General features: G+C 60.4%; 118 protein-coding genes and 1 pseudogene (2 of these 119 cut by a window edge). 47 read left to right on the forward strand and 72 right to left on the reverse strand.

Going from position 1 to position 113,056, the window contains the following annotated elements; genetic code table 11:
• From TSA66_RS08090 to TSA66_RS08145, 13 genes are all read left to right on the forward strand, one after another.
• Positions 1-137: the 3' portion of a hypothetical protein gene (locus tag TSA66_RS08090; RefSeq protein WP_157691546.1), read on the forward strand. The gene continues 88 nt to the left of window position 1, outside the view; 137 of the gene's 225 nt are visible here — the last part of the coding sequence; its start codon lies off the left edge, out of view; it ends in the stop codon at positions 135-137.
• The gene (locus TSA66_RS26805) at positions 134-274 is read left to right on the forward strand and encodes a hypothetical protein (protein ID WP_157691547.1); all 141 of its coding nucleotides are present in this window, start codon (positions 134-136) and stop codon (positions 272-274) included. The genes TSA66_RS08090 and TSA66_RS26805 overlap by 4 nt, the downstream gene beginning before the upstream one ends.
• On the forward strand, positions 271-567 hold the full coding sequence (locus tag TSA66_RS08095; protein WP_040038643.1) for a hypothetical protein: 297 nt from the start codon (positions 271-273) through the stop codon (positions 565-567). The genes TSA66_RS26805 and TSA66_RS08095 overlap by 4 nt, the downstream gene beginning before the upstream one ends.
• Before the next feature lies 1 nt (position 568).
• Complete coding sequence (locus TSA66_RS08100; protein ID WP_040038644.1) at positions 569-760, forward strand: hypothetical protein; 192 nt, start codon at positions 569-571, stop codon at positions 758-760.
• Between the two features lie 22 nt (positions 761-782).
• On the forward strand, positions 783-1,133 hold the full coding sequence (locus tag TSA66_RS08105; protein WP_052451986.1) for a hypothetical protein: 351 nt from the start codon (positions 783-785) through the stop codon (positions 1,131-1,133).
• Positions 1,130-1,960: a DUF2303 family protein gene (locus tag TSA66_RS08110; protein ID WP_052451987.1), complete on the forward strand. Its 831-nt coding sequence runs from the start codon at positions 1,130-1,132 to the stop codon at positions 1,958-1,960. The genes TSA66_RS08105 and TSA66_RS08110 overlap by 4 nt, the downstream gene beginning before the upstream one ends.
• Positions 1,961-2,291: 331 nt before the next feature.
• Positions 2,292-2,489: a hypothetical protein gene (locus TSA66_RS08115; protein WP_040038645.1), complete on the forward strand. Its 198-nt coding sequence runs from the start codon at positions 2,292-2,294 to the stop codon at positions 2,487-2,489.
• A complete protein-coding gene (locus TSA66_RS08120; RefSeq protein ID WP_040038646.1) occupies positions 2,486-2,752 on the forward strand; it encodes a DUF3310 domain-containing protein in 267 nt (88 codons plus the stop codon). Before TSA66_RS08115 ends, TSA66_RS08120 begins: the two co-directional genes overlap by 4 nt.
• Positions 2,753-2,754: 2 nt before the next feature.
• A complete protein-coding gene (locus TSA66_RS08125; RefSeq protein WP_040038647.1) occupies positions 2,755-3,237 on the forward strand; it encodes a hypothetical protein in 483 nt (160 codons plus the stop codon).
• Positions 3,238-3,264: 27 nt separating this feature from the next.
• Positions 3,265-5,004, forward strand: a complete 1,740-nt coding sequence (locus TSA66_RS08130) for a DNA cytosine methyltransferase (protein WP_052451988.1) — start codon at positions 3,265-3,267, stop codon at positions 5,002-5,004.
• Positions 5,001-5,288 (forward strand): hypothetical protein, encoded by a 288-nt coding sequence (locus tag TSA66_RS08135; RefSeq protein WP_040038648.1) that lies wholly within the window; start codon positions 5,001-5,003, stop codon positions 5,286-5,288. Before TSA66_RS08130 ends, TSA66_RS08135 begins: the two co-directional genes overlap by 4 nt.
• A complete protein-coding gene (locus TSA66_RS08140; protein ID WP_040038649.1) occupies positions 5,285-5,962 on the forward strand; it encodes a hypothetical protein in 678 nt (225 codons plus the stop codon). The genes TSA66_RS08135 and TSA66_RS08140 overlap by 4 nt, the downstream gene beginning before the upstream one ends.
• Before the next feature lie 12 nt (positions 5,963-5,974).
• Positions 5,975-6,208 carry a helix-turn-helix transcriptional regulator gene (locus TSA66_RS08145; protein WP_040038650.1) on the forward strand — a complete coding sequence of 78 codons (234 nt, stop codon included), beginning with the start codon at positions 5,975-5,977 and terminating at the stop codon, positions 6,206-6,208.
• Here the strand turns inward: TSA66_RS08145 and TSA66_RS08150 are convergent.
• Entirely contained in the window at positions 6,192-7,478 is a 1,287-nt protein-coding gene (locus TSA66_RS08150; RefSeq protein ID WP_040038651.1) for a tyrosine-type recombinase/integrase, read from the reverse strand. The two genes, TSA66_RS08145 and TSA66_RS08150, sit on opposite strands and share 17 nt — an antisense overlap.
• Positions 7,479-7,896: 418 nt before the next feature.
• Between TSA66_RS08150 and TSA66_RS08155 the strand changes: the two genes are divergently transcribed.
• Positions 7,897-8,073 carry a hypothetical protein gene (locus TSA66_RS08155; RefSeq protein ID WP_157691541.1) on the forward strand — a complete coding sequence of 59 codons (177 nt, stop codon included), beginning with the start codon at positions 7,897-7,899 and terminating at the stop codon, positions 8,071-8,073.
• A 47-nt stretch (positions 8,074-8,120) separates the two neighbouring features.
• Positions 8,121-8,408 (forward strand): hypothetical protein, encoded by a 288-nt coding sequence (locus TSA66_RS08160; RefSeq protein ID WP_040038614.1) that lies wholly within the window; start codon positions 8,121-8,123, stop codon positions 8,406-8,408.
• Here TSA66_RS08160 and TSA66_RS08165 read toward each other — a convergent pair.
• On the reverse strand, positions 8,405-9,148 hold the full coding sequence (locus TSA66_RS08165; protein ID WP_040038615.1) for a GDSL-type esterase/lipase family protein: 744 nt from the start codon (positions 9,146-9,148) through the stop codon (positions 8,405-8,407). The genes TSA66_RS08160 and TSA66_RS08165 overlap by 4 nt on opposite strands.
• A gap of 164 nt (positions 9,149-9,312) precedes the next feature.
• On the opposite strand from TSA66_RS08165, the gene TSA66_RS08170 reads away from it, so the two are divergent.
• The gene (locus TSA66_RS08170) at positions 9,313-9,885 is read left to right on the forward strand and encodes a hypothetical protein (RefSeq protein ID WP_198358656.1); all 573 of its coding nucleotides are present in this window, start codon (positions 9,313-9,315) and stop codon (positions 9,883-9,885) included.
• A 23-nt stretch (positions 9,886-9,908) separates the two neighbouring features.
• Here the strand turns inward: TSA66_RS08170 and TSA66_RS08175 are convergent, their stop codons facing one another.
• The 30 genes from TSA66_RS08175 to TSA66_RS26095 form a co-directional block, all read right to left on the reverse strand.
• Entirely contained in the window at positions 9,909-10,364 is a 456-nt protein-coding gene (locus TSA66_RS08175) for a DUF2514 family protein (protein WP_040038617.1), read from the reverse strand.
• Positions 10,365-10,449: 85 nt separating this feature from the next.
• Positions 10,450-10,965 (reverse strand): glycoside hydrolase family 19 protein, encoded by a 516-nt coding sequence (locus tag TSA66_RS08180; protein WP_040038618.1) that lies wholly within the window; start codon positions 10,963-10,965, stop codon positions 10,450-10,452.
• Positions 10,952-11,233 carry a hypothetical protein gene (locus TSA66_RS08185; RefSeq protein WP_052451979.1) on the reverse strand — a complete coding sequence of 94 codons (282 nt, stop codon included), beginning with the start codon at positions 11,231-11,233 and terminating at the stop codon, positions 10,952-10,954. The genes TSA66_RS08180 and TSA66_RS08185 overlap by 14 nt, the downstream gene beginning before the upstream one ends.
• Positions 11,230-11,592 (reverse strand): restriction endonuclease, encoded by a 363-nt coding sequence (locus TSA66_RS08190; protein WP_157691542.1) that lies wholly within the window; start codon positions 11,590-11,592, stop codon positions 11,230-11,232. The genes TSA66_RS08185 and TSA66_RS08190 overlap by 4 nt, the downstream gene beginning before the upstream one ends.
• A 71-nt stretch (positions 11,593-11,663) precedes the next feature.
• Positions 11,664-13,592 (reverse strand): SGNH/GDSL hydrolase family protein, encoded by a 1,929-nt coding sequence (locus tag TSA66_RS08195; RefSeq protein ID WP_040038619.1) that lies wholly within the window; start codon positions 13,590-13,592, stop codon positions 11,664-11,666.
• 54 nt (positions 13,593-13,646) lie between these two features.
• On the reverse strand, positions 13,647-16,424 hold the full coding sequence (locus TSA66_RS08200; RefSeq protein ID WP_157691543.1) for a host specificity factor TipJ family phage tail protein: 2,778 nt from the start codon (positions 16,422-16,424) through the stop codon (positions 13,647-13,649).
• The gene (locus TSA66_RS08205) at positions 16,421-16,786 is read right to left on the reverse strand and encodes a hypothetical protein (RefSeq protein ID WP_040038621.1); all 366 of its coding nucleotides are present in this window, start codon (positions 16,784-16,786) and stop codon (positions 16,421-16,423) included. The genes TSA66_RS08200 and TSA66_RS08205 overlap by 4 nt, the downstream gene beginning before the upstream one ends.
• Positions 16,786-17,292, reverse strand: coding sequence for a DUF1833 family protein (locus tag TSA66_RS08210; RefSeq protein ID WP_040038622.1), 507 nt, complete (start codon positions 17,290-17,292; stop codon positions 16,786-16,788). The genes TSA66_RS08205 and TSA66_RS08210 overlap by 1 nt, the downstream gene beginning before the upstream one ends.
• Complete coding sequence (locus TSA66_RS08215; protein WP_040038623.1) at positions 17,292-17,783, reverse strand: hypothetical protein; 492 nt, start codon at positions 17,781-17,783, stop codon at positions 17,292-17,294. The genes TSA66_RS08210 and TSA66_RS08215 overlap by 1 nt, the downstream gene beginning before the upstream one ends.
• Entirely contained in the window at positions 17,783-20,770 is a 2,988-nt protein-coding gene (locus TSA66_RS08220; protein WP_040038624.1) for a phage tail length tape measure family protein, read from the reverse strand. Before TSA66_RS08220 ends, TSA66_RS08215 begins: the two co-directional genes overlap by 1 nt.
• Before the next feature lie 44 nt (positions 20,771-20,814).
• Complete coding sequence (locus tag TSA66_RS26545) at positions 20,815-21,105, reverse strand: DUF1799 domain-containing protein (protein WP_040039659.1); 291 nt, start codon at positions 21,103-21,105, stop codon at positions 20,815-20,817.
• 17 nt (positions 21,106-21,122) lie between these two features.
• On the reverse strand, positions 21,123-21,512 hold the full coding sequence (locus TSA66_RS08225; protein WP_040038625.1) for a phage tail assembly chaperone: 390 nt from the start codon (positions 21,510-21,512) through the stop codon (positions 21,123-21,125).
• A 68-nt stretch (positions 21,513-21,580) separates the two neighbouring features.
• The gene (locus TSA66_RS08230) at positions 21,581-22,165 is read right to left on the reverse strand and encodes a phage tail protein (protein WP_232429368.1); all 585 of its coding nucleotides are present in this window, start codon (positions 22,163-22,165) and stop codon (positions 21,581-21,583) included.
• A gap of 189 nt (positions 22,166-22,354) precedes the next feature.
• The gene (locus TSA66_RS08235) at positions 22,355-22,711 is read right to left on the reverse strand and encodes a DUF3168 domain-containing protein (RefSeq protein ID WP_040038627.1); all 357 of its coding nucleotides are present in this window, start codon (positions 22,709-22,711) and stop codon (positions 22,355-22,357) included.
• Positions 22,708-23,187 (reverse strand): HK97-gp10 family putative phage morphogenesis protein, encoded by a 480-nt coding sequence (locus TSA66_RS08240; protein ID WP_052451982.1) that lies wholly within the window; start codon positions 23,185-23,187, stop codon positions 22,708-22,710. Before TSA66_RS08240 ends, TSA66_RS08235 begins: the two co-directional genes overlap by 4 nt.
• Positions 23,180-23,494, reverse strand: a complete 315-nt coding sequence (locus tag TSA66_RS08245) for a phage head closure protein (protein ID WP_040038628.1) — start codon at positions 23,492-23,494, stop codon at positions 23,180-23,182. The genes TSA66_RS08240 and TSA66_RS08245 overlap by 8 nt, the downstream gene beginning before the upstream one ends.
• 14 nt (positions 23,495-23,508) lie before the next feature.
• Positions 23,509-24,078 carry a head-tail connector protein gene (locus tag TSA66_RS08250; RefSeq protein WP_040038629.1) on the reverse strand — a complete coding sequence of 190 codons (570 nt, stop codon included), beginning with the start codon at positions 24,076-24,078 and terminating at the stop codon, positions 23,509-23,511.
• Between the two features lie 3 nt (positions 24,079-24,081).
• Positions 24,082-24,357 (reverse strand): hypothetical protein, encoded by a 276-nt coding sequence (locus TSA66_RS08255; protein WP_040038630.1) that lies wholly within the window; start codon positions 24,355-24,357, stop codon positions 24,082-24,084.
• Positions 24,358-24,438: 81 nt separating this feature from the next.
• Positions 24,439-25,656: a phage major capsid protein gene (locus TSA66_RS08260; RefSeq protein WP_040038631.1), complete on the reverse strand. Its 1,218-nt coding sequence runs from the start codon at positions 25,654-25,656 to the stop codon at positions 24,439-24,441.
• A 71-nt stretch (positions 25,657-25,727) separates the two neighbouring features.
• Positions 25,728-26,423, reverse strand: a complete 696-nt coding sequence (locus TSA66_RS08265) for a head maturation protease, ClpP-related (RefSeq protein WP_040038632.1) — start codon at positions 26,421-26,423, stop codon at positions 25,728-25,730.
• Complete coding sequence (locus tag TSA66_RS08270) at positions 26,392-27,645, reverse strand: phage portal protein (protein ID WP_157691544.1); 1,254 nt, start codon at positions 27,643-27,645, stop codon at positions 26,392-26,394. The genes TSA66_RS08265 and TSA66_RS08270 overlap by 32 nt, the downstream gene beginning before the upstream one ends.
• Before the next feature lie 74 nt (positions 27,646-27,719).
• Positions 27,720-29,387, reverse strand: coding sequence for a terminase large subunit (locus TSA66_RS08275; protein WP_040038633.1), 1,668 nt, complete (start codon positions 29,385-29,387; stop codon positions 27,720-27,722).
• On the reverse strand, positions 29,384-29,908 hold the full coding sequence (locus TSA66_RS08280; protein ID WP_198358658.1) for a P27 family phage terminase small subunit: 525 nt from the start codon (positions 29,906-29,908) through the stop codon (positions 29,384-29,386). Before TSA66_RS08280 ends, TSA66_RS08275 begins: the two co-directional genes overlap by 4 nt.
• Positions 29,909-30,057: 149 nt before the next feature.
• Positions 30,058-30,468 (reverse strand): HNH endonuclease family protein, encoded by a 411-nt coding sequence (locus TSA66_RS08285; protein ID WP_040038634.1) that lies wholly within the window; start codon positions 30,466-30,468, stop codon positions 30,058-30,060.
• Positions 30,469-30,670: 202 nt separating this feature from the next.
• The gene (locus TSA66_RS08290) at positions 30,671-31,042 is read right to left on the reverse strand and encodes an antiterminator Q family protein (RefSeq protein WP_040038635.1); all 372 of its coding nucleotides are present in this window, start codon (positions 31,040-31,042) and stop codon (positions 30,671-30,673) included.
• A complete protein-coding gene (locus tag TSA66_RS08295; RefSeq protein WP_052451984.1) occupies positions 31,039-31,266 on the reverse strand; it encodes a hypothetical protein in 228 nt (75 codons plus the stop codon). The genes TSA66_RS08290 and TSA66_RS08295 overlap by 4 nt, the downstream gene beginning before the upstream one ends.
• A 286-nt stretch (positions 31,267-31,552) precedes the next feature.
• Positions 31,553-33,799: a VapE domain-containing protein gene (locus TSA66_RS25465; protein ID WP_052451985.1), complete on the reverse strand. Its 2,247-nt coding sequence runs from the start codon at positions 33,797-33,799 to the stop codon at positions 31,553-31,555.
• Positions 33,789-34,121 carry a hypothetical protein gene (locus TSA66_RS08305; protein ID WP_040038637.1) on the reverse strand — a complete coding sequence of 111 codons (333 nt, stop codon included), beginning with the start codon at positions 34,119-34,121 and terminating at the stop codon, positions 33,789-33,791. The genes TSA66_RS25465 and TSA66_RS08305 overlap by 11 nt, the downstream gene beginning before the upstream one ends.
• A 2-nt stretch (positions 34,122-34,123) precedes the next feature.
• Positions 34,124-34,666, reverse strand: coding sequence for a phage regulatory CII family protein (locus tag TSA66_RS08310; protein WP_232429369.1), 543 nt, complete (start codon positions 34,664-34,666; stop codon positions 34,124-34,126).
• Positions 34,667-34,782: 116 nt separating this feature from the next.
• Positions 34,783-35,058 (reverse strand): transcriptional regulator, encoded by a 276-nt coding sequence (locus TSA66_RS26095; RefSeq protein WP_084199166.1) that lies wholly within the window; start codon positions 35,056-35,058, stop codon positions 34,783-34,785.
• 82 nt (positions 35,059-35,140) lie between these two features.
• Here TSA66_RS26095 and TSA66_RS08315 point away from each other — a divergent pair, with 82 nt between their 5' ends.
• A complete protein-coding gene (locus tag TSA66_RS08315; protein WP_040038639.1) occupies positions 35,141-35,851 on the forward strand; it encodes a LexA family protein in 711 nt (236 codons plus the stop codon).
• A gap of 15 nt (positions 35,852-35,866) precedes the next feature.
• Here the strand turns inward: TSA66_RS08315 and TSA66_RS08320 are convergent, their stop codons facing one another.
• Entirely contained in the window at positions 35,867-36,121 is a 255-nt protein-coding gene (locus TSA66_RS08320; RefSeq protein ID WP_040038640.1) for an Arc family DNA-binding protein, read from the reverse strand.
• Between the two features lie 78 nt (positions 36,122-36,199).
• Between TSA66_RS08320 and TSA66_RS08325 the strand changes: the two genes are divergently transcribed.
• The 14 genes from TSA66_RS08325 (at position 36,200) to TSA66_RS08385 (ending at position 42,964) form a co-directional block, all read left to right on the forward strand.
• The gene (locus TSA66_RS08325) at positions 36,200-36,478 is read left to right on the forward strand and encodes a hypothetical protein (RefSeq protein ID WP_157691545.1); all 279 of its coding nucleotides are present in this window, start codon (positions 36,200-36,202) and stop codon (positions 36,476-36,478) included.
• A gap of 190 nt (positions 36,479-36,668) precedes the next feature.
• Entirely contained in the window at positions 36,669-36,893 is a 225-nt protein-coding gene (locus TSA66_RS08330) for a hypothetical protein (RefSeq protein WP_157691546.1), read from the forward strand.
• Positions 36,890-37,030, forward strand: a complete 141-nt coding sequence (locus tag TSA66_RS26810) for a hypothetical protein (protein WP_157691547.1) — start codon at positions 36,890-36,892, stop codon at positions 37,028-37,030. Before TSA66_RS08330 ends, TSA66_RS26810 begins: the two co-directional genes overlap by 4 nt.
• Positions 37,027-37,323, forward strand: coding sequence for a hypothetical protein (locus TSA66_RS08335; protein WP_040038643.1), 297 nt, complete (start codon positions 37,027-37,029; stop codon positions 37,321-37,323). Before TSA66_RS26810 ends, TSA66_RS08335 begins: the two co-directional genes overlap by 4 nt.
• Before the next feature lies 1 nt (position 37,324).
• Positions 37,325-37,516: a hypothetical protein gene (locus tag TSA66_RS08340; RefSeq protein WP_040038644.1), complete on the forward strand. Its 192-nt coding sequence runs from the start codon at positions 37,325-37,327 to the stop codon at positions 37,514-37,516.
• Positions 37,517-37,538: 22 nt separating this feature from the next.
• Positions 37,539-37,889 (forward strand): hypothetical protein, encoded by a 351-nt coding sequence (locus TSA66_RS08345; RefSeq protein ID WP_052451986.1) that lies wholly within the window; start codon positions 37,539-37,541, stop codon positions 37,887-37,889.
• The gene (locus TSA66_RS08350) at positions 37,886-38,716 is read left to right on the forward strand and encodes a DUF2303 family protein (protein ID WP_052451987.1); all 831 of its coding nucleotides are present in this window, start codon (positions 37,886-37,888) and stop codon (positions 38,714-38,716) included. The genes TSA66_RS08345 and TSA66_RS08350 overlap by 4 nt, the downstream gene beginning before the upstream one ends.
• Before the next feature lie 331 nt (positions 38,717-39,047).
• Positions 39,048-39,245, forward strand: a complete 198-nt coding sequence (locus TSA66_RS08355; RefSeq protein WP_040038645.1) for a hypothetical protein — start codon at positions 39,048-39,050, stop codon at positions 39,243-39,245.
• Positions 39,242-39,508, forward strand: coding sequence for a DUF3310 domain-containing protein (locus TSA66_RS08360; protein WP_040038646.1), 267 nt, complete (start codon positions 39,242-39,244; stop codon positions 39,506-39,508). The genes TSA66_RS08355 and TSA66_RS08360 overlap by 4 nt, the downstream gene beginning before the upstream one ends.
• 2 nt (positions 39,509-39,510) lie before the next feature.
• The gene (locus TSA66_RS08365; protein ID WP_040038647.1) at positions 39,511-39,993 is read left to right on the forward strand and encodes a hypothetical protein; all 483 of its coding nucleotides are present in this window, start codon (positions 39,511-39,513) and stop codon (positions 39,991-39,993) included.
• Between the two features lie 27 nt (positions 39,994-40,020).
• Positions 40,021-41,760, forward strand: coding sequence for a DNA cytosine methyltransferase (locus TSA66_RS08370; protein WP_052451988.1), 1,740 nt, complete (start codon positions 40,021-40,023; stop codon positions 41,758-41,760).
• Positions 41,757-42,044: a hypothetical protein gene (locus tag TSA66_RS08375; RefSeq protein ID WP_040038648.1), complete on the forward strand. Its 288-nt coding sequence runs from the start codon at positions 41,757-41,759 to the stop codon at positions 42,042-42,044. The genes TSA66_RS08370 and TSA66_RS08375 overlap by 4 nt, the downstream gene beginning before the upstream one ends.
• Entirely contained in the window at positions 42,041-42,718 is a 678-nt protein-coding gene (locus TSA66_RS08380) for a hypothetical protein (RefSeq protein ID WP_040038649.1), read from the forward strand. Before TSA66_RS08375 ends, TSA66_RS08380 begins: the two co-directional genes overlap by 4 nt.
• Positions 42,719-42,730: 12 nt before the next feature.
• A complete protein-coding gene (locus TSA66_RS08385; protein WP_040038650.1) occupies positions 42,731-42,964 on the forward strand; it encodes a helix-turn-helix transcriptional regulator in 234 nt (77 codons plus the stop codon).
• On the opposite strand, the gene TSA66_RS08390 is transcribed toward TSA66_RS08385, so the two are convergent.
• The gene (locus TSA66_RS08390) at positions 42,948-44,234 is read right to left on the reverse strand and encodes a tyrosine-type recombinase/integrase (protein WP_040038651.1); all 1,287 of its coding nucleotides are present in this window, start codon (positions 44,232-44,234) and stop codon (positions 42,948-42,950) included. The genes TSA66_RS08385 and TSA66_RS08390 overlap by 17 nt on opposite strands.
• Positions 44,235-44,375: 141 nt before the next feature.
• On the opposite strand from TSA66_RS08390, the gene mutS reads away from it, so the two are divergent.
• Both mutS and TSA66_RS08400 read left to right on the forward strand, forming a co-directional pair.
• Positions 44,376-47,069 carry a DNA mismatch repair protein MutS gene (mutS, locus tag TSA66_RS08395; protein WP_052452179.1) on the forward strand — a complete coding sequence of 898 codons (2,694 nt, stop codon included), beginning with the start codon at positions 44,376-44,378 and terminating at the stop codon, positions 47,067-47,069.
• A complete protein-coding gene (locus tag TSA66_RS08400; protein WP_052452180.1) occupies positions 47,066-48,004 on the forward strand; it encodes a hypothetical protein in 939 nt (312 codons plus the stop codon). Before mutS ends, TSA66_RS08400 begins: the two co-directional genes overlap by 4 nt.
• Before the next feature lie 88 nt (positions 48,005-48,092).
• Here TSA66_RS08400 and TSA66_RS08405 read toward each other — a convergent pair whose 3' ends face one another.
• Positions 48,093-48,638 (reverse strand): FKBP-type peptidyl-prolyl cis-trans isomerase, encoded by a 546-nt coding sequence (locus TSA66_RS08405; RefSeq protein ID WP_040039661.1) that lies wholly within the window; start codon positions 48,636-48,638, stop codon positions 48,093-48,095.
• 97 nt (positions 48,639-48,735) lie between these two features.
• Here TSA66_RS08405 and TSA66_RS08410 point away from each other — a divergent pair, with 97 nt between their 5' ends.
• Both TSA66_RS08410 and TSA66_RS08415 read left to right on the forward strand, forming a co-directional pair.
• A complete protein-coding gene (locus tag TSA66_RS08410; protein WP_040039662.1) occupies positions 48,736-49,857 on the forward strand; it encodes a ribosomal protein uL16 3-hydroxylase in 1,122 nt (373 codons plus the stop codon).
• Between the two features lie 222 nt (positions 49,858-50,079).
• Positions 50,080-50,349: a hypothetical protein gene (locus tag TSA66_RS08415; RefSeq protein ID WP_040039663.1), complete on the forward strand. Its 270-nt coding sequence runs from the start codon at positions 50,080-50,082 to the stop codon at positions 50,347-50,349.
• 84 nt (positions 50,350-50,433) lie between these two features.
• Here the strand turns inward: TSA66_RS08415 and TSA66_RS08420 are convergent, their stop codons facing one another.
• The 11 genes and pseudogenes from TSA66_RS08420 to TSA66_RS08470 all read right to left on the reverse strand — a co-directional run bounded on the left by TSA66_RS08420 (position 50,434) and on the right by TSA66_RS08470 (position 59,785).
• A complete protein-coding gene (locus tag TSA66_RS08420) occupies positions 50,434-51,207 on the reverse strand; it encodes an MBL fold metallo-hydrolase (protein WP_040039664.1) in 774 nt (257 codons plus the stop codon).
• A 12-nt stretch (positions 51,208-51,219) separates the two neighbouring features.
• Positions 51,220-52,368, reverse strand: coding sequence for an outer membrane protein assembly factor BamC (gene bamC / locus TSA66_RS08425; RefSeq protein ID WP_040039665.1), 1,149 nt, complete (start codon positions 52,366-52,368; stop codon positions 51,220-51,222).
• Positions 52,369-52,422: 54 nt separating this feature from the next.
• Complete coding sequence (dapA, locus tag TSA66_RS08430; RefSeq protein ID WP_040039666.1) at positions 52,423-53,301, reverse strand: 4-hydroxy-tetrahydrodipicolinate synthase; 879 nt, start codon at positions 53,299-53,301, stop codon at positions 52,423-52,425.
• A 77-nt stretch (positions 53,302-53,378) separates the two neighbouring features.
• Positions 53,379-53,957 (reverse strand): class I SAM-dependent methyltransferase, encoded by a 579-nt coding sequence (locus tag TSA66_RS08435; RefSeq protein ID WP_040039667.1) that lies wholly within the window; start codon positions 53,955-53,957, stop codon positions 53,379-53,381.
• Between the two features lie 3 nt (positions 53,958-53,960).
• The gene (locus tag TSA66_RS08440) at positions 53,961-55,163 is read right to left on the reverse strand and encodes a tryptophan--tRNA ligase (protein WP_040039668.1); all 1,203 of its coding nucleotides are present in this window, start codon (positions 55,161-55,163) and stop codon (positions 53,961-53,963) included.
• Between the two features lie 6 nt (positions 55,164-55,169).
• Positions 55,170-55,826 (reverse strand): site-2 protease family protein, encoded by a 657-nt coding sequence (locus TSA66_RS08445; RefSeq protein ID WP_040039669.1) that lies wholly within the window; start codon positions 55,824-55,826, stop codon positions 55,170-55,172.
• Between the two features lie 60 nt (positions 55,827-55,886).
• Positions 55,887-56,510 (reverse strand): L-threonylcarbamoyladenylate synthase, encoded by a 624-nt coding sequence (locus TSA66_RS08450; RefSeq protein WP_040039670.1) that lies wholly within the window; start codon positions 56,508-56,510, stop codon positions 55,887-55,889.
• 51 nt (positions 56,511-56,561) lie between these two features.
• Positions 56,562-57,443, reverse strand: a complete 882-nt coding sequence (gene htpX, locus TSA66_RS08455) for a protease HtpX (protein WP_040039671.1) — start codon at positions 57,441-57,443, stop codon at positions 56,562-56,564.
• A gap of 78 nt (positions 57,444-57,521) precedes the next feature.
• A pseudogene (locus TSA66_RS08460) lies at positions 57,522-57,851 on the reverse strand (protease HtpX); the annotation flags it as partial.
• Positions 57,852-57,975: 124 nt separating this feature from the next.
• Positions 57,976-58,812, reverse strand: a complete 837-nt coding sequence (locus tag TSA66_RS08465; protein ID WP_040039672.1) for a 3',5'-nucleoside bisphosphate phosphatase — start codon at positions 58,810-58,812, stop codon at positions 57,976-57,978.
• A 97-nt stretch (positions 58,813-58,909) separates the two neighbouring features.
• Positions 58,910-59,785, reverse strand: coding sequence for an alpha/beta fold hydrolase (locus TSA66_RS08470; RefSeq protein WP_040039673.1), 876 nt, complete (start codon positions 59,783-59,785; stop codon positions 58,910-58,912).
• Positions 59,786-59,885: 100 nt separating this feature from the next.
• Between TSA66_RS08470 and TSA66_RS08475 the strand changes: the two genes are divergently transcribed.
• Positions 59,886-61,574 (forward strand): acyl-CoA synthetase, encoded by a 1,689-nt coding sequence (locus tag TSA66_RS08475; RefSeq protein ID WP_040039674.1) that lies wholly within the window; start codon positions 59,886-59,888, stop codon positions 61,572-61,574.
• Here the strand turns inward: TSA66_RS08475 and TSA66_RS08480 are convergent.
• The 3 genes from TSA66_RS08480 to TSA66_RS08490 form a co-directional block, all read right to left on the reverse strand.
• A complete protein-coding gene (locus TSA66_RS08480) occupies positions 61,549-62,574 on the reverse strand; it encodes a patatin-like phospholipase family protein (RefSeq protein ID WP_040039675.1) in 1,026 nt (341 codons plus the stop codon). The genes TSA66_RS08475 and TSA66_RS08480 overlap by 26 nt on opposite strands.
• A gap of 194 nt (positions 62,575-62,768) precedes the next feature.
• Entirely contained in the window at positions 62,769-63,032 is a 264-nt protein-coding gene (locus TSA66_RS08485) for a hypothetical protein (RefSeq protein ID WP_052452181.1), read from the reverse strand.
• A 172-nt stretch (positions 63,033-63,204) separates the two neighbouring features.
• Positions 63,205-64,044 (reverse strand): ferritin-like domain-containing protein, encoded by an 840-nt coding sequence (locus TSA66_RS08490; protein WP_040039676.1) that lies wholly within the window; start codon positions 64,042-64,044, stop codon positions 63,205-63,207.
• A gap of 50 nt (positions 64,045-64,094) precedes the next feature.
• Here TSA66_RS08490 and TSA66_RS08495 point away from each other — a divergent pair, with 50 nt between their 5' ends.
• A complete protein-coding gene (locus tag TSA66_RS08495) occupies positions 64,095-64,619 on the forward strand; it encodes a gamma carbonic anhydrase family protein (RefSeq protein ID WP_040039677.1) in 525 nt (174 codons plus the stop codon).
• A complete protein-coding gene (gene hslO / locus TSA66_RS08500; RefSeq protein WP_040039678.1) occupies positions 64,619-65,542 on the forward strand; it encodes an Hsp33 family molecular chaperone HslO in 924 nt (307 codons plus the stop codon). The genes TSA66_RS08495 and hslO overlap by 1 nt, the downstream gene beginning before the upstream one ends.
• A gap of 54 nt (positions 65,543-65,596) precedes the next feature.
• On the opposite strand, the gene ftsB is transcribed toward hslO, so the two are convergent.
• The 6 genes from ftsB to TSA66_RS08530 form a co-directional block, all read right to left on the reverse strand.
• A complete protein-coding gene (ftsB, locus tag TSA66_RS08505; RefSeq protein ID WP_040039679.1) occupies positions 65,597-65,914 on the reverse strand; it encodes a cell division protein FtsB in 318 nt (105 codons plus the stop codon).
• Positions 65,915-65,975: 61 nt separating this feature from the next.
• Entirely contained in the window at positions 65,976-67,259 is a 1,284-nt protein-coding gene (eno, locus tag TSA66_RS08510; RefSeq protein ID WP_040039680.1) for a phosphopyruvate hydratase, read from the reverse strand.
• A gap of 99 nt (positions 67,260-67,358) precedes the next feature.
• Positions 67,359-68,213 carry a 3-deoxy-8-phosphooctulonate synthase gene (gene kdsA / locus TSA66_RS08515; RefSeq protein WP_040039681.1) on the reverse strand — a complete coding sequence of 285 codons (855 nt, stop codon included), beginning with the start codon at positions 68,211-68,213 and terminating at the stop codon, positions 67,359-67,361.
• Entirely contained in the window at positions 68,210-69,868 is a 1,659-nt protein-coding gene (locus tag TSA66_RS08520; RefSeq protein WP_040039682.1) for a CTP synthase, read from the reverse strand. The genes kdsA and TSA66_RS08520 overlap by 4 nt, the downstream gene beginning before the upstream one ends.
• 106 nt (positions 69,869-69,974) lie before the next feature.
• Positions 69,975-70,916, reverse strand: coding sequence for a lipid A deacylase LpxR family protein (locus TSA66_RS08525; RefSeq protein ID WP_232429430.1), 942 nt, complete (start codon positions 70,914-70,916; stop codon positions 69,975-69,977).
• Positions 70,917-70,923: 7 nt separating this feature from the next.
• Complete coding sequence (locus tag TSA66_RS08530; protein ID WP_040039683.1) at positions 70,924-71,721, reverse strand: alpha/beta fold hydrolase; 798 nt, start codon at positions 71,719-71,721, stop codon at positions 70,924-70,926.
• 407 nt (positions 71,722-72,128) lie between these two features.
• Here TSA66_RS08530 and TSA66_RS26100 point away from each other — a divergent pair, with 407 nt between their 5' ends.
• On the forward strand, positions 72,129-72,266 hold the full coding sequence (locus TSA66_RS26100) for a DUF3149 domain-containing protein (protein ID WP_084199422.1): 138 nt from the start codon (positions 72,129-72,131) through the stop codon (positions 72,264-72,266).
• A 10-nt stretch (positions 72,267-72,276) separates the two neighbouring features.
• Here the strand turns inward: TSA66_RS26100 and TSA66_RS08535 are convergent, their stop codons facing one another.
• The 11 genes from TSA66_RS08535 to TSA66_RS08585 all read right to left on the reverse strand — a co-directional run bounded on the left by TSA66_RS08535 (position 72,277) and on the right by TSA66_RS08585 (position 95,501).
• A complete protein-coding gene (locus tag TSA66_RS08535; protein ID WP_040039684.1) occupies positions 72,277-74,697 on the reverse strand; it encodes a DNA internalization-related competence protein ComEC/Rec2 in 2,421 nt (806 codons plus the stop codon).
• A gap of 4 nt (positions 74,698-74,701) precedes the next feature.
• Positions 74,702-75,499, reverse strand: coding sequence for a TatD family hydrolase (locus tag TSA66_RS08540; protein WP_040039685.1), 798 nt, complete (start codon positions 75,497-75,499; stop codon positions 74,702-74,704).
• The gene (lolD, locus tag TSA66_RS08545) at positions 75,489-76,175 is read right to left on the reverse strand and encodes a lipoprotein-releasing ABC transporter ATP-binding protein LolD (RefSeq protein WP_040039686.1); all 687 of its coding nucleotides are present in this window, start codon (positions 76,173-76,175) and stop codon (positions 75,489-75,491) included. The genes TSA66_RS08540 and lolD overlap by 11 nt, the downstream gene beginning before the upstream one ends.
• 25 nt (positions 76,176-76,200) lie before the next feature.
• Positions 76,201-77,466 (reverse strand): lipoprotein-releasing ABC transporter permease subunit, encoded by a 1,266-nt coding sequence (locus TSA66_RS08550; protein ID WP_040039687.1) that lies wholly within the window; start codon positions 77,464-77,466, stop codon positions 76,201-76,203.
• Between the two features lie 144 nt (positions 77,467-77,610).
• Positions 77,611-80,415, reverse strand: a complete 2,805-nt coding sequence (gene treY / locus TSA66_RS08555; RefSeq protein WP_040039688.1) for a malto-oligosyltrehalose synthase — start codon at positions 80,413-80,415, stop codon at positions 77,611-77,613.
• Complete coding sequence (gene malQ, locus TSA66_RS08560; protein WP_040039689.1) at positions 80,415-82,526, reverse strand: 4-alpha-glucanotransferase; 2,112 nt, start codon at positions 82,524-82,526, stop codon at positions 80,415-80,417. The genes treY and malQ overlap by 1 nt, the downstream gene beginning before the upstream one ends.
• Positions 82,523-84,322, reverse strand: coding sequence for a malto-oligosyltrehalose trehalohydrolase (gene treZ, locus TSA66_RS08565; RefSeq protein WP_040039690.1), 1,800 nt, complete (start codon positions 84,320-84,322; stop codon positions 82,523-82,525). Before treZ ends, malQ begins: the two co-directional genes overlap by 4 nt.
• Positions 84,309-86,432 carry a glycogen debranching protein GlgX gene (glgX, locus tag TSA66_RS08570; RefSeq protein ID WP_040039691.1) on the reverse strand — a complete coding sequence of 708 codons (2,124 nt, stop codon included), beginning with the start codon at positions 86,430-86,432 and terminating at the stop codon, positions 84,309-84,311. Before glgX (TSA66_RS08570) ends, treZ begins: the two co-directional genes overlap by 14 nt.
• Positions 86,433-86,434: 2 nt before the next feature.
• A complete protein-coding gene (gene glgB, locus TSA66_RS08575) occupies positions 86,435-88,708 on the reverse strand; it encodes a 1,4-alpha-glucan branching protein GlgB (RefSeq protein WP_040039692.1) in 2,274 nt (757 codons plus the stop codon).
• An 85-nt stretch (positions 88,709-88,793) separates the two neighbouring features.
• Positions 88,794-92,087 (reverse strand): maltose alpha-D-glucosyltransferase, encoded by a 3,294-nt coding sequence (gene treS / locus TSA66_RS08580; RefSeq protein WP_052452632.1) that lies wholly within the window; start codon positions 92,085-92,087, stop codon positions 88,794-88,796.
• Positions 92,088-92,186: 99 nt separating this feature from the next.
• A complete protein-coding gene (locus TSA66_RS08585; RefSeq protein ID WP_040039693.1) occupies positions 92,187-95,501 on the reverse strand; it encodes an alpha-1,4-glucan--maltose-1-phosphate maltosyltransferase in 3,315 nt (1,104 codons plus the stop codon).
• 362 nt (positions 95,502-95,863) lie between these two features.
• Between TSA66_RS08585 and TSA66_RS08590 the strand changes: the two genes are divergently transcribed.
• On the forward strand, positions 95,864-97,414 hold the full coding sequence (locus TSA66_RS08590; protein ID WP_052452182.1) for an alpha-glucosidase: 1,551 nt from the start codon (positions 95,864-95,866) through the stop codon (positions 97,412-97,414).
• A gap of 263 nt (positions 97,415-97,677) precedes the next feature.
• Positions 97,678-98,925 (forward strand): O-antigen ligase family protein, encoded by a 1,248-nt coding sequence (locus tag TSA66_RS08595; RefSeq protein ID WP_052452183.1) that lies wholly within the window; start codon positions 97,678-97,680, stop codon positions 98,923-98,925.
• Here TSA66_RS08595 and TSA66_RS08600 read toward each other — a convergent pair.
• The 3 genes from TSA66_RS08600 to glgA form a co-directional block, all read right to left on the reverse strand.
• On the reverse strand, positions 98,903-99,955 hold the full coding sequence (locus TSA66_RS08600; RefSeq protein WP_332309937.1) for a glycosyltransferase family 9 protein: 1,053 nt from the start codon (positions 99,953-99,955) through the stop codon (positions 98,903-98,905). The two genes, TSA66_RS08595 and TSA66_RS08600, sit on opposite strands and share 23 nt — an antisense overlap.
• Before the next feature lie 182 nt (positions 99,956-100,137).
• Positions 100,138-102,264 carry a glycogen debranching protein GlgX gene (gene glgX / locus TSA66_RS08605; RefSeq protein WP_040039694.1) on the reverse strand — a complete coding sequence of 709 codons (2,127 nt, stop codon included), beginning with the start codon at positions 102,262-102,264 and terminating at the stop codon, positions 100,138-100,140.
• A gap of 39 nt (positions 102,265-102,303) precedes the next feature.
• Positions 102,304-103,830, reverse strand: a complete 1,527-nt coding sequence (gene glgA / locus TSA66_RS08610; RefSeq protein ID WP_040042343.1) for a glycogen synthase GlgA — start codon at positions 103,828-103,830, stop codon at positions 102,304-102,306.
• Positions 103,831-103,988: 158 nt separating this feature from the next.
• Between glgA and TSA66_RS08615 the strand changes: the two genes are divergently transcribed.
• From TSA66_RS08615 to TSA66_RS08640, 6 genes are all read left to right on the forward strand, one after another.
• Entirely contained in the window at positions 103,989-104,321 is a 333-nt protein-coding gene (locus TSA66_RS08615; RefSeq protein WP_052452184.1) for a hypothetical protein, read from the forward strand.
• 117 nt (positions 104,322-104,438) lie between these two features.
• The gene (locus TSA66_RS08620; RefSeq protein ID WP_040042345.1) at positions 104,439-105,500 is read left to right on the forward strand and encodes a hypothetical protein; all 1,062 of its coding nucleotides are present in this window, start codon (positions 104,439-104,441) and stop codon (positions 105,498-105,500) included.
• On the forward strand, positions 105,497-107,191 hold the full coding sequence (gene recJ, locus TSA66_RS08625) for a single-stranded-DNA-specific exonuclease RecJ (protein WP_040039695.1): 1,695 nt from the start codon (positions 105,497-105,499) through the stop codon (positions 107,189-107,191). Before TSA66_RS08620 ends, recJ begins: the two co-directional genes overlap by 4 nt.
• A 136-nt stretch (positions 107,192-107,327) precedes the next feature.
• Positions 107,328-108,432 (forward strand): peptide chain release factor 2 gene (gene prfB, locus TSA66_RS08630; protein WP_157691634.1). Its coding sequence is split into 2 segments (ribosomal slippage): positions 107,328-107,408 and positions 107,410-108,432, totalling 1,104 coding nucleotides; the frame shifts between segments, so codons are not numbered across the junction.
• Between the two features lie 39 nt (positions 108,433-108,471).
• Positions 108,472-109,998: a lysine--tRNA ligase gene (gene lysS, locus TSA66_RS08635; RefSeq protein ID WP_040039697.1), complete on the forward strand. Its 1,527-nt coding sequence runs from the start codon at positions 108,472-108,474 to the stop codon at positions 109,996-109,998.
• 229 nt (positions 109,999-110,227) lie between these two features.
• Positions 110,228-110,923, forward strand: coding sequence for an outer membrane lipoprotein (locus TSA66_RS08640; protein WP_040039698.1), 696 nt, complete (start codon positions 110,228-110,230; stop codon positions 110,921-110,923).
• Between the two features lie 74 nt (positions 110,924-110,997).
• Here the strand turns inward: TSA66_RS08640 and iscX are convergent, their stop codons facing one another.
• The 3 genes in view from iscX to hscA are tightly spaced (at most 49 nt apart) and all read right to left on the reverse strand, a layout consistent with a single transcriptional unit that may run on beyond the window.
• A complete protein-coding gene (gene iscX / locus TSA66_RS08645) occupies positions 110,998-111,192 on the reverse strand; it encodes a Fe-S cluster assembly protein IscX (protein ID WP_040039699.1) in 195 nt (64 codons plus the stop codon).
• Positions 111,193-111,203: 11 nt separating this feature from the next.
• Positions 111,204-111,542 (reverse strand): ISC system 2Fe-2S type ferredoxin, encoded by a 339-nt coding sequence (fdx, locus tag TSA66_RS08650; protein WP_040039700.1) that lies wholly within the window; start codon positions 111,540-111,542, stop codon positions 111,204-111,206.
• Between the two features lie 49 nt (positions 111,543-111,591).
• Positions 111,592-113,056 carry the 3' portion of a Fe-S protein assembly chaperone HscA gene (hscA, locus tag TSA66_RS08655; RefSeq protein WP_040039701.1) on the reverse strand. 401 nt of this gene lie beyond the right edge of the window, so 1,465 of the gene's 1,866 nt are visible here — the last part of the coding sequence; its start codon lies beyond the right edge, outside the window; its stop codon occupies positions 111,592-111,594.

Below are 113,056 nucleotides of genomic sequence, written 5' to 3' on the forward strand. Positions count from 1 at the left end.
CAACGCCGGAACAACGCGCCGCCGCTTTCGTCGCCTATTTCTCCGGCGCACTCAAGAACATCGTCAGCGAGGAATTCGGCGACAAGCTGTTCAACCTCGTGCTCAGCAGGTCCACTGAGACGACAGGTGCCGCATGATTCACTTCAACGTCTTCGTGCGCACCTCCAGCTGCCACTACGCCTATAGCGCCCTCCACAAGTGCGCCGCCGATGCGATTGCCGATGCAATCGACCTGTTTGGCCCGTGCTACGTCAGCGTGAAGGCGAAGCAATGAGCACCGTCCGCATCCGCTGCAGCGCTCCAGACCCCTACCAGGGCTTGCGCGGGCGCGCCTACATCAATGCGCGCGGGCTGACGCCGAAGATTGGCCCGATGCGCAATATTCAGGTGGCCGAGGACTGCCGCTGCCGGGCATGCGAGCAGGCCCGCCTGTTGCCCGCCGTGCTCGCGATCTGCGAATCGCACGAGCGCCGCAAGATCACCGACCGGCCGCAGCCGATGTGGAACAACATCGCAGACGAGTCGCTGCACGAGCTGCTCGATCTGCCCCTGGTGGCGAGGATGTGACATGGCTGCGCGTATCGCTCCGACCCGCATGTCGCTAGAAATTGCACACCGCAACTTGAACGTGACTCTGCAGCTGGACGACATGCTCAAGCACCCCGCCTACCGAATCATTCTTGAAAACGTCGCGCGCCGGCACATGCAGCACCTCGCGCGGTTTGATGCAAAAAAGCTGCAAGCAAACGACCTCGATTAACCACCAAAAAGAAGGGAGAACCATGGGCACGAAAGCCTTTGCCGTGTTCCTTCAGGACTTGCGCGATGGTCGCGCACATTCTGAGTTATCCGGCCAGCTCGAGGAGCTGATCACCAAGGTGAAGGAAACCGGCAAGGCCGGCGGCCTCACGCTGAAAATCAAGATCAAGCCCGCCAGCCGCGGCGGCGACGTCGACAAGGTTACCGTCACCGATGCCATCACCGTCGACCTGCCGAAACCGGAGCGCGGAGAAGACTTCTTCTGGCTCACCGACGACAACGACCTGTCGCGCAACCACCCCCGTCAACAAAACCTTGAGCTGCGTGAAGCACCGCAGACCAAGCCGACCAACCTGAAGGAAGCAAGCAAATGAATCAGCACACCCATATCAACGATTCCGCACTTGGCCAGGCCGGCGCACTGATGGTCGCTGCATCCGAAATTAAGCAGGCCGGCGAGGCATCGTTCCTCTTGGTGCCCCAGCATTTTCAGCATGTTGACCTCACGGCCGCGATCGAAAAGGCCAACCCGGCGCCTTATCGCAAAAAGGGAACCGTCGCGCTGACCAGCATCGAAAGCTTCAACGTGTACGTGAAGGATCAGGCACGCCAGCAAGGCACCTACATCTACGCCGATCCGGACGCCCGCACCTTGACTGCCGTGTTCAACGATCACGAGTACGGCGAGCGCAGCACCGATGCCGGCTGGCGCGACTTCCGCGCGGTCTACAACGCCGAGCTGAGCCGCGAGTTTGCCACCTGGTTGAAGAACAACAAGCAGCCGATGGAGCAGGAAGTATTCGCCGTTTTCCTCGAGGACAACATTGCCGACGTCGTCGAGCCATCCGGCGAAACGCTGCTGGCCATCGCCCTCACCTTGCAGGCCAAGACCGAAGTCAACTTCAACAGCAGCAAGCGCCTGGACAACGGCCAGGTGCAGCTGACCTACACCGAGAACATCGATGCGCGTGCTGGCGCCGGTGCGATCGAGATCCCTCGTGAATTCGCGATTGGCTGCCGCCTGTTCAAGAACGGCGAAGGCTACAAGATCCGCGCGCGCTTGAAGTATCGCCTGGGCGGCGGCAACGTCAAGTTCTGGTACGAGCTGGATCGACCGGAAAACGTGATCGAGGACGCCTTCAGCGCCTACGTCGAAAAGGCCAAGGAAACCGGTGTCAAGGTCCTGATCGGCAAACCCTAGCAACCATACCCCGTGAGCGAAGGGGCGTAGTACGGCAAGGGTGTGGCTGGAGGTGAGCTGTGGGAAAACCTCTACGAAGTGCCCAAGCGCAGCTGCCGGCCCCGATGACGACGACGCCGAGCCCGACGAGCGCGAAACAGTCGGATGCGGTCCGCAAGGACGCCGGAAAGCGTAACCGGCACCAACAAGAGAGCGGACTCAACTTTTTCATTCCGGAAGATGCGAGGCATCCCGCCTCAAGTCCGCTCCCTTGTTGGTCATAACCAGAACAACACTCCCGGAGCCGGCGGGCGGGAAACGTACCGGCACCAGACACTTATTCGAGGCAGCAATGAAACGAAAAATCACACCCGGCGCCAAGGTCGCCTTCGACAGCGAGGAAGGTCCGCAGACCGGCATCGTCGCGGATATCAAGCCGCATATCGGCAACGGCCAGCGGATCGCCCTCGTCCGCGTTGAAGGCACGCTTTGCGGCGCACCGTGGCAGGTCCCGGTCAATGAACTGCAGCAGCTGAAGAGCGCAGCATGAGCACGACGGCAGCCGTGGCGCATGACGCCGTCAATCATCCGAAGCACTACATCAGTCATCCGAGCGGCGTGGAGTGCATCCAGGTCACCGAGCACATGTCGTTCAACCTGGGCAACGTGGTCAAGTACCTGTGGCGCGCGGACGAGAAAGGCGCGCCGCTGGAAGACCTGAAGAAGGCGCGCTGGTATCTCGACCGCGAGATCGCCAAGCGCGAGGCCGCTGCCGACAAGGTAGTCACGATTCTGGACAACGACGGAGCGTAACTATGCCCGCATCAAAGAAACCGCGCCACAAGCGCAAGGTCAAGACCACCGGCAAGCGCACGTTGCGCACCCAGCCGTGGAAGACACACGCGGTTTTCCGGCCGCTGGAAGCAATCCTCGACCAGCTGGAGAACGAAGGCACGCTCGTTGTCGTCGCACGCGGCAAGCAGGCCGGACTTCCCGTATTCCGTGTTGACGGCGAAAACACCTGGTATGCCGTCGGCCCGGCCCTACGCGGCCTGATCGAAACGTTCGAGCTGCACGAACAGCGCTCCGGCCGCGTAATGCCGCTGGAGCCGTTGCGGCGCCTGGTGACCAAGCTCGACGTCGATATGCCGATTTTCGAAGAAGACACCAAGGCAGTGCGCGCATCGATGGCCGTACTGATTGAAGAATCACACAACCTGCCGCGCGATTACGCTGCGGATCTGGTCCAGGTTACGCAAACCGCAATTGAATTCGACCGATTGAAAGAGGCGGCATAACCGTCGCCAGCATTCAAGGGATAACGTATGAAGCGCGACATCTTCACCATGTCACTGGATCTCGGCCACGAGCTGGCGATCGACAACTTTGCCGGTGGCGGCGGCGCATCCACCGGCATCTCCATGGGCTTGGGACGCGAAGTCGACGTGGCCATCAACCACGACGGCGAAGCGCTGGCCATGCATGCAGCCAACCATCCGACGGCAGCGCACTACACCGAGGACGTCTTCAACGTGCACCCGGGCTTTGTTACGCGCCAGCTGCCCATCGGTCTCGCCTGGTTCAGCCCGGACTGCAAGCACTTCAGCAAGGCCAAGGGCAGCAAGCCGGTCGAAAAGAAGATTCGCGGTCTGGCATGGGTGACGCTGAAATGGGCAACGTTCCAGATGCCGCGCGTGATCGCGCTCGAGAACGTTGAAGAGTTTCAGGACTGGGGGCCGCTGGGCAGCGACAACAAGCCGCTGAAAGCAGAGAAAGGCCGCACGTTCAAGGCCTTCGTGCTGGCGCTGACCACCGGCATTCCGACAGACCATCCGGACCTGAACGAAATTTACGACGTGCTCGGCCATGACTTCCCGATCGAGCGCCTGCATGCAGGTCTCGGCTATAAGGTCGAATGGAAAGTGCTGCGCGCCTGTGATTACGGCACTCCGACTATCCGCAAACGCCTGTTTCTAATCGCACGGCGGGACGGTCGTCCGATTGTCTGGCCAACACCGACGCACGGCGACCCGAAGACCGACGCCGTCAAGTCGGGAAAGCTGCAGCCGTGGCGCACCGCCGCCGAGTGCATCGACTGGTCTATTTCTTGCCCGTCGATTTTCGAGCGCAAGAAGCCGCTGAAGGATGCGACCTTGCGCCGTATCGCCAAGGGCATCATGAAATTCGTGGTGAACACTGATAGTCCGTTCATCGTCGGTGCCGGCGGGCCGATCTATTCCGGCAAGCCGACATCGACGGACAAGCCGTTCGGCACGCTGACCACTGAGAACCACCGCGCACTGGTCCTTCCAACCCTGATGCATGTGACGCATCAGGGAGGTGACCGGACCGCATCGATTGAAACCCCGATTGCTACCGTAACCGGCGCAAACCGTGGCGAGCAGGCGCTGATTACAGCCCACATTTCCACCTACTACGGCGATAAGCGCCCGGGTGACGTGCGCGGCTCCAGAATGGACGAGCCGATTGGCACGCAGACGACTGAAAACAGGCATGCCGTCGTGTCCGCATTTCTCGCCAAGCACTATGGCGGCCATGAGACTCCCGGCGCCTCGCTGCCAGATCCGATGAGCACCATCACGGCACAAGACCACCATGCACTTGTTGCATCCCACCTGGTGAAGCTGCGGAACAACCAGTTCGGGCAGGACGCCCGCGAACCAATGCCTACTCTGACGGCCGGCGGCGGCCACGTTGGAGAAGTGCGCGCCTTCCTGGTCAAGTATTACAGCGAAGGAGGCCAATGGCAGGACCTACGCGACCCGATGCATACGATGCCGACAAAGGACCGCCTCGGCTTGGTGACCATCCGCGGCGAGGACTACGCGATCGTCGACATCGGCATGCGCATGCTGACGCCGCGAGAGCTGGCGCGCGCGCAGGGTTTCCCTGACAGCTACATCCTCGATCCGGTCGTCAACGGCAAGCCGCTTTCCAAATCGGCGCAGGTCCGCATGATCGGCAATAGCGTCTGCCCGCCGATGGCGGCGGCACTTGTTGAGGCGAACTTCGCACATGAGCAACAGATCGCGAGGGCAGCATGAACGATCGCCAATTTTCTCTGTTCGATACGACACCTGACGCCTTGCCGCGCATCGATTGGACCAGCCAGGTCTACAGCAAGGAATACAACGCTGCGCTCAACGCCATGCTGATCGATGCATGCCGCCAGCAGCCAAAGTCCACGGCCGATCTGCACCAGGCGCAACTGGCGGAGTTCGGGCTCGGAGAAATCCCGCTGGGATGCCAACTCACCTTTCTAGCGGAAATCGGTAAGCTCCGCCGCAAGGTGGATAAAGCCTTTGTTTCGACATGGAGCGCAGCATGAAAGAACGCCCTATCCTTTTCAGCGCGCCGATGGTGCGCGCCATCCTTGACGGGACCAAGACGCAGACGAGGCGTGTGGTGAAACCGCAGCCGGTACTCAGACGTGACCTCAGCGTGTCGGACAACGAGCTTGCATGGCAATTGTCGCCAGGCTCTTTCATCATCTGTCCGAACACTCGTGCACCGGAGGACTTCGAGAAGCGCAGTCCCTACGGACAGCCAGGCGGCCGCCTATGGGTGCGGGAGACCTTCTGCCCGATCTACCCGCAGGATCCGACCTACAACGGTGGCGAGCCGATCGAGTACGACTATGCAGCCACCTACAAGCACGGTGACCGGCTTGGCGACTCGCTCGGTATAAAGAAGGTTTGGAAGCCGTCGATCCACATGCCACGCGCCGCCTGCCGCATCGTCCTGGAGGTGACCGGCGTACGTGTTGAGCGGCTGCAGGACATCAGCGAGGCGGACGCGATCGCCGAGGGCATTGAGCGCAGCGGAGAGTGCAACTGGTGCGACTACCTCGATTATGGATACAACGACTTCACCAACGCCAGGTATAGCTACCGCACGCTTTGGGAATCGATCAACGGCGCCGGCAGCTGGAATGCCAATCCGTGGGTGTGGGTAATCGAATTCAAGCGCGTCGACGCCGGCGCAATGAAGCAAGCAGCATAGTTGGAGAAACCGATGAGCGCAGTATTAAAACCGATCTATTTGGACCTGCCGACGGTGGCGTCTGCAACGTCGCTGAGTGAAGCCAGCGTCAAAAAAATGGTTCGTGAAAACCTCTTCCCGAAGCCCCGAATGCTTTCCGGCCGCCGGGTCGCATGGCTGCTGAGGGAAATTGAGGAGTGGGCAGAAGCGCGTCCTATCTCCGACCTGCTCCCGCCGCCGAACGCCGGCGTCAGGAAAGAGAGTTAAGCGTGTCATTCCAGCGGCGCAGCCACTCGACGCGCTCGGCATCGTATGAATGCCGGTTGTACACACCCTTCACGCCTGGCTGCATATGCCCGAGCACAGCTTCGGCCACGGAATCCGGGCATCCGAGCGCAGCCAGCTGCGTGCGCACCGTGCGGCGCAGGTCATGCGGCGACCAGCGGGTCACCGGGAAGCGTGGACGCACCCGCTCCGGCAGCGTCATGGAATATGGCATATGCCAGTGCACGGACGTCTGAATGACCTTCTGTTGGATGTGCTTCTCCTTGCTAACCTGTGACTGGAACAGGTACCCGGTCTTATAAAGAGCATTCCGCCGCAGTACGATTTCCCGCGCTTTGCCAAATAACGGCACCCGCAGATCTGTCGCGTTGTCATGGCGTGCATTCTTCGTTTTCGACTTCGGGCACGTCCACCATACGACGTCGTCAGCCTCGACACTGATCTCCTCAGCCGTCATTTGCACCAGCTCAGCCCCGCGACACCCCGTCCAGATATAGAGAGTAAGTACGTCGCAGACGTTGCGGCTCAAGTTCGGGAGAAAAGGGATCAGCTTGCGGAGTTCGTCCAGGGAGAGGTGGCGCTTTTCTACACCGACATATTCACCCTGCAGTTTTTTTCCCTTTGAACGCAATTTCCCACGCATGACCCGGCGCCACCAATTTTGCGTTGTTTCCGGGATCCGGCCGGCATCGAGGGCATAGTCCCACGCCGCAGCCAGCTCGGCGCGCAACTTCCCGGCTTGCACAGGAATTTCGGCGTAGCTTTCCAAAAGATCAAAGGCCGCAGCACGAGTTACCTTTTCAGCCGGCGTAGTTTTAAACTTCTGGTCGATCATGACGTCAAAGGTACGCCGCACTTCCTTGACGCCCCTTTCCTTACGCACGCGGTCCAAGTGCTTACAGTAGTCTTCGCACAACCTCTCGACGGTGTAGGTCTGGGCCTTTTCCCGTTTGCGCTTGATCTCCTCGGCGACTCGAAGTTCAGTGCGCTCGGACTTCTTTTCAGCGGCAATATCCTGCCCCTGGCTGCGCGCTTCCCTGGCCTGTTCCCACTCGACCACGGCCGCGTGGAATGACATCGCGGGCCACCTCCCGATCTTCACCTGTTTCATCTTTCCGTCGACTGGGCTCTTGTACCGGTACGTCCACGTCTTGAACTGTATGCTCGACTCCAGACGCAGCCCCGGATGGTCTGCAAAGGTGATATGCTCCCCGGGTTTCAGGAGCTTGGCTGTTCTGGCGTCAAAGGTCATTTTGGCGTAGCTTTTATAACCGCCGGAGTGTCGGCGTAGGTCGCACGGAAGTAGAAGACCTAAAAGTTACGCTAAAACCTGAACTGTTGCAATCTGTTGTTATCCGTTCTTATCTGAACGGCGAAAAGAGGTAAATAGGGAATGGATAAGGAAATCAAAGAGTTAGGCGAGATTTCTGATAGGAATCAGGGACTTAAGAAGGACCAAATTTCCGGCCATACACCTATGATGCAGCAGGGTATTTCCCCTATGAGAACATAGGATCACTTTTTAAAAGTTACGCCAAAAACCACGCTAAAACTAACTCCTTGCAGGCAATGCGTAACGAAATATTAGAGACTTTTTGGACTGGCACTCGTCTGGATAAAATAACCAGATGAATACCCTACCCGTCATTAAGCAAGCATGTTTGGATGCCATGGAAGAATCGGAGGACAACGCCCCGGCATGGCGTGCGGCTTACGTGTCGATCGTTAATCCGCTTTCCGTGCTGGAAATGGCTGAGATCATCGAGGCCATGCTTGCCGAGCTGGAAACGCACCACGACGCCGGCCCGCTGATCGACAACATCAAAGCGAGGCTTGGCATCGCATAGCTTCGATACATATACTGTATACAAATACAGCATATTGAGCAGAAGAAATGCCAGACCTCCCGCCTCCGCTTACTAAGGAAGAACTCCACGCAATCGGAGTCCGCAACAAGGGAAACAAAGACGTTGTCCGGTTGCTATGGGAAATCCGGCGTTATCATTCGATCGTGTCGCGGGCGCATCAGCTCGCGCACAGTGTTACACCAGGCGTCGGTGCGCTCGGCATCATCGCCAAAGCGCTGCTCAACGAAATCAGGGGCGAGCCGGCTGTGCAGGCGAGAGAGCGACTGAACAACGAACTATTCGGACAGAAAGTCGAGCCCGGCGATGATGACTAACGCACTTCGCTCCCTCTCATTTTTTCATCAATCGCTTTGCGCCATAGGCTATATCCCTCGCCGTTGAGGTGTATGCCGTCGTTTGTCACGCTTTGCTTCAACCCATCCGCGTCGGACAACTGAGCGTTTAGATCGACGTAGGCGATCTTCGACTCAGCCGCGAACGCCGCAAGTCGTTGATTCAATTCTCTGATCTTGGCGTTGTACTTCTTGCTACCAGCTTGCTTCGGACTGGTGTAGATAGTGGACTGAATGACCGGCACCACTCCATTATCGATCAGGAGATGCACAAATTTTTTGTAGTCTGCGAATGCCGCATCCGCGCTGCGCCCGACGAGGACATCGTTGACGCCGACCATGATGAAAGCCGTCTTCGCCTTTGTAAGCAATATCCCGTCCAACCTCTGCAGTAGCCCATAAGTCGTATCGCTGCTGATCCCCCGATTCGCGATCCTCACTCCGGGGAACATCTCATCCCAGCGGGCCTCATCCGTGATGGAGTCTCCGATCATTACGACGTCAGCTGGTACGTGAAATGCTCGGAAGCTCGACGTTTTATCCTTCCAGCGCGGGTAATCGATAAGTCGGGAATCAGAACCCGGCGTCTCGCCTCTGCCAATTTGCTTAACCCACCCGTACACTTGGAACGGAAATAGCTGGTATTGCATCATAGCAACGCCGTAAAGGAAGGCTAAAATCAACGCTAGGCACGCCAATACGACCTTGGCAGCAGTTCTCATTTCTCTATTACCCCCACATTCTTTAAGGATGAGGCGTGCAGTATAGCGGAATTGTATTATGGAAATAGTCGCACTAGGAGCTCACTCGCCCAGAGAGTTTTATGACCGTTTTATATAAATATCTTCGGAAAGAGCATACCCACCTTCTGCTGACTAGGGGGAACATGCGAATCGGCACGCTTTACGAATATCGAAACACTGAAATACATGGTGAGGTTATTGGCGACAACACAGAAGGCTATAAGACCAGATTTATGGAATTGAATGGCGCCCACGTATGGACGTCGGAAACCCAGCCTGAATTCAGCAGGGGATTTCTTAAGATTGCCCCCGGCACAAAACTAACAGTTAGAGGTAATGGAACACTCACGGAACCACACGAAAGCGTTAACTACTACCTATTTTGCGCCACGAAGGTTTTCAACAAGGAAGCGATGGACGAATTCAAGTACGACGCATGCATTGTCATCGAACATCCCGAAAAATTCTTCAGGGCTATATCGCGGACCATCAGGCACCAAGCTGCATTTGAGGGTATCTTTAACTGTCAGTACATTGGCCGCCGGATTTCGCATGACGTTGATCCAGGGATTCCACCAGCAATCATCAAGGATCCGACTTACAAGAATCAGCAGGAAGTTCGTGGACTATGGAAGCCTTTGAAAGCCAACCCGTCACCGATGATCATCAATTGTCCTGACGCGGCTCGATATTGCAGCATGTATAAGCGACGGTGACAGCTGCATGATGGTGCCGGCGTTCATTTCGGCCAAGCGTCTATCAGGGTTTGTCGGTCATTGACGAGTCGATCAGCCGTTTCCGCCATGCCTGAATATCTTGCTGTGCACTGGCTGAGTACGTCTGCGAGGGTATCGGCTCGCTGACGGCAGGCATCGGCGGCAAGCTCGGGCAGTTGCCGGCGGAGGTCTGCAATGTCGCCCCGCAGGCCGTCAGCAGCATTGTGAGCGGCAGCAGCGTCAGCGCGAATAGTTGCTTCACGTTTCGTTGCTTCATTTCTGGCATCCTCCAGTTGTTTATTCCAGGCCCGCTCCTTCAGGCGCGCGGTTTCGCTGGCCGTTGCGGCTGCTTCGACCTGGTCGCGCTCGATCTTGGCTATCTGCTGTCCAAGCCGCCAGCCATTGACATACCAACCGACGCCAAAAGCGAACCCGGCTCCGACCAGCTGAGCAAGAATGCGGAGCGCGAGGGAATTCATCGCTCGCCTCCGCAGCTGATAACCCAATACGGCACGCCGAAGAACAGGCATACAACCGACAGGCAAAACAAATCGATGATCGTGATCATGCCAACACCTCCTTTGCAATTTGAAACAACGCCAGCCGGTTGGCCAGCCCATTGATCCCGCCATTGATGCGCTTCGTGATCCGCACCTGGTCACCGGCGTCGGCCAGCTCATTCAAGCCGTGCGTTTTCCAGAACCAGCCCGCCGACCGGCATGCATTGACCGGCTCCTCGAGCAGCTCGGGGCGATGCACGCAATCGATGTTGAGCGCCATCATGCAGGCGATGTAATTCGCCTTCCCGGTAATCTGGATCAGGCCGCGCCCCTTGTACTTCACGCCGTCGCCCGGCTCGGTGTTGCCTAGATCCGCGCGCCCCTCGTACGCCTTGCCGGAGGCGATTTCGCGCACGTAGAGCAGCTGCTCGGACTCGTGGCCGACCTGGGCGAGGAATGCCGCCTGCCGCGCCGGTGTGTTGATCTCGAATTCCTCCATGGCGGCGCACAGGGGCGAAAAAAAAGCCGCGATGCGCGGCTTGGCCAGGGGCATGATCTTCAGCAGTTCATCCGGCGTCATACGCGCTCCTTTTCTCGCAGAAGGGACAATTCCGCCGTCGGTTCGCGAGGACGAACAGCGCGACGCCAACATTGCGCAGGACTTCCATCGGTGATGGGCTCGTCTGCCCGTACAGCGGACTGACTAGGACGGCCAGCGCCGCCGTCACGAGGAACACCCAGGCGAGGCGGATACCGTGTCGCGTACATCTGGACATGCTGTTGATTGCGCCGAATAAGCCGCAGCCGAAAATGATCGCGGCAGCCAACATATTGATGGCGAGCATCATTGAGCGCCTCCCTTTGTCCGGATCCAGTTCAGTGCGACCGGAATGACGACTTGCGCGCTGACGCCGAGGCCCGCGGCCGATGCCAGCCGCATGAAATCGCCGACGCCCTCGAGGAAGCTGAAATAGTGCTGAACGGTGATGGCAATCACCGGCGCGAAGTAACCCGCCAGGATCGACGAGCTGGCGACGGTGCTAGCGATCTTCGACTTCGGCATGGACGGCAGGTAGGACAACGACACCAGGCCGCCGAAGAAGCCCGCGAGGAGCGCGTCGTAATGCACGCCGAGGAAGGTGCCGGACAGCGTGATCGTGCCGGCCGCAATTGCCAATCCAGCTGTCGGGCTTACTGGTTCTGCCATGAGACGCCTTTCTTTTTCTTGAAATAAAAAAGCCCGCCGAAGCGGGCTAGCTATTTAATGCGCAACCGAGGCTATGCAGCCAAGTACGAAATACCATCGAGGCTTAACAGACCGGCAATCGTAGTGCCCCCTGCAGTAATTTGGCCGTCAGCGTGAATCTCAATTTCGCCAAATGCATGATTAGCGGAGACCGCGAATATCAGGTGATTCTGCGGCCGGAACCCGGCCGGAATCGTTGCAATCAATGTGTAAGCCGCGGAACTTCCGCTCTGAATTGCCCCTGACAGATGCACCCTGCCCGTTGAATCCTTGCGCGCCTTCGGGCCGGCATAAGGTGTGCTAAGCCCGACCCATGATCCGGTAGGAACCAGTGACACGGTCGGCATGTGTCCAGTTGCAGTAGCCTTGTCATAATTCAGCCCGATGCAACGCATGATCTCATTCGCGATGAACTCATGTCCGGCATCGGTCGGGTGCACATTATCGGTATCCAGGAGCTTGGCAAATTTATTCGCCGTCTGATCACTGAACCACATGCGACCAAAGTCGAGATACGGAAAGCCATAGATATACGCGTAGTCACGCAGCGCCGACTTATACGCATTGGAAGACGGTTCGTTGAAGATAAAGTCGCAGATGACGCACTCGCCATTAATGGCCTTTACCCCGCTCAAATACCGCTTCAGTTTCGCCTTGAATGTGACAATAGGCTTTGCGAGAAGGTTGTCATTTACCCCAAGCGCGAGGATAGACATGCCAGTGGAACGTGCGTACATGTCCAGCAAATTGTTGTCCATATCGGACAGCGTTAACGACGAGCGCCCGAGATTAAATAAAACTGGTGACTTAACCGCACTTTCTTCCAAATAGACCATGCCGCACAAGGCAACATTTTTATTTTCGGTATTCGTCAATCGTATTGTATGACTTCCCCAGGCTGGAACAGCAATTACCGTTGAAAAGGAGCCATTGACGCCCGATCCGGCAATTGAAGTCGCCGACGCCGCTTTTGTATCAATAGTGCCAATTAGCACACCATCGAGAGTGACGTTGAGGATAGCACCCGCCGCATCCTGGCCATACACAACTACAACATCTTTCCCGGTGTATGAAACCTCAACCCAATCTCCAGCAGTTGCACTCTTAAGAACCGTCCCGCCGTAATAGGAGTCTGTAAATCCTCCGTATGCAGTTAGCGCAAAGCCCGAATGTGTAACTACATGAGGATATTTAGTAGCCGAGGGAGAGCCATCCTGCGCCGCCAAATTGAAGTTGGCAAAGCCAAAATTCGCATTCTGATATTTACGCTGGATCGCTTTTCGAATAATCGATGCATAGTTATCCTTCGTCCAGACAGCAGCGTTTGAGCCCTCCGAAATACTGTCGCCGATCACCAGAATTGGCTGAAAGCGATCGGTAACCTTCGCATAGGAGAAAAACCGGTCCGTTTTGAAATTGTCTGACTCCCGCGGCGCCTTCGGCAGCGGCAAGGTATTTCCATCGAAAAGAATCTTGCCGTCGCCCCAAAGGCCATGGAGGCCGGCAATATCCGTCACGGAGTACGTACCACTCGGCACGTAGGGTGATTCTCCCGATGCTTTAGCGCTCAACAGCTCAGCTGTATCATCTGCCGCACCGTCACCGGCCGCCCCAGCGTCTTTCACCAGGGTAAGCGAACCCAGTGCCGTTCTAACAGCGCCGCCAATCAATACCCACTTGCTTGCAAGATCGCCACTGAATGTCGATCCAGATACATGAGCGGTAATCGTCAAATACCTGTCGCCTGAAACAGTTACCGAGTCATACGTGGCATATGAGGTCGAAGGCGTCCAGGCACCGCGGTCCGTGTACGACTTTATCCGGCGAAGTGCTTCTGCCATCGTCAACTTGGTATTTCCCAAGCGGTCGGTAGCAGTCTGCCCGTTTGAAGTCGCCAGTTCCGCAATATGGTCAACGTCCTGCTTCGCATTGATAAGATCGGGGATGGTTAGTGCTGGCATGTTTTACCTTTCGTGCGGATATAAAAAAAGCGCCGGATATGGCGCTTTTCGTTGCTAGTTGATAACTGTATCTTTATCAGGAATGGGGGCGTTGTCGTATTGGTAGTAGTCATCAGAATAATTAATGGCCCGAATCGTGACATACTGACCATCCGACATGTCCAGCTCTTGCACCAGATATTCTTGCGCTCCACGCGCACTATCTGCCGCGAAAGAATAGATCGTGCGAATGCCGCCCTGCCCGTAAGTCGTTACGATTGCCTCACTTGGCATGTTTTGCAAAACCACCTTATTCGGCGTACTGCCGGCGGTGACCGCGATACTCTGGAGCGATCCGTCACGCCGCATCAGCACGATGCTGTGCGGCAGACTCGATGTGAATGCCACATCCTGACTGAGCGTCAGCTCCAGCCCATTCTGCGCGATCACTTCACCGTCATACGACTTGAATCGCGTGTTATCGACGATATCAACCCGGCTGTTCGGCAGGAGGGCACGCGCATCGAGCGTGGTTGTAGTCTCAATGGTGATGCGCTGGCCGATCAGCTTCTGGCATTCCCGATTGGCACGGAGCCAAGCCTGCGCGAACGACCGAATCCCTGGAATCTCGAACTTCTTCAGCTTCGTGAAGCTGCCATCGAGCGGGAGCTTGATCGTTTCCGACTGGTGCGTGTCCGGGTCGACATAGACGAATTCAACGCCATCATATTCCGAGTCGCTGGCGAACTTGCGCGTGATCGACTCGGAATTCGGCTTCTTGTTGCGGTGCGTGAACAGCGCTGTACTATTCGCCTGCGCACGGTCGAGCGCAAGCCTGATCTTTCCGTTCTGGCGATAGGCGATACAAAACCCGGCGTTGGCGATTGCGATGACCGTTTCCTCGAACGACATGTTGTCTGTATCGAAGGTGTAATTGAACTGGCCGCACTCCGGATTCCAGGCGTCGAGCTGCTGCTGGATGCCCCAGATCTGCGCCATGTCCACCTCGGTCGCTAAGTTGCGCCGGCCGATCTTCGGATCCGAAGCCACCGCAGCGACGATGTCGACCAGCTTGCTCGTCGCCGAGATGGTGCCGGAGACGTGCCGGCCTTCTGCATCGAATGCACCGGAAAATGCTGATCCGTTGTAAGTCGGCAGCCGGCGAGAGGCGATGCAATTCAGCTGGCGAGTTTTGACCGCCGTCGCGCGGGAGGTCGCTTGTGTGATGGTATGGATCGTGGTCTTATTGCCGAACTCGGTTTTTGTCACCGGTGATACGCTGTACAGGTCAGCCCACTTGATCTCGTCCATGACCGTGCCGTTGAAGCCATAGTCATAGTTCGATGTGCGACGCATCCGTACGCGTACCGGCCCAGTCCATGCCGTTGCATGCTCGATGGTGTCGGCTCGCTCGTCGCTCACGGCACCGGACAACGTACCAGTGACGGTCTCGACAATCCCAAGTGGTGCCAGGCTTCCATTCAATTTTTCGATTTCGATGGCGAAGTCGACGGCTGCGACTGACTTGCCGCCGTTGTCCTTGAACATACCACTCGGGGCAACTACATTGCACCAAACCTCGGTGCGATCGGCGTCTGGCAGCGTTACCCAGTCCGTGTACTCAGTTTTACCATTCACTGCTATCGAGCTAGTGATCGGAACGCCAAAGCCATTCGATGCCGGTATGACAGACTTCCATGTGGCCGTCGTCAGCGTTACCGAACCATCGTTGACAGCCGCAATCGTGTATGTCCCGGAATAGTTCCGCGTGACCGAAAACGTAGCCGACCCAGAAGATTCTGCTACCAGAGAACTACTGGAGACGGTGATCGTGTAGGCATTCGGTTTCGCTGTGACGGTGAAGGTTCCGTTGTTCGCAGATTGCGTGAATCCGGCGACTGTAACCGAGTCGCCTACCCTGATGTCCGTAAACTCAAAGCCGCCAGTGCCGACATACGAAGATGTTCCACTCGTGCTCACGGACCCGGAATCGCCACTCGGGCGCATGGTCGCAACGTAGTTCGACATCGACACGGTGAGCGTGTCTCCGACCGCCGCAACCGCATTGAAATTCGGCTGCTTGGCCACCTGGGTGATGATGTCACCATCCGCATTCGGCGTGTACGTATAGGACGCGCTCACCGGCAGTTGCACCTGGTTCAAGGCCTTGAGGGTTATCCCGTCCACCTCGATCGCGCGCGACGCCGTCAGAACGTTGTCAATGATCGCCGCGCCGACCAGCAGAGCCGGAGAATCTCCACTGTTCGGCGACGTAAACGGGTCGTAGACAGCAGCGCTCGCGCCATCGATATCCGCTATCAGGGTGTCTCCGTCCCGCAGTTCCGTAATGTCGTGGTAGCCACGCCCGACGCAGTAATATCCGTATTCGTATTTCCGGTGGCCGATGTACTTGATATAGGTCGGCATCATCAAGCTGGGAATTGCCTTTACCGTGCCGTAGATATCCTCCACACGCTCCAGCAGCCGGACCTTGTTCTCCCGGTTCGACAATGCGTTGTTCGGGCTTTGCTGGGTGCGGTTGACGTTGCCTGGCATGACAGGCTTCGGCATCAGAACAACAGCAGCGACCACTACTCCGACCAGAACGGCATACAAGAGCGTCTCGCCGCCGCCAGGGCTCTGCAGAACTACATACTCGTCACTGTCGCCAGCCAAAATTGCGTTCGCGTCATGGCTAATCTCCTTTTCCGCGCATGGCTCGCCCTTGAATATCTGCACACGCACCGACGGCTTCTCACCATAGCGCTCAAGCAACCAATGCGCGAGGCTTTCTACCTCGTACACCTGCGGCGTTGGAGAAAATGGGTGGTCAAACAGCTTGATCTTCATCATTTTGCCCAGAATTCCACCACTTCGAACCGGTCGCGGATTGCCGACAGCTCCTCATACATGGTCGCGTCAGGCATCGCGTGCAGCACCTTGCCCTGGTAATACACGCCGCAATGGTGAATGCCGATCTTGTCGCTCTTCCCGAGCAGCACGATGCAATAATCCACCGGCTCGTCGATCTTCGAGAAACCATGGGCTGACTTGTGGATCGCGATTCGAAACGCGCTCGCCATCTCACGGATCGACCGGTTCACGGTCTTATAGTCCACGGCGATCGCATCCAGCTCGGTCACGTACACGTCGGCGACCAGCTCCCAGCAAGGCTGGGGAGAATATTGCTTGGCCAGATAGGCATTAATGTCCATTACAGGAATCCTCGAAGCATAGGGATGTCTTTCGGCGAATACACCTCGCCGGTTCTTGTCATGTTCAGCCGCGGCGCCACCGCGCTGATGCTGGCGGCGCCGATGGCGTAGGAGATCGACTCGGCCTGCAGCGTCGCCGTCGCCTGGGGCGTCGTCAGGTCATCGCTGAGGTATTCGCGGTAGACGATCTTGATCTTTTCCGTCGTGGCTACCGGAATGCGGTCGAGTTCGTCGCGGAATACGTCCTCGATGTCAACCAGACCGATCCGGATGTCGAATTTCTGATCCAGGTTTCCTTCCGATCCAGCCAGCTTGATCTCGATGTTGCAGGGATCCATTGCCATAGCCACGCCGTCCACGTAGGTAGTTCCCGGGTACGGCTCGCGCCAAAGGTGGAATGTCCGGCTCATTGCCGAGTGGCTGATCTCCAACGTCTGGATCGGCCAGACCGTCTGTGGCGCCGAAGCCAGGAAGACTTTCAGGCGGCTTTCGAGGTCAAGGCTCATCAGAAGTCCAGAACATTGGTTTCGGCGTTGGCGAACTGCCCCAGCCTGTCCAGCAGCATGTTCGAATAGGCGCCGTATTGGTTGTACAGATCGACCAAGCTGGAAGCATCCGCCGTGGTCATGTCATAGACCTGGTTCTCCGTCTCCACGACGAACTGCACCACCATCATGATTCCCGAGGTGCGCGCCGCCGAGTAGGAGCCAGGCACGATATTGACTGCATGCGGCGACACGCCAAAACCGCTGTCCAGCGGCATATCGAACGTGACGGCGCCCTTGCGAATGGTGTGGTGATAGAACGCCGTCCACACCGAAAACTGCAACGCATCCAAGATCAGCGTCACGCTGAAGCGCTGTGCGCCGCGGTCCCAGTCCAGCCCGTATCGCGGCATACCGCCTGCGACGTCGGTACGGACTACTCCGCCCGGATCGTCGATAGAGTAGTTGGAGACGACCGGCTTGATGCCGGCCGGCATGACAGGATTCGGCATTATCTTGACCTTTGAATGCTGAAATTGCGGTTCATGGCGCGCGAGGTCTTGCTATTTGGATCGGCCAGCTGCGCCGCAACGAGATCGACCGCTTCTTCCAGGATCAGAGCCCTTTCACCGTTATCCAGCCGGCGCTCCGTCACCCGGCCGATCTTCGCGCTGGTCTGGTTGACGATCGTGATCGGGCTTGATCCACCGCTCTGACCGCCGTTGCGCGCCATATCGCGAATGACGTCCGCTTGCTTCGCCGGAAGCACCATTTCGCGCTCATGCAGCTGTGTCAGCGGGTTGACGCCGGCAGGAATGTCGAAACCATTGCGTGCGGACGCTACACTGAGTGTTGCTGCGGCTGTCGCAGCCGACGCAAATCCCTCCGCAATAGCCATCGCCGCCGCGGCCGCGGCCGGCGCCAACTCCGGACCGACAATCGGGATCGCTGCAGTCGACGCGAACGCATTGAGGCCAGCCATTGCCGACATCGCCTGCGCCTGCGCCGCGATCGTCGCCGCGTAGCCTGCCGCAGCCGTCTTGTCGATAAGGAGTTTCTGAATCTGGATCTTGATAAACGATGCGATGAACGTGTCTGCGACATTCAGTGCGACATTTTTCAAGCCATCCTCAAGACTCTGGCCGTAGACAAGCGCTCGCGATACGCTCGACGCGAATCCATCCGTCATGCCATTAAAGGCGCTGGTGAACGCCGCGGAGGACTGTCCCGCGACGTTTTCGGCATTGCTCCGGTAGTTCGCTAGCGCTTCGTTCGCCCCATTCAGCCAGTCGCCCTGCTTCTCCTTGATCGCCTTGGTCCGCTGCTCGTACGCCTGCAGCTCCTTGCTGTAGGTGTCCTGGGCGATCTGGAGGTAGGTATCGAACTGCTCCTGGTCGATCATGCCGTTGCGCTTGTCGCGCTCAAGCTCCTGCCGGCGACTGGTGAACTTGTCCTCGATCTTATTGCGACCGGCCTGATTCGCCCTGATCTCTTCCCCCCTACCGACTCCGGCGATCTCTGCCGCATTTTGGCGGGCGACCGTGTCCAGATAGGCTTGGGCGGCCTGTCGAGCATCCTCGTAGGACTGCGCAATCTTCTTGTTTGCCGCAGTCTCCTGGATGCTGTTGACTTCCAGCTTTGCCGACGTCGAAGCGCGCAGTGTCGCCAGTTTAGCTTCCGCCTCTGCGATTTTCTTGTCGTTTTCGAGCTTGTCCTTGCCGGTGAGCCGCTCCTGGCGATAACGATCTAGCTCCTTCCGAAGTGCATCCTCCTGCGCCCGTGCTTCCAGCTCAATAAAACCGCGCTTGGACTCGTAATATTGGCGGTCGCTGATCAATCTGGCCGCGTGCATGGCTTCGAGGATTGTCCCGGCATTTTGGTAGCTGCCGATCAGCTGCTCATTCGCGTTCTTGATGGCGTCGATATCTAGGCCGAGCTTCGCCTTGTCGACCTGAAGGCCGTTGCTCACCAGCCCCTTGTGGCTCGCGCGGATATCGGCAACGCGCCTCTCTATTTCTGCCTGCGTTGCTCCCGCTGCGGCGCCGTCCTCGCGCGCCTTCGCGATCTCGCGCTCCATCTTCACACGCTCGGATAGGAACTTCTCACCGTCCTTCTCGAACTGGATGCGAGCCTGAACCTTGTCAGCTGTCTCCTTCTGAAACGCAGCCGATTTCGCCTGCAGCCGGATGTTCTCCTGGGTGATCGACTGCTCCTGCAACAACCCAGCCAAACGGTCCTTCTCGTATGAAAGCAATGCATTGACCAGCAGCCCGCCGCCCGACTCGTTCAAGCGTGCAATACGCGCCCGCGATGCCTCGATTTGGGCTGAAATGCTCGACAGCTGCTCGGCGTTGGTTTTCTCACGCCCGACGTCCAGCATAGCATCCCATGCTTCCTTCGCGGCGCCGGTGATGCCGCGCCATGCGCGCTCCACGGTGCCGAGCCGTCCCTCCAGCTGCGACATGCGCGATTCCATCGCATCTGCGTAGGCTTTTTGCGCGAGCGCCGCGGCATCAGACGTCTTCCCCTGATCCTCCAGCGCCTTGATCTGCTGGTAGAGCCCGATTGTCAGAAAGTGCGTCGCTTCATTCAGCTTTGTCGCCGCCTCAACCGGAGATTTGCCGAGCTCCGCGAACTGCTTGATCGTCTCGTCGACCGCCTGTCCGGCATCGCGCTCCATCTTCAGGGCGACGGTCGTGAAGCGCTCCAGGCTGTCTGCCGAGATGTTCCCATTGGCAGCGAACTTCGCGAGCGCCTCGGCGGCCGCAGCTTGCGTCCCGACGATACCATCGATGCGCTTGGCCATCTCGCCCAAGTCGCTGACGGTCGTGCCGGCGGCGTTCCCGGACAGGATCAAGGCCTCCGCATAGACGTCAGCCTCTTCGCTTCCCTTCTTGTAGGCCACTGCCAGAGCCAATGCGGCGCCGCCGGCAATGGTGAACGGATTGATCAGGCTAGCCACATATCCGCCAAGCGCGCGCGCTGCCGGACCGATGCCGCCGAACATATCCTTGAGCTGGCCGCCCTGCTGCAGGAACACGGTTAACGGGGCCTGACCGGACGCCAGTGACGTGGCAATATCGGTGAACTGGGCGGGCACGCTGCGCAGCGCAGCCGACATTTGTGCGGCGGAGATTCCGGCCTTCGCCTGCTTGGCAACAGTCGCATCGAGCTGGTCGAGGTACGGCTGCAAGGCATTGACATCAATCCCGCGCTGTCCGGCGAGCGCCTTGTAATAATCCGAGCTGCTCTTAGACCCGGCTTGCATGGTCGCGATCTGCCGCTGGATCGAGCCGATCATGTTGCGAGTGGCCGCGTCTACCTTCTGCGCGGCCTGGTCGCCGCCGGCACCGATCTTATCCAGCCCTCCTGCGGCATTCTTGCCTGCCGTGGCGCCGGTTGCGCCGAGATCGGCAAGAGAACGTTTCGCTCGATTGACTCCGGTTTCAACGCCGGAGGCATCAACCGAGAGTTCAATCTGCTTTTTCAGGTCGGACATTGCTACCTCGATATTTTGTGCCCGCGCCGGCGGGCAGGGATGAGCTACTTTTCACGCATTTTTTCGAGCGCAGCGGCCTCCATCGCACGCACGCCATCGAAAACAAAGGGCCACTCATCCCGCCGTATGGATGACATGCGCATCACCAGATGCAACGCGTTGTAGTCAAGGCCAATAGGGCCGCCCATTCCGGTGCGCCACTGCGTCGACATTGCAATAAAAACGTCAACAGTCGTTTGGTTTTCCGGCAATATTTCAGCCGGCGGGCCGCTTGCCTCTTCGACGGTTAGACCCAACGCTGAAGCTTCTTCAGCAGACGGATCCTCCTCATACAAAGCGGCAGCGGCCTTCTTTAGTTTTTTTCGCGGTACTCGCGAAGGCCGGTGGCATACGCCTTGTGAATCGCGTCGGTAGCGCCCGCATGCATGTCCACCAGGGAAATGAGCGACTCGCGGCTGAATTCATCGGACAGATCCCATCCTTCGGCAAGCATCAGAATGAAATCCGCGTCTTCCTCGACGCTCTTACCGATAAACTTTTCCAAGGACCACTTCTCTTTTGGGGTGGCGGCGCCATCTTCCTGCGACGGTTTGGCTGCCAGCTCGTCCATCAACTTCCCGTATTCCGTCCTTGTGCGGTACTTGAAGACGAATTCGATTTCGTCCGTTCCGCCGTCGCACAGAGGGATATGGACGGTTTTCTTGAACGCGCCGGGGCGCTTGCCGAGTGTAAGTTTTGCCATGATTTTTCTGGATTGTGGGTGAAAAAAAAGCAGCCCGACGATCAACTCGGGCTGTGCCACATGGTCAGTTACGACGCGTAGCGAACCGGCTCCGCCAGCAGGGACAACGTGATTTCGCAAGCCATGATCTCGTTCACGGTCATGGACGGCGTCTTGTTCAGGCTGATGTAGGCGTTGTAGAGGATGATCGCCTGGTTCGGCAGGACGATTTTCACGGCGCGCGGCAGGCGGTCGTCGTTCGCCTGGGAGGCCAGGACGTAGCCAGCCAGCGTCGGGTCATCCGCGATCGAGATCGAAAGACCGGATGCGCTCTTGTTCGTCGGGATGCGCTTTTCAGCATCGTCTTCCAGGAACTGGTAGTTCAGGAACTGCTGCTCGCCGCCACTGGAACTAGTCTTCAGGATCTGCTGCAGCTGCGTCCAGCCCGTGATTTCGCGCACCGAGCCGATACCGGTTCCGGCCGGATAGAGGGAAGTCGACGTCGAATTGATGCCTTCCAGGCTCACGTCATTCGTTGCCACGGCAGACGCGCGAACGATCTTGTTGTTCAGTTTCGACCAGCCGGAGGTGACCTCAATGAAGTCGCCGACACCAACACCATGCGACGCTTCGAGCGTGCCAACGGCCGGATTCGCATTGGAAACAACAGACATGGCCTTGGAAGTTCCATATCCGGACGCGATGTAAATGGTTGCACCATTAGGCAGACGTACGCCCATTTTTTACCTTTCTTGCCCCTGTAGGGCACTAAAAAAATAGCCCTTCCGGGCAAGAAAAAAGCCGCCACGGGCTACCCCGAAGCGGCTTGCTGGTTTTGGCCGTATGGCCGAATTCGTTATGGTTTAGCGGTCACTCCACACGCTGAAATCCTGTTGAGTCCCGTACAGTTTCAGTTCATCTTCGTGCAGCGCGATGGGGCCTCCGAGCGGCACTGCCTGGATCGTGGTCGCCGTGATGAATGCGGATTCCGCCTGCAGTGCGAGAGCCGAAGCCGCGGTACGCCCATCCGCCCAGACATTCACCTGGAACCGGCCGTTCTTCTTGCTCGGAACGGCGCCCTCCATAAAGGACAGCGGAATGCCGCCGACCTGCTGAAAGGTGATGTAAGGCCGCGGCGTACCGGCGGGTGCCGTGTCGGGATAGACGTGATTGCTGACCAGCCCCTTGAGCAGGTTGAAAATGTCGGCTTCGACAGTCAATTCAGTTTCTCCAGTGTCTTGTCGATTGCTTCACTCATTACAGCGTTTGATGCCTCGATCGCATCGTCGATCTTCGTGTCGTATGCAGGCCGGATGAACGGATGTGCTGGCACGAAGACTGGCTGCAAGGGGCCGTATTTGCCCTGCTTCTTCGTCCAGTGGCCGTTCTCGATCAAGTGACCGTGAGGCGCCTTCGCGGCATTCCAGCTGACGTGATACGTTGCGACGCCGTCACCGCTGTTATCCACGCTGAACGCCTGGTAGATCGCGGCCTTCAGCGCGCCGGGCTCGTATAGCTTGCCCTTGTACATCCGCGCCGATTTTGCGACCGGGACCAGGCGCAACACCTCCTCATACAGCACCTGTGCACCGGCCTGGGCTGCCGGCCGCGCATTCTCCTTGATGACGTCCGTCAGGTGATCGAGCGATGATTTCAGATCATCGAAGTCGAATTTGACAGTGAACGAATCAGGCATTGACCGCCTCGCAAACCAAGTCGACGTGCTGCTTTCTCGCGACGTCGGGCAGCACGGCCTTGATGTTATAGATAATGCCGCCATGGATCACGCGCATGCCGGCATTGATGTCGTCGCGGTGCCGGATCCTGATGCTGACGCGCGTAATAGACGCTTCTGCACCGGCCTTCACCGTCTCCATTCCGGTCTGGTAGCGGATGTCCGCCCACAGATCGGCCACATCGGCCCATCCCGTGGGAAGCGGCTGCCCGATCTCGTCCCGCTCAGTTCCCAGTGCCTGCAGCTTCACCAGGGTGTTGAGTTGCATCGAAAACGCTGCCATTACAGCCCCCAGATTCGATACCGATCGAGCAAATGGTCGATGAACGACGCCTGGACGCTATCCTTTTCCGGAATACCCGAAGGATCGAACTGCTCGACCAGTTTCGCGAGGATGTACAGCTTGATCGCCGGCGGCGTATTCGTCTCGTCGTCGCCATAGCCACAGACAATATCGGCGACTACTGCATTCCTGCGCGCATATGTCGACGGCCAGGATGTTCCCGGTATCGCCAACAGCCGGCATGGCTCAGTCATGTTATCCAGCTCATACAGCGCCGGAGACAGTGTCTGCAGCACGTTATCAGCGTCGTAATACTTGACTGAAGTTACCGATGCGACCGGCGGACGAGGCAATTTGATCGCATCAGGGAAAGCATCCAAGGAGACGCGCCATGTCTGCGACACCAGCGCGCGCCCCATCAGATGCTCGGCGTATTCGATGATGCCCATCAGCCATGCCTGAATAACGGCATCCAGCGCCGTATCGCTCGCGGGAATGCGCAGATTCGCTTTCGCATCGGTGAGCGATACGGCCAGCTTAGCCGGCGGGCTAATGAGCTTCGCCGACATCGCTTACTCCGCCTGATTGGTGGCGCCGGCACCGCCTTCCGCCGTGGAAGCCGCCTTTGCTGCGGCTTCCAGTTCTTCCGGATCCAGATGCTCGATCAGCTCGGCGCCTTGACTGATCACGTACTTAACGGCGTCGGAATCGGTATCGATCTGGCCGGCTTTTTCCAAAGCCTTGGCCTTTCCGGCGGAGAATGTAACGGCCTGGTTCGGCTTGTACGCCACACCATCCACGGTTGTGTCGACAATGACGCGTGCCGGAACTTTGTTTGCTTTTGCCATGTTTTCCTCAAAAGGTGAATAAAGAAGGACGCACGAGCCGGACGGCCCGTGCAGACGTCTGCACTATGCTGCGGCGTGCGTTTAGGTCGCGGAGTGCTGGAAGGTCTTGACGGCGTTCACGTCCAGCAGATTGCCGCCGGCACGTGCCCATGCCAGGAAGCCGACTTGCCCCTTGGATGCGTAGGCGGAGTCTTCGAAGCGGAACAGCGTCAGATCCAAGACGTCGCGGATCATGTAGCGGTCGAAGCAGCCGTAGCCGATGGTCTTGGCATTGGCGCCAGGTTGAGCCATGTCGTTGTTGATGACGACATCGGAACCGAGCAACTGAGCCGGCGTTCCCGTCTTCATGCCGATTTCGTAGGCATCCGCCCAAACAGGACGGCCGGTAGTGTCCTTGATCTTGCGGACCACCTTGCGGGTTTGCTGATGCATCATGAACGCGCAGTTGCCCATCGCTTGATAGGCCGCGTCGATCGACTCTTGCAGATCCACCAGGTCATCGAAGCCGAGGGTCGTAGTATTGCCAGTCGCAGCAGTCTTGCCGACGCTTGCAGCAGTCACGAAGCCAGTCGGCTGACCGGTACCGGTACCCGTCGTAAAGCCGGCATTCATTGTGCGGCCGATACGGTCACGAATGCGCTTGTTCACCATTGCAACGATGTCGATGCTGGAGTCTGCAAGCAATTCAATCGGGATCGTGATGATCTTCGACGATGCCTTGAACGCATTCAGACTGACGGTACCGAAGGTAGGATCAGCGGAGGTTGCCTGAGTGTTTTCTGCAACCCATTCGCCAGTTTCGGAAGTGCCGTCCGAAGTCGGATAACCCATCGCATTGCCGGCTGCGGTCGTGATGGACGAAGCGACGGAGCGCATACCACCGTATGCCTTCAGGTAGTCGATCAGCTCTTGTGCCACATTGGTCTGCACCGCGTAGCCACCCTGCGAACCGGTGCCGGTGGACATCGTGTTACGAATCAGAAGGTGCTCTTCGCGTGACAGCGCATTGACGCCTTCGCGCAGCAGCTTGGCAAATGCCGAGCGCGTAACCGCCTCGCCTTTGTTTTCCGGCGCGCGGCGGAACTGATCGACGTCACGGTTATGAGCCTCGGTTTCGAGGGCAAGCACCTTCTCGACCGCAGCGATCTCTTGTTCCAGTGCTTCGATTTGATCGGCGCGGGCATCGAATGCTGCCTGGTCTTCTTTCGACCAGACGCGATCGCCTTTCTGCTCCAGTTGGTTACGGGCTTCGCGCGCGAGTTGCTGACGTTGCTCGCGCAATGCTTGAATTGATTTCATGGGAAATGTCCTTTCCAAAGGTCGAAAAAAAAGCCGCTCAAGGCGGCAGTAATCGGAGTTGCGCGAGCGCGTTAGCCGATTTCGTGCAGGCGCAGCCGGTTGAGGTTGCGCTGTCGGACCACCTCCCAGTTCGGAGAGTTGTCCTGCTTCTGTTCGATCTTCGGCGCGTTGCTGTATGCCGAAAGATCCCATCTGTTGTTGGCGGCGGGCGCGTCACCGATTGAATCAACGAAGCCGTTGTCGAGCGCTTCTTGCGCCGTGAACCATGTTTCCGCCTTCATCCAGGCCGCGATCTCCTCGACGGACTTGCCGGTTTTCTTGGCGTAGTCGTTGATGATCGAGCCGTCGATTTTGTCCAGAAGCGCGGCTGTTTCGGTCAAGTCATGCTTGTTACCGTAAGCCATCGTCCATGCCTCATGGATCATGAAGAAGGAACCCTCAGCCATGATGACGCTCTTTGCCGCGATCGCCACATAGGTAGCAGCGCTGGCGGCGAGCCCGTCGATATAGGCGGTGACGTTGCCATGCTGCGCGATCGCCGTCGCCATCGCCCGACCGTCGAACACGTCGCCGCCAGGAGAATTGATCCGCAGCGTTACCGCCTGGCCGCTCAGCTCGGCGAGCGTCTTGTTGAACTCGGCAGCGCCGATGCCCCAGTAGGGATCGATCACGTCATAGAGGTAGATCGTGGCGGCATCGCCCTCGGCGCGAATTTTCACCGGATCGCGGCTGGCGTTATTGCGAATCAGTTGAACGAGCTTTTTCATCGTGTTCTGTCCTTCTCGGAGGTTGCTGCGGTTGCGGCGGTTGGTCTGGGTGCGGCGGCTGTTCCGGCGGTCGTGGTTGCTGGCTTTGCTGCTTGGTCGGGTCGTAAAGCACGTCGCCGCCAGTAATCGGCGGCAGATTCTTCGCCTTTCGAAGTTCGTTCACCGTCATCCACCCCGGCCCCTGCGATCCTCCGAGGGCTTGCCGCATATACTCGCCCTCTGCTTTCGAGTCTCCGGCGAGCAGCGCCTCCATCTTGTGCTCGACAAAAGGCGAGGCACGCCGGAACAGTTTCCGGTTGAGCTCCTGCCGGAGTCGGGTGATGTACGGCTGAAGCGAGAACTTTACGAAGCCAATTGTCATCTGCTCGACGCCCGAACCCCATGAACTTGTCGTTTCCTGAGCACCGATCATGTGCGGCGGAACGCCAAACGCACGCGCGATATCGATGACCTGAAATTTGCGCGACTCCAGCAGCTGGGCATCGCCAGCCGTCATGCTCATTTCTTTGATTGTCAGCCCTTGCGTCAATACCATCGGCTTTGCCGCGTTATCGACCCCGGAATACTTTTTCTCGTACTCTTTCTTGAGCTGATCGATCTGCCCTTCGTCCATCTTATTGGGCGAAGTGATAATGTGCTTCGGCGCCGCGCCGTTGGCGAAGAACTTTCCGGAATAAGCGTCTGCGGCCAATGCAACGCCAATGGACTGAAATGCCGCCCATTGAATGACCGACATGCTGCGCATGCCATTGAAGCCGAATCCTGCAAAGTGCAGCATGTCATCCTGGTGCACCGCGCGAACTTCCCCGGTCTGGTAATCAGTGACGATGTACACCAGGGCATCGCCGATCTTGCGCACCTCGACGTAGTCGGGATGCAGCGGACGCATTGCCTTGATGCTGGCCATGCTACGTACGATCTCGACGAAGCCGTCACCACGCAGGCAGATCGACTTGATCACCCACTCCCACATTGAAGCCGCGGTCCAGTTCTCGATCGGCTGCTCGTTCAGAAGCCACCACAATGCCGGCTCAATTTCCTCGCGACCTGTATTCGACTCTTTGTACACGGAAACCGGAATCGCGGCGATCGCGCCGGCGAGTAACCGGACACAGGCATACACCGCAGATACCCGCATGGCAGTATCTGCGGTCACCGGGAAACCGGATGCCGATGGCGCACCACCGAGCAGTTCGATGACCTGCGGATCACTCGATCTCACAAGCGTCGCGTTTTGTATGGACGCAACTTCTCCGCTCCCCTTGCCGGAAAACCATTTTTTGATCGTGTTTAGCATTAGAGAGAGACAAACCCTTGGTCAATACTGTTGTCTTCGAACATGAGCGCACGCCCCATCGCCATCAGCATGGCGACCGGAGCATCGATCTTCTCGCCCGGCTTATCTTTCGTCGGATGCTTGAGCCCGGAGAACTTGGACTCGCGCATGATGACGTTACCTATCATCCACTCCACGCATGTGTTTCCTTCGTGCTGCAGGTCGCCGGTAAGCACCAGGTTCTCGACCTCGATGATCGGTAGCGTGAAGTGCGATGACGTCTGCGTGATCTCGACCATGGTCAGGCCGGCATCGATCAGCTTCGTCACGAAGTAGGCTGCAAACTTCGGGTCATAGGCGGCCTCCTTCAGCTCGAACTTCTTGTAGAAGGACTCCAGGTCGCTGCGGATCACATCGAAGTCCGTCGCATTGCCGTCTGTGACGATCAATTCGCCGAGCCCTTGATAGCGCCGGAAGTGATCGTTTTCCGGCTTCGCAACCTCCGCCTCGTTCAAGTACAAACGGAAGAACACGTAGTGCTTGCGGCCACGCTTGAACACCAGGCAGACGGCTGCAATATCGCTTTTCTCAGCCAGGTCAAGGCCGATCCAGCATTCCTCGCCGGCGAAGTCGTCCAGCGTCAGGTTCGCATCGCCACACTTGCGCCAGTCGTCGACCGGGATCCACTTCTCTCCGCCAGCAAGCCAGATATTCAGGCGCTTGGTCTTGAAGTTCGGCTGCTCGGTCGGCTGCCGCTTTGCCCGCTCGCAAGCATCCCGCAGGCCGCTGAGATACACCGACACGCCCAGATTCGGGTTTGCCTTGGCCCACTCGATCGGATCGTCCCACTTCTTCGGATCATCAACCGTGTAGACCACGGCGAGGAAGTCATCATCCTGGACTATCCCTTCGAGCACCTTCTCGGCATAGCAATGCTGCTCGTACCCGAAGCTGCTCAGATCGAAGCCGGCGGTCGTGATCTCCCAGATCAACGGCTGCCGGCGCGCACCCTGCCCCGACTTGATGACGTCGTAGATTTCGCGATTCGGATGGGCGTGCACCTCATCCAGGATCGCGCCGTGCGGGTTCAAGCCATCCATCGACTTGGAGTCCCGGCCCAGCGGCACGAACTTATCGGCCTTCCCCCTTACGTACAGCTCGCTGCGTCGCTCCGCGATATGCCGGCGCAAGTGTGGGCTTGCCTGCCGCATGCGCACGGCTTCGTCGTGCGTAATGCGCGCCTGTTCCAGCTTGGTCGCAGCCGTATAGACCTCGGAGCCGCCCTCACCGTCGAACACGAACAGGTACAGGCCGACGCCGGCCAGCTTCGTACTCTTGCCGTTTTTACGCGGAACCTCCTCCCATACCTCGCGGAAGCGGCGAGTGCCGTCTGCCCGCATCCAGCCGAAGGCCAGCGCCACCCAGAACTGCTGCCAGGGCGACGGTACAAACATCTGCCCGGCCCACTCGCCCTTTGAATGACGGAGGAACAGGAATGACTCCAGCGCGTGCTGGGCATGAGCCTCGGAAAACCACAGGCCTCGCTCGTGCCCGGTTTCGAGGTCGCGATAATGCCGCTCAACGCCGAGCCGCGTCCAGCGGCAAACCGGAATCTCGCCGGCGAGCACCGCTCTGCCGTAGGCGTCCCAGTCGAAGGTGGCGGTGCGCGCCTGCTTCGGCGCGCTCACTTCTTGCCGACGATCCGCATCCCGATCGCGGCCTTCTGCGAACGGAACTTTTCGATTGGATCGTCGAAGAGTGAGCCCTGCGGACCATCGCCGATGGCCTCGCCCTTGATCTTGTGGAAGCTGGGGATGGTGAGCGCCGCCTCGGGCAACCAGGCGAGCAGCTGTTTCTTGTAGTCCCGTGCCATGTAGTAGGCTGGATCCGGCGCCCGGTATCCGTTCTTGCTTTCGCGGATATGGCTGCCGCCATTGTCACGCTTGACGCGGTCCAGCTCGTCCTCCGCATCCACCCAGTTGACGAACGTGCGACAGATGATGGTCAGCATCATCGCGTCAGTGCGATGGATCAGTCCGTACTCATGCAGCGCCTGGGTGACGTGCCTCCAGATTTTCTTTTCCTTGGCGGACAGCTTGGTGATCTGGTCCGGAATTTCCGAAAGAATTGCCGCGACAGCAGGCGGCACGGACGTAGCCATGTCATCGTCAACCGATGGCAACGCCGTTAAATGGCTCTCTGCGCTCATGATTCTTCAGATCCAAGAAAAAAGAAGTCCTGCAGGATGGAGGGCTGATTTCCTTACCCCCCCCCTACTCCAAAAATATAGCTACGCGAAAATTGACGAACCGGACGGTCTACGTCGATTTTCGGCAGACTTTTGACCACCCCCGGGGGTCAGCGTCCGAAGCCGCCGTCCTCGCGCGCGGTCTTGCGATCGTGGCATGGCTTCGACATCGCCTGCCAGTTCTTCCTGTCCCAGAACAGGGACTGTGCGCGAGTGACCGCTGCCGGATCGCCACTGTCCTTCGCTTCCTTCAGCTTGTGCGGAACGATGTGGTCAACCACAGTAGACGGAATGATCAGCCCTTCGCGCCGGCATTCGTCGCACTCGCACAGCGGATGCTCGCGCAGGTATGTCTCGCGTGCGTTCTGCCACTTGCGGCCATACCCGCGCTCGTTCGCATTGCCACGCCGCTCATCACTTTGTCGCCGGTACAGCGCAGAGTGCTTGTCACAATAGCCCGGCGCATCAACGAGCTTCCCGCACGCTGGATGTCGGCAAACTGTCTTTGCTCGTGTGGCCATGGCGTTTGAAGTAAAAAAGCCGCAGCGCCGTAGGATATTGACGACGTTGCGGCGAGGCCGATGGGGAGTTTCACCGGAGGAGATTACCGAGCACTTAGCTGCGAATTCGTCATTCCGAACGCGCTGCAAAGCGTAGCTGAATCCTACGTATTTTCTCCAATGGTTTCTAGGGTATGCATACACGTCACAAAAGGAAAAAGTTTCACGCGTTAGTATCTGCTATCGCGGATTTGCGCTCTGCCATGCGCTTTTCCACCAGTTTGTGCAGCGATTCCATGCGCGCATAAACGGTGTTCACATGGCAGCGCATGCGCCCGGCAATGGTCTGATTGGACATGCCTTGCACATAGCGCTGATAGCCGGTCTCGTACAGTTCCTTCTTTGACGCCTTGACGCCGGCCATAACGGTGTCGATCTCCATCTCATCAGCGTCCGCGCACAGGTCAGGACCGGCGGTCCCACGGATATGCACGGGCTGGTAGGCCGGATAGCTGCCACCAGCGCCACCGCTTCGACGCAGCCCGTTCATCCACTCGCCCCACCGTTCCAGCCTTTCATCGACCCATTTGATCACTTGTCGCTCTCCCTTTTGATTTCTTCTGACACCGCACGTCCGGTTACCGCGTCCCACGTCACGCGCACGGCTGCGCCGCTATTCACCTTGGTCCCGATCTCGACGCCGTTTTCGCAGGCGTAAAACACCGGTTCTCCTCGTATCCCCCTGCGAATCTGTCCGTCGATCATTTCCTTGCCAAATGCTTCTCGCAGGTCATCGATGAACGCTGTTACCGTCGGCATCTTTTCTCTCAGATTGCTCTTCGACACTCTGTCTAACCTCCTAACCTGCAAAAAATGGTTGGACGATGAAAAACCGCATCAAATAAGGCTCCGTCTAACCTCCTAACCATCCTAACCACATTCAAATTCTCATAAGATATTGATCTTCACTCCCGTGCGTATGCGCACGTAAAACAGGTTGGACGGGTTAGGAGGTTGGACGAAGCCTTGCGCCATCAGGGGGTTAGGCGTCCAACCTTTTGCCATGCGGTTAGACGACCCGGACGGGTTGGACGAACCTATCCTGCTAGATCGGCAGGTCGTCGAGCTCGTCGACTTCACCCCTGACCACGGCTTGCGCAGGCGCCGGCTTTGACGGGCGCAGGTAATACCATTCCCGACCGCCGGTACTTCGCCGCTTCTTTTCCCACCCCATGCGCTTCATACACGACGCGATACGCATCGTCTCGGTCTTCGCGCCGCTAATCTTGCCGATATCGATCTCCAGGGCTTTTGTAAGCAATTCTTCGGACGTCACCTCATCGATCCTGCCGCCAGGGCGCGGCGTCCCACCCACATGCAACGCCTCGCCATCCACATACCGCTGGATTCGCGGCTCCCACGGATCGGCCAGCTCCCGCGCCTCCTGCTCAGGCTCGATCAGCTCGCGCTGCTCTTCCCGCGTCGGATGCCATTTCTCTCCCTGCTCGATCAATACAACCGCCTCCGCAAACAGCTGGTCGCGGACCGCTGCCAACATCTCGGTATCGATCTTCCCGCAGCGCACCGGCCATGAACGCCGGTTGCCCGTGGAGTCCTTCAGGTATTCATCCTGGTTGGTGGTCGCAGCAAAGCAGGTTCGCCGCAGCACATTCACCATGCGCCGGCCATATGGAGCACGGAACCGATCTGTCTTGTTGGTGATAAAGGCCTTGATCGACGTCGAGTCCGCCTTGTTGAAGGAATCAAGCTCGGCGATCTCGTAGAGCCAGACGCCCTGGATCGCCAGATACGCATCCTTGTCGCCGACCTTGAACGGCGTTTCGCTGTACCAGTCGCCGCCGAGCACGCGCAGAGCAGATGACTTACCAGCACCCTGCCCGCCCTCAAACACCGGCATGTAATCCATCTGACAGCCCGGATAGAACGCCCGCGCCACCATCGACATGAGGAACAGCGTGCCCACCAGCGCGTGGTATTTCGTCGGCTCGGCGCCCATCACATCGGTTAGCCAGGTGTGCAACCGCTGTTCGCCGTCCCATGTCAATGATCGGAGATACTCCGTTACAGGGTTGAACTGGTTTTCTCTCGCAGCCTGCGCGACGGCTTTCTCGATTGCGCCATCTGATTTGATGATGATGCTGTAGTTGCGCGCCAGGTACAGGCCCAGGCTGAAATCATCGCCCTCGGTCCACTCGCCGAGCTCGCCGCCCCATGGTGGCACCCGCCGCTTCACCTGCTGCATGGAGAACTCGTTCAGCGCGACCAGCCCCTTCAGAGCCTCGTCGTTCATCAGGATGATGTGGACATTCTCCCGACAGTCTTCGAGTCCACCGCGCGGCTTGGCTATTAGGGTATCGCGCCAATGAGGCTGCTCTCTGTCCGGAGCGGCAACTGGCGACGCGCTAGCCGGGCCAGGGGTAGACGCTGTTTTTTTCGCCGCAGCCGGGGTTAGCCGGGGTGATTTTGGCGGCCGCCACCCTCGGTCGACAGCCATCTTGTAGACACTGGCAACCGTGATGCTGCCATTGCCGAATGATTTCCAGTGCGATTCGAGATCCTTCAGCCCGCCGTACTTGCCAGACTTTTGGGACCACCAATCCCACACGCCGATGCCACCCTCACCCAAGGCATCGTAAATACCCATGCCAACGCGTATCCATTCGTCATAGCCGCAGTCAGCCGGAATGACCGCCAACGCTGATTCCAGCTTGGCACGCTCGTCCACCGGACCGGCAACGGGCGGCGTCGCAGAACGCACCAGGTTCTTTGCTCCTTTCACCGTCACCCGCAGCCGGTTCAATACCGCATCGGATATTGGCGTGATTCCCCTGCTACACCCCATGTACGGCTTCGCGGTGAACGTAAAATATTGCCGTCCACAAAACACCTCGAGCCCGATCTCATTGGATTTAAATGTCTCGGATTCGCCGGCAACGATGATGTGCACACCGGTGCCCGAGGGCGAGTATTCCGTGTAGGAGTCACAAGCGTCGATGATGTTCTGCGCACGCTCGGTAATCGCGCCGTCCTCACGATTAATGCAGCCATCGATGTCAATGCCGATCAACCCATCATTGGGAAGAAAAGCAAATCCGACACCGGAATAACGTCCATTCGTGGACCGCACCACCTCCAGAGCCTTGTCGAGTGTGACAAGCGCAGCGCGGTCAGCCTCGTCGCCCTGCTTGCCAACGCGCCGCGCGCCGCTCGCATAGTAGGGCATCTTCTTCGGCTTTTTCTCACCCGGCTCGAAGCGCCATATAAGCCACTGTGCGCGCTCACGTAAAGACACAGGAACCAGGCTCGGATCAATGCCCGGATCATGTGCCATCGGCCACCTCATCAGTGAAATGCTCGCACAGATCCTCTAGCGCATCCGCAATGCGCAGGCCGGGACCGTACATGCCGATGAAGGCCTCGGGTGCTCGGCGTTGCAACGCCTTGAAGCGATCGGTATTGGCGTTCGATATCACCAGGCGCCCGCTGATGGCGAACACGCCGAACGGCTGTGCATTGGTATGCGTACGTGACAGCACGCGATGAATTGCCTCGGTGAGCGACGTCGCTGCTTTAACGTTGCGCCGGAATTTCGGCATTGCGACGCGCTTTGGCGCACGAGCTGCCGATAGCTTCGGTATCTTCAGTGCGGTCATGACTACGCCTCCGCATCATTTCCGGCACGAGCACGCACGCGGGCCCGCAGTTCGGTCATCGCGCCAATCGCCTCGCGAAATTCCTTTTCGAGCTTCTCAAGCTCGTCGGACTTGATCTTGCCGTCGTTATTTAACGCGTCGTAAATGCCCGAGGCCACATCACCGAATTCCTTCATGGCCCGGCACACGGTCTGCGTCAGATCCTCATCGCGCACATTGTCCAGGCTCGGAACCGGAACCAGCACTTGCCCGAGACGCCAGGCGAACGCCTGTGCAGGTAGCAATGCATCCGGCACACCGGCGTCAATGCACAGCTCAATCACTTCCGTGGCCTCCTCGAACGTCATGTGATGGGTCATGATCCCAGGCCGCAGCTTGTTGTACATGACGGGAACTGTCTTCCCCATGCGTTGCGCCACCGATTCGATACCGCCTTTGAACGAGCGCGCAATCTTATAAAGCGCGTCGTGCTGATTGATCTCCGAATATTTACAGGTCACGGTAAACCTCCCTTTTATTACCGATGTGGAATGTGTTTTTTTCAACTATCGTTCCATCAACAGAGCTTTATCCGCGAGGAAACGATGATTGATATTTCTCAAAAACTGATTTCAGGCCAAAAAAAAGGCGGCGAGCCGAAGCCCACCGCCTGGACGTTGGTCTATCCCTTCTTGTCGCATGCGTGCCGCCCACTTTCTGGAGCAGCGCAGGAGAAACGCAGCACAGCCCATTCAACATCTGGGCGCAGTTGTTCGCATGTCACCTCGCGATCAGTAATTCGCTCAATTGAAGGGCAATAGTCAGCCGGAACGCGATTGATCAGCCATTGCTGAACAACCTGATAAGAAACAGGACGTTCCATAGTGCTGAGGGCATCTGCAAACGCCTTCAGAGTTTTGAATCTGCCAATCGCGAGGTTCAGCGCTTCGTTCTTCATGCGCTTTATTCTACTAGTTTTTCTAGTGCGCGCAAGAAACTTTTGCATTGCCACTATAAATACTTGTGCTTATGGTTCCACCATGACGACAATCCACGAACGAATTAAGACAAAGCGGCTTGAACTCGGCTTGACCATGGACGAACTGGCCAAACGGGTCGGCGTCTCCAGTTGGCAAACGGTTCAGCAATGGGAGAAAGAAGGCGGGACGGCACCTAAGCGATCCCGGTTAGATGCCGTTGCCCAAGCACTTAATGTGACGGTGGATTGGCTGCTTTCCGGACCTGATATTGTCGTAAGAAGTGGCAACACCATTATGGTCGCGGAGATCAAAACTACAGGTCGCAAGCCAGACTTCAATGTCCAGGACATTGAATCCAATCAAAAGCCCATTCCTCTGATCTCATGGGTCCAGGCAGGAGACTGGTGCGAAGCTCAAGATCAATACAACGTCGGCGATGCCGAAGAATGGATTGCGTGCCCTGTTAAACATGGCCCACGCACTTATGCCCTACGGGTTAGAGGCGAAAGCATGCGGAATCCTGGCAGCAAACCATCCTTTGACGATGGAGACGTTATCTTTGTCGACCCGGATCGCGCCGCAGAGCACAAGTCGCTCGTGATTACAAAACTCGAAGAAACTAATGAAGCTACTTTTAAGAGGCTTCTCATCGATGGAAAGAGCTGGTATTTGGAGGCGCTAAATCCCTCTTGGCCCAATCGCATCATGCCAATTAAGGCAGATGCTCATGTCTGCGGAGTGGTGATAGCTCGCCTTGAGAGCTTTGTCTAGCACCAAATAGCACCTTTACCGCGCTATTTCTTGGCCAAATCCACCGATACTTATCTCGATTCTGCCAGGGTCATTTCTTCTGATCAGCTCTTGTACTAACTCACCTGTCGTAAAGTCAGCCAATTTTTTTTGATCTGCGGCAAAGCTCTCTATCAATCGCGCCAAGATTTCGGCATTCAATGATCTCTGTGACTTCGCCACAGATTGATCAAGCTGCTCTTTTATATCCGTTGGAATTCTTAAACCGAACGGCACGATGTCTTTTTTCATCGCCGTAGTTTAATAATCCGATACTTCACAGAATAGGTGCAAAGTGCAACTATTCCCGTGTGGCAATCATGCCGCAATGTGAAAAACAATCAAGAAGGTATTGAAATGGATATGGGATTTGACATTCTGCACCAGGAGATGACCGCTACCGAGGACTTGACACTTCGAGCAGGTGAACTTGCAGCGCTCGGGTGCCTCATTCAAACAGAATCATTTAACGGCATGGCGCCAGAAATAAGGGCGAGCACAGCCCGACTTCTAGGGAAAATCATCACTGAGGTGAATGACCTTATCCCCCGAGCGCTCAACGAAAGCTGCCCCGAGCCTATCTGCCGCAAAATTAAGCGCCCTTCTTAATTCACCACTCGCCCGGTTTCCATCGGGCATTCTTTATGCGAATTTCAGAATAAAAACATTTCCACATATAACAGCAATGTCTAAGAAAAGCCGGTAGCTCCACACTAGTTTTCCTTGTCTTACTAGTTTTTCTAGCGCACAATATCTCCGTCGCGCAACACTTCGTTGCGGAAACACGATGGAGGCAGAGATGGCGCAGCAGAAGCCAACCCCGAAGGAAGTCGTCAGCCGCATTCAGCGCGCAATTGATTCCGGCATTGATCATGTCCAGGGCGAAGCAACGCCGGAACAACGCGCCGCCGCTTTCGTCGCCTATTTCTCCGGCGCACTCAAGAACATCGTCAGCGAGGAATTCGGCGACAAGCTGTTCAACCTCGTGCTCAGCAGGTCCACTGAGACGACAGGTGCCGCATGATTCACTTCAACGTCTTCGTGCGCACCTCCAGCTGCCACTACGCCTATAGCGCCCTCCACAAGTGCGCCGCCGATGCGATTGCCGATGCAATCGACCTGTTTGGCCCGTGCTACGTCAGCGTGAAGGCGAAGCAATGAGCACCGTCCGCATCCGCTGCAGCGCTCCAGACCCCTACCAGGGCTTGCGCGGGCGCGCCTACATCAATGCGCGCGGGCTGACGCCGAAGATTGGCCCGATGCGCAATATTCAGGTGGCCGAGGACTGCCGCTGCCGGGCATGCGAGCAGGCCCGCCTGTTGCCCGCCGTGCTCGCGATCTGCGAATCGCACGAGCGCCGCAAGATCACCGACCGGCCGCAGCCGATGTGGAACAACATCGCAGACGAGTCGCTGCACGAGCTGCTCGATCTGCCCCTGGTGGCGAGGATGTGACATGGCTGCGCGTATCGCTCCGACCCGCATGTCGCTAGAAATTGCACACCGCAACTTGAACGTGACTCTGCAGCTGGACGACATGCTCAAGCACCCCGCCTACCGAATCATTCTTGAAAACGTCGCGCGCCGGCACATGCAGCACCTCGCGCGGTTTGATGCAAAAAAGCTGCAAGCAAACGACCTCGATTAACCACCAAAAAGAAGGGAGAACCATGGGCACGAAAGCCTTTGCCGTGTTCCTTCAGGACTTGCGCGATGGTCGCGCACATTCTGAGTTATCCGGCCAGCTCGAGGAGCTGATCACCAAGGTGAAGGAAACCGGCAAGGCCGGCGGCCTCACGCTGAAAATCAAGATCAAGCCCGCCAGCCGCGGCGGCGACGTCGACAAGGTTACCGTCACCGATGCCATCACCGTCGACCTGCCGAAACCGGAGCGCGGAGAAGACTTCTTCTGGCTCACCGACGACAACGACCTGTCGCGCAACCACCCCCGTCAACAAAACCTTGAGCTGCGTGAAGCACCGCAGACCAAGCCGACCAACCTGAAGGAAGCAAGCAAATGAATCAGCACACCCATATCAACGATTCCGCACTTGGCCAGGCCGGCGCACTGATGGTCGCTGCATCCGAAATTAAGCAGGCCGGCGAGGCATCGTTCCTCTTGGTGCCCCAGCATTTTCAGCATGTTGACCTCACGGCCGCGATCGAAAAGGCCAACCCGGCGCCTTATCGCAAAAAGGGAACCGTCGCGCTGACCAGCATCGAAAGCTTCAACGTGTACGTGAAGGATCAGGCACGCCAGCAAGGCACCTACATCTACGCCGATCCGGACGCCCGCACCTTGACTGCCGTGTTCAACGATCACGAGTACGGCGAGCGCAGCACCGATGCCGGCTGGCGCGACTTCCGCGCGGTCTACAACGCCGAGCTGAGCCGCGAGTTTGCCACCTGGTTGAAGAACAACAAGCAGCCGATGGAGCAGGAAGTATTCGCCGTTTTCCTCGAGGACAACATTGCCGACGTCGTCGAGCCATCCGGCGAAACGCTGCTGGCCATCGCCCTCACCTTGCAGGCCAAGACCGAAGTCAACTTCAACAGCAGCAAGCGCCTGGACAACGGCCAGGTGCAGCTGACCTACACCGAGAACATCGATGCGCGTGCTGGCGCCGGTGCGATCGAGATCCCTCGTGAATTCGCGATTGGCTGCCGCCTGTTCAAGAACGGCGAAGGCTACAAGATCCGCGCGCGCTTGAAGTATCGCCTGGGCGGCGGCAACGTCAAGTTCTGGTACGAGCTGGATCGACCGGAAAACGTGATCGAGGACGCCTTCAGCGCCTACGTCGAAAAGGCCAAGGAAACCGGTGTCAAGGTCCTGATCGGCAAACCCTAGCAACCATACCCCGTGAGCGAAGGGGCGTAGTACGGCAAGGGTGTGGCTGGAGGTGAGCTGTGGGAAAACCTCTACGAAGTGCCCAAGCGCAGCTGCCGGCCCCGATGACGACGACGCCGAGCCCGACGAGCGCGAAACAGTCGGATGCGGTCCGCAAGGACGCCGGAAAGCGTAACCGGCACCAACAAGAGAGCGGACTCAACTTTTTCATTCCGGAAGATGCGAGGCATCCCGCCTCAAGTCCGCTCCCTTGTTGGTCATAACCAGAACAACACTCCCGGAGCCGGCGGGCGGGAAACGTACCGGCACCAGACACTTATTCGAGGCAGCAATGAAACGAAAAATCACACCCGGCGCCAAGGTCGCCTTCGACAGCGAGGAAGGTCCGCAGACCGGCATCGTCGCGGATATCAAGCCGCATATCGGCAACGGCCAGCGGATCGCCCTCGTCCGCGTTGAAGGCACGCTTTGCGGCGCACCGTGGCAGGTCCCGGTCAATGAACTGCAGCAGCTGAAGAGCGCAGCATGAGCACGACGGCAGCCGTGGCGCATGACGCCGTCAATCATCCGAAGCACTACATCAGTCATCCGAGCGGCGTGGAGTGCATCCAGGTCACCGAGCACATGTCGTTCAACCTGGGCAACGTGGTCAAGTACCTGTGGCGCGCGGACGAGAAAGGCGCGCCGCTGGAAGACCTGAAGAAGGCGCGCTGGTATCTCGACCGCGAGATCGCCAAGCGCGAGGCCGCTGCCGACAAGGTAGTCACGATTCTGGACAACGACGGAGCGTAACTATGCCCGCATCAAAGAAACCGCGCCACAAGCGCAAGGTCAAGACCACCGGCAAGCGCACGTTGCGCACCCAGCCGTGGAAGACACACGCGGTTTTCCGGCCGCTGGAAGCAATCCTCGACCAGCTGGAGAACGAAGGCACGCTCGTTGTCGTCGCACGCGGCAAGCAGGCCGGACTTCCCGTATTCCGTGTTGACGGCGAAAACACCTGGTATGCCGTCGGCCCGGCCCTACGCGGCCTGATCGAAACGTTCGAGCTGCACGAACAGCGCTCCGGCCGCGTAATGCCGCTGGAGCCGTTGCGGCGCCTGGTGACCAAGCTCGACGTCGATATGCCGATTTTCGAAGAAGACACCAAGGCAGTGCGCGCATCGATGGCCGTACTGATTGAAGAATCACACAACCTGCCGCGCGATTACGCTGCGGATCTGGTCCAGGTTACGCAAACCGCAATTGAATTCGACCGATTGAAAGAGGCGGCATAACCGTCGCCAGCATTCAAGGGATAACGTATGAAGCGCGACATCTTCACCATGTCACTGGATCTCGGCCACGAGCTGGCGATCGACAACTTTGCCGGTGGCGGCGGCGCATCCACCGGCATCTCCATGGGCTTGGGACGCGAAGTCGACGTGGCCATCAACCACGACGGCGAAGCGCTGGCCATGCATGCAGCCAACCATCCGACGGCAGCGCACTACACCGAGGACGTCTTCAACGTGCACCCGGGCTTTGTTACGCGCCAGCTGCCCATCGGTCTCGCCTGGTTCAGCCCGGACTGCAAGCACTTCAGCAAGGCCAAGGGCAGCAAGCCGGTCGAAAAGAAGATTCGCGGTCTGGCATGGGTGACGCTGAAATGGGCAACGTTCCAGATGCCGCGCGTGATCGCGCTCGAGAACGTTGAAGAGTTTCAGGACTGGGGGCCGCTGGGCAGCGACAACAAGCCGCTGAAAGCAGAGAAAGGCCGCACGTTCAAGGCCTTCGTGCTGGCGCTGACCACCGGCATTCCGACAGACCATCCGGACCTGAACGAAATTTACGACGTGCTCGGCCATGACTTCCCGATCGAGCGCCTGCATGCAGGTCTCGGCTATAAGGTCGAATGGAAAGTGCTGCGCGCCTGTGATTACGGCACTCCGACTATCCGCAAACGCCTGTTTCTAATCGCACGGCGGGACGGTCGTCCGATTGTCTGGCCAACACCGACGCACGGCGACCCGAAGACCGACGCCGTCAAGTCGGGAAAGCTGCAGCCGTGGCGCACCGCCGCCGAGTGCATCGACTGGTCTATTTCTTGCCCGTCGATTTTCGAGCGCAAGAAGCCGCTGAAGGATGCGACCTTGCGCCGTATCGCCAAGGGCATCATGAAATTCGTGGTGAACACTGATAGTCCGTTCATCGTCGGTGCCGGCGGGCCGATCTATTCCGGCAAGCCGACATCGACGGACAAGCCGTTCGGCACGCTGACCACTGAGAACCACCGCGCACTGGTCCTTCCAACCCTGATGCATGTGACGCATCAGGGAGGTGACCGGACCGCATCGATTGAAACCCCGATTGCTACCGTAACCGGCGCAAACCGTGGCGAGCAGGCGCTGATTACAGCCCACATTTCCACCTACTACGGCGATAAGCGCCCGGGTGACGTGCGCGGCTCCAGAATGGACGAGCCGATTGGCACGCAGACGACTGAAAACAGGCATGCCGTCGTGTCCGCATTTCTCGCCAAGCACTATGGCGGCCATGAGACTCCCGGCGCCTCGCTGCCAGATCCGATGAGCACCATCACGGCACAAGACCACCATGCACTTGTTGCATCCCACCTGGTGAAGCTGCGGAACAACCAGTTCGGGCAGGACGCCCGCGAACCAATGCCTACTCTGACGGCCGGCGGCGGCCACGTTGGAGAAGTGCGCGCCTTCCTGGTCAAGTATTACAGCGAAGGAGGCCAATGGCAGGACCTACGCGACCCGATGCATACGATGCCGACAAAGGACCGCCTCGGCTTGGTGACCATCCGCGGCGAGGACTACGCGATCGTCGACATCGGCATGCGCATGCTGACGCCGCGAGAGCTGGCGCGCGCGCAGGGTTTCCCTGACAGCTACATCCTCGATCCGGTCGTCAACGGCAAGCCGCTTTCCAAATCGGCGCAGGTCCGCATGATCGGCAATAGCGTCTGCCCGCCGATGGCGGCGGCACTTGTTGAGGCGAACTTCGCACATGAGCAACAGATCGCGAGGGCAGCATGAACGATCGCCAATTTTCTCTGTTCGATACGACACCTGACGCCTTGCCGCGCATCGATTGGACCAGCCAGGTCTACAGCAAGGAATACAACGCTGCGCTCAACGCCATGCTGATCGATGCATGCCGCCAGCAGCCAAAGTCCACGGCCGATCTGCACCAGGCGCAACTGGCGGAGTTCGGGCTCGGAGAAATCCCGCTGGGATGCCAACTCACCTTTCTAGCGGAAATCGGTAAGCTCCGCCGCAAGGTGGATAAAGCCTTTGTTTCGACATGGAGCGCAGCATGAAAGAACGCCCTATCCTTTTCAGCGCGCCGATGGTGCGCGCCATCCTTGACGGGACCAAGACGCAGACGAGGCGTGTGGTGAAACCGCAGCCGGTACTCAGACGTGACCTCAGCGTGTCGGACAACGAGCTTGCATGGCAATTGTCGCCAGGCTCTTTCATCATCTGTCCGAACACTCGTGCACCGGAGGACTTCGAGAAGCGCAGTCCCTACGGACAGCCAGGCGGCCGCCTATGGGTGCGGGAGACCTTCTGCCCGATCTACCCGCAGGATCCGACCTACAACGGTGGCGAGCCGATCGAGTACGACTATGCAGCCACCTACAAGCACGGTGACCGGCTTGGCGACTCGCTCGGTATAAAGAAGGTTTGGAAGCCGTCGATCCACATGCCACGCGCCGCCTGCCGCATCGTCCTGGAGGTGACCGGCGTACGTGTTGAGCGGCTGCAGGACATCAGCGAGGCGGACGCGATCGCCGAGGGCATTGAGCGCAGCGGAGAGTGCAACTGGTGCGACTACCTCGATTATGGATACAACGACTTCACCAACGCCAGGTATAGCTACCGCACGCTTTGGGAATCGATCAACGGCGCCGGCAGCTGGAATGCCAATCCGTGGGTGTGGGTAATCGAATTCAAGCGCGTCGACGCCGGCGCAATGAAGCAAGCAGCATAGTTGGAGAAACCGATGAGCGCAGTATTAAAACCGATCTATTTGGACCTGCCGACGGTGGCGTCTGCAACGTCGCTGAGTGAAGCCAGCGTCAAAAAAATGGTTCGTGAAAACCTCTTCCCGAAGCCCCGAATGCTTTCCGGCCGCCGGGTCGCATGGCTGCTGAGGGAAATTGAGGAGTGGGCAGAAGCGCGTCCTATCTCCGACCTGCTCCCGCCGCCGAACGCCGGCGTCAGGAAAGAGAGTTAAGCGTGTCATTCCAGCGGCGCAGCCACTCGACGCGCTCGGCATCGTATGAATGCCGGTTGTACACACCCTTCACGCCTGGCTGCATATGCCCGAGCACAGCTTCGGCCACGGAATCCGGGCATCCGAGCGCAGCCAGCTGCGTGCGCACCGTGCGGCGCAGGTCATGCGGCGACCAGCGGGTCACCGGGAAGCGTGGACGCACCCGCTCCGGCAGCGTCATGGAATATGGCATATGCCAGTGCACGGACGTCTGAATGACCTTCTGTTGGATGTGCTTCTCCTTGCTAACCTGTGACTGGAACAGGTACCCGGTCTTATAAAGAGCATTCCGCCGCAGTACGATTTCCCGCGCTTTGCCAAATAACGGCACCCGCAGATCTGTCGCGTTGTCATGGCGTGCATTCTTCGTTTTCGACTTCGGGCACGTCCACCATACGACGTCGTCAGCCTCGACACTGATCTCCTCAGCCGTCATTTGCACCAGCTCAGCCCCGCGACACCCCGTCCAGATATAGAGAGTAAGTACGTCGCAGACGTTGCGGCTCAAGTTCGGGAGAAAAGGGATCAGCTTGCGGAGTTCGTCCAGGGAGAGGTGGCGCTTTTCTACACCGACATATTCACCCTGCAGTTTTTTTCCCTTTGAACGCAATTTCCCACGCATGACCCGGCGCCACCAATTTTGCGTTGTTTCCGGGATCCGGCCGGCATCGAGGGCATAGTCCCACGCCGCAGCCAGCTCGGCGCGCAACTTCCCGGCTTGCACAGGAATTTCGGCGTAGCTTTCCAAAAGATCAAAGGCCGCAGCACGAGTTACCTTTTCAGCCGGCGTAGTTTTAAACTTCTGGTCGATCATGACGTCAAAGGTACGCCGCACTTCCTTGACGCCCCTTTCCTTACGCACGCGGTCCAAGTGCTTACAGTAGTCTTCGCACAACCTCTCGACGGTGTAGGTCTGGGCCTTTTCCCGTTTGCGCTTGATCTCCTCGGCGACTCGAAGTTCAGTGCGCTCGGACTTCTTTTCAGCGGCAATATCCTGCCCCTGGCTGCGCGCTTCCCTGGCCTGTTCCCACTCGACCACGGCCGCGTGGAATGACATCGCGGGCCACCTCCCGATCTTCACCTGTTTCATCTTTCCGTCGACTGGGCTCTTGTACCGGTACGTCCACGTCTTGAACTGTATGCTCGACTCCAGACGCAGCCCCGGATGGTCTGCAAAGGTGATATGCTCCCCGGGTTTCAGGAGCTTGGCTGTTCTGGCGTCAAAGGTCATTTTGGCGTAGCTTTTATAACCGCCGGAGTGTCGGCGTAGGTCGCACGGAAGTAGAAGACCTAAAAGTTACGCTAAAACCTGAACTGTTGCAATCTGTTGTTATCCGTTCTTATCTGAACGGCGAAAAGAGGTAAATAGGGAATGGATAAGGAAATCAAAGAGTTAGGCGAGATTTCTGATAGGAATCAGGGACTTAAGAAGGACCAAATTTCCGGCCATACACCTATGATGCAGCAGTACCTGCGCATCAAGGCAGACTATCCGGACACCCTCGTGTTCTACCGGATGGGCGACTTTTACGAGCTGTTTTTCGAAGACGCGGAAAAAGCCGCGCGCCTGATCGGCATTACGCTGACGCAGCGCGGCTCATCCAACGGCGTCCCGATCAAGATGGCGGGCGTGCCGTTCCACTCAGTCGATCAGTATCTGGCCAAGCTGATCAAGCTCGGCGAGTCGGTCGCGATTTGCGAGCAGATCGGCGATCCGGCGACAAGCAAGGGGCCCGTCGAGCGCAAGGTGGTGCGCGTCATCACGCCGGGCACGCTGACCGATTCCGACCTTTTACCGGAGAAAGCCGAGCGGCCACTGCTTGCGTTATGCACGCTTGCGCAGCGCAAGAACGTGACGGTCGGCCTGGCCTGGCTGTCGATGGCGAGCGGTGCGCTGCGGCTAATGGAATTCGCCGGCGACGCAAAGTCATTCGACACGCGCTTGAAGCAGGAACTGGAACGCATCGCACCGGCGGAAATCCTGATCACCGACGACGCCGAACTGATGACGTTACAGGCACAGGGCAAGTTCACCTCGGCACCGCAATGGCATTTCGACTCCGAGCACGGCAAGAAGGCCTTGCTGGAACAGCTGGGCGTGGCATCGCTGACCGGCTTTGGCGGCGACGGGCTGGGCGCCGCTCTTGGTGCTGCCGGAGCCTTGCTGCGCTACGCCCAATCGACCCAGGGCAAAGGCCTGCAGCACGTGCGTAGCCTGACAGTCGAATCGGAAAACGAATTCATCGGCCTGGACGCGGCAACCAGGCGCAATCTGGAACTCACCGAAACCATACGCGGCCAGGAAGGGTCGCCGTCGTCGCCGACCCTGTTCTCGCAACTGGATCACTGCAGCACCGCGATGGGCTCGCGCCTGCTGCGGCACTGGCTGCATCATGCGCGCCGCGACCAGGAAGTCGCCAAGGCGCGCCACGCGGCGCTGAATGCCTTGATGCGCGCTGATGCATCGACCGGGCTGTCCGCATCGCTGGCCGCCATTCCCGACATCGAGCGAATCACCACGCGTATCGCGTTGTTGTCAGCGCGTCCGCGCGACCTCGCGGGGCTGCGTGGCGGCTTGCAGCAATTACCGGCGTTGCGCGATTATGTCGCCCTGTGCGACACGGATGGCGCTGCGCCGCTGCTGAGATCCATTCAGCATGCACTGGCAACGCCGTGCGAGTGCCTGGACCTGCTTGAACGAGGCATTGCGCCCGAGCCGGCATCCATGGTGCGCGACGGCGGCGTCATTGCGCGCGGCTTCGATGCCGACCTGGACGAACTGCGTGCGTTGTCGGAAAACGCCGGCCAGTTCCTGGTCGACCTCGAGACGCGCGAACGCGCACGAACCGGCATCGGCAACCTGCGTGTCGAATACAACAAGGTGCATGGCTTTTATATCGAAGTCACGCACGGCCAGACCGACAAGGTGCCGGAGGATTACCGGCGCCGCCAGACGCTGAAGAATGCGGAACGCTACATCACGCCGGAGCTGAAAGCCTTCGAAGACAAGGCACTGTCGGCACAGGAGCGTGCGCTGTCGCGTGAAAAGCACCTGTACGATCAATTGCTCAACGAACTGGCGCCCCACATCGGCGCGTTGCAACGCATTGCACAGGCTATCGCACAACTCGATACGCTGGCGTCGCTGGCCGAGCATGCGATGCGTCACAACTGGTGTTCACCGCAGCTGGTGCCGGAACCGGCCATCCGCATCGAGCAAGGCCGCCATCCGGTCGTCGAAACCCAGATCGAGCGTTTCATCGCCAACGATTGCGAGTTCAACGCCGAACGCAAACTGCTGTTGATTACCGGTCCCAACATGGGCGGCAAATCAACCTTCATGCGCCAGGTGGCGCTCATTACCCTGCTCGCCTATGTCGGCAGCTTCGTGCCGGCGACCAGCGCGGTAATCGGCCCGATTGATCGCATCTTCACCCGCATTGGCGCGGCGGACGATCTGGCCGGCGGGCGCTCCACTTTCATGGTCGAGATGACGGAATCGGCAGCCATTCTCAATGGCGCTACCGAGCATTCGCTGGTGCTGATGGACGAGGTCGGGCGCGGCACTTCGACCTTCGACGGCCTTGCGCTAGCCTGGGCGATTGCGCGTCATCTAATCGAGACGACCAGGAGCTTCACGCTGTTCGCCACCCATTATTTCGAACTCACGCAGTTGCCGGAAACCCATCCGAGCGCGGCCAACGTGCACCTCTCCGCCGTCGAGCACAAGGACAGCATCGTCTTCCTGCACACCGTGCAGGCGGGACCGGCATCGCAAAGCTACGGCCTGCAGGTCGCTCAATTGGCCGGCGTGCCGCAGTCGGTGATTCGCGCCGCGCGCAAGCATCTGGCAGCGTTGGAAGCACAGTCGGTGCAGGCGACGCCGCAATTCGATTTATTCGCAGGAGCGCCGGACACCGCGCAGGCGGACGATGACGAGCCCGTGTCTGGCGGCACGGTCTCGGTGCTCGTCGATGCGCTGGCCAGCATCGACCCGGACGCCCTTTCGCCGCGCGAAGCGCTCGACGAGCTGTACCGCCTGAAAAATCTGGCCGCTACACAATGAAAAGACAGCTTCTGAGATATGCCGCGCTGTGCGGCTTTAGCCTGCTCCTGCCGCAGGCCGCGGCAAACGCAAAGGAATTCAGCTTCGCGGTCATTTCTCCGCCGGTCAAGGCAGCCATGACAGAAGGGATATTGAGCGAGGCGATCGATCAAGCCGACTCCGGCAATCTGGCTTTTATCGTCGCCAACGGCATCAAGGCCGCCGACGAACCTTGTACCGACAGCCTCTACAGCGACAGGAAAACATTGCTGCAAACTGCGCGAAAGGATCTGATCGTTTCGCTGGCGGCAAGCGATTGGGCGAAATGCATCGGCGAGAACGGCAGATCGTCGGCGGCCGCAAAGCTCAACCGGGTGCGCGAGCTGTTTTTCACGGATGAGTTTTTCTTTGACGGCGGCATCCCGGTCATTAGGCAATCCGCTACGGCAAAATTTCGAAGCTACGTGGAAAATGCGCGCTGGGAAATGGGCAATATCATGTTCGCGACCCTTAACCTGCCGAGCAATAACAACCACTACGTATTCGATGCAGGACGCAACAGCGAATTCGAAGACAGGCTGATCGCCAATCGTGATTGGCTGCACCGCATTTACATCTATGCGATGCGCAAAAAACTGGCGGGAATTGTGTTGTTTTGCGACGGCAATCCGCTGTCTCCGCCGGCAAACAGCGCGGACAGTCCAGTCAGGCGCGACGGCTTTGTCGAGACGAGGCGCTATCTCATGAATCTTGCCGCAAAATTTCCTGGGAAAATCCTGATCATCCACAATGCGGAAGACAGCCGTGCCTCCCTGCTGCCAGCCATTACCTGGCACCGCAACATGGGCGAACTGGCGCTCGCCCCGGGCTTGCTCAGGCTAACAGTCAAGTCGTCGTCACCCGCACTATTTGTCGTGATCAAGGAGCCGCCGCACGCGGCGAATCACCGCCAGTAGCCATGCCCACACCGGCTTTCGCGTGTAGTAATCGCTCAAGCCGTGTAATACCTGCACGGGCTAGTGGCAGGTCAGTACTGCAGATGTTTCACTGCAGCGGAACGCTGCGGAACTGGTCACCCTCGTCATCGTCACCGAGATCATCTCCATGATGATGGCCGTGCTCGCCATGCACATGCTGATGCGCCACCTCCTCTTCGCTGGCATTACGCACACCCGCCACATTCAGAGAGAAGCGCAGCGCCATCCCGGCGAGTGGATGATTCCCGTCTAACACCACCTTGTCGTCCGCGATATCGGTGACAGTAAATATCAGCGATTCTTCGCCTGCCTCTTCGCTGTCCGGCGTGCCTTCGAACTGCATGCCGATTTCCACTGGCTCCGGCAAGCGGTTGCGCGGCTCAATCTTGATCAAGTTCGGATCGTATTCGCCAAAGGCATCTTCCGGCTCGACCTGAATCGTTGTCTCGTAGCCGACATCCTGGCCGTCGAGCGCCTCTTCGATCTTGGGCAAGGTATTTTCATATCCGCCGTGCAGATACACCATTGGATCACGGCTCTCCTCAATCAGATTGCCTTGAGCATCCGACAATTTGTAGTGAACCGTCACTACGGTATTTTTGGCAATCTTCATTGACATTCCTTTCAGTTAATATTGCCGCGATTATACTTGGCTGCCTCATTTCGCATCTTCGCTCAACCTGCAATAGCCGTGCCTATATAATGCGCCCATGAAAAAACTTACTCTACTCGGCGGAATCACGCCGCGTCAGTTCCTGAAGGAATACTGGCACAAGAAACCGCTGCTGATCCGGCAAGCGATTCCTGGCTTCAAGCCTGCCCTGTCGCGTGACCAGTTGTTCGAAATGGCACGACGCGATGATGTCGAATCGCGCTTGATCTGCCATTTTGGCAAGCAATGGCAGATGCAGCACGGACCGCAAGGCGAACTGCCAAGCCTCGACAAGAAAGGCTGGACCATGCTGGTCCAAGGCGTCAACCTGCATGACGACAAGGCGGATGCCTTGATGCAGCAGTTCCGCTTCATCCCCGATTCCCGCCTGGACGACTTGATGATCAGTTATGCGACCGATACCGGTGGCGTCGGGCCGCATTTCGATTCCTATGATGTATTCCTGCTTCAAGCGCACGGTCAGCGGCGCTGGCGCATCGGGCCGCAGAAAGATCTCACGCTCATCGAAGGCATGCCGCTGAAAATCCTGAAGAATTTTCAACCGGAACAGGAATTCGTGCTGGAACCAGGCGACATGCTGTATCTGCCGCCCCATTATGCGCACGATGGCATTGCGGTGGGCGAATGCATGACCTACTCCGTCGGCTTTCGCACCCCCTCTTATCAGGAGCTTGGCGAAGGTTTCCTGCAATTCATGACGGAATCAATTGAGTTGTCGGGCAGGTATGCCGATCCCGACTTGGAAATGACTAATCATCCGGCTGAAATCAGCCGCGCGATGCTTTCGCGCGTTGCAGCGGAACTGGAAAAAATTCGCTTCAGGGAAGAAGACATCGCCATCTTCCTGGGCGAGTATTTGTCGGAACCGAAGCCAACCGTGTTCTTTACGCCGCCCGCACGTCCGATGACGATGGAGCGCTTTACTCAAGCCGCGTCCAAGCGTGGCATCGTGCTGTCGCGTAAGACCAGAATGTTGTATCGAGGTAAGCATCTGTTCATCAACGGGGAGTCGTTTATGGTCAGCCGCTCTGATAAGGCAGCGCTGACTGCATTAGCTGACGGTCGTCGACTGGACGGAGCGGAAATTCCACAAGTTTCTCCGGATGTGCTGGAGGCGCTATTTACCTGGTATCGGGATGGCTGGCTCGAGCTTGCGTGATGACGCCAATGTCATGTTGTAAGCTTACAAATCACTTACCAAAAAGAAAAACCATCCTGTCTTGTTGCAAAAAAACACGATATAATTGCGAGTTAGGAAGTTTTCTCGTATCGCATCGCAGCAATCCTGCATGCATCAATCGACGAAAATACCTATAGAGCGATAATTACCGGTAATTATTCATCGCATAATTTTTTGATAAAAAATCTTGAAGGAAAAATCATGAAAAAGACTCTGTTGATCGCTTCCCTGCTGGCTATTGCTCTGGCTGCTTGCGGCAAGAAAGAAGAAGCTGCTGCTCCGGCCGCTCCGGCTGAAGCTTCTGCTCCGGCTGCTGCTCCGGCTGCTTCCGCTGAAGCCGCTGCACCGGCTGCTGCTCCGGCTGCTGACGCTGCTGCTGCTCCGGCTGCTTCCGCTGAAGCTGCTGCCGCTGCTCCGGCCGCTTCCGCTGAAGCTGCTCCGGCTGCTGCTAACGCTGCTGCATCCAAGTAATCCAGGATTGCTTGCACAAAAAGCCGGCCATTAGGCCGGCTTTTTTATTTTCCAGTCAAAAATCCCCCTCGCCTAAGCGTGTGCTCAGTCACCGGCACAAATCCAACCGAAGCCATCTTCCTGACAGGCAATCAATATTTCGATATCCCCAGCAGCGCCAGCCAGGGCAGCATGGGCCAATTCCGGCATATTATTTTGCTTGCTTAAATGAGCGCCAACGATCGTCTTCAAGCGCGACTTGTCCAGCATCTGGAGAATGTGCGCCGTCGTATCGTTCGATAAATGGCCATAGGCGCCGCTGATGCGCTGCCGTAAGGATGGCGGATAGGTAGAATTTGCCAGCATTTCGCGGTCGTGATTACACTCCAGCACCAAGGCATCACACCCACCCAGCACCTCCACCAAATGCGGCGTCGAATGCCCTGCATCTGTCAAGACGCCAAGCCTCGCACTCCCGTCGCTGGCAACATACTGAACCGGCTCGCGCGCATCGTGCGGCACTGTATATGGCGTCAGTTCCAGGTCGTCAATGACAAGACGTTCGCCATCACGGCAAAAATTGAAGGTAACATCGTCGCAATGCTTTTGCACCGCCTGATAGGTGCCGTAACTGAGCCAGACGGGAATGCGATGGCGGCGCGCAAACTTGAATACGCCACCGACGTGATCCTGATGTTCATGGGTGACGACGATGCCTGCCAGATCGGATGGGCTCGTACCGAGCCGTTGCAGGCGCCGTTCAGTCTCTCGGATGGGAAATCCGCAGTCAAGCATGACCGTGGTGCGTGTCGTACCTGACGCAGTGGAAATCAGCAGCGAGTTCCCTTCGCTGCCGCTTCCTAAACTAGCAAACTTCAATAATGCGCTTTGTTACTTCAGTTGTTCGTTTAACAGGGACAGGATTTTGTCCGCAGTGGATGATCTGTCCGGCTGCCCTTCGTTGTTCAAGACTGCGACCTGGCTGACCGTGCCGCTGCCCTTGACCGAGACGCGATAGCGCTGCGCCTTGGCCTTGTCATCCGAACTGGATGAGAATAATTTGGAAAGGAAACCCTTCTCGGACTTGCCATCCTGTGCAGGATCGACGTACCGGACGAAGTACAGCCCCTGTGTGCGGTCGCGGTCTTCCACGGTAAAGCCGACGCGATCCAGCGCCAAGCCAACCCGGCGCCATGCGCGGTCGAAGCCTTCGTCAACCTGGACGTATCCGCCATTGCCCTCTTTGACCAGCTTTGCGCGCAGCGGTTGCTCCGGCGCCTTCTCCACGCTCATCTTGGCGCGCGTGGTGTCGGTGCCGAGACGGGCCATCAGGCGCGACAGGAATTCTGCTTCCAGCTCCGGATCCGACGGGCGCGGCGTCCACATCGTACTATCTTTCTGCTGGCCGACCAGCACTTCCTGCATGCCGCGATGGCTGATATAGATTTCAGTTCCGCCATCCGCCGTGCGCTCCAAGCGAGTACGGAACTTGTCGCGTTCGCCAGTGGAGTACAGCGAATCGAGTGCCTTGCCGAGGGTTTCGCGAAGTATGCCCTGAGGGATCTTGGCGCGATTTTCAGCCCAGTCGGTTTCCATCACGCCGGCTTGCGGTTTTTCCACGTTGATCAGAAAACCGGAGTCCTGCCAGAAATCCTTAATCTGCGGCCACACCGCCTCCGGCGGCTGCTTGACTACCAGCCAACGCTGATTGCCGGCACGTTCGATATGCATGTCCTGCACATTGTTCTGCGCCACGGTGGTGGCCGCCGTAGTGGCTGCCGGGCTTGCGGCCTGTTGCTGCGAATAGGTGGAAGCCGTAGCAGTTCCGCGGTTTGCTTCCGGGATCGCATAACGATTTTCGCGCTGCAACTGCGTCAGATCAGGAGGCACTTCCAGCGTCGGAGCCTTGCCAGCGCTCTTGTAATCGACCTTGCCCGGCTCCAGCACCGAGTCGATTGAGCCGCAACCGGCCAAGCCGGCGAGCGCCAGCGCATAGATGAGCCCGCGTTGAGTCAGGCGAGAGTTCTTGCAAATAGTCATGTCGATGCTGAAAGAGGTAAGGCTTTGTCTTGCCGTGTAGTTTCCGTGCGGCGCTTATTGTAATACACCGGATTCGCGCAGCGCGGTGCGCACCGTCTCGTGCATAGTCGCGTTCAGCGGAACCAGCGGCAGGCGGATACCCGAAGGAATCAGCCCCATTTCAGCCAGAGCCCACTTGACCGGTACCGGATTCGGTTCGACAAACAGCTTGTTATGCAGCGGCAGCAGCTTGTTGTTGATGGCGATAGCCTCTTCAATCTTACCTGCCATGGCGGCGGCGCAAAGAAGATGCATTTCGCGCGGCGCGACGTTGGCGGTCACCGAGATATTGCCCTTGGCGCCGCAGAACATGAGTGCCATCGCCGTCGGATCATCACCGGAATAGACTGCGAACGACTTCGAAGCGAGACGAAGCAATTCGGTGCCGCGCGCGATATTGCCGGTCGCATCCTTGACGCCGATGATGCCGGGAATTTGCGCCAGGCGCAGAATCGTGTCGTTGGACATATCGGCCACGGTACGGCCCGGCACGTTGTACAGGATGACCGGCAGGTCGACCGCTTCGGCGATCTTCCGGAAATGCTGGTACATGCCTTCCTGCGTCGGCCGATTATAGTAAGGCACGACCTGCAGGGATGCATCCGCACCGACGTTCTTCGCATGGCGCGTCAGTTCGATGGCTTCGGCGGTCGAATTGCCGCCAGTGCCGGCAATGATTGGGATGCGCTTGGCAGTATGTTCGACGGCGACCTTGATCAATTCGCAATGCTCTTCGACCGACACTGTCGGTGATTCGCCGGTCGTGCCGACGATGACGATGGCATCCGTGCCTTCGGCAATGTGCCAGTCGATCAGTTTGCGCAGGCCCGGCAGATCGAGGCTGCCGTCCGGGTGCATGGGAGTGACGATTGCAACTATGCTTCCCTGGATCATGATGATGTTATTGCGTAAAGAGAGAAAGAGATGATTGTAGCGGATCGCCTGCTCCCGTGGGGCAATCCCACCCGATTTCAAGTCAGGCGCAGGGAAGGTCCAGCGGCGGCACTGGCGCCCTTGACCACGCAAATGCGTTGCACCATCGCCGGTTTGGGCTCGTCTATGTAGCCATCCTCGAAGGCAAGCACGTGCGGTTTGACGCCACCTGTGCAGACCAGATCGAGCAATTCACCCGTCTTCAGCAAAAAGCGCGGGCTGGATGGCTTGCCGAACCGTTCATTCCCCATGGCGAACGTTTCGTAGATCAGCACGCCGCCGGGAGCAAGGCTATCCAGGATGTGCGGGAAAAGCGGGCGATGCAGGTAATTGGTGACAACGATGCCGGCAAAGCGATCGGCGCCGAACGGCCAAACGGACTGCGGAGCCTCCTCATCCTCGAGATCGGCGCGCACGGTGGCAATGCCCGGGCCTGCGGCCTGGGCCAGTGCCTCGGCGTCGCGATCGACGGCCATCACGGGATGTCCAAGCGATGCCAGCAGGCGAGCGTGGCGCCCCGCTCCGCATGCTAGGTCCAGCACTTCGCCAGCCGGGATCAACGGGGCAAAGCGAACAACCCATGCCGAGGGCTGCCCAATTACAAAATTGCCTGTCACAGACTAGCTGTAGCTCAGGCCCATCGCCTCGCGCACGTCGCGCATGGTGTCCTGCGCCAGCTTGCGCGCCTTGTCGCAGCCGTCGGCGACGATGGCGCGCACCAGTGAGGGATCGTCGATATATTTTTGCGCGCGCTCGCGCATCGGTTCCTGCTCCTTCAGGACGGCATCGATCACCGGCTGCTTGCATTCGAGGCAGCCGATGCCAGCCGACCTGCAGCCCTTCAATACCCAATCCTTGGTGTCGTTATCGGAATACACCTGATGCAGTTGCCAGACCGGGCACTTCTCCGGCTCGCCCGGATCGGTGCGGCGCACGCGCGCCGGGTCCGTCGGCATGGTGCGGACCTTCTTGACGACGGAGTCCTTGTCTTCGCGCAGCGCGATCGCATTGCCGTAGCTCTTGGACATTTTTTGACCGTCGAGCCCGGGCAGCCTGGACGCCTCGGTGAGTCGCGCCTGCGGCTCGACCAGGATCAGCTTGCGGCTGCCTTCGAGATAGCCGAACAAGCGTTCGCGGTCGATCATCGACAGGTTCTGTGCCTCGTCGAGCATGGCCTTGGCCTGTTCCAGCGCGTCTTCCTTGCCCTGCTCCTGGTATTCGGTGCGCAGCTCGTTGTAGATCTTGGCGCGTTTGCTGCCGAGCTTCTTGACTGCTTCCTTGGCCTTTTCCTCGAAACCCTTTTCCTTGCCGTACAAGTGGTTAAAGCGGCGTGCGATTTCGCGCATCATCTCGATGTGCGGAATCTGGTCTTCGCCCACCGGCACCAGGCTGGCACGGTAGATCAGGACGTCGGCGGCCTGCAGCAGCGGATAGCCAAGGAAACCGTAGGTGGCGAGGTCGCGGTCGGCCAGCTTTTCCTGCTGGTCCTTGTAGGTCGGCACGCGCTCGAGCCAGCCGAGCGGCGTCGCCATAGACAGCAACAGATGCAGTTCGGCGTGCTCCGGTACTTTCGACTGGATGAACAGCGTCGCCTGCGACGGATCGACGCCGGCCGCCAGCCAGTCGATCACCATGTCCCAGGTATTGCCTTCGATCGCGCTGGGATCGTCATAGTGGGTCGTCAATGCATGCCAGTCAGCGACGAAAAACAGGCAAGGCAATTCGGATTGCATCTTGATCCAGTTTTTAAGGGCACCGTGATAATGGCCAAGGTGCAGCGCTCCAGTCGGACGCATGCCGGAAACAACGCGATCGGGATACATGATTGGTCAGGTCAAAAGAATTTTGAGAGGGGAAACGAGAAGCGAAAGCAGCAGTTCGGCCACCGCTCTCACCGGAACCATCCACAGGGACAGGATATTGAAATACACCAGCGCCAGTACGATGAAAAAACCGTAAGGCTCGATCTGTGCGAACTTGTAAGCGTACTTGTGCGGCAATATGCTCGTCAGCACACGGCCGCCATCGAGCGGCGGCAGCGGGAACAGGTTAAATGCCAGCAGAATCAGATTGATGTAGACACCGCCCCTGGCCATCTCGGTGAAGAATGCCTCGTCGACATGCATGGCTTGCAGCAGTATGAAGAAAATCAGCCACAACAGCGCCATGACAAAATTTGCGGCCGGCCCGGCCAGCGCCACCCATGCCATATCGCGCTTGGGCTTGCGAAGCTTGCCGAAATCGATGGGAACCGGCTTGGCGTAACCGAGCAGCACCGGGCTGCCAACGAAAAACAGCACGGCGGGAATGATGATCGTGCCGACAAGGTCGATATGCTTGACCGGGTTCAGGCTCATGCGCCCCTGCAGGTAAGCCGTTGCGTCCCCGAAGTATTTGGCGGCGTAGGCATGCGCGGCTTCGTGCAGCGTGATTGCGAACAGCACCGGCAGCGCAAACACTGCAATCTTTTGAATAAGTTGATCCATGAGGCGGATTCTATCAGAGGGACAGGGCCAGCCCCGTCGTTGCGGGCAGCCCGCCGGATGTCATAGGCCGAACAGGCTGGCGTCGCCACGGCCCTGCCGCAGCAATACAGGCTCGTCGCCGGTCAGGTCGATGACGGTTGTCGGCTCGAGGCTGCAAGCGCCGCCGTCGATTGTCAATTCGATCTGGCGGCCGATCCGGTCATTCACCTCTTCCGGGTCGGTCAGCGGCTCGCTTTCATCGGGCAGGATCAGCGTCGTGCCAAGCAACGGCTGCCCCAGCTCTTCCAGCAGTGCGCATGCGATCTGGTTTTCCGGCACCCTCAGGCCGATGGTCTTGCGCGACGGATGGCTCAGGCGGCGCGGCACTTCCTTGGTCGCTTCCAGGATGAAGGTGTAAGGTCCGGGCGTGGCGGCCTTGAGCAGGCGGTACTGGCTATTGTCGACTTTCGCGTACTGCGCGATTTCGGAAAGGTCCCGGCACAGCAAGGTGAGATGGTGCTTTTCATCGACACCGCGGATGCGCCGCAAGCGTTCCACCGCCCCCTTATCGTCCAGGTGGCAGACCAGCGCAAAGCAGGAATCCGTCGGCAGCGCGACGATGCCGCCTGCGTGGATAATTTGCGCTGCCTGGCGGATCAGCCGCAGCTGCGGGTTATCGGGATGAATATGAAAAATTTGGCTCATAAAAACAGAACGGCGGTAGTCCTACCGCCGTCGCAAAAATAGATCGGTTACTTAATGCGCACCGCGTAGCGCGGCGATGCGCTCTTCAATCGGCGGATGACTCGCGAACAAGGCGGCCAGTCCGCTTGTGCCGCCATTGATGCCGAACGCCTTGAATGCTTGCGGCATATGTTCCGGCGGCTCCAGCCCGCCAAGACGCGCCAGTGCCTTGACCATCGGTTGCGGGCTGCCAAGGAGCTTTGCGGAACCGGCATCCGCGCGGAATTCGCGGTAGCGCGAGAACCAGGCAACGATCATCGATGCCAGGACGCCGAACACGATTTCACACACGAACACAGTGACAGCGTAGCCGATGCCCGGCCCCCGGTCATTATCCCGCGACAACTGGCGGTCGATCACGTATCCGACCACGCGTGCCAGGAACACGACAAACGTGTTCACCACGCCTTGGATCAGGGTCAGGGTTACCATGTCGCCGTTGGCCACGTGAGCGATCTCATGGCCGAGCACCGCCTCGACCTCGTCCTTGGTCATACTTTGCAGCAAACCGGTGGACACTGCGACCAGTGCGGAATTCTTGAAGGCGCCAGTGGCAAATGCATTCGGCTCGCCTGATGAATATAGCGACACTTCTGGCATGGCAATACCGGCGCGGTCGGATAATTTCTTCACGGTATCGAGCAACCAAAGTTCAGTGGAGTTCGTAGGCTGATCAATTACCCGCGCGCCGGTCGACCACTTCGCCATCTGCTTGCTCATTAGCAGGGAAATGATCGCGCCGGTAAAACCGACCACCAACGAAAACACCATCAGATTGCCGAGTTGCAAGCCATTGGCAGACAGAAAGCGGTTTACGCCAAGCAGCGACAGCACCACTGACATGACGAGCATAACTGCAAGATTTGTCGCCAGAAAAAGTATGACTCGTTTCATGCAAAGCCTCCGCTTTTGAACTAACCCTTTGATTTAAGCCGGCTTTGCGACGGCGAAGCACGGTTTACAATACACATCATGGGGCTCGCCCTCGTAGACAGCAACTTCCGGCATCGCGATGTCGGCGCTGTCGGCCAGCTTTTTCACCGTATCGACCAGCCACAATTCGGTCGAGGACGACGGCGCATCGATCACGTGGGCGGCAGTCGACCATTTGGCCATTTGTTTGCTCATCAGCAGGGACACGATCGCGCCAGTGAAACCGACAACCAGCGAATACACCATCAGCGTACCCAGCTGCAATCCATTGGCGGACAGATAGCGGTTTACGCCGAGCAGCGACAACACCACCGACATCACCAGCATCACGGCAAGGTTGGTAGCAAGGAAAAGGACGATTCGTTTCATTCAATAGCTCCCTAATTTGAAAGCATTTTCTAAATATGGTTGCACGAGAGGAAATTCAAGAGCCGGCATGATGCCACAGCCTGCACTTTCTGCGTCAGCGCAAGCTATGCGTGACTTGATTTGTTTACATGTGCCAGTCGTGCCACACAGGAACGAGGGATGCGGGCAATGGCGGCAAAGTACCGAGGTCCACCGGCGACTCGCCGGGAGCGTGGAAATCCGAGCCCCGCGACGCAAGGAATCCGTAACGGCGCGCGACCTCGGTAAAACGCACGAATTCCTCCAGCGTATGGCTGCCCGTTACCACTTCGATGCCCGCGCCGCCAAGTTGCTTGAACTCGTTCAGGAACACGTCCAGCTCAAGATCGCTGAAATTGTAGCGCCCGGGATGCGCCACCACGGCAATACCGCCGGCGCCGCGAATCCAGCCGACGGCATCTTTCAACCGTGCCCAACGGTGCGGCACATAACCGGGCTTGCCCTCGATGAGGTAATTGCGGAACACGTCGGCGGTGTCCTTGCAGACACCGCATTCGACGAGATAGCGGGCAAAATGCGTGCGCGAAATCAGGTCGGGATTGCCCACGTAGGTCAACGCGCCCTCGAACGCGTCGGGAATGCCGACAGCAGCCAGTTGCGCCGCCATGTCATGGGCGCGCCGCTCGCGCCCGGAACGCGTGCTTGCCAGTCCGCGCACCAGATTCTCATCGGTTTCATCGAACTGCAAACCGACAATATGCACGGTCTTGCTTGCCCAGGTAACCGAGATTTCTACGCCGGTCACATAATGCATGCCCAGCGCAACCGCTTCTTCACGCGCCTCGGCAATGCCGTCGATCTCGTCATGATCGGTCAATGCCCAGACGTCCACGCCATTGGCCTTGGCGCGCATAGCTACTTCCGACGGCGCAAGGGCGCCGTCGGAAACCTGGGAATGACAGTGTAGATCGACGTTAAGCATGGAAAAAACGCAGTGGTCCGTTACGGCCATTGTACGCCTGGTCCGGCCCTTCCTGCAGGACGGTTGCCTGCGTCACCAATGCGCGGTTCCGCGCCATCTACGCGAGAAAGTTTTCGATCAGGGCCGCCAGCGCTTCCGGCTGATCGTGATGCAGCATGTGGCCGGCATCGTGGATCAGCGCCGTCGTCACGTTCGGAATGAACTTGATGCGGCGATCAATTTCGCCCCGCGCCTCTTCCTTCGGCCCCATCCATCGCCAGGCATTGGTGTCGTCGGCTTCTACCCATAGCACAGGTGCGGTAATCCCCTGCCAGCAGGCCAACACTTCGTCGATGCGATAGAGGATCGGATTGCCAAGCTTGTGGGCGGGATCGGCGAGGATGGCCCACTCGCCCTGGTCGTTTGGCGCGGCCCAATGGCTGGACAGGAACGCAGCCCGCTCGTCGGTCAGGCGCGGATTGTTCTTCTGCAGGCGCGCAGCGACTTGGGCCTGGGCCGGATAGGCACGCAACTCCGGCACCTCGCGCAATTCGTCCAGCCACTGCGCGTAACGGCCCGGCGCCTGCTCCGGCCGGGTGGCTGGCAAGCCGAATCCTTCCAGGTTGATCAGCTTGCGGATGCGCTGCGGCCGCACCCCGGCATAGATGCAGACGACATTACCGCCCATGCTGTGCCCGAGCAGGTTGACCGGTTCATCCGGCGAATAATGCGCCAGCAAGGCGTCGAGGTCGCCCAGGTAATCGGGAAACCAGTAGCAATCGCTGCCATTGCTGTCGGTCAACCCGAAGCCGCGCCAATCCGGCGCAATCACGTGCCAATCGCGTCGCAGGCAGTCGACCACGAATTGAAAAGAGGCAGCCACATCCATCCACCCATGCACCATGAACAGCTTGGGCGCATCTTCATTGCCCCAGTGGCGCACGTGATAGCGTAATCCGCGTATCGTTATGAATTCTGAACGGGAATGTTTCATCGTTAATGACGTCCTGTCGAATTTTCTGGATCGATTTACAATCGCCTGACAGCCTGAACACACAATAGAACGACCGTTCGATAATTATACAGGAGGGGTCATGCCATCTGCCGAACGCCCGCAGCCGAATCGCTACGAGGCTCTATACAGCCAGTTTCGCTGGCTCGTTCCATCCGACCTCAATATTGCCGAAGTTTGCTGCACGCGCTGGGCGTCGGACAAATCGCGCGTCGCGATCCATTACGAAGACGACGCCGGGCATTGCGCCACCCTGACCTATGCGCAGTTGCATGCGCAAGCCAACCGGCTGGCCAACGTGCTGCGCGACCTCGGTGTCGGGCGCGGCGACCGCGTGGCAATCATCCTTCCGCAACGCCCGGAAACTGCCGTGGCGCATATCGCCTGTTACCGACTGGGCGCGGTCGCAATGCCGCTGTCGATGCTGTTCGGGCCCGATGCGCTCGAATATCGCCTGCAAAACAGCGAAGCGAGCATCGCAGTCGTCGACCAGGCCGGCTATCAGCACCTGCAACAGGCGCGCACGGCTTGCCCGGCACTCAAGAATGTGATCGCGCTCGGCGGCGACGCGGATGACACCCTCGACTGGGACAGCGCGCTGGCAAAGGCCAGCGAAGACTTCGATCCGGTGCGCACCCGGGCCAGCGACCCTGCGGTGCTGATCTATACCAGCGGCACCACCGGCGCCCCCAAGGGCGCGCTGATTCCGCATTCGGCCATCATCGGCAACCTGCCCGGTTTCGTCGCCTCGCAAAACTGGTTTCCGCAGGAGGCAGACGTGTTCTGGTCGCCGGCCGACTGGGCATGGACGGGCGGGCTGTGGGATGCATTGCTGCCGACGCTATATTTCGGCAAGCCGATCCTCGGTTATCGCGGCCGCTTCTCGGCCGATACCGCGTTTTACCTGCTGGAGAAATACCGGGTCACCAACACCTTCCTGTTTCCGACGGCGCTGAAGATGATGATGAAAGCGTATCCTGCGCCGGGCGAAAAATTTTCGCTTCGCCTGCGCGCCATCATGAGCGCAGGCGAAGCGGTTGGCGATACGGTGTTCAACTGGTGCCAGTCTGCGCTGGGCATCACGCCCAACGAAATGTTCGGCCAGACCGAAATGAACTACATCGTCGGCAACAGCGCGCAGCAGTGGCCGGCCAAGCCGGGGAGCATGGGCCGGCCCTATCCCGGTCATCGCATCGCGCTCATCGACGACGATGGCCGCGAAGTCGGCACCGGCGAAGTCGGCGAAGTCGCATTGAACCGCACTGACATGCACGGCCATCCCGATCCGATCTTCTTCATCGGCTACTGGAAAAATCCGGACGCCACGCGCAACAAGTACAGCGGCGACTGGTGCCGCACCGGCGACCTGGCGCTGATGGATGAAGACGGCTACCTCTGGTACCAGGGGCGCGCCGACGACATGTTCAAGGCCGCCGGCTACCGTATCGGCCCGTCGGAAATCGAGAACTGCCTGGTCAACCACCCGGCAGTGGCCAATGCCGCCGTCGTGCCCAAGCCGGACGCGGAACGCGGTAATGTCGTCAAGGCCTACGTGGTGCTCACGCCGGGCACGGAACGCGGGCGCGATGCCGAGCAGCGGCTCATCGCGGAACTGCAGGCGCATGTGCGCGGCAAGCTCGCGCCCTACGAATATCCGAAGGAAATCGAGTTCATCGACGAGCTGCCGATGACGACGACCGGCAAGGTGCAGCGGCGCGTGCTGCGGCTCATGGAACAGGAACGCGCTAGCCGAACAGCTGCGCAAGGTTGAACGACGAGCGCACGCCGATCTGCTCGAAATTGTCGCCGAGCCAGATTTCCGCGCGCTGCCTGCCCTCTTCATGCAAGCTGTTGATGAAGGAGGGATGGGCATTGAGCTTGCTATGCGTGCCGAGCTGGCGCATCAATTCCTGCGACTCGATCACGTGCATGTTAAGGCTGCGCAGCCTGCGTTCCAGCGGCCCGAGCGAAAACCAGCTGCGACGGGCTTCGCGCTGCGCCAGCAGCACCCCCTGCAACTCCGTGAAAAAGGTCGAGCTGAATCCCATTTCCGTCTGTCTCTGCCAGATATCGTTCGCGGTGACCGGCGTTTTCGTGCTCGGATTGGGATGCAGCAGCACGACCAGGATGTCGCGCGCCGAGCACTTGTGCAGCAGCGGGAACAGCGGCGGATTGGAAGTCAGCCCGCCGTCCCAGTAGGCTTCGCCGTCGATCTCCACCGCTCGGTGCAGCAAGGGCAGGCAGGCCGACGCCAGCAGCACGTCAAGCGTCAGCTGCCGGTTGCGAAACAGCCGCAGGGTGCCGGTGCTGACTTGCGTGGCCGCGATGAACAGCCGCACCGGGCACTCGGCGCGCAACCGCTCGAAGTCGATTTGCCGCGCCAGGATGTCGCGCAGCGGGTTGATGTCGAACGGATTGAGCTGGTGCGGCGACAGAAGGCGCATCAGCGGCAACATTGCCTTGTAGGCCGGCGAAGGTTCAGCGTGCGGGCTTAATCCTTGGGATGGCAACAGATAATCGGGAATCACGCTGTATGGCGCGCTGGCGGCCACGCTGGTCCAGAATTCCTGCAACGCGCGGCGTGCCCCTTCCCTTCCGCCCGCCGTCAGCCCGTGGGCAAGCACGACCGCATTCATCGCGCCGGCGCTGGCGCCGCTGATGCCTTCGATGTCGATGCGTTCGTCTTCCAGCAGGCGATCCAGCACGCCCCACGTAAACGCGCCATGGGAGCCGCCGCCTTGCAATGCGAGTGTGATGGTTTTTCTGAACATGTTAATTCCCCTCCTTGCAAGGGATACACGCTGCCGATACAGGTGTGAGATGAGTCGACCGGATCACAGGACAGAGTGTTGCGGGCCTGTCACCGGGGTGCGGAGCGACATGATGGATGGAAGGCGCAATCGCGCCGGGAATCGCCAGCCGCCGGGTACCGCATCATGGATGCGGCCGCGCAGGGGCACTGGGATTATTGATCTTTCCGAGGTTCGCTTTGCTGCGCCTGCTTTGCTTCGTCCTGCAGTTTCTGCCCGGCCTTTTCCATGCCCTGGCCAACCTTTCCGGCGAACTTGTTGAGTTCTTCACCGGCGCGCGACGCAGCCTGGTCAATCTGCTGCCCCGCCTTTTCCGCCGGCCCGCTGCTGTTCTCCGCCTGCTTTTTCTCGCAGCCGATCAAGGTAACGGCAAGGACGGCGGCCACCAGCGCCAATACGGTTCGTTCTGCTTGCCTCATGCTTGCCTCCTTTCTCTTTACCAAAAGCAAAGATGAATGATGGATAAACCACGCATGAATGAAAGACATACGCCTGCGCCGGAAGTTTCTGCCTTTTCAACTTGAGGGGCGGATCCATGACGAGCCGCAGAGGACGGCTAAAAAAGACATTCCGTAGAGAAAAGTGTCTGTTTTATGCGACTACAGCGCCGAGGGCCACAAGTTCGCTTTCGCTAAAACCCGCGGCGCGGCGCGCTTCCAAATTAAAGGGGCCGCGCATCTGCGGCGCCTTGTATTGTGCGGCCAACGCCGCGTAGGTGGCGAGCGGCTCCAGTGCGCGCATCGTGCACAGCCAGCCATACCAGCGGTTGCCGATGGCTACGTGTCCGATTTCATCGCGCAGAATAATGTCGAGAATCGCCGCGGCCGCGCTATCTCCCGCCTGCGCCAGCTTGGCGCGCACCGGCGGCGACGCATCGAGGCCGCGCGCTTCCATCGTGCGCGGCACCAGCGCGATGCGTGCCAGCACGTCTCCGGCAGTCTTTTCGGCCATGTCCCACAGGCTGTTATGCGCCGCAAAGTCGCCATAGCCGTAACCCAAGGTCTGCAGATGCGCCGACAGCAGCGAAAAATGCAGCGCTTCTTCGTCGGCCACCCGCAGCCAGTCCGCATAATAATCGCGCGGCATGGACGCAAAGCGCCAGATTGCGTCGAGCGCGAGATTAATGGCATTGAACTCGATATGCGCCAGCGCATGGATCATCGCGGCGCGGCCTTCGATGGTGCGCATCGAGCGCCGCTCGACTGCCAAGGGCGGCACCAGTTCGGGCCGCTCCGGACGCCCCGGGATACCGCCAGGTGCCGCGAGAACCCGCTCCGTATCCAGGGAAAGCGCACCACTGTTCCACGCCTGCGACAATGTCTTGACGCCTTCCGCCTTGGCGTTGGCATCGGTTTCGGCCAACCAGTGCAAGGCAGCCTGGCGTAACTCCGTCGGAGGCGAAATGGAACTTGGGTCAGTCAGTACGTTCATGCAAGCGGCGGTAAAATGACGGTTCAAACCAATCAATTTTACGGAAATTCATGGCCATCTACCAATTGGGCGAACATGCTCCCGAGATCCATTCTTCCGCCTACATCACCGATTCCGCGAACGTGATCGGCAAAGCGAAGATCGAAGCCAATGCGAGCGTCTGGTTCGATGTGACGATCCGGGGCGACAATGAACTGATCACTATTGGCGAAAACAGCAATGTGCAGGAAGGCTGCGTCCTGCACACGGACCCCGGCTATCCGCTCACGATTGGCAAGAACGTCACGGTCGGCCATCAAGCGATGCTGCATGGCTGCACGATCGGCGAGGGCTCGCTGGTCGGCATCCAGTCCGTGATCCTGAACGGCGCGAAGATCGGCAAGAACTGCCTGGTCGGCGCCGGCGCGCTGGTCACGGAGGGCAAGGAATTTCCGAACAACTCGCTGATCATCGGATCGCCGGCGAAAGCGGTGCGCACGCTGTCCGACGAAGACATCGCGCGCATGCATGGCAATACCGCCAATTACGTGAAGCGCGGCCAGTTGTTCAAGCAGGAATTGAAACGAATCGGATAATGATGGATACGCTACAACGATTCATATTTGAAAATGCCGCCGTGCGCGGCGAACTGGTGGAAATTTCCGACACCTGGAAGCAGGTGCAGGCGCGCAAGGAATATCCGGCTCCGGTAAGCACGCTGCTGGGTGAAATGCTGGCCGCAGCCGCGCTACTGTCGGCCAACCTGAAGTTCAATGGCATGCTCGTGATGCAAATGCATGGCGACGGTCCGGTGAGCCTGCTGGTGGTCGAGTGCGACTCCGACCTGCACCTGCGCGCCACTGCCAAGCTAGCTGACGGCGTGCAGGTCGCGGACGATGCCGGGCTCAAAGAGCTGGTCAACGCCCATGGACGCGGGCGTTTCGTCATTACGCTCGACCCGAAGGAGAAGCTGCCGGGACAACAGCCCTACCAGGGTGTCGTGCCACTGAACGGCGACTCGGTGGCGGTCGTCATCGAAAACTACATGCTGCGCTCGGAACAGCTCGATACGCGGCTATGGCTGGCTGCCGACCGCAACGTGTCGCGCGGGCTGCTGCTGCAAAAGCTGCCGAAGGAAGGCGGCACCGGCACCGACGTCGACGACGTGGAAACGTGGAATCACACGGTCACCTTGGCGTCGACCCTGAAGACAGAGGAAATGCTGTCGACCGACATCAACACCCTGCTGCGCCGCCTTTTCTGGGAAGAGACACTACGCGTTTTCGAGCCGCGCCACCCGAGCTTCCAGTGCAGCTGCACGCGTGAAAAAGTGGGCGACATGCTGCTCATGCTCGGCAAGGCGGAAGTCGACTCGGCACTCGCCGATCTGGGCAAGCTTGCGATCAATTGCGATTTTTGCGGGCAGCACTACGAGTTCGACAAGGTCGACTGTGCGCAGCTGTTTGCAACGGATATTGCCGGCGATGCGATGCAGCCGGCGAGCGACGTCAAACATTAAGGAAAGTTGTGAGTCTGGGCCGGGGCGCATCGGCCCCGCCCTTGCTGGCGCCGTCTATTTGCCGGGGGCTGGCGCGGTCGCGGAGATTTCTACCGCTTTTCCCGGCGCGAGAACCTGAACGAAAATCTCGCCATCCTTGATCATGCCGAGTTCGTAGCGCGCGCGCTCTTCGACCGCGCCGGTGCCTTCCTTGAGATCCTGCACCTCGGAATTGAGCTTGGCGTTGCGCGCCTTGAGCTCGTCATTCTTCTTTTGCGCGGCCTCGACCTGCTTGTCGAGCTCCCACACGCGCAGCCATCCACCCTTGCCCAGCCACAGCGGGAACTGGATAAGCAGCAGCAAGGCGGCGAGGCAGATGGAAATCAGGCGCATTGAAGAATTCTAAGGCGCATTGAAGAATTTGGGGGCTTGCGCCCCCAATTCTGTTGCGATCTTAGCGCAGGTTGTAGAACGCGCTACGGCCGGGGTAGCTGGCGATGTCGCCGAGGTCTTCCTCGATGCGCAGCAGCTGGTTGTACTTGGCCATGCGGTCGGAACGCGACATCGAACCAGTCTTGATCTGCAGCGCGTTGGTGCCCACTGCGATGTCGGCGATCGTGGAATCTTCGGTTTCGCCGGAACGGTGCGAGATCACGGCGGTGTAGCCGGCGCGCTTGGCCATTTCGATGGCAGCGAAGGTTTCTGTCAGGGTGCCGATCTGGTTAATCTTGATCAGGATCGAGTTGGCGATGTTCTTCTGGATGCCTTCGCGCAGGATCTTGGTGTTGGTGACGAACAGGTCGTCACCTACCAGCTGAACCTTCTTGCCCAGCGCATTGGTCAGGGTCGCCCAGCCGTCCCAGTCGTTCTCGGCCATGCCGTCTTCGATCGAGATGATCGGGTACTTGTCGCACCAGGTCGACAGCAGGTTGGTGAAGTCGCCGGACGACAGCACCAGGCCTTCGCCGTCCAGGTGGTACTTGCCGTCCTTGAAGAACTCGGAAGCGGCGCAGTCCAGGCCCAGCGCGATTTGCGTGCCCGGCTCATAGCCAGCCTGTTCGATCGCCTGCAGAATCAGCTTGATCGCTTCTTCGTGGTTTGCCACGGAAGGAGCGAAACCGCCTTCGTCGCCGACCGCCGTGGTCAGCTTCTTGTCGTGCAGGATCTTCTTCAGCGTGTGGAACACTTCGGCGCCGTAACGGATCGCTTCGCGGAAGCTCGGTGCGCCGACCGGGATGATCATGAACTCTTGCAGGTCGAGGTTGTTGTCGGCATGTGCGCCGCCGTTGATGACGTTCATCATCGGCACCGGCATCTGCATCGCGCCGGAACCGCCGAAGTAGCGATACAGCGGCAGGCCGGATTCTTCGGCTGCGGCCTTGGCGACAGCCATCGATACGGCGAGGGTGGCGTTGGCGCCCAGACGGCCCTTGTTTTCGGTGCCATCGAGGTCGATCAGGGTGCGGTCGAGGAACGCCTGTTCATTGGCGTCCAGGCCCATGATCGCTTCGGAAATCTCGGTATTGATGTTTTCGCAGGCTTTCAGGACGCCCTTGCCCATGTAACGGCTCTTGTCGCCGTCACGCAGCTCGATCGCTTCGCGCGAACCGGTGGAGGCGCCCGACGGCACGGCTGCGCGGCCCATTACGCCGGACTCCAGCAAAACGTCGCATTCGACGGTAGGATTGCCGCGCGAGTCAATGACTTCACGGCCGATGATATCAACGATGGCACTCATTTTATTTCTCCCAAAACAATGAAAATTCTGGTCGGGCAGGTTTCTAAGCCTGCTGCGAGTTGCGGGCGCCGTGCAATGGAGCCCGCAATGTTGACGCAATTACGAAAAATTGGTTTCCAGGAAACCAGTCTTCTTCACGACGCGGTCCAGTTCGACCAGCGTCGACAGCAATTCCTTCATGCGTCCGAGCGGCACGGCGTTCGGACCGTCGGACATGGCTTCTGCAGGATTCGGATGGGTTTCCATGAACAGGCCGGCGATGCCGACTGCCACCGCCGCACGAGCCAGCACCGGCACGAACTCGCGCTGGCCGCCGGAGGATGTGCCCTGCCCGCCCGGCAGTTGCACCGAATGAGTCGCGTCGAACACGACCGGGCAGCCGGTTTCGCGCATGATCGCCAGCGAGCGCATGTCGGATACCAGGTTGTTGTAGCCGAACGAGACGCCGCGTTCGCACGCCATGAAGTTGTCTTCTTCCAGCCCCGCTTCCTTCGCGGCGGCGCGCGCCTTGTCGATGACATTCTTCATGTCGTGCGGCGCGAGGAACTGGCCCTTCTTGATGTTCACCGGCTTGCCGGACTGTGCGCAGGCGCGGATGAAATCGGTCTGGCGGCACAGGAAGGCAGGCGTTTGCAGCACGTCGACAACCGAAGCCACCGGCTTGATCTCGTCGATTTCATGGATGTCGGTCAATACCGGCACGCCGATCTGCCTTTTGACTTCGGCCAGGATTTCCAGCCCCTTGTCCAGGCCAAGGCCACGGAACGACGAGCCGGAAGAACGGTTGGCCTTGTCGAACGACGACTTGTAAATGAACGGGATGCCCAGTTCGGAGGTGAGTTCTTTCAGGCGGCCGGCGGTATCAAGCGCAAGCTGCTGCGACTCGATCACGCACGGACCGGCGATCAGGAAGAACGGCCGGTCGAGTCCCGCTTCAAAACCGCAAAGCTTCATGCCGCTTTCCTTTGCGACGTCGACTGCTTATGCGCCAGCGCCGCCTTGATGAAGGAGATGAACAACGGATGCCCATCACGCGGAGTCGACTTGAATTCCGGGTGATATTGCACGCCGATGTACCACGGATGCGCGTTTTCGCCAGTGCGCGGCAGCTCCATGATTTCGCACAGTCCTTCGTTGGGGGTGCGGGCGGCGACTACCAGGCCGGCTTCTTCCACGCGGCCGAGGTAGTGGTTGTTCGCTTCGTAGCGATGACGATGACGCTCGGTGACTTCATTGCCGTAGATTTCGGCGGAAATCGTACCCGGCTTGACCGCGCAAGTCTGCGCACCGAGGCGCATGGTGCCGCCGAGGTCGGAATTCGCATCGCGCTTTTCGATCTTGCCGTCGTGGTTCTGCCATTCGTTAATCAGCGCAACCACCGGATGTTCGGCTTCGGGATCGAACTCGGTCGAATTGGCGTTTGTCAGGCCAGCCTTGTTGCGCGCGAATTCGATCAGCGCGACCTGCATGCCGAGGCAGATGCCGAGGTAAGGAATCTTGTTTTCACGTGCATAACGTGCTGCGGCGATCTTGCCTTCCACGCCGCGCTTGCCGAAGCCGCCCGGAACCAGGATTGCGTCGTACTTCGCCAGGCTGCCGACGCCCTTCTCTTCGATTTCCTCGGAGTCGATGTACTCGATATTGACGCGGCTCTCAGTATGGATGCCGGCATGGCGCAGCGCTTCGGTCAGCGACTTGTACGATTCAGTCAGATCGACGTACTTGCCGACCATGCCGATCGTGACTTCGGCTTTCGGGTGCTCCAGCGCATAGACCAGCTTGTTCCAGACCGACAGGTCGGCCGGCTTGGGCGACAGGCCGAGCTTGTCGCAAATGATCTTGTCCAGCCCCTGGTCGTGCAGCATCTGGGGAATCTTGTAGATGGAGTCCGCATCCCAGACCGAGATAACGGCATCTTCACGCACGTTGGAGAACAGCGAAATCTTGGCGCGCTCGTCGTCCGGAATGCGACGGTCCGCGCGGCACAGCAGCGCATCGGGCGAAATGCCGATCTCGCGCAGCTTTTGGACGCTGTGCTGGGTCGGCTTGGTCTTCAATTCGCCGGCGGAGGCGATATACGGCACCAGCGTCAGGTGCACGAACGCAGTCTCGTCGCGACCGGCACGCAGGCTCAGCTGGCGTGCGGCTTCGAGGAACGGCAGCGACTCGATGTCGCCGACGGTGCCGCCGATTTCCACCAGCGCCACATCGAAACCTTCGGCGCCGCGGTGGATGTAATCCTGGATTTCATTGGTGATATGCGGAATCACCTGCACGGTCTTGCCGAGATACTCGCCGCGGCGCTCCTTGCGGATCACCGATTCATAAATTTGGCCGGTCGTGAAGTTGTTGAGCTTTTTCATCCTGGCAGTGATGAAACGCTCGTAATGGCCGAGGTCGAGGTCGGTTTCGGCGCCATCGTCGGTGACGAACACTTCGCCGTGCTGGAATGGGCTCATCGTTCCCGGATCAACGTTGATGTACGGATCGAGCTTGATGAGGGTGACTTTAAGGCCGCGCGATTCGAGAATCGCAGCCAGAGATGCGGCGGCAATCCCTTTACCGAGGGACGACACGACGCCGCCAGTGACGAATACAAATTTGGTCATTGCTGAGATGTGCCGGACGGCACTCGCGGGAAATTCAAATTATACCCTAAACCGTTTTCCTGCTCTCCGTTTTTGCTTGGGCGGCGTTTTTCCCGGCGAGTCGCAGTCAGGGCGTATAAGAAAACTGCAGGCGCAGGAAATTCTGGGCGCCGATGGAGTTGGGCAAATCCCGAATTTCGTTGCTGCGCCGCACCAGCCCCAGCCGGGCGCCGAACTGTGCGCTTTGCCAGACGACCCCGGCTTCGGCTTCACCGATCCAGCGCTTGGGCGCGACCGTATGCGGATTCTTATCTGAAAAATAGCCGCCCTGCAGCGTCGCGTTGTATCCGACGGCGTGCACGTCGGCCCGGACGAAACCATGGAAAGTCGGCTGGTTCGGCAGCAGATTGAGTCGTCCGGCCCGCACGGTCAGGCCGGCGCCGGCATCCGTGTAGATATTGCCGAAGCGCGCATTAAAGCGCGGCGTGACGTCGAGTGACGTGCCTGGCGTCCAGCGCACCGGAGCGACATCAGCGTACAACACCACGCCCACTTCATTTTTCACCTGCTTGCTCCAGCCGCGCGGCTCCGGCTGATTGATCACACGATGAAAATTCTTTTGCGTCCATTCGCCGGCTGCACAAGGGCCGAGGCAGCCGATATCGACACCGACCGTCGCACGGCTGCCGTCGGCGCTGCTGACATCCCTGAAAAACCCGCCATACAGCCAGCCCGCATACGGATGGTCCGGTGGCCCGATCAGCTCCGGCGGCAGCTTGATGTCGGAGGCTGTATACAGTTCCTGGCCAATGCGCCAGCCGAATGTGGTCGCGCGCACGCCGTCGGACAGCGTGTGCGCCTGGGTGTAGCGCATGCCGCTGGTGTAAAAGCCGTCGTTATCGTTCAACAGCAGCGTGTCGTTGTCGATGTCGACAATGTGTGCGGTCTTGCCTTCGGCGCTGACCTTGCGGTAGTCGGCCAGCAAGCTGCCGGAACTGTCGGCAAGCGCCGCCGCGCAAACGGCGAATAGCAGGCATGCGGCAATCGGTTTCAGAAATGTATGGCGCATAGTGGACTCAGGATTGAAGCAGTGACTGGATCATCGCATGAACGGCATGTGCCGCGATGGCCGGCGACTCCATGGGGAACAGGTGGCCGCCGGGCACTTGCGCGAAATGCCGTCCAACCAGGCGCCGGGTTGCAGCAAGGCCGGCCTGGCGGCATTCGACCGACTCGGTCCCGCCGACGAACCCGACTGGCACCGGGAATCCACGCCGCACCTGGGCGCCGACGTGATGCGGCAGGCTGCGGTAGACCGCAGTTTCGGTCTCGCGTGTGAAGCGCAGAGTCACGCCCTGCGGATGCGGCTTGAGGCCATGCTCGATATAGTCGCGCAAGACCTGCGGCGGCCAGGCGGCGAACATCGCCTTGGATGCGTAATGCCGGTACGCCGCATCGGCGTCAGGCCAGAGGTGGCGCCGGTTTTCCGAGAATTGCGCGGGCGAGAATTTCTTGTCGACGCCGATCCTCTTTGCAACGCCCAGCAGCAGCGCGCGCCAGCCGGCGACCACCGGTGAATCGAGCATCACGACACAACGCACCAGCTCCGGTCGCGCCTTGGCTGCCATCAGGCTCAACATGCCGCCCATCGAGTGTCCAGCCAGGATCACCGGTTGCGTATAGCGCGCCGCCAGTTCGTCGGTCAGCTCGCGCGCCAGTGCAGTCCAGCCGTCGCGCACCGGATAGGCTGGATTGTGCGCGTGCATGTCCAGCGCCTGCACGTCGTAGTTCTTTGCCAGGTGCTTGAAAAACACGCGATACGTCCCGGCGGGATAACTGTTCGCATGTGCGAAATGAAGGATCGGTTTGGTCATTATTTGTTGTTGGACGGCGAACGAGAATCGCCGCGATGCAAAGCTTGGCCGAGATTGTAATGGGATTGAAAGGTGGCGACATCGCAGTCGCGTCTAGCCGAACACCAGCGAAGACAAACTGCACGCTGCGGTTACTGCAGCGCGGCGATCTACATTGCGGCTTTCGTCTGACACACGCAACTGCCACAACTGCCATTCTGACAAAACAGGCAGTTCAGCACGCACTCTGCCGATTTTCCAGGGCTGGCAAAAAAGTTAATAAAATTAACGCCTTACCAGCCTTTGGTCGGCCATCGTCGACTGGCATGCATGTTGCCTGATAGAAGCCAAAGAGGATCGCAAGGCGAGCCGGGCGCAGTTTCCGGCTTCCTGTGCAGCAGATTTTCCCACTCATTCAGGAGTCAATCATGCAAGCATGGAAGTTGTTGTTTACCTCCGATGTCGGCCTGTTTTCGGTCGCGGTCTTCATTGTCCTGTTCGCGATGATCGGCTACTTCCTCTGGCTGTTCAGTTTCAAGAAGGACGCAACCGAAGCACCGAAATAGACGACGTGCGCTAACGGCCATACCAGTAGCGTGCATGCTCGCACCGGTATTCGGTCACCTCAAGACCGCCGGCAAAATGCAGGGCGACGGCTCCCGAGTCGTCGCTGCGCAAGCGCCTGATTCCCATCTCGCCGTAGCGCTCATAGATCTCCGGCTTCGGATGCCGGTAGCGGTTGCGGTAGCCGACCTGGAACAGCGCGATCTGCGGCTGGACCGCTTGCAGGAAGGCCGGCGTCGACGAGGTGCCGCTGCCGTGATGCGGCGCAACCAGCACCGTTGCGCGCAGCTGCTGCGCGCCGCCCTCGACCAGCTCCGTTTCCTGCACTGCCTCGATATCTCCCGGCAGCAGCACCGACTTGCCGCCCAGCGTGACCTTGAGAGTGCAGCTGCGCGCGTTCGGCTTCCACTTCGTGCTGTCGTAGCTGGCGGCGGACGGATGCAGCATCTCGAATGCCGTGCCGTCCCAGGACCAGGATTGGCCCGCTTCGCAGCGCCTGTGGTTTGCCGCCTTCCGCCGGACCGGATGATCCGACGGAAGCGACGAGGATACCCAGCCGATCTGGATTTCCTCGAACAGCGACAGCGCGCCGCCGGCATGATCGGCATCGCTGTGCGACACGATCACGCCGTCGAGAGACGTAATGCCGCGCGCCTTCAGGTAAGGCAGGATCACGCGGCTGGCCCCGTCGGAATCCGGTGCATAGGCGGGTCCGGTGTCATATAACAGGCGATGGTGTGCGGTTTCGACCAGCAAGGCCGTTCCCTGGCCGATGTCGAAGGCGGTTACCCACATTTCGCCTTCGCGCGGCTGGACAGGACCACTCAGTACAACCGGCAGCAGGCCGACCGCCCCGAGCCAGCGCACCGGCCAGCCAGCGGGCGCCAGCAGCCACAGCAGCCCGACCAGTGCTGCCGCAAATGCCCACCATGACGGAATCGGGGCAGTCCAGACCGCCGCAGGAAATGCTCCGAGCCAACCAAGCAAGTGCGCAAGCTGTTCGATCAGCAGGTGCGCGAAGCCGAGTATCCAGCCGCCCAACGGCGCCGGCAGCACGCTTCCCGCAAGCGCAGCCGGCGTCACGAGAAAACTGACGATCGGGATCGCCACCGCGTTGGCAATCGGGCTGACAAGGGAAATCTGGCCGAACAACAGCAGCGTCAGCGGCACCAGGCCGATCGTCACCGCATACTGGGTGCGGATGGCGGACCGCGCCGATGCGCGCCATTGGCCCGGGCCGGCCGACTTTTCGGCATGCGACCGTACGCGGCCGACCGATGCGAACAGGATCACCGCCACTGCGCCGAACGACAGCCAGAAGCCGGGCCACAGCACTGCCCACGGATCGAGCAAGGCCACGACGCCCAGCGCCGCGCACAGCACATGCGACACGCTGGTGAGGCGGCCAAACCAGAGCGCGGCAGCCACCACCGACAACATGTACAGTGTGCGCTGCGCGGGCACGCCGAAACCTGCCAGCAGCACATACAGCAGGGCAACCAGCGCGCCCGCCAGCGCCGCCGCCTTTTGTGCCGGCAGCAACAACGGCAGGTCAGCGAGGGTGAAGAAAGAACGCCGCCACAACGCAAATACCAGGCCGGCAAACATCGCAGCGATCATCGTGACATGCAGGCCGGAGATCGAGATCAGATGCGACACGCCGGTCCGGTTGAAAACTGTCCAGTCGGACTGGCTGACGGCGCGCTGGTCGCCGATCACGAGCGCGACGATCACGCCGGCATAGGGCTCGTCCGGCAGCGCCGCGACGATCCGGTCGCGCAGCCAGCTCCGACCGCGCTGCACGACATTGCCGAACGAAGTGGCGAATTCATCCAGCCGCCGGTTTTTCAAGGCCAGGTCCTGGTCCGGCCGCACGGCGCCTGTGGCGCGCAGGTTTTGCTCCAGCAGCCACACCTCGTAATCGAAACCGTAGGGATTGGCATTGCCATGCGGACGGCGCAGACGCACCGTCAATTGCCAGCGTTCGCCCGGCTGCAGCGTTATCGCCGCCGGCCGGCCGTCGGTGCCCGCTGCCGCGTACCATGACAATGCCAGCCGGGGCGGCAGTGACGGCGCGGCCTCGGCCGGCGCGATGATACGCTCGACTGCAAAATTGAACCGTACGCCCTGCTCTGCGTAATACGGCAGGCTGTCGACGGTGCCGACGACGGTGAGGTCGCGCCCTTCCCACTCCTTCGGCAGCTCCTGCGCCAGATAATGCGATGCAAACAGCGCAGCCCAGGCAAAGCCGATCAGCACTCCGCCGGCGCCCAGCATGACCACCTTGAGCGCAGGACGCGCAATGCGGCGAGAAAAAACAAGGAATGCCAGTGCGGTGGCAACCTGCAGCGCCAGCACGTACTGCTGCGGCAGCGCCGCCTGATTCTGCAGCCAGGCGACACCCAGCGCGAAACCGAGGATGGCGCTGCGCATGGCCTCAGTTCAGCTGCGCCAGGCGCGGCAGTACGGCATGCGCGTTGTCGGAAGTAATGCGGGCCGCCTGCGCAGGCGGAATGCCGCGCAGCGCGGCAAGCTCCTGGCCGATGCGCGGCAGCTGCTCGGGGCTGTTGCGGCCGCGATGGATCCATGCCGGTGGGATGTCGGGCGCGTCGGTTTCCAGCACCAGCGACTGTTCCGGCAGTTCGGCGGCCAGGCGCCTGATCTGCTGTGCACGGGTGAAAGTCATCGCGCCGCCGAATCCAAGCTTGAAGCCGAGCCGGATGAATTCCTGCGCCTGCTGGAAGCTGCCATTGAAGGCATGCACAATCCCTCCCGGGACCGCGATGCGGCGCAGGTACTTCAGGATGATGTCCTGCGAACGGCGCACGTGCAGCAGCACCGGCAAGCCGAAGTCGCGCGCGATCCTGAGCTGCTCGCTGTAGAAGAACTCCTGCTTTTCGCGCAACGGCTCGTCGCGCAGGCCGGGGACGAAGAAATCGAGGCCGATTTCGCCGACAGCGACTAAGCGCGGGTCGTGCAGCGCCGCTTCGACAGCGACGCGCAAGGCCGCTAGGTCATCCTGTGCCGCCTGCGGCACGAAGATCGGGTGGATACCCAGCGCATAAGTACAGTTCGGGTGCTGCCGGGCCAAGGCGCGGACGGTGTCGAAATTGCCGCGCTCGACGGCGGGGATCACGATGCGGGAGACGCCCTGCTGCGCCGCCCTGGCGGCAACCTCGCCAGCCTCGCCGCCGAATTCACTGGCATCGAGATGGCAATGGGTGTCAATCCACATAGGGATGCAACCCATCCTCCGACAGCCGCAGCACGCGGTCGCAATGCCGCGCCAGTTCGATGTCGTGGGTGACGATCACGAAGGCGGTGCCCAGCGTGCGCGACAATTCCAGCATCAGGTCGAAGGTCTTGTGCGCTGTGACCCGGTCGAGGTTGCCTGTCGGCTCGTCGGCCAGCACGCAGGCCGGCTGGGTCACCAGCGCGCGCGCCAGTGCCACGCGCTGGCGCTCGCCGCCGGACAACTCGCCCGGCACATGCGTCACACGCTTGGACAAGCCAACGCGCGCGAGGACCGCCTGCGCCGCCTCGTGCGCCTGCTGGCGGCCGACACGCCGAATCATGAGCGGCATGGCCACGTTGTCAAGTGCTGAAAATTCCGGCAGCAGGTGATGGAACTGGTACACGAAGCCGAGCGACTTGTTGCGCAGCTCGCCGCGCGCCTTTTCACTGAGGCCCGCGACGTCCTGGCCGAGCAGCGTGACGCTGCCTGCGCTCGGCGTATCGAGTCCGCCCAGCAGGTGCAACAGCGTCGACTTGCCCGAACCGGATGCGCCGACAATGGCAACACGCTCTCCCCTGTCCACGGAAAAGTCGATGCCTTTCAACACGTCGACCGAGTACTTCCCCTGCGTGAAGGTCTTGGCAAGGCCGCGGCATGACAATACGGTTTGATTCATCTCAAGTATTCCGGTCTGTTCGTCGTCATTCGTAGCGCAGCGCCTCGGCCGGCCGCACGCCGGCGGCGCGCCAGCTCGGGTACAGCGTGGCGAGGAAGGCCAGGATCACGGATACGGAGCCGATCGTCCATACATCGGGCCAGCGCAGGTCGGACGGCAAGGCGGTGATCAGGTAGATATCCTTGGACAGGAACTGCACGCCCAGCAGGTGCTCGATGAAGGGCACGATGACGTCGACGTTGAGCGCCACGATCACGCCCAGGCCGACCCCGATGGCTGTGCCGAGCAGGCCGACCAGCGCGCCCTGGATCATGAAGATTTTCATGATGGAGCCGGGCGACGCGCCCAGCGTGCGCAGGATCGCGATATCCGACTGCTTGTCGGTGACGGTCATCACCAGCGTCGACACCAGGTTGAAGGCGGCGACCGCCACGATCAGCGTAAGGATGATGAACATCATGCGCTTCTCGGTCTGCACGGCGGCAAACCAGGTGCGGTTCTGCTTGGACCAGTCGAGGATGTACAGGTTGCCGGACAGGATGCGGGACAAGGCCGTCGCCACCTGCGGCGCGCGTTGCATGTCTTGCACCCGCAGGCGCAGGCCGGACGGGCCGTCGAGCCGGAACATACGCATCGCGTCGTCGATCTGGATGAAGGCCAGGCTGGAGTCGTATTCGTTGTGTCCCGCCTCGAAGATGGCGCCAACCGTGAACTGCTTCAGGCGCGGCAGCACGCCGGCGGGCGTAACCTGCCCTTGCGGCGCGATCATCGTGACCTTGTCGCCGACCTCCACATGCAGTCCGCGCGCCAGTTCCTTGCCGAGGATGATGTTGAATTCGCCCGGTTGCAGGCTGCCGAAGCTACCGGCCTTGATCTGCTGCGCCACGTCCGACACCTTCGGCTCTTCCTGCGTGAGGATGCCGCGCACCATCACTCCGCGCACCGTGTCGTCATGCGTGAGCATGGCCTGCGCCGCCACGTACGGCGCTGCGCCGATGACTTCCTTGTCCTGGAAGGCTTCGCGCGCGGTGGCGCGCCAGTCCGGCATGCTGCCGCTGGCGTCGTACACCTCGATGTGCGACAGCACCGACAGCATGCGGTCGCGCACCTCCTTCTGGAAACCGTTCATCACTGACAGCACCACGATCAGCGCGGCCACGCCGAGCGCTATGCCGGCCATCGAAATGAGGGAAATGAAGGAAATGAAACTGTTGCGACCGCTGCGCCGTCCGGCGCGCGTATAGCGGATACCGACCAGCCATTCGAATGGTAGATTTTTGATGATGCTCAAAAGATGACTCCTGGAAGAGGTTGCGCATAAGCGGGCGTTTTCACGGACAGGCAAATCGCCCTAGACTTAATTGCAACTCCTTGATGCAGCCCGCAGTTTGCCACATAACGAGTTGGAGGAACAGGACAGGTACGCGGGCGGCTCCTACGCCTCGACCAGCAACGCCACCGGCAGCAGCGCCAAGGCATCGCGCATGAGCAGCTTTCCCGATGCCGTGCGCACAGTACGCCCCGTATACATGTCCATCCAGGTCGAGTTCGTCACGAACGACAAGTCGGCCGCCGTATCCTGCCAGACGTCGGCGGGCGCGACGGGCAAGCCATCGTCGCCCAGCAAGCGCACCGGCAAATGGGTCGCAAGGACGATCGCAGCGCGATCCTTCAGGCGGCGGGCGAATCCGATCGCATGGCTGGCCTGCGCTCCGGTGACGCCGAGCGGCTGGTAGGCGCCACGGAAAAACAGGTCGTGTTCACGCGCGCGCAGCCGCAGCGTACGGCGGACGATCTGCTGCTTGAGGCGCCCCGATTGCCAGCCTGCGACACCCGAGATGGGAGCATCTGCGCCTTGCAGCGCCTGCAGGCGCGCCGCGTAATCGACAGGGCGCCGGTTGTCCGGATCGACCAGGCTGAAGTCCCAGAACTCGGTTCCCTGGTACAGGTCGGGCACGCCGGGCGACGTCATACGCAGCACGGTCTGCGCGAGGCTGTTGACCACGCCCGCCGGGGTGAGCCTGCGCACGAAGGCGGCGAGCGCGGACAGGAACGCGTTTTCCGGCTTCACATCGAGAATGGCAAGCAGGAAGCGCCGGCAAGCCGCTTCGTACTCTTCGTTGGGCATGACCCAGTCGCTGACCTGCTTGGCTTCGCGCAGCGCCTTGGTCTGCCAGTTCTCGATGCGCCGGGCGAACTGGGCGACACCCTCCCGGTCCGTGATGTCGAGCCCGATCGGCCAGGCGCCCGCCAGCATCTGGTACAGCATCAGCTCGTCGGCGGGTTGCGGCGCGACCGAGGCCGAAATGCCGCCCTCCCCGGTCACGGTGCCGCGCGCCGGCGCATTCAGGTGCATCCACTCGTGCACGGTGCGCACCCACTCTCCGGCCAGCTCGCTGATTGCCGCGATGCGCGCACGCACGTCCTCGCCGCGCTTGTGATCGTGGGTCGCGGTGGCCAGCATCGAGTGGGGGAAGTGCGCAGCCCTGGCAAGGTTCGCTTCGTGGAACTCGCGGACGCTGATGGAAAATTCGCACGGATCGGAGCCGACCTCGTTGCGCGACAGCAGCCGCCCATAGCGGTAGAAGGCGGTATCCTCGACCGACTTGGCCGCCAGCGGCGGCGTCAGCTGCTGGAAGCGCGTGATGGCGCGCTGGTGCAGGCTGCGCACGCGCTGGCTGGCGGCGTCGCGCGGCGCGTCGCCGCCCAGCCAGCGCGCCAGCACGTCCAGGAGCGGCGCTTCGGTGCGCTCCACGCTGTGGCGCGCCTTTTCCAGCGTGCGGTCGATCACTTCCTGGTCCAGCTCGTCTCGGCCCTGGATGCCGGTATAGGTGCGGTACACCGGAAAATGCACCAGCAGTTCGGTAAATACGCGCCGGATCGCGCCCAGCGAATAGTCGCGCGTGCGCAGGTCGGTGCGCGCCACCGCATGCAGGGAGCGCGCGGTCGCCTCGAATTCGCCCGCCAGGTTGGCGGCAAGCAGCTGGCGCCGGGCCAGCCGCACCTCGTCCTGGAAGTCGAGGTCGCGCCCGCTCAGTTCCGACCATTGCGCGGAGAGCGGCGCCTCGCCGGCCGGATCGTGCAGCAGCGCGCCGACGCGGTCCATGAAATCGTAGCCGCTGGTGCCGTCGATGTCCCAGTCGCGCCGCAACTGCTCGTCATGCGCCAGGATCTTCTCGACGACGATGTAGGCCGGCGCCGGCGGCAGTTCCGGCGGGCGCTGCGCGGAGAGCGCCTGCAGCCGGCGCCGCAGCTTGCGGCAATAGGCGCCCGGATCGGCCAGGCCATCCACATGGTCGATGCGCACGCCGTCGATGAGCCCCTCGGTGTACAGCCGGAAGATCAGCGCATGGGTGGCCTCGAACACCTCGTCCTGCTCCACCCGCACGCCGGCCAGGTCGGTGACCTCGAAAAAGCGGCGCCAGTTGATGCCGTCGGCCGCGCAGCGCCACCACGCAAGGCGGTAATGCTGGCACTCCAGCAGCGCATGCAGATTCTCGAACCCCTGCGGCGTTTGCACAGAATAATGCGCGAGGGCCGCCTCGATGTCGGCGCGGCCCTCGCTGCTGCGCGCCAGTTCGCGCAGCAGGCTGCAGCCCATATCGGCATTGTGCTGGGTGAGCGCACCGCGCTCGCGCCCGCCCTCCTCGAAGGTGGCAATCGCCGCGTTCAGGCGCGGCGAGCCGGCCGCGCGCAAAATGCCGGCGTAGTCTGCCGGAGCGATCGGAAAGCAGTGCGTGTAGTACGCCGCATGGAACTTGCCGCGCTCGGCATTGAACTGCAGCCGGATCTCGCCCGCGCCCAGCACGTCGCCGTACGGCTGCCCCAGGAACGGCGCCATCACCTTGCCGTGCAGGGACTCGTCGGCCGGATGCCAGTCGATATCGAACCAGTGCGCGTAGGGGCTGCCCGGCCCCCATTCGAGCACGTGCTGCCACCACGGGTTTTCGGCGCCCACGCCCATGTGGTTAGGCACGATGTCGAGGATGAGCCCCATGTCAGCCGCGCGCAGGCGCCCGACCAGCAGGCGCAGCCCTTCCTCGCCGCCGAGCTCCGGGTTGATATGGGTGGGATCGACGATGTCGTAGCCGTGCATTGAGCCGCTGCGCGCGGTCAGGATCGGCGACGCATAAATGTGGCTGACGCCGAGCGATGCGCAATAAGGCACCACCTCGGCCGCCTGCTCGAAATTGAAATCCCTGTGCAGCTGCAACCTGGCGGTGGACGACGGAATGGACATCATGATTCCTTGAAGGAGCGGTTGCGGTTCATGGCTGCAAGCCGGTTCGCCACCGCCGGTTCGTCGAGCAGCCGGTCAACCGTTTGCGGCAGGCGGCGGCGCCAGTTGGGATGGGTGTCGACCGTGCCGGGCAGATTGGGGGACTCCTGCAGGCCGAGCGCATCCTCCACCGGCAGCACCGCCAGCGGCGCGGGCGCGGCGGCGATGAAGGCCGCTGCCGCATCGACCACCGGCGCACTCTGATCCGAGGCAGGCATCGTGCCGTGCGCATTGCCCGTTTCGATCAAGGCTTGCCACAGTTCGCCGCGCTCGCGTGCGCGGTCGTGTCGCGCGTCGCTTTCGGACTGGCCCGGCGCAAGCAAGTCGAGCCGCGCGCGCCAGTCGATGTCGCGCTCCTGCCACCAGCCGGCAATCGTCGGCAGGTCGTGGGTAGTGGTGGTCGCAATCGCATGGCGCGGCCATTCGCCGGGATGCAGGAAGCGCGCACCGTGACGCTGGAACATCAGCACCCGGATGCCCAGCAGCCCGGCCTGCGCCAGCTGCGTATCGAAGCCTTCGGGCACGGTGCCGAGGTCTTCGCCGATGACAATCGCGCGATGGCGCCACGATTCCAGCGCGATCAGGCGCAGCAAGTCCTTTAGCGGATAGCGCAGGTAGGCGCCCTGCTGAGGCGATGCGCCGTTCGGCACCAGCCACAGGCGGGTCAGGCCGAGCACATGGTCGATGCGCGCGCCGCCGGCATGGGCAAAGGTGGCGCGCAGCATCTCGATGTAGGCGCCGAAGCCCTGCGCCTTCATCGCATGCGGAGAGAACGCGCCGAGCCCCCAGCTCTGGCCGTGCGTGTTGAGCACGTCCGGCGGCGCACCGACCGACAGGCCGTTGATGATCTCTGCCTGCCGGCTCCATGCCTGGCTGCCGTCGTTGTCGGCGCCCACCGCCAGATCGGTGATCAATCCGATCGGCATGCCTGCGTCGCGCGCCGCCTTTTGTGCGCCAGACAGGCCGCGTGCGGCCTGCCATTGCAGGAATTCGTGGAAGCCAACTTCGGCGGCGTGCTGGTGCGCGAACGCCTCGACGTCGGCGCTGCGCGGGTCGCGCAGGCCTGCGGGCCAGGTGCGCCAGTCGCCGCTCTCGCCGTGCCCGACGCGCCACGCATGCAAGGCCTCGAAGCGCGCATGGTCTCGCAGCGCATCCCCGCCCTGCCGGCGGAATTGTTCGAAGTCACCGCCGGCATCGCCTGCGACAAAACGTTCGTGCAGGCGCCGCAACAGCGCCAGCCGCAGCGAAGCAGCCGCCGGCCAGTCGATCAGCTCATCCTGCTCCAGCGCGGCGTACCTGGCGGCGGCGTCCGCGCCGAGCCCGGCCAGGGCCGCCGCCATCGCATCGGCTCCCAGCACCGCCGCCGGGTCGATATGCAAGGCATTCAGGAACAGCCGGCTGGAAGGCCCGTAGGGGCTGAAGCGGCGCACATCGGCGCTGAACATCGCATGCACCGGGCTGATCGCCACTGCCGACGCGCCATGCGCTGCGGCCGAGCGCACCAGCGCAGACAGGCCGCTGAAGTCGCCGATGCCGCCGTCGCCGGAGCGCCTGATCGAATACAGCTGCACACCCAGCCCCCACAGGCGCAGATCTGGCGGCGAGCTGCCGGCGCCGGCGGTGAGCGTATCGGCCACGCCGAAACAGCGCGGCGGCGCCACCGCCAGCGTCGCCGTTTCATTCGCCACCAGCAGGCGATGATAGCCATAGCGTTCGAGCGCCGGCAGCACGGCGCCTGCCGACACGTCATCGGGAAAGCGGCCGTCGACATGGCCGCCGTCTTCGAGCTCGATGCGGTAAGGCATGCCGGCCAAGTGCGGCATCGGCGCCAGGCGGATCGGTTCCCCGACCGTGCCCGTCGCCAGGGTAGGCAGCCGGTCCGCGTCGTGCAGCGCGGCCAGGCGCGCGATGCTGTCGCGGCGCTGCTCGTCGCTGGCGCAGGGGAAGCCGAGCGCCTCGAGGATCGCCCGCAGCGCATCCGGCGCCACCTGCATCGGCTGTCCAAAGGCATTGGTCCATTCATGCGACAGGCCGGCAGCCCGCGCCAGATTCAACACGTCTGCATCGTTCATGCCGAAGCCTCCAGAACCGCGATGAAGGCGTTCGATGGCAGTTCGTTGCTGGGCACCGAATTCTCCACGCCTCCGGTTGCAAAAAGAATCGTTCCGCCCTGGCCGTCGGCCAGCCGGTGATAGCTGATCGGCGCCGGTGCCGCGCCAAGATTGATGGCGACCATCAGCGCCTTGCCGTCCGCCATGCGCCAGCGTGCCTTCACCGCGGATTTGCCGATGATTTCGGCACCGAGCGCCTGCGCCGCATGCAGGCGCGGAACGATGTGCGTGCGCCGGATGTCAAGCAGGCTCTTTATCCAGTCGCGCCAGGCGACGGCAACATCGGCGTCGGGCTTCGGAATCGAGTCGAGGAAGGTTTGCTCGTCGTTCGGATCGGGAATCCGCTCGCGGCGGGCCGGGTCGGAGAAGGCGGAAAAGCGCGCGAATTCCTGGCGCCGCCCGCTGCGCACCGCGTCGGCCAGCTGCGGCGTCAGGTGGCTGGTGAAATACAGGAAAGGCTGGGTCGCGCCGTATTCCTCGCCCATGAACAGCAGCGGAATCTGCGGCGACAACAGCAGGAGCGCGACCGCCGCGCGCAGCGCATGCGGGTCAGCCAGCGTTGTGAGGCGGTCGCCGAAGGCGCGGTTGCCGATCTGGTCGTGATTCTGCAGGAAGAAAACGAAGGATGTCGGCGGCAAGTGCGCGCTCGGCTCGCCGCGCAAGGCGCCGCCCGCATAGAGCGAGGTCTCGCCCTGGTAGATGAAGCCTTCGGCCAGCCCGCGCGCCAGCTTTTCCGACGACTGATTGACGTAGCCGGCATAGTAGCCCTCGTGCTCGCCGGTCAGCATCACATGCACGATGTGGTGCATGTCGTCGTTCCACTGGGCGTCGAACAGGCGGGAAGGAGTGCGCTCAAGCAGGCGCGCGCTGTTGTCGTCGTTTTCCAGCACCAGGTGCACGTGGCGCTGCGGCGGCATGCTGGCGCGCACCCGCTGCGCCAGTTCCACCAGCCAGTCCCTCTCGCTGATGGCATGCACCGCATCCAGCCGCAGGCCGTCGAAACGGAACTCGTGCAGCCAGTAGAGCGCATTCTCCGTGAAAAAGTCGCGCACCTCGCGTCGGCGGAAGTCGATCGCCTGCCCCCACGGCGTTTGGATGTCGTCGCGGAAGAAGGACGAGGCATAGGCGCCAAGGTAATTGCCATCCGGCCCGAAGTGGTTGTACACCACGTCCAGGAAGACCATCATGCCCAGCCCGTGCGCTGCGTCGATCAGTTCCTTGAGCTGGTCCGGCGTGCCGTAGGCCGCATCCGGCGCATAGGGCAGCACACCGTCGTAGCCCCAGTTGCGCGGCCCCGGAAAATCGGCGACCGGCATCAGCTCGACCGCGGTGATGCCGATGTCCGCGAGCGCCGGCAATTGCCGCATCACGCCCCGGAATCCTTCGCGGCCGCCGAACGCGCCCACATGCAGCTCGTACAGGACGGTTTCGTGCCAGGGCCGGCCATTCCAATCGGTGTTTTTCCATTGATAAGAGCCGGGGTCGCACACGATGCTGGCATCATGCACGTCGCCGGCCTGGGCGCGCGACGCCGGGTCGGGCACCGCCAGGCCGGGTTCGACTCGGTAGCGGTAACGCGCTCCGGCACCGCACTCGGCATGGGCCTCGAACCAGCCGCCGTCAAGCCGCTTCATCGGCAGCGCCGCCATGCCGTCGATCTCGACGCTGGCCTGCGCCTTGTCGGGCGCCCACAGGCGAAAGCGGGTGCGGTTGGGCGCGACCAGTTGCGCGCCGAAGGATGGATTAAATGGTGACATGTTCGGCTATCAGTAATAAGGCGCTATGCGCGAACACCCGGATCCTGTTGTGCTGCACGGCCCGGGCGCGTCCGCCTCCATGCGACTGCTCGGCGGCATCGAGCAGCACCTGCCACGGCATTTCCGGCTTTGGCAGGTCGAACTCGCGGTCTTCGGAAAAGGCGTTGAGCAGCAGCAGCGATGCGGACACCGTGCCGGCGTGCGGGTTGCCGGCCGTACGGCGCAACGCCAGCAAGCGCCCTTCCGCAAAGTGCCAGCGCTCCGGCGTCATCTCTTCGCCGGTCTCGTCGAACCAGCTGATGTCGGGAAGGCGATGCATCGTCTTCGGTCGCGATTTCAGAAAGCGCGTGCTGCACAGCGTCGGCAGTTCGCGCCGCAGCGCGATGCAGCGCCGCGTGAAATCGAGCAGTGCGCACCCGGCTTCGGTGTCGAGCAGGCTCCAGTCGAACCAGGAAATGTCGGACTCCTGGCAATACGGATTGTTGTTGCCGTTCTGGCTGCGGCCGAACTCGTCGCCGCCCAGCAGCATCGGCGTGCCGTTGGCAAGCAGCAGCGTCATCAGCATGGCGCGCTTGACCTTCTCGCGCGTGGCGAGCACTTTCGGGGAAGCTGTCGGCCCCTCCTCGCCCCAGTTGCAGCTGCGGTTTTCATTGCTGCCGTCGCGGTTTTCCTCGAGGTTGGCTTCGTTGTGCTTCTGGTTGTAGCTGACCAGGTCCTGCAGTGTGAAGCCGTCATGGGCCGTAACGAAATTGACCGAGGCCCACGAGCGGCGGCGGTGGTGATTGAACAGGTCGGCCGACCCGAGCAGGCGGCTGGCAATCGCGCCGCGCATGCCGGGGTCGCCGCGCCAGAAGCTGCGCACGTCGTCGCGGAAGCGGTCGTTCCATTCGGCTATGCCAGGAGGATGGTTGCCGACCTGATAGCCGCCGGGGCCGAGGTCCCACGGTTCGGAAATCAGCTTGACGCCCGCCAGCGCCGGGTCCTGCAACAGCGCATCGAAAAAGCCCGAGCCGGGGTCGAAGCCGTGATGCTCGCGCCCGAGCGTGGCGCCGAGGTCGAAGCGGAATCCGTCGACGTGGAATTCCTGCACCCAGTAGCGCAGCGAATCCATCACCATCTGAATCACGCGCGGATGCGACATGTTGAGGGTGTTGCCGCAGCCGGTGTCGTTGACGTTGTGCCGCAGGTTGTTGTCCTGCAGCCGGTAGTAGCTGGCGTTGTCCAGCCCGCGCAGCGACAGGGTGGGGCCCAGTTCGCTTTCCTCGCAGGTATGGTTGTACACCACGTCGAGGATGACCTCGATGCCGGCTGCATGCAGCTGGCGCACCGCGTGGCGCATTTCGTCGGGCGAGCCGCTCGACAGATAGCGCGGCTCCGGGCAGAAAAAAGACAGCGTGTTGTACCCCCAATAATTGGCCAGCCCGCTTGCCAGCAGGCGGCGGTCCTGCAGGACGGCGTGCACCGGCAACAGCTCGACGGCGGTGATGCCGAGCTTGACGAGATAATCGATCACCCACGGATTGGCCAGCCCGGCGAAGCTGCCGCGCTCGTCGGCCGGCACGCGCGGCGCGCGCAGGGTCATGCCGCGTACGTGGGTTTCATAGATCACAGTCCGCTCCCACGGCACCCGGGGCGGGGCGTCGCCGTGCCAGTGGAAGGTGGAATTGGCGACCACGGCCTTGGGCATGGACGGCGCGCTGTCGCGATGGTCGAACGACAGATCGGCGCGCGGCGAATGGATGCGGTAGCCGTACAGGGTGTCGGCCCAGCGCACCTGCCCGGATAGGCGCTTTGCATAGGGATCGAGCAGCAGCTTGTTCGGATTGAAGCGATGCCCCTGCTCCGGCTGATACGGGCCGTAGGCGCGGTAGCCGTACAGCGCGCCGGGATGCACGCCCGGCAGATAGCCGTGCCACACTTCGTTGGTACATTCCGGCAGCGCGCAGCGCGCCAGCTCGTGCCGCCCCGTGGCGTCGAAAAAGCACAGCTCGATCCTTTCCGCATGCGCGGAAAACACTGCGAAATTGGTGCCTGTGCCGTCATAGGTCGCACCCAGCGGATAGGGTGAGCCCGGCTGGATGGATGCCAGAGGCAGGTGCAGGGCCGCCATTCTCAGTGCGCCGGATACTGCGCCGGTTTCAGGATCAGCACCGCCAGCGGCGGCAGCCGCAGCTGCAGCGATTGCTCCATGCCGTGCGCGGGATGAGCGTCGGCGCGGATTGCCTCGCCGTTGCCCATGCCGGCGCCGCCGTAGGCCGCGGCATCGGTGTTCATGACTTCCCGCCATTCCCCGCCTGTCGGCACGCCGATGCGGTAGCCCTCGCGCGGCACGGGCGTCATGTTCAGCACCACCACCACTGGCGCGTCGCCGGCGTCGCCCTTGCGCAGGAACGCAAACACGCTGTTGTGGTTGTCGTCGCCGATCACCCAGGCAAACCCCTCCGGGCTGGCATCCTTGCGATGCAGGGCCGGCTCGGCGGCGTAGATGCGATTGAGGTCGCGCACCAGCCGCTGCACGCCGCGGTGCGCCGGATTGTCCAGCAGGCTCCAGTCGGGCGAGGCGTCATGGTTCCACTCCGTCTGCTGCGCGATCTCGCAGCCCATGAACAGCAGCTTCTTGCCGGGATGCGCCCACATGAAGCCGAGATAGGAGCGCAGGTTGGCCAGCCGCTGCCAGTTGTCCGCGCCCGGCATCTTGTTGAGCAGCGAACCCTTGCCGTGCACCACTTCGTCATGCGAAATCGGCAGGACGAATTTTTCCGAAAACGCGTAGATCAGGCCGAAGGTCATGTCGTGGTGATGGTACTGGCGATACAGCGGGTCGTAGGCCATGTAGCGCAGGGTGTCGTGCATCCAGCCCATGTTCCACTTATGGGTAAAGCCCAGGCCGCCCTCGACCACCGGCGAGGACACGCCCGGCCAGGCAGTCGACTCTTCGGCGATCATCATCGCGCCGGGACAGCGTTCGCCGATGACCTGGTTAAGGTTGCGCAGGAATGCCACGGCTTCCAGATTTTCCCTGCCGCCGTACACGTTCGGCACCCATTCGCCGTGCTTGCGGCTGTAGTCGCGGTACAGCATCGAGGCGACCGCGTCCACCCGCAGGCCGTCGACGTGGTAGCGCTCCAGCCATTCCAGCGCACTGGCGATCAAAAACGAGCAGACCTCGTTGCGCCCCAGGTTGTAGATCAGCGTGTTCCAGTCCTGGTGGAAGCCTTCGCGCGGGTCCTGGTGCTCGTAGAGCGCCGTGCCGTCGAAGCGCACCAGGCCATGCGCGTCGGTCGGAAAATGCGCGGGGACCCAGTCCAGTATTACGCCCAATCCAGCGGCATGGCAGCGGTCGACGAAGGAGGCGAAGCCGGCCGGCGGACCAAAGCGCGCAGTCGGCGCGAACAGCCCGAGCGGCTGGTAGCCCCAGGAGCCGCCGAACGGGTGTTCCATGATCGGCAGGAACTCGATATGGGTAAAGCCCATGCCTAGCGCGTACGGAATCAGGCGGTCGCCCAGCTCGTGCCAGTTCAGGCTGCGGCTGTCCTCCTCGAGGATGCGCAGCCAGGAGCCGGCGTGCACTTCATAGATCGACAGCGGCGCGGCGGCATGATGGCGCGCCGCGCGGCTGGCCATCCAGTCGCCGTCGCTCCAGCGGAACGGCAGGTCGGACGCCACCACCGAAACGGTCGATGGCGGCGGCTCGGTGGCGCGCGCGACGGGATCGGCCTTGAGCGGCAGCACGTTGCCGTCGACGCCGACGATTTCGTACTGGTAGCGCGCGCCGCTTTTCAGGCGCGGGATGAACAATTCCCACACGCCGGCCTCCAGGCGCAGGCGCATCGGATGGCGCCGGCCGTCCCACTGGTTGAAGTCGCCCACCACCGACACGCGCCGCGCGTTGGGCGCCCAGACGGCAAAGCGGGTGCCGGCCACGCCGTCGATCGTCATCGGGTTGGCGCCCAGGCAGTTTCCCAGTTCGCGGTGCGTGCCCTCGCGCAGCAGGTGCATGTCGAGCTCGCCCAGCAGCAGGCCGAAGCGGTACGGGTCCTCCATGTACTGCATGTGCTCGCCGCCGGCGGCGGTCGGCCAGGTCACGCGCAGCAGGTAGTCCTGGCCCGGCGCCAGGAGCGGCGCGCCGCTGACGAACAGGCCGCTCTGATTGACGTTGTAGAGCGATTCGAGCAGGCGGCTGCCGGTATCGTTGCCCGGCAGGCGTTCCACCACGTCGACCGCCAGCGCGCCGGGCTGAAACGTGCGAACGACGATGTTGTCTTCCATCCGGTGCGGCCCGAACAGCGCGAACGGATCCGCCAGGCGCCCGTGCAGGACCGCGTCGATGGTTCTCTGGTCGATCCCGGTCAGTTGTGCAACTGCGTCGTCGGTGAGTTCGGTCATGCAATCACTCTCTTTCTGAAACATTTGGTCAGTGGCGGCATTCGCCGGTGCGGCGCGAATCTCGGCTCAATGCGCCCTTCCCCTTTCACAGCAACTCGTCGGCGATCTTGGCCAGCCCGTTCATCGGCACCGGTATCCATGTCGGCCGGTTCGCCGCCTCGTAGCAGATTTCATAGCCGGCCTTTTCCAGCATGAACAGCTGCAGCAGCGCGCGCTCGGCTTCCGGCGGCATCTTGAACGGCCCGGTATAGGCCGCCTCGCGGTAGGCGTCGAGGAACGCCGCCTGGCAGGACGGCGCGAAGTTGCGGATGATCTGCTGCTTGCGCAGCTCCGCCGCTTCGTCCAGATCGGCCGGCCCGGCCTTGCCGGCGAACGCCGCGGCGTAATCGAAGGAACGCAGCAGGCCCGCCACGTCGCGCAGCGGGCTCGCCTTGCCGCGCCGCTGCTCCAGCGGTTTGGCCGGCTCGCCCTCGAAATCGACGATATAGACGTCGCGATGGGCCACCAGCACCTGGCCGAGATGGAAGTCACCGTGGACGCGAGTACGCAGGGTTCCCAGTCCAGCCTGCGCGAGGCGGTCGATCTGTGTCAGCAGGCGGTCGTGCCGACCCAGGAGCCGCGCCACCCGTTGCGCCTCGGCGTCGCTGCTCCATTCACTGCGCCCGCGGAGCGTGCCGAAGGCGGCTTCCAGCTGGCGCTTTGCGCCCTCCGCCCATTCCGCGACATCGGCCGCGCCGGCGGCTTCGGGCGCAAAGGCGGGATCGCCGGTCGGGGTGGCGAGCGCCGCGTGCATCTCGCCGAGGCGCTTGCCCAGCATGGTCGACAGCTGCAGCAGTTCGTCCTCCGGCGACGGGATGTCGCTGTCGGCTTCAGCCGCGGCAATCGGCTCGGACACGGCAGCCTGCTGGATCCAGCGCGACAGGGTGTCGAGCACCCATTGCCAGGCGTCGCCCTGGTTGTGGATGAACTGCTGCAGCAGGATCATGGTGTGGCGCGTGCCGTCCTGGCCCACGCGCGTGGCCTCGCCCAGCATCTTCGGCGCGTTGGCGTAGCCAAGCGCGGTCAGGTAGCGGCCCATCTCGGCTTCTGGATGCACGCCTGGCAACAGGCGGCGGATCACCTTCAGCACGATCGCATCCTGCAGCACGAGCGAGCTGTTGGACTGCTCGCCCGCCATCCGCTGTACGTCCGGTTCCTGGCTGATGTCGACTTCCTGCAGCGCGTCGGTCGGAATGAAGCGGATCTCGCCATCTTCCGCCGGCAGCGTCGCGCCGCTCCGCATCAGCTCCACGATCACGTAGGCAAACGAATCGAGCACGAAGGCGTCGGTAAGCAGGCCGACATGCCGGCCGCGCCGTATCCGTGCCAGCGCCAGCTGGTTCGGCAACGCGGTGACGATATCGTCTTCGCGGATATAGCCAAGCGGCAGCAGATAGCGGTCGCTGCCGCCAGCCGTGGAGGTCTCGATCTCGGCCAGCATCGACGGCACGATGTGCGGGCGCACCTGCGACGCCGGCAGCATGGTCGCCATCGCGATACGGGCCGACTGCAGCTTTTCCTGCTTGGCCGCATACCAGCGGCGCTTCGGCAGGTAGGCCGGCAGCGCCTCGTTTTCGAGGATGGCGCGGCGCGGCGCTTCCAGCAGTTCCGTGACGCTGTTGCGCAGCACCAGCGTGGCCAGCTCCGGCAGCGGCTCGGGCGCGGGCGAATGCCAGGCCGGCATGCGCGCCTCCGTCGCCAGCAAAAACCAGTAGAAGCCGTAAGGCGGCAGCGTCAGCAGGTAAGGCAGCTTGCCGATCGGGGGAAAGGCCGAGCCTCCCAGCATTTCCAGCGGAATGCGCCCCGCATAGCTGGACAGGTCGAGCTCGACGGCCTGCGCCGAACGCGAGACATTGGCCACGCACAGGATGGTTTCCACCACCTCCTCGTCGGCGCGGTATTCGCGCAGGTAAGCGAGGATGCGCCGGTTGTTCGGCGACAGGACGGTAAGCGTGCCGCGCCCGAACGAGCAATGCTGCTTGCGCACCGTAAGCATGCGGCGCATCCAGTTCAGCTGCGAATACGGGTCGACCAGCTGCGCCTCCACATTGACCGCCTCGTAGCCGTACACCGGGTCCATGATGGCCGGCAGCACCAGCTTGGCCGGATCGGCGCGCGAAAAGCCACCGTTGCGATCCGGCGTCCATTGCATCGGCGTGCGCACGCCGTCACGGTCGCCCAGGTGGATGTTGTCGCCCATGCCGATCTCGTCGCCGTAATAGATGACCGGCGTGCCCGGCATCGACAGCAGGAAGCTGGTGAGCAGCTCGGTGCGGCGGCGGTCGCGTTCCAGCAGCGGCGCCAGGCGCCGGCGGATGCCGAGGTTGATGCGGGCGCGTTTTTCGGACGCGTAGAAATTCCAGAGGTAATCGCGCTCCTTGTCGGTCACCATTTCCAGCGTCAGCTCGTCGTGGTTGCGCAGGAAGATCGCCCACTGGCAGTGGTCCGGGATTTCCGGGGTCTGGCGCAGGATGTCGGCGATCGGAAAGCGATCTTCCTGCGCCAGCGCCATGTACATGCGCGGCATGAGCGGAAAGTGGAACGCCATGTGGCATTCCTCGTCGAAGTACGGACGCACGTCTTCCGGCCACATGTTGGCTTCGGCCAGCAGCATCCGTCCCGGATACTTGCGGTCGACTTCGGCGCGGATGCGCTTGAGGATCGCATGCGTCTCCGGCAGGTTTTCGTTGCTGGTGCCTTCGCGTTCGACCAGGTAAGGCACCGCGTCCAGCCGCAGACCGTCCACGCCCATGTCCAGCCAGTAGCCCATGATGCCGAGCACGGCATCCAGCACTTCCGGGTTGTCGAAGTTCAGGTCGGGCTGGTGCGAGTAGAAGCGATGCCAGAAAAACGCGTTCGCCACCGGGTCCCAGGTCCAGTTCGACTTCTCGGTGTCGCAGAAGATGATGCGCGTGCCGCTGTAGGCCTGGTCGTTGTCGGACCACACGTAGAAGTTGCGCTCGCTGGAGCCCGGCGGCGCCTGGCGCGCGCGCTGGAACCACGGATGCTGGTCAGAGGTATGGTTGACCACCAGCTCGGTGATCACGCGCAGCCCGCGCGCATGCGCCTCGGCGATGAATTCGCGCGCATCGTCCATGGTGCCGTAGTCCGGATGCACGCCCGTGTACTCGGAGATGTCGTAGCCGTCGTCGCGCCGCGGCGAGGGATAGAACGGCAGCAGCCAGATGGTATTGACGCCAAGGTCCGCGATGTAGTCGAGCTTGTCGATGAGCCCGGCAAAATCGCCGATGCCGTCATTGTTGGCATCGAAAAACGATTTGACGTGCACCTGATAGATGATGGCGTCCTTGTACCAGAGCGGGTCGTCAGTGAATGGCATGCTTTGTATTGCGGGCGAAGAAACGGAGTTGCGTCTGGTTGCCTTGCGGCGGTCGGTGTCCATATCCATGTCGATGCTCACTTGGTTGCCTGCTTTTGCCTACTTGTGCCTTATCCGCCAGATCGCGTACGGGCAAATAAACGGATCGAGCCTCAGTTGCTGGTGCTTCCCATGCCAGGCCAAATGCGTGCCGTTGACCAGGTCGTCGACGTCGAGGGTGCCGTCGTCGGCCATGCCGAACTCCCACAAGGGCAATTCCAGCATCGTGTCGTGCGCGGCGAACGGATCGAGGTTGATCGCGACCAGCACCACGTTGTCGCCGGAATAGCTACCTTTGTGCTGGCAGCTGTCGGCCGGCGGCGTGGCCTTGATGAAGAACAGGATGTTGTCGTCGGACGCATGCAGGAAGCGGATGTTCAGGTGCGTCTGCAGCGCCGGATTCTCGGCGCGGATGCGGTTCAACTGCGTGATCTCGCCGATGATGTTGCCCGGCCGGTTCCAGTCCCAGGCGCGGATCTCGTATTTTTCCGAATCGAGATACTCTTCCTTGCCGGGAATCGGCGTTCCCTCGCACAGCTCGAAGCCGCTGTACATGCCCCACAGCCCCGACAGCGTGGTGGCCAGCGCGGCGCGGATCAGAAAGCCCGGGCGGCCGGAACGCTGCAGGAAATACGGGTTGATGTCCGGCGTGTTGACGAAGAAGTGCGGGCGGAAGTATTCGCGCACCGGCGTGGTCGTCAGCTCGGTCACGTAATCGATGAATTCCTGCTTGCCGTGGCGCCAGGTGAAGTAAGTGTAGGACTGCGAGAAGCCGATCTTGGCCAGCCGGTACATCATCTTCGGGCGGGTGAAGGCTTCCGACAGAAAGATCGTGTCGGGGTAGCGGCCGCGGATATCGGCGATCATCCACTCCCAGAACGGCAGCGTCTTGGTGTGCGGATTGTCGACACGGAACACGCGCACGCCCTCCTGCGCCCAGAACTGCACCGCGTCGCGCAGCGCGATCCACAGGCCGGGAATGGCGCCGTCGGCGTAGAAGTCGACGTTGACGATGTCCTGGTATTTCTTCGGCGGGTTTTCCGCATAGCGGATGGTGCCGTCGGGGCGCCAGGCGAACCATTCCGGATGTGCCTTTAGCCAGGGATGGTCGGGCGAGCACTGGATCGCGAAATCGAGTGCCAGCTCCAGCCCGTGCCGGGCAGCCTCGTCGCGCAAATGGCGGAAGTCGTCCAGCGTGCCCAGCTGCGGATGCAGCGCATCGTGTCCGCCCTCGTCGGACCCGATCGCGTACGGGCTGCCGGGATCGTCCGGCGCGGCGCTCAGGCTGTTGTTGCGGCCTTTCCGGTGCTTTCTGCCGATCGGATGGATCGGCGGGAAGTACAGCGTATCGAAACCCATCGCCTGGATCGCGGGCAGGCGCTTTTCCACGTCGGCGAACGTGCCGTGGCGCGCCGGATCGCCGCTTTGCGATCGTGGAAACAGCTCATACCAGCTGGAATAGCGCGCCGCGGTGCGCTCGGCGTCGATGCGCATCGTCTCGCTGCGCACCGCGAACGGGCGCGCATCGGCCAGCCGCATCGCCTCGGCCATCGGCTCCGACAGCAGCACCGCGACCCGCTCGGCGTCCCTGGCGCCCTCCGGTCCGGCGCGGCTGTTTCCCGTCGGGGCCGCGGCCTGCAGCGAGCTGGCCATCGCCGCCAGCGCCTGCGCCACCTCGACCAGGCCCTTGTCCTGCGCATGCCGGGCCGCCGCTTCCACCAGCAGCCGCCCTTCCTCCAGTTCGACCGTCACGTTCAGGCCGGCGGTGGTCTTCTTTTCCAGCTCGTCGCGGTAAGTCGAAAACACGTCGCGCCAGGCTTCCACGGCAAACAGGTAGCGCCCGATGCGCGTGAGCGGCAGGGATGCCGCCCAGCGGTCATTGCCCGTCGCATGCATCCGTATTTCATGCCAGTCGGCTTCGTCCGCCGCGCGCCACAGGGCAATGACGGCCAGCTTGTCGTGCCCGTCGATGAATACGTCGGCTTCGATGCTGACCGATTCGCCGACGATGCGCTTGACCGGGAATTTGCCGCCATCCGCCGTCGGCGCGACTGCTTCGATCGCGATGCGCGGGCACTTCGCCGCGGCGGCCGCCGCCTCCCCGGGAACGGGAGGACACAGGATGGGCGCCAGCCGCTGCGCAATGAACATCCGAAAGCCGCCGGCGGGAAGTTCGAGCGGCATGTCCTGCGCTTGTTCCTCCACGTGGCCCGCATCCTTCGGCCAGAGCTGCTCGTAGCGGATGAAGCCATCGGCGCGCTCCAGCAGCTGGCTTTCATTAACCATGCAGGAACGCATCGCGTCGGCATTGGTGATGATGAGTAATGCCTTGTCAGAGCCGCCCGGCGCCGTGTTGCGCGACGCCTCGCGCAACAGGATGGCCGCGCCGGCGTCGGCGCCGCTCAGGAGGCGCGGCGCGCGCCCGTAAAAGGCGGCGCCCAGCGAGGCGATGAATGCATTGGCCTGCGCAATGTCGCCGCTCAAGTCGAACGGGGCATCCCGACGCACCGCGTTCCAGTCCGGCCGCGTGCCGTACAGGCCGGCCGCAAGGCCCGATGCGCCGTATTCGAAACCCATCGGCACCAGCAGGCCGTTGCCGGCGGCGCCCGCCAGTCCCAGTGCCCGCAGGTAGATCTGCCGCCGCACCGCCACGTCTTCGTTGCCGGTGAGGCGAGCGATCACCGGTCCGTCGGGGCTGTCGGGAAAGGCGATCGGTGGGGCCACGCGTGCCAGCCGGAACTGCTCATCGGCCAGCCAGCGCGAGCGGAAGTCCCACCACGCACCCGAAGAAAAGGTGGCATCGAAGCCGCAGCCGGCCAGTGCATCGATCTGCGCCGGCGTGCAGCCCGGCGTCCAGGCGAGAAAGCACGCCGCATCCTGCATTCGCCGGACAGCCTCGATCAGGCCTTTCCACAGCGCCGGCGGCTGTTGCGCGATATTAATGCACCGAAATCCCGCAACGCCTGCCGCAATCAACGGCTGCAACCGCTCGCGCCAATAGCCGGCAACCTGATCGAGCACATCCTGCCGCTCGTAGCGTACCGCGCGCGTTGCAATGCGGCGCGGCGCGCGGCGCGGGTCTGGCAACTCGTCATCTGCGCCGGCGCCAACGAACCAGTCCCCATGGCGCTCCAGCAGCGTCGCATCGGCACCAATGCTGCCCAGGTCCAGGTCGAGCAGCAGCCGCAACCGCTTTTGCGCACACGTGCGCGCCAGGGTTGCGGCCGCCTCATCCGACGCCGGCGACGCCACCATCACATGATCGAATCCCATCGCCGCGCATCGCTCAAGCTGCCCTTCCAGTTCCGATGCAGGACCGGCAAGTTCCGGGTCCAGGTAGTAAATCCGGGGAAGGAAAGGTTTCGATTTAGCCATGTCGTGAATGTTTTATTGGTCTACGCAGCCGCCACGCCTGCAATCATTTTCAATAGAGCAGCCGAGCCTGCGGTTTGTTCGCAAAAAGACATTCAGATGTCGCAAGCTTGTGTCACAAACATTGTCAGCCTCGCCAAACCGGGCCGCATACGCGCCTTAAGTAGTTGCGTGAGCGGAACAAATTGGCCTGTTCTTACCTCTACGACATTGCGCAATTCCAATAGGCAACAGATATTGTTGATCTCGTCCCCGCATCGCGGCCCTGCCAGTGAGCGCGACGAGCAAATGGATAACGCCGTGTTGGCCGAGCGCCGTCCGCAACGACGCACAGCCGGCGCCGCATATGATTGGTGAGACAGTTGATGATTATTTATCAGGTATATCCGCGCAGCTTTTACGACTCGAATAACGATGGCATCGGCGACCTGGCCGGTATCGAGCAAAAACTTGCGTATATCAAAAGCCTCGGCGTCGACGCGATCTGGATCAGCCCTTTTTTCAAGTCGCCGATGAAGGACTTCGGCTATGACGTGTCCGACTATCGTGCAGTCGATCCGATCTTCGGCACCATGGATGACTTCAAGAGCCTGATGAAGCGCGCCAAGGCGCTCGGGCTCGGCATCATCGTCGACATGGTGATTTCGCATACGTCGGAAGAACACGCGTGGTTCAGGCAGAGCCGCGCCCGCCAGAACAACAAGTCGGACTGGTACCTGTGGGCCGATCCGAGGCCGGATGGCAGCCCTCCCAACAACTGGGTATCGGTATTCGGCGGCCCGGCATGGCGCTGGGATGCGGAGCGGCGCCAGTACTATTTCCACTCCTTCCTCTCCAGCCAGCCCGACCTCAACATGCACAACGCGGATGTGCAAAACGCGGTGCTGGCGGAAATGGATTTCTGGCTTGACATGGGCGTATCCGGTTTCCGCTTCGATGCCTGCAATCATATTTTTCAGGATGAGATGCTGCGCAATAATCCGCCGCGCGACAATCCCGGCGATGCGCTGCATCCTTATGGCTACCAGGTGCATGTGTACGACCAGGGGCGGCCGGAAATGCTTCCCTTCCTGGAAAAGATTCGCACGCTGCTCGATGCCTATGGCGCCTTCAGCCTGGCGGAAGTGGGCGGCACCGATCCCCTGACGCTGATGGGGCAGTACACCCGGCCCGGACGGCTGCATTCGGCCTACAGCTTTGCGCTGATGCGCCCGGATTACAGCGCCCCGTATGTGCGCAACGTGATCGCGACGCTGGAAGAACACATCCAGGGGCCAAGCGCCGCCTGCTATGCGATGAGCAATCACGACAAGCCGCGCGTGGCCAGTCGCTGGCAGCATGGGCGCGACCGTGACGCCACCGCCCGCGAGCACTTGGCGCTGCTGTTCGCCATGCGCGGCGACATTTGCCTGTACCAGGGCGAAGAACTGGGCTTGCCGCAGTCGGATGTCCCATTCGAGCGCCTGCAAGACCCGTTCGGCATTTCGTTCTGGCCGAAATTCAAGGGCCGCGATGGCTGCCGCACGCCGATGCCATGGAATAACGCGCTGCATGGCGGATTCAGCAAGGCCGAACCGTGGCTGCCGGTCGATCCGATTCATGTCGACATGAACGTGGAGCACCAGGAAAGCGATGCGCACTCGACCCTGCGCTTTGCGCGCGAAATGATCGCCCTGCGCAATGCCCGCCCTGAATTACACAAAGGAAACATCGAATTGCTCGACGCGCCGGAAGGCGTACTCGCGTTTTCCCGTACCCACGAGGGCAGCCGGATCGTGTGCCTGTTCAACATGGACACTGTGCCGAAAAAGGTGCCGGGTTTCGGTGCAGCCGACATCGTATTCGGCCAGCATGCGGAGGTCGATGCCCATGTCGTGAGACTTGGCGCGAGCGGGTTTTGCATATTGCAGGCGTGATTTGCAGCTAAGCCAGGAGCGACGGCTTATCGGAAGGGTGGCTCTTGATAAGCGCACCAACTAGTCCCATTGACAGAATCGGGCCAAAAAGTGCCAAGGCAACCTGTTGAAAATAACAAAAAGAAACTTGGCATGTACAGCAACAGTTATTTTGAGCAACTATTGATATAAACCTAATCGGGTTGTAGTCACCTGTTTATAGTTTTGGCACTATCTCAGTTTTAGCCATACCATCATGAATGTTCACAATTTGGAGATGCCGTTTGTATCTCGTTAAATGGGTGACAACTGCTACGATCATTGCCTTTCCGGTCCTAGCAATTGTGCTTCACAACGCAGCAAACGCTTGCCTGCTCTTACTGTTGCTAAACAGCATTATTGCCGTACTGATTGGTATTCGCCCGGCAGGCTATGAATTTTCACGGTTCTTGAAGGACTACTGGCCCTTACATCTTGCGATGGCCTCGTGGTTTCTCGCTGTTTTGCTGAATCAGCTTTCACGCGGCGAATTTTCGGACGCCCCGTTCGATCGTACTTTACGACTAGGGATCTTTGCTCCAGTTTTCTGGATTATCTTGGCACTGGCTTTTCGTCAAATAAAGCATATGCAATGGAGCTTTATTGGCGGGACACTAATTGCCGCGATCGATGCATATGTTGTGACGCGGGGCGGAACAGAACGTCCTGGCAACATTGGTTTCATTCCCATCATTGCGTTCTCCAACATGACACTGCTATTGGGAGCTATGGCCCTGATATCGATAGGTTGGAATGAACGACACGAAAAGCTGCTCATCTTATTAAAAATACTGGCTTTCTGTGTCGCACTCTATGTCACGATCCTGACGCAAACTCGCGGCAGCTGGATTGCCATTCCAGCGATTGTCACCTTGGCGCTCGGCTTTTTTGCGAATTTTCTGCCGCGCTATAAATCAATTCTTGCCGGCGCATCGCTGCTTCTGATCGCAAGCACATTTACCTCCAGTAGTATCGTGCACAACCGATTTTCCGCTTTCGAGGGGGATATTGACCAATACCGCCAGGGAAATCGTGATACATCCTTAGGTGCACGAATCCAGATGTGGCAAGGGGCATGGATCCTCTTCAAGGAACATCCCTTGTTTGGGGTCGGCAGGGAAAATTTCAAGAAGGAAATGACTGGACTGGCGTCGAGAAAGATCGTCACACCCGCAGCGTCGGAGTTGGTTCATTCGCATAACGAAGTGCTGTTCAACATGGCAACCTACGGGATAGGGGGACTATTTTCCATACTGTCCATCTATTTTGTACCCGCCTACTACTTTGCCCGCGACCGAAGTCATCAGGACCGGCAAGTTAAAACTGCGGCCTACTTGGGTTTGTTGTTATGCATAAGCTTCTTCTTTTATGGTTTGGTTGACTTGATGTTTTTCTGGAATGTCACCGGCAGCTTTTACTCTATGAGCGTAGCGGTATTTATGACATGCATCATCAAGCGCAAAGAAGAAATCAAGCGTTTGCAGCCCGAGTAAATAAAGCAGGTTGGCTGTCTTTAGCAGGGCGCGTATACATCGATTCGTTCGTCGCGCAATTTCCCTCCTGCTGCTCCCGTCTCCACTGCAAAACGATCTCTGCGACAACATCAGGCGCAATGTTTTTCATGCAGTCGCAGCTAATTGTCTGTTTATCCGCGCACCCGAGACAGCTGGTCGGCATGTATAACGCCTGCGCATGCCGACCGACCGGTGCCCAACGCCCCGGATGCATTGGTCGTGTCGGCGGAAACAGACCAAGCGTACGCTGCCCAAGCGCAGCCGCCATATGCAAAGGTCCGGTGCCGCTCGCGATCAGTCCGTCTGCCATTTGAATAAAGGTCGCCAGCTGATCGAGCGTGAACTTGCCACATACATTACTTACATTTGGCAAGCGCAACAACTCCGATGCATTACGTTCAATCCATTGGCCTTCCTCAGCACTGCCAGTCACCCAAATGTGGATACTGGGATTGCTCCTTAACTGTTGTGCAAGCGCGAAAAAATTTTCCATCGGCCACTCGCGGCCGTGTCCGTTGGACTTCATATGGATAATCAGATTGAAGGGATGCGGCCGTAACAGCCGCCTGATTTGCTCGTCATCACAACTACTGAAACGATATAGCGCAGCAATTTCAGAAAGTTCGGGAATGGTCTTAAGGCCAAGCGGACGCAAGAACTCGAAATTGAACTGGGATTCATGCAAATCGGAGATTCTTTTTGAGAAACGCACACGTCGATTACAAAAAAGTAACTGATGCACTTTCTGCCTGGCATTCCCGATTCGGTTAGGTATTCCTGCCTTGAATGCAGCGACGGCTAATTGCTGGTCTGGCTGAGCAAAGATTACAGTATCGATATCCGAGCATGCGAAAAAGGTGACAAGATCGTGTGAAACACTTTCTAATTCAATCACCGCATCCACTGCTGTGCTGCGTCGCACTATGGCGGCTGCATACGCCCGGCACATAATGCTAATTTTGACTTGTGGAAATTTTTTCTTAAGCCATGTACATATCGGCAGAGTCAAGACGACGTCTCCGATATTATCGGTACGGCATATCAGGATATGAGAACACTTTATCGCCATTGCCTGTTTCAATTAGGTAATGATTAGAGTCGAACGATCATGCCATCCCAATATTTAGAGAATCTTGATAATTGTTAAACCGTGATGCAATACCATGCTGTAGATACGCGCGACTGCTCGGTTCACTCCCCCATATCCGCCAGCCGCAACTCCTTCGGCACGCGATTCGCAAACACCATCACGCTGTAGCCCTGCACGTCAACCGTGTCTTGCCTCATTTCCCGCGCCCGGCTGTCTTCCTCGGCGCTGTCTGTGAGCAGATACCAGCGCCGTTGTGGCGCCGGAAAGCTGAACGTGATCGGTTCATGCCAGGCATTGATGAACAACAGAACGATACCGGTGCGTCCTTTGTCGTCGACACCCGCACGCTGGACCGCCAATGCGCGGGCATCCGGGTTTTGCCATGCATCCGGTCCCAGTTCTTCAGCGCGCTCGTCGAACCAGGCAATGTCCCGCACGCCGGGCTCCAGCTCCGCGCCATAGTGAAACCGGTCTGATTGCAAAGCGGAAAAGTAATGCCGCATGATTCCCAGCCGGGCGACATAATTAACCAGCGAGCTGCCGGCGGGCGTTTGCGCCAACGTCCAGTCGACCCATGAAATGTCATTGTCCTGGCAATACGCGTTATTGTTTCCGCGCTGCGTGCGGCCGAACTCGTCTCCGGCCAGCAGCATCGGCGTGCCTTGCGCCAGCATTACCGTCGCGAGCATGGCGCGCCGTACACGCTCGCGCTGCGCCAGGATTGCGGCATCGTCGGTGGGGCCTTCCGTGCCCCAGTTCGCGCTGTAATTCTCGGAATGGCCGTCGTTGTTGTTTTCCCCATTTGCCTCGTTGTGCTTTTGCGAATAACTGACGACATCCTGCAAGGTGAAGCCGTCATGCGAGGCGACATAGTTGATCGATGCCCACGGCTTGCGGTGGCGCCGGCTGAACAAGTCGGCCGAGCCGGATAGGCGCGCCGCGAAATCGGCGCGCAGGCCGGCATCGCCGCGCCAGAAGCGCCGCACGCCGTCGCGAAACTTGTCGTTCCACTCCGCGAACCTGGGCGGATGATTGCCGAGCTGGTAGCCGCCGGGCCCGATGTCCCACGGCTCTGAAATCAGTTTCAGCCGCGACAGTAACGGGTCTTGCAGGATGGCATCGAAAAAGCCCGAACCCGGGTCGAAACCGGTGCCTTCGCGCCCCAGCGTGGCGCCGAGGTCGAAGCGAAAGCCGTCGATATGGAATGACTCCGCCCAGTAACGCAGCGAATCCATCACCATCTGCAGCACCCGCGGATGCGATATGTTGAGGGTATTGCCGCATCCGGTTTCATTGATGTAGTAACGCTCGTTGCCGGGCACCAGACGGAAGTAACTGGCATTGTCCAGGCCCCGAAAGCAGATGGTGGGCCCCAGTTCGTTGCCGCTGCTGGTATGGTTGTAAACCACGTCGAGGATGACTTCGATACCGGCCGCATGTAGCCGCCGTACTGCCAGGCGCATGTCATTCAGCCCGCCCTGCGACAGGTAGGCCGGCTCCGGCGCAAAGAAGGACAGCGGGCTGTAGCCCCAGTAATTGCGCAAGCCCTTTTCCAGAAGAAAGCGATCCTGCATGTAGGCGTTGACCGGCATGAGTTCGATCGTGGTCACGCCCAGCCGGTGCAGGTGATCGATGAAGCGCGGATTGGCCAGTGCCGCAAAGGTGCCGCGCACGTCCGCGCGCAAGTCGTCGCGCAGGATCGAAATGCCGCGCACGTGGACTTCGTAGATGACGGTCTTCGACCACGGCACGATGGGGCGGCGGTCGTCGCCCCAGTTGAACACGTCTTCCACGACTACCGACCGCGGCACCGCCGGCGCACTGTCGCGCCGGTCGAAGCTGAGGTCTGCGCGCGGCGAGCCGAGCCGGTAGCCGAACAGCGCATCGGACCAGCGCAGCGGCCCCGACAACAGCCGCGCATACGGATCGAGCAGGAGCTTGTAAGGATTGAAGCGATGCCCGCGCTGCGGATCGTATGGCCCATAAGCCCGGAACCCGTACAGCAGCCCCGGCCCGGCCTCCGGCAGATAGCCGTTCCATACCTCGTCCGTACAGTCGGGCAACGGCAGCCGCGCGACTTCATGCCGCCCTGCCGCATCGAAGATGCACAACTCGACTTTTTCTGCATTGGCGGAAAACACGGCGAAGTTGACCCCCTGCCCGTCGAAGGTGGCACCCAGCGGATACGGGCGCCCGGGGCGCAGGCGGTCCGGGATTTCAAAAAACATGCGTGAAGGATCTCCGTAATATTTTTATGGCGGCACGCCTCATGCAGTCTTGTATTCCGGGAGGTCCGTTTCCGGCGCTTCGGGCTGCGCCACGAACAATTCCTTGACGGCGTGCGCCGCGATGTCGCGGTAGGCGGCGATATATTTCTCTGCCGGCTGGGACCAGGAAAAATCGGCCGACATTGCATTGCATTGCATCGGATGCCATTCGGCTGGATTTTCATAGAGCGCGAAGGCGCGGCTGACCGCCGCCGTCATGCCGTCGGCGGCTTCACCGTCAAACAGGATGCCGCTCGCATCTTGCGGAGGCAGGCCCGACAGCCCGGCGTCGACAACCGTATCGACGATGCCGCCTACGCGGGAAGCGATCGGGATGGTTCCGTAATGCATCGAATACAGCGGCGTCAGGCCGAACGGCTCGAAACGGCTGCCGTGCAGCAGCATGTCGGCGCCGGCATGAAGTGCATGCGCGCGCATCTCGTCGTAGCCGATATGGACCGCAGCCCGCTCCGGAAAGTCCTGCGCCAGCCGGACGAAGTCCTGCTCGTAGGTGCGGTCGCCGCGCCCGAGGACAATCAATTGCGCGCGGGGATAACGCTGCAACACTGCCGGCAGCGATGCCAGCGCGACATCGGCCATCTTTTGGTGCGTGATCCGGCTGCCCATCGCAAGAATCGGGGCGAACGGGTCGGGCGGCAACTCGAACAATGTCTGCAATTCGCGTTTGCAGCTGCTCTTTCCGCGCAAGTCGGACAGGGTGAACGACCGCGCAATGAGGGCGTCACCGGCCGGATTCCACGCCTCGGTATCGACACCGTTGCGTATGGCAAGAAGCGCGTTCCTGCGCTCGTTGAGCAGCCCGTCCATGCCATGCCCGAAGCGCGGCGTCAGGATTTCCGCCGCATAGGTATCGCTGACTGTCGAGATGCGGTCGGCGTAGCGGATGCCGGCCTTCAGAAAGCTCAGCTTGCCCCAGAACTCCATCCCGTCCGGGCCGAGCATCTGCTGGGGGATGCCAAGGCCGGCGGCGCAGTCAACCGGAAAATTCCCTTGAAATGCGAGATTGTGAATCGTAAACAACGTACCGACGTCCGCGACCCGGTGCAGCCGCAGCAGCGCCGGAATCAGGCCGGCATGCCAGTCATTCGCATGCACGACATGCGGAGGAGCAAGCGATGTCTGGCCACGGCAAACCGCCACGGCGGCATGCGCCAGCGCGCCAAAGCATGACGCATTGTCGGGGAACTCTTCACCTCGCTCGTCCACATAGGGGTTGCTGATGCGTCGCTCGAAGCCGGCGGTACGCAGCAGCAGTACGGGTATGTCCTGATCTGGCATCATGCCATGTAACAAGCGGCCCGGACCACCGGGCAAGTCGGCAAGAAGGCCAGCTTCCTCCAGGTTCCTCGCCTGTTCCAGCGCGGCCGGGTAGCCCGGCATCATTACCGTTGCATCGATGCCGCGCCGTCGCAGGGTGCGGGCCAGTGAGGTGATAACGTCGGCGAGGCCGCCGGTTTTAACGAGGGGAACAGCTTCTGAACAAACGATGAGGATGCGGGCATTCAATGGGATGGCTCCGGTCTCATGAACGAAGGTGGGTTCCGGCGCATCGCCTGATGCGCCGGAAAGCTCCAACTTAATATAGGCGTTGCCCCAATTGCTCACCTGTGTAAAATCAACTTAATTACGTCGATACCCGGCCCAACACAGAGAGAACCGCCACCATGACTTCTTCCGACAACCGCAACGCGATACCGCCGTCCGCCATGCCATCGCCATCCGGGTTCAGTCTCGAGCGCGTACGCCATCTGGTCGCCGCGCTGGAGCAGGAACTGGCGAACGCGCCGGCCGATGCGCCCCAGGTACAGACAATGAAAGAAGAAATCGCCACACTCAAGCACATGCTGGCCTCGCCCGACAATCAGGAAGGCGACGTACGCGAGAGGCTGCATACCGTCCACAACACGTTCCAGGACATGACTGCGCGCGTGGAAAGCGAAGTGTTGAGGGACAGCCCGTATATCGCGGAAATCGGCCGGATTCTGGGCTTGGTATAGCACCGGCGGCCGCTTTCCTGCATGGCGCGCAGGAAGGCGGTTCCAGTCAGCAGCACTGCTGTTGGCCCAAGTAAATGCGTTTGGTAGCCTTGCGGGGTATGCCCTACAATGCGCGGCATGAGTCATCTCGATATCCTGCTTCCTTTCGCCCTCCCCCCGGCGGAACTCGCCGCCGATCTTTGCAAGGCCCTGCGTACGCCTGCGCTTGCCAGCCTCGTTGCCCGCTCAAGAGTCGAGCACGTCCTGCCGCAGGAGGAAACCGCGGAGGGATTCCATCGCGCCTTGCCGCACGAGCGCTGGCTCGAGCAGGCTTTCCGGGGAAAAGATGCGCCGGAAAGAAACAGCAGCCCGCCGATTGCCCCGGCCTTGATGCGCTCGCTGGGGAATGAGCCTGACACAGGCCACTGGTTTGTGGTGCAGCCAGTCCACATCCATATTGCGCGAGACCACTTGGTGCTTACCGATACGCGGAAATTAATGCTGCCCGAACAGGAAGCGCGCGCATTGTTCGATATCGCCGCGCCATTGTTCGACGACTACGGCAAGACGTTGCTTTACGGCGATGCCGGCATCTGGTTTGTCCGCGCCGATGACTGGTGCGCCTTGCATACCTCGACGCCGGATGCTGCCAGCGGCCACAATATCGATATCTGGATGCCGCGCGGCCCGACCGAACGCGACTGGCGCAAGGTGCAAAACGAAGTGCAAATGCACTGGTTCAACCACGCCATCAATGAAGCACGAGAAGCGCGTGGCTTGAAACCAGTCAATTCGCTGTGGCTGTGGGGAGGCGCATCAGCAGATGCCTTGCTGACAAGCCATTACACCAACACATTTAATCTTTCCGACTGGATCAAATCGTTCGGCACTGTCGCCCCGGCGCGCACAACATCGGCTACGGCGCAGGAAGTCATTGCAGCCAAGCCGCAACGAGGCCTGGTAGTGCTTGACACCCTGCTGGAGCCGGCGCTATCGAACGACTGGTCGCTTTGGCTGGACGGCATGCACGCGCTTGAGGAGCACTGGTTTGCGCCACTGCTGGAGGCGCTTCGCAGCGGCGCAATCGACCATCTTTCGTTAATTGCAACGCATGACTCTGGCCTGTCGCAGTTTGCCGTCAGCCGCCTTTCCCTGCGAAAATTCTGGGTAAAACCCTCCCTGGCGCCGCTCTGTTCATGACTCGTATTACCACCCGCCCCTTTTCCTTCCGCACCGCCGAATTGTTGCGCCAGCAAGGCGTGCATCCGGTACTGGCCCGCCTGTACGCGGCCCGCGGATTGACCGATGTGCGCGAACTTTCCAGCGAACTGGGCGCGCTGATTACCCCGACGGGACTGTTGCATGTCGACGCGGCGGCCGCGTTTCTGGCGGACGCAATCGCGGCGCGAAAAAAACTCGTCATCGTCGCCGACTACGACTGCGACGGCGCCACCGCCTGCGCCGTGGCATTGCGCGGATTGCATATGCTGGGCGCGCAGGTCGACTTCATCGTACCGAACCGCTTTGAATACGGCTACGGCCTGACGCCCGAGATCGTCGAACTGACCGTCAGGGAGAAATCTCCCGACATCATCGTCACCGTCGACAATGGCATTGCCAGCATCGATGGCGTGGCCGAAGCCAATCATCGCGGCATCGAGGTTGTCATCACCGACCACCATCTGCCGGGCGATGCGCTGCCCAACGCGCGCGTCATCGTCAACCCGAACCAGCCATCGTGCGGCTTTCCCAGCAAGAACCTGGCCGGCGTGGGCGTGATGTTTTACGTGCTGCTGGCACTGCGCGCTGAAATGCGCAAGCGTGGCATCTTCGATGCGCAGACGCAACCCAAGCTCGATACCCTGCTCGATCTGGTCGCCCTCGGCACCGTCGCGGATGTCGTCAAGCTCGATGCCAATAACCGGATCCTGGTCGCCCAGGGCATCAAGCGCATGCGTGCCGGGCGCATGCAGCCCGGTGTTGCCGCACTCTTTCGCGCCGCAAGCCGGGAAGCAAGGCGCGCCACGCCGTTCGACCTCGGCTTTGCACTTGGTCCGCGCCTGAATGCGGCGGGCCGGCTGGCCGACATGTCGCTTGGCATCGAATGCCTGACCACCGACGACGAAGGCCGCGCCTGGGCCATCGCGCAGCAGCTCGACGCGATCAACCGCGAGCGGCGCGACATCGAAGCGGAAATGCAGGATACGGCGCTGCTGCTGCTCGACACCTTCAATCCGCAGGATAAGACCACCATCAGCGTGTTCGACCCGTCGTGGCATCAGGGCGTGATCGGCATCGTCGCATCGCGTCTGAAAGACAAGTTCTACCGCCCCACCATCACCTTCGCTCCCGGCGGCGAGGGTCTGATCAAGGGTTCCGGCCGCTCGATTGCCGGCTTCCATCTGCGCGATGCATTGGACCTGGTATCCAAGCACGCCCCGAGCGTCATCACGAAGTTTGGCGGCCATGCGATGGCGGCCGGCCTGACCATCCGCGCCGAAGCGTTCGACGCCTTCGCCGCCGCCTTCGAAGCGGTGGGCCGCGACTGGCTCACGCAAAACCAGCTCGAACGCGTGATCGAAACCGACGGCCCGCTGGAAGAAGCTTATTTCTCCACGCAGTTCATCGAATTGCTCGACGGCCAGGTATGGGGCCAGGGATTCGCGCCGCCGGTATTCTGTGACGAGTTTCGCGTGCTGAACCAGCGTGTCCTGAAGGAAAAACACCTGAAGCTGATGCTGGAAAAGGATGGCCGCCGCTACGACGCGATCTGGTTCGGCCACGCCGACAGCCTGCCAGATCGAGCGATGGTGGCGTACCGGCTGGATGCCAATGAATACAACGGCGTCACGCGCGTGCAATTAATGGTCGAGCACGCACAGCCGGTCTGACGCCGCCGGCATGGCTTTTCTGACATTGCCCGCCGCGTGGCTCGGGGCCCTTTTTCCGTTCCTATCCGTCCGCCCGCGCGGCATTCCCCGCTTTTGCTCGGGTATAATGTAAGGTTTGATTGCAGAAGAGTTCATCATGGAAGCAGAACGTCTCAATTCCCTGTCAGCCCTGCTCGCGGACCTGTCGACCCGCGCAGCCGAATTACGGAGGTATCTTTGACTTCGATGTGAAGTCGGAGAAACTCGAACAAGTCAACGCCGAGCTGGAAGATCCCAACGTCTGGAACGACCCGAAACGCGCCCAGGACCTCGGCAAGGAAAAGAAATCGCTGGAAGCGATTGTCCACACCCTCACCAAGATCGACAACGACCTGCGCGACACCAGCGACCTGTTTGCGATGGCGCGCGAAGAGCAGGACGAAGACACCCTGGTCGCGATTGAAAGCGATACCGAGGAGCTGAAGAAGCTGCTCGAAGGCATGGAGTTCCGCCGGATGTTTTCGAATCCGATGGACCCGAACAACTGCTTCATCGACATCCAGGCCGGCGCCGGCGGCACCGAGGCCCAGGACTGGGCCTCGATGCTCATGCGCCAGTATCTGCGCTATTGCGAACGCAAGGGCTTCAAGACTGAAATCTTGGAAATATCCGAGGGCGAAGTCGCCGGCATCAAGACCGTCACCATCAAGGTCGAGGGCGAATACGCCTACGGCTTCCTGCGTACCGAAAGCGGTGTGCACCGCCTCGTGCGCAAGTCGCCGTTCGACTCCGCCAACGGCCGCCATACCTCGTTCTGCAGTGTGTTCGTGTATCCGGAAGTGGATGAATCGATCGAAATCGACATCAATCCGGCCGATGTGCGTACCGATACCTTCCGCGCATCCGGCGCCGGCGGCCAGCACATCAACAAGACCGACTCCGCGGTGCGCCTGACGCACGCGCCGTCCGGCATTGTCGTGCAATGCCAGAACGACCGCAGCCAGCACCGCAACCGCGCGGAAGCCTGGGCGATGCTGAAATCGCGCCTGTACGAGCTCGAACTGCGTAAGCGCATGAGCGAACAGCAGAAGATGGAAGACGCCAAGACCGACATCGGCTGGGGTCACCAGATCCGCTCCTACGTGCTCGATCAGTCGCGCATCAAGGATTTGCGCACCAACCACGAGGTCGGCAACACCAAGGCCGTGCTCGACGGCGACCTGGACGATTTCATCGCCGCCTCGCTCAAGCAAGGTGTGTAAGCGCTCATCGATATTCACAATACAGACCGTTTCATATTCATGACCAACCAAAACGAACAACTGACTCCGGCCCAGGACGAGAATTCGATCATGGCCGAGCGCCGTGCGAAGCTGGCCGCGATCCGCGAACAGGGCGTCGCCTTCCCCAACGATTTCCGCCCCTCGCACAAAGCCGCAGACCTGCACGAGCGCTATGGCGAGCTGAACAACGAACAGCTGGAAGCCGATCCGGTCAAGGTGCAGGTCGCCGGCCGCATGATGCTCAAGCGCGTGATGGGCAAGGCCTCGTTCGCCACCATCCAGGACGCATCCGGCCGCAAGGCGGATGGCCGCATCCAGCTCTACATCACCAACGATAACGCCGGCGAAGCCACGCACGCGGCGTTCAAACACTACGACCTGGGTGACATCCTGGGTGCGGAGGGCACGCTGTTCAAGACCAAGACCGGCGAGCTGTCCGTGAAAGTGACCGGCCTGCGCCTCTTGACCAAGTCGCTGCGCCCGCTGCCCGACAAGTTCCACGGCCTGTCCGACCACGAAACCCGGTACCGCCAGCGCTACGTCGATCTCATCATGAACGAAGAGACGCGCCGCACCTTCCGTGCGCGCACCGCCGCCATGTCGTCGATGCGCCGCTTCATGGCAGAGCACGGCTTCATGGAAGTGGAAACGCCAATGCTGCACCCGATTCCGGGCGGCGCGGCGGCCAAGCCGTTCGTCACGCACCACAATGCGCTCGACATGCAGATGTTCCTGCGCATCGCGCCCGAGCTGTACCTGAAGCGCCTGGTGGTCGGCGGTTTCGATCGCGTGTTCGAAGTCAACCGTAACTTCCGTAATGAGGGCGTGTCGCCACGCCACAATCCGGAATTCACGATGATGGAGTTCTACGCCGCCTACGTCGATTACAAGTGGCTGATGGACTTCACCGAAGCAGTGATTCGCCAGGCTGCAGTCGATGCGCACGGCACCGCATGCCTGACTTATCAGGGCCGCGAACTCGACCTGTCCAAGCCGTTCCATCGCCTGACGATTGTCGGCGCAATCAATAAATTCGCGCCGCACTACACGAACGAGCAGTTGCACGACGCCGCCTTCCTGCGCGCCGAGCTGAAGAAGTTCGGCGTCAATCCGCTGGCGAACGCCGGCCTCGGCGCGCTGCAACTGGCGCTGTTCGAAGAAACTGCGGAATCGCAGTTGTGGGAGCCGACCTACATCATCGACTACCCGGTCGAAGTGTCGCCGCTGGCACGCGCCTCCGACACGGTGCCGGGTATCACCGAGCGTTTCGAGCTGTTCATCACCGGCCGTGAAATCGCCAACGGTTTCTCCGAGTTGAACGACGCGGAAGACCAGGCCGCTCGCTTCCAGGCTCAGGTGGCCGCCAAGGACGCCGGCGACGAGGAGGCGATGTACTACGACGCAGACTACATCCGTGCGCTCGAGTACGGCATGCCACCGACCGGTGGTTGCGGTATCGGCATCGACCGTTTGATGATGTTGATTACCGATTCACCAAACATCCGTGACGTGATTCTGTTCCCGCACCTGCGCCGCGAAGATTAAGCAAGGCACACCGAAAAAAATGACAGAACGGGACCTCAAGGGGTCCCGTTCTGCCGTTAACGCAGCCAGCACGTTTACCTTTCCTGCCCTGCATTTGACACACAGCAAACGTCGTTACAAAGCCTTACACCTGACACACTAATCGCCTTTTCTTGGCTGCCATCAGCTTCGATAATTATTCCATGCAAGTCGACGATTCCCGTCGCAGAAAGAGTAACAGGAGCAAGACATGGAAAATAACAATACGACAAGACGCATTCACCCGCTGGTTGGCGGCGCAGCCATCTCCGTCATCCTGGTCAGCCTGACCGGCGTGGCAGCCATCACTGGCCTGCTCCCGAATTCCCACAGCACGAACTCGCCGGAATCGGCAACTGCGACCACGGCCCCCGCTGCCGGCGCCAATACGCTTGCCGCGGCTATCCCGGGATCGACGGCTCCGGCCGCTCCCCTGGCCAGATCCGATGCCGACGACATGAAGTCTGCGCCGGCGCAGCAGCATAGCCCCACGCAGCGTACCGCCAGGGCCACGCATGCGCAGCCACGCCATGCCTATGCATCGGAACAGGTTGCCCAGGCACCGGCAATTTGCACCAGCTGCGGCCGCGTCGAATCGGTGCAGGCACTCCATCAGCAAGCCAAGCCGAGCGGCGTCGGCGTGGTCGCCGGTGCAGTACTGGGCGGCGTACTGGGAAACCAGGTCGGCGGAGGCAACGGCCGTGCACTGGCGACGGTGGCCGGCGCTGTCGGCGGCGGCTATGCCGGCAATGAAATCGAAAAGCGCAGCCGCGCCACAACTTCGTATGAAGTGCGGGTGCGCATGGAGGACGGCAGCGTTCGCGCCTTCCCGTATGCGCAACAACCGGGCTGGAGCGTTGGCGACCGCGTGCGCGTGGTCAACGGCCATCTGGCGGAACGCGCCTGAGGAACTGAACGATATGCAGAAATAAAAAAGGCGGCACAGCCGCCTTTTTTATTTTCCACGCTCCGAGAGGTGGGCTATTTCGCTTCTTCGATCCAGGCCATTTGGATTGCTTCCAGAACCTTTTCGCCGCCACGCTGGGGGTCGTCGTCGAACTCGTCCATCCCTACCACCCAGTTGTGCAAATCGACGAAGCGCACCGTCAACGGATCGACGTCGGGATACTTGTCGTGCAATTCTTCCGCAATGCGCGTGATGTCTGCCCATTTCATGATCGGCCCCCTCAGTGATTCTCGCTGACCTGATTGATCGTATATTTCGGAATCTCGACGACCAGGTCTTCGTCCCCTACCAGCGCCTGGCATGACAGGCGGGACGTGGCTTCCAGCCCCCATGCGCGGTCGAGCAAATCTTCTTCCTTTTCTTCCGCCTCGTCGAGCGAATCGAAGCCCTCGCGCACGACCACGTGGCAGGTAGTGCATGCGCACGATTTTTCGCAAGCATGTTCGATCTCGATGTCGTTTTCCAGCAAGGCGTCGCAAATCGACTTGCCCTTCGGCGCTTCGATGACTGCGCCTTCCGGGCAAAGAGTGGCATGAGGGAGGACTACGATTTGTGGCACGTTCTAACCTTTATAAACAATCGATCAATGACAGCAGTTCAGTTTTGTATCAGGTGATTTCGTCGAGCTTCTTGCCGGATAACGCGGCACGCACGCTGCGATCCATCCTGCGCGCAGCGAATTCTTCGGTGCCCCTTGCCAGCGCATCGACGGCCACCTTGATGGCGAGATTGTCGTCGCCGCTCTCCTTCTGGCGGACGCTTTCCATCAGTGCGAGCACGGCGGACTTTTCTTCGTCCGACAACAAATCGCCATCGGCCTCCAGTGCCGACTGCGTCGCCAATAGAATGCGCTCGGCCTCGACCTGCTCTTCGCGCAATGCGCGCATCTTCATGTCCACCTCGGCCGAGGTGAACGACTCCTGCAGCATCTTGGCAATCTCGTCGTCGCTCAAACCATACGCCGGCTTGACGGTGACCGATGCCTCCACGCCGGAATGCTGTTCGCGCGCCGACACCGACAGCAAGCCGTCGGCATCGACCTGATAGGTAACGCGGATGCGCGCCGCTCCCGCAGCCATTGGAGGAATGCCGCGCAGCTCGAATTTCGCCAGCGATCGGCAGTCGCTCACCAGTTCGCGCTCGCCCTGCACCACATGGATCGCCATCGCGGTCTGGCCATCCTTGAAAGTCGTGAACTCCTGCGCCCGCGCACACGGAATGGTCGAATTGCGCGGGATCACCTTTTCCACCAGCCCGCCCATGGTTTCGATGCCGAGCGACAGCGGAATCACATCCAGCAGCAGCCAGTCGTCGCCTGCCGCACGGTTCCCCGCCAGGAGGTTGGCCTGAATGGCCGCGCCCAGCGCCACCACCTTGTCCGGATCGATATTAGCCAACGGAATCGTCTTGAAGAATTCGCCGACAGCCTTGCGGATATGCGGCATGCGCGTGGCGCCGCCGACCAGCACCACCCCGTCGACATCCTCCACCGTCAGGCCTGCGTCGCGCATCGCCTTGCGGGTCGGCGTTATCGTCTTGGCTACCAGATGCTGCGTAATCTGCGCAAAGGTTTCCGCCGTCAAGGTCAGGCGCACCTCTTCGCCCGAGGTCAGCACCGCGTCGATATGCGTCTCGCCCTGGGTTGACAGCAATTCCTTGGCTTCACGCGCCTTCACCATCAAGATGCGCGTGTCCTTGTCGGACAGCGGCGCGAGCCGCGCCTGCTCGATCATCCAGCACATGAGGCGATGATCGAAATCGTCGCCACCCAGCGCCGAGTCGCCGCCCGTCGCCAGCACCTCGAACACGCCCTTGGTCAGCTTCAGGATTGAAATATCGAAAGTGCCCCCGCCCAGGTCATAGACCGCGAACACGCCTTCGGAGGCGTTGTCCAGCCCGTATGCAATCGCCGCCGCAGTCGGCTCGTTCAGCAGCCGCAGGACATTCAGCCCGGCCAGCTTCGCCGCATCCTTGGTGGCTTGGCGCTGCGCATCGTCAAAGTAGGCGGGTACGGTGATTACAGCGCCGACCAACTCGTCGCCCAGCGCATCTTCCGCGCGCTGGCGCAAGGTA

Source organism: Noviherbaspirillum autotrophicum, from assembly GCF_000818395.1.
GTDB classification, from domain to species: Bacteria; Pseudomonadota; Gammaproteobacteria; order Burkholderiales; family Burkholderiaceae_D; genus Noviherbaspirillum; species Noviherbaspirillum autotrophicum.

Bases quoted from the DNA above. Each gene is read 5' to 3' on its own strand.
- TSA66_RS26805 (WP_157691547.1), top strand. From the start codon at position 134: ATGATTCACTTCAACGTCTTCGTGCGCACCTCCAGCTGCCACTACGCC.
- TSA66_RS08095 (WP_040038643.1), top strand. From the start codon at position 271: ATGAGCACCGTCCGCATCCGCTGCAGCGCTCCAGACCCCTACCAGGGC.
- TSA66_RS08100 (WP_040038644.1), top strand. From the start codon at position 569: ATGGCTGCGCGTATCGCTCCGACCCGCATGTCGCTAGAAATTGCACAC.
- TSA66_RS08105 (WP_052451986.1), top strand. From the start codon at position 783: ATGGGCACGAAAGCCTTTGCCGTGTTCCTTCAGGACTTGCGCGATGGT.
- TSA66_RS08110 (WP_052451987.1), top strand. From the start codon at position 1,130: ATGAATCAGCACACCCATATCAACGATTCCGCACTTGGCCAGGCCGGC.
- TSA66_RS08115 (WP_040038645.1), top strand. From the start codon at position 2,292: ATGAAACGAAAAATCACACCCGGCGCCAAGGTCGCCTTCGACAGCGAG.
- TSA66_RS08120 (WP_040038646.1), top strand. From the start codon at position 2,486: ATGAGCACGACGGCAGCCGTGGCGCATGACGCCGTCAATCATCCGAAG.
- TSA66_RS08125 (WP_040038647.1), top strand. From the start codon at position 2,755: ATGCCCGCATCAAAGAAACCGCGCCACAAGCGCAAGGTCAAGACCACC.
- TSA66_RS08130 (WP_052451988.1), top strand. From the start codon at position 3,265: ATGAAGCGCGACATCTTCACCATGTCACTGGATCTCGGCCACGAGCTG.
- TSA66_RS08135 (WP_040038648.1), top strand. From the start codon at position 5,001: ATGAACGATCGCCAATTTTCTCTGTTCGATACGACACCTGACGCCTTG.
- TSA66_RS08140 (WP_040038649.1), top strand. From the start codon at position 5,285: ATGAAAGAACGCCCTATCCTTTTCAGCGCGCCGATGGTGCGCGCCATC.
- TSA66_RS08145 (WP_040038650.1), top strand. From the start codon at position 5,975: ATGAGCGCAGTATTAAAACCGATCTATTTGGACCTGCCGACGGTGGCG.
- TSA66_RS08150 (WP_040038651.1), bottom strand. From the start codon at position 7,478: ATGACCTTTGACGCCAGAACAGCCAAGCTCCTGAAACCCGGGGAGCAT.
- TSA66_RS08155 (WP_157691541.1), top strand. From the start codon at position 7,897: ATGGAAGAATCGGAGGACAACGCCCCGGCATGGCGTGCGGCTTACGTG.
- TSA66_RS08160 (WP_040038614.1), top strand. From the start codon at position 8,121: ATGCCAGACCTCCCGCCTCCGCTTACTAAGGAAGAACTCCACGCAATC.
- TSA66_RS08165 (WP_040038615.1), bottom strand. From the start codon at position 9,148: ATGAGAACTGCTGCCAAGGTCGTATTGGCGTGCCTAGCGTTGATTTTA.
- TSA66_RS08170 (WP_198358656.1), top strand. From the start codon at position 9,313: ATGCGAATCGGCACGCTTTACGAATATCGAAACACTGAAATACATGGT.
- TSA66_RS08175 (WP_040038617.1), bottom strand. From the start codon at position 10,364: ATGAATTCCCTCGCGCTCCGCATTCTTGCTCAGCTGGTCGGAGCCGGG.
- TSA66_RS08180 (WP_040038618.1), bottom strand. From the start codon at position 10,965: ATGACGCCGGATGAACTGCTGAAGATCATGCCCCTGGCCAAGCCGCGC.
- TSA66_RS08185 (WP_052451979.1), bottom strand. From the start codon at position 11,233: ATGATGCTCGCCATCAATATGTTGGCTGCCGCGATCATTTTCGGCTGC.
- TSA66_RS08190 (WP_157691542.1), bottom strand. From the start codon at position 11,592: ATGGCAGAACCAGTAAGCCCGACAGCTGGATTGGCAATTGCGGCCGGC.
- TSA66_RS08195 (WP_040038619.1), bottom strand. From the start codon at position 13,592: ATGCCAGCACTAACCATCCCCGATCTTATCAATGCGAAGCAGGACGTT.
- TSA66_RS08200 (WP_157691543.1), bottom strand. From the start codon at position 16,424: ATGATGAAGATCAAGCTGTTTGACCACCCATTTTCTCCAACGCCGCAG.
- TSA66_RS08205 (WP_040038621.1), bottom strand. From the start codon at position 16,786: ATGGACATTAATGCCTATCTGGCCAAGCAATATTCTCCCCAGCCTTGC.
- TSA66_RS08210 (WP_040038622.1), bottom strand. From the start codon at position 17,292: ATGAGCCTTGACCTCGAAAGCCGCCTGAAAGTCTTCCTGGCTTCGGCG.
- TSA66_RS08215 (WP_040038623.1), bottom strand. From the start codon at position 17,783: ATGCCGAATCCTGTCATGCCGGCCGGCATCAAGCCGGTCGTCTCCAAC.
- TSA66_RS08220 (WP_040038624.1), bottom strand. From the start codon at position 20,770: ATGTCCGACCTGAAAAAGCAGATTGAACTCTCGGTTGATGCCTCCGGC.
- TSA66_RS08225 (WP_040038625.1), bottom strand. From the start codon at position 21,512: ATGGCAAAACTTACACTCGGCAAGCGCCCCGGCGCGTTCAAGAAAACC.
- TSA66_RS08230 (WP_232429368.1), bottom strand. From the start codon at position 22,165: ATGTCTGTTGTTTCCAATGCGAATCCGGCCGTTGGCACGCTCGAAGCG.
- TSA66_RS08240 (WP_052451982.1), bottom strand. From the start codon at position 23,187: ATGCCTGATTCGTTCACTGTCAAATTCGACTTCGATGATCTGAAATCA.
- TSA66_RS08245 (WP_040038628.1), bottom strand. From the start codon at position 23,494: ATGCAACTCAACACCCTGGTGAAGCTGCAGGCACTGGGAACTGAGCGG.
- TSA66_RS08250 (WP_040038629.1), bottom strand. From the start codon at position 24,078: ATGTCGGCGAAGCTCATTAGCCCGCCGGCTAAGCTGGCCGTATCGCTC.
- TSA66_RS08255 (WP_040038630.1), bottom strand. From the start codon at position 24,357: ATGGCAAAAGCAAACAAAGTTCCGGCACGCGTCATTGTCGACACAACC.
- TSA66_RS08260 (WP_040038631.1), bottom strand. From the start codon at position 25,656: ATGAAATCAATTCAAGCATTGCGCGAGCAACGTCAGCAACTCGCGCGC.
- TSA66_RS08265 (WP_040038632.1), bottom strand. From the start codon at position 26,423: ATGAAAAAGCTCGTTCAACTGATTCGCAATAACGCCAGCCGCGATCCG.
- TSA66_RS08280 (WP_198358658.1), bottom strand. From the start codon at position 29,908: ATGAGCGCAGAGAGCCATTTAACGGCGTTGCCATCGGTTGACGATGAC.
- TSA66_RS08285 (WP_040038634.1), bottom strand. From the start codon at position 30,468: ATGGCCACACGAGCAAAGACAGTTTGCCGACATCCAGCGTGCGGGAAG.
- TSA66_RS08295 (WP_052451984.1), bottom strand. From the start codon at position 31,266: ATGCCGACGGTAACAGCGTTCATCGATGACCTGCGAGAAGCATTTGGC.
- TSA66_RS25465 (WP_052451985.1), bottom strand. From the start codon at position 33,799: ATGGCACATGATCCGGGCATTGATCCGAGCCTGGTTCCTGTGTCTTTA.
- TSA66_RS08305 (WP_040038637.1), bottom strand. From the start codon at position 34,121: ATGACCGCACTGAAGATACCGAAGCTATCGGCAGCTCGTGCGCCAAAG.
- TSA66_RS26095 (WP_084199166.1), bottom strand. From the start codon at position 35,058: ATGAAGAACGAAGCGCTGAACCTCGCGATTGGCAGATTCAAAACTCTG.
- TSA66_RS08315 (WP_040038639.1), top strand. From the start codon at position 35,141: ATGACGACAATCCACGAACGAATTAAGACAAAGCGGCTTGAACTCGGC.
- TSA66_RS08320 (WP_040038640.1), bottom strand. From the start codon at position 36,121: ATGAAAAAAGACATCGTGCCGTTCGGTTTAAGAATTCCAACGGATATA.
- TSA66_RS08330 (WP_157691546.1), top strand. From the start codon at position 36,669: ATGGCGCAGCAGAAGCCAACCCCGAAGGAAGTCGTCAGCCGCATTCAG.
- TSA66_RS26810 (WP_157691547.1), top strand. From the start codon at position 36,890: ATGATTCACTTCAACGTCTTCGTGCGCACCTCCAGCTGCCACTACGCC.
- TSA66_RS08335 (WP_040038643.1), top strand. From the start codon at position 37,027: ATGAGCACCGTCCGCATCCGCTGCAGCGCTCCAGACCCCTACCAGGGC.
- TSA66_RS08340 (WP_040038644.1), top strand. From the start codon at position 37,325: ATGGCTGCGCGTATCGCTCCGACCCGCATGTCGCTAGAAATTGCACAC.
- TSA66_RS08345 (WP_052451986.1), top strand. From the start codon at position 37,539: ATGGGCACGAAAGCCTTTGCCGTGTTCCTTCAGGACTTGCGCGATGGT.
- TSA66_RS08350 (WP_052451987.1), top strand. From the start codon at position 37,886: ATGAATCAGCACACCCATATCAACGATTCCGCACTTGGCCAGGCCGGC.
- TSA66_RS08355 (WP_040038645.1), top strand. From the start codon at position 39,048: ATGAAACGAAAAATCACACCCGGCGCCAAGGTCGCCTTCGACAGCGAG.
- TSA66_RS08360 (WP_040038646.1), top strand. From the start codon at position 39,242: ATGAGCACGACGGCAGCCGTGGCGCATGACGCCGTCAATCATCCGAAG.
- TSA66_RS08365 (WP_040038647.1), top strand. From the start codon at position 39,511: ATGCCCGCATCAAAGAAACCGCGCCACAAGCGCAAGGTCAAGACCACC.
- TSA66_RS08370 (WP_052451988.1), top strand. From the start codon at position 40,021: ATGAAGCGCGACATCTTCACCATGTCACTGGATCTCGGCCACGAGCTG.
- TSA66_RS08375 (WP_040038648.1), top strand. From the start codon at position 41,757: ATGAACGATCGCCAATTTTCTCTGTTCGATACGACACCTGACGCCTTG.
- TSA66_RS08380 (WP_040038649.1), top strand. From the start codon at position 42,041: ATGAAAGAACGCCCTATCCTTTTCAGCGCGCCGATGGTGCGCGCCATC.
- TSA66_RS08385 (WP_040038650.1), top strand. From the start codon at position 42,731: ATGAGCGCAGTATTAAAACCGATCTATTTGGACCTGCCGACGGTGGCG.
- TSA66_RS08390 (WP_040038651.1), bottom strand. From the start codon at position 44,234: ATGACCTTTGACGCCAGAACAGCCAAGCTCCTGAAACCCGGGGAGCAT.
- mutS (WP_052452179.1), top strand. From the start codon at position 44,376: ATGGATAAGGAAATCAAAGAGTTAGGCGAGATTTCTGATAGGAATCAG.
- TSA66_RS08400 (WP_052452180.1), top strand. From the start codon at position 47,066: ATGAAAAGACAGCTTCTGAGATATGCCGCGCTGTGCGGCTTTAGCCTG.
- TSA66_RS08405 (WP_040039661.1), bottom strand. From the start codon at position 48,638: ATGAAGATTGCCAAAAATACCGTAGTGACGGTTCACTACAAATTGTCG.
- TSA66_RS08410 (WP_040039662.1), top strand. From the start codon at position 48,736: ATGAAAAAACTTACTCTACTCGGCGGAATCACGCCGCGTCAGTTCCTG.
- TSA66_RS08415 (WP_040039663.1), top strand. From the start codon at position 50,080: ATGAAAAAGACTCTGTTGATCGCTTCCCTGCTGGCTATTGCTCTGGCT.
- bamC (WP_040039665.1), bottom strand. From the start codon at position 52,368: ATGACTATTTGCAAGAACTCTCGCCTGACTCAACGCGGGCTCATCTAT.
- dapA (WP_040039666.1), bottom strand. From the start codon at position 53,301: ATGATCCAGGGAAGCATAGTTGCAATCGTCACTCCCATGCACCCGGAC.
- TSA66_RS08440 (WP_040039668.1), bottom strand. From the start codon at position 55,163: ATGTATCCCGATCGCGTTGTTTCCGGCATGCGTCCGACTGGAGCGCTG.
- TSA66_RS08445 (WP_040039669.1), bottom strand. From the start codon at position 55,826: ATGGATCAACTTATTCAAAAGATTGCAGTGTTTGCGCTGCCGGTGCTG.
- TSA66_RS08450 (WP_040039670.1), bottom strand. From the start codon at position 56,510: ATGAGCCAAATTTTTCATATTCATCCCGATAACCCGCAGCTGCGGCTG.
- htpX (WP_040039671.1), bottom strand. From the start codon at position 57,443: ATGAAACGAGTCATACTTTTTCTGGCGACAAATCTTGCAGTTATGCTC.
- TSA66_RS08465 (WP_040039672.1), bottom strand. From the start codon at position 58,812: ATGCTTAACGTCGATCTACACTGTCATTCCCAGGTTTCCGACGGCGCC.
- TSA66_RS08470 (WP_040039673.1), bottom strand. From the start codon at position 59,785: ATGAAACATTCCCGTTCAGAATTCATAACGATACGCGGATTACGCTAT.
- TSA66_RS08475 (WP_040039674.1), top strand. From the start codon at position 59,886: ATGCCATCTGCCGAACGCCCGCAGCCGAATCGCTACGAGGCTCTATAC.
- TSA66_RS08480 (WP_040039675.1), bottom strand. From the start codon at position 62,574: ATGTTCAGAAAAACCATCACACTCGCATTGCAAGGCGGCGGCTCCCAT.
- TSA66_RS08485 (WP_052452181.1), bottom strand. From the start codon at position 63,032: ATGAGGCAAGCAGAACGAACCGTATTGGCGCTGGTGGCCGCCGTCCTT.
- TSA66_RS08490 (WP_040039676.1), bottom strand. From the start codon at position 64,044: ATGAACGTACTGACTGACCCAAGTTCCATTTCGCCTCCGACGGAGTTA.
- TSA66_RS08495 (WP_040039677.1), top strand. From the start codon at position 64,095: ATGGCCATCTACCAATTGGGCGAACATGCTCCCGAGATCCATTCTTCC.
- hslO (WP_040039678.1), top strand. From the start codon at position 64,619: ATGATGGATACGCTACAACGATTCATATTTGAAAATGCCGCCGTGCGC.
- ftsB (WP_040039679.1), bottom strand. From the start codon at position 65,914: ATGCGCCTGATTTCCATCTGCCTCGCCGCCTTGCTGCTGCTTATCCAG.
- eno (WP_040039680.1), bottom strand. From the start codon at position 67,259: ATGAGTGCCATCGTTGATATCATCGGCCGTGAAGTCATTGACTCGCGC.
- kdsA (WP_040039681.1), bottom strand. From the start codon at position 68,213: ATGAAGCTTTGCGGTTTTGAAGCGGGACTCGACCGGCCGTTCTTCCTG.
- TSA66_RS08520 (WP_040039682.1), bottom strand. From the start codon at position 69,868: ATGACCAAATTTGTATTCGTCACTGGCGGCGTCGTGTCGTCCCTCGGT.
- TSA66_RS08525 (WP_232429430.1), bottom strand. From the start codon at position 70,916: ATGCGCCATACATTTCTGAAACCGATTGCCGCATGCCTGCTATTCGCC.
- TSA66_RS08530 (WP_040039683.1), bottom strand. From the start codon at position 71,721: ATGACCAAACCGATCCTTCATTTCGCACATGCGAACAGTTATCCCGCC.
- TSA66_RS26100 (WP_084199422.1), top strand. From the start codon at position 72,129: ATGCAAGCATGGAAGTTGTTGTTTACCTCCGATGTCGGCCTGTTTTCG.
- TSA66_RS08535 (WP_040039684.1), bottom strand. From the start codon at position 74,697: ATGCGCAGCGCCATCCTCGGTTTCGCGCTGGGTGTCGCCTGGCTGCAG.
- TSA66_RS08540 (WP_040039685.1), bottom strand. From the start codon at position 75,499: ATGTGGATTGACACCCATTGCCATCTCGATGCCAGTGAATTCGGCGGC.
- lolD (WP_040039686.1), bottom strand. From the start codon at position 76,175: ATGAATCAAACCGTATTGTCATGCCGCGGCCTTGCCAAGACCTTCACG.
- treY (WP_040039688.1), bottom strand. From the start codon at position 80,415: ATGTCCATTCCGTCGTCCACCGCCAGGTTGCAGCTGCACAGGGATTTC.
- malQ (WP_040039689.1), bottom strand. From the start codon at position 82,526: ATGAACGATGCAGACGTGTTGAATCTGGCGCGGGCTGCCGGCCTGTCG.
- treZ (WP_040039690.1), bottom strand. From the start codon at position 84,322: ATGTCACCATTTAATCCATCCTTCGGCGCGCAACTGGTCGCGCCCAAC.
- glgX (WP_040039691.1), bottom strand. From the start codon at position 86,432: ATGGCGGCCCTGCACCTGCCTCTGGCATCCATCCAGCCGGGCTCACCC.
- glgB (WP_040039692.1), bottom strand. From the start codon at position 88,708: ATGACCGAACTCACCGACGACGCAGTTGCACAACTGACCGGGATCGAC.
- treS (WP_052452632.1), bottom strand. From the start codon at position 92,087: ATGCCATTCACTGACGACCCGCTCTGGTACAAGGACGCCATCATCTAT.
- TSA66_RS08585 (WP_040039693.1), bottom strand. From the start codon at position 95,501: ATGGCTAAATCGAAACCTTTCCTTCCCCGGATTTACTACCTGGACCCG.
- TSA66_RS08590 (WP_052452182.1), top strand. From the start codon at position 95,864: ATGATTATTTATCAGGTATATCCGCGCAGCTTTTACGACTCGAATAAC.
- glgX (WP_040039694.1), bottom strand. From the start codon at position 102,264: ATGTTTTTTGAAATCCCGGACCGCCTGCGCCCCGGGCGCCCGTATCCG.
- TSA66_RS08615 (WP_052452184.1), top strand. From the start codon at position 103,989: ATGACTTCTTCCGACAACCGCAACGCGATACCGCCGTCCGCCATGCCA.
- TSA66_RS08620 (WP_040042345.1), top strand. From the start codon at position 104,439: ATGAGTCATCTCGATATCCTGCTTCCTTTCGCCCTCCCCCCGGCGGAA.
- recJ (WP_040039695.1), top strand. From the start codon at position 105,497: ATGACTCGTATTACCACCCGCCCCTTTTCCTTCCGCACCGCCGAATTG.
- lysS (WP_040039697.1), top strand. From the start codon at position 108,472: ATGACCAACCAAAACGAACAACTGACTCCGGCCCAGGACGAGAATTCG.
- TSA66_RS08640 (WP_040039698.1), top strand. From the start codon at position 110,228: ATGGAAAATAACAATACGACAAGACGCATTCACCCGCTGGTTGGCGGC.
- iscX (WP_040039699.1), bottom strand. From the start codon at position 111,192: ATGAAATGGGCAGACATCACGCGCATTGCGGAAGAATTGCACGACAAG.